102 protein-coding genes, 1 other RNA gene and 1 riboswitch (1 of these 104 only partly in view) are annotated in these 112,056 nt (G+C 72.8%); of the genes, 46 read left to right on the forward strand and 57 right to left on the reverse strand.

The features are described 5' to 3' along the window. Nucleotides 1-672 precede the first annotated feature (672 nt). Both ACZ4QV_RS04165 and ACZ4QV_RS04170 read right to left on the reverse strand, forming a co-directional pair. Nucleotides 673-1,173, reverse strand: a complete 501-nt coding sequence (locus ACZ4QV_RS04165) for a nucleoside deaminase (protein WP_467762557.1) — start codon at nt 1,171-1,173, stop codon at nt 673-675. Nucleotides 1,174-1,189: 16 nt separating this feature from the next. Next, entirely contained in the window at nt 1,190-2,032 is an 843-nt protein-coding gene (locus ACZ4QV_RS04170; RefSeq protein WP_467762558.1) for a GntR family transcriptional regulator, read from the reverse strand. Nucleotides 2,033-2,203: 171 nt separating this feature from the next. On the opposite strand from ACZ4QV_RS04170, the gene ACZ4QV_RS04175 reads away from it, so the two are divergent. From ACZ4QV_RS04175 to ACZ4QV_RS04195, 5 genes are all read left to right on the forward strand, one after another. Beyond that, nucleotides 2,204-3,379, forward strand: coding sequence for a hypothetical protein (locus ACZ4QV_RS04175; RefSeq protein WP_467762559.1), 1,176 nt, complete (start codon nt 2,204-2,206; stop codon nt 3,377-3,379). Beyond that, on the forward strand, nt 3,376-4,062 hold the full coding sequence (locus tag ACZ4QV_RS04180; protein WP_467762560.1) for an HNH endonuclease: 687 nt from the start codon (nt 3,376-3,378) through the stop codon (nt 4,060-4,062). The genes ACZ4QV_RS04175 and ACZ4QV_RS04180 overlap by 4 nt, the downstream gene beginning before the upstream one ends. Next, complete coding sequence (locus ACZ4QV_RS04185; protein ID WP_467762561.1) at nt 4,059-5,732, forward strand: DNA primase family protein; 1,674 nt, start codon at nt 4,059-4,061, stop codon at nt 5,730-5,732. The genes ACZ4QV_RS04180 and ACZ4QV_RS04185 overlap by 4 nt, the downstream gene beginning before the upstream one ends. A gap of 76 nt (nt 5,733-5,808) precedes the next feature. Further along, nucleotides 5,809-6,048 carry a helix-turn-helix domain-containing protein gene (locus tag ACZ4QV_RS04190; RefSeq protein ID WP_467762562.1) on the forward strand — a complete coding sequence of 80 codons (240 nt, stop codon included), beginning with the start codon at nt 5,809-5,811 and terminating at the stop codon, nt 6,046-6,048. Nucleotides 6,049-6,249: 201 nt separating this feature from the next. Next, on the forward strand, nt 6,250-7,515 hold the full coding sequence (locus ACZ4QV_RS04195) for a tyrosine-type recombinase/integrase (RefSeq protein ID WP_467762563.1): 1,266 nt from the start codon (nt 6,250-6,252) through the stop codon (nt 7,513-7,515). Between the two features lie 75 nt (nt 7,516-7,590). On the opposite strand, the gene glnA is transcribed toward ACZ4QV_RS04195, so the two are convergent. After that, complete coding sequence (glnA, locus tag ACZ4QV_RS04200; RefSeq protein WP_361143291.1) at nt 7,591-8,952, reverse strand: type I glutamate--ammonia ligase; 1,362 nt, start codon at nt 8,950-8,952, stop codon at nt 7,591-7,593. A 345-nt stretch (nt 8,953-9,297) separates the two neighbouring features. Here glnA and ACZ4QV_RS04205 point away from each other — a divergent pair, with 345 nt between their 5' ends. Next, on the forward strand, nt 9,298-9,915 hold the full coding sequence (locus ACZ4QV_RS04205; RefSeq protein ID WP_467762564.1) for a mycothiol-dependent nitroreductase Rv2466c family protein: 618 nt from the start codon (nt 9,298-9,300) through the stop codon (nt 9,913-9,915). A gap of 45 nt (nt 9,916-9,960) precedes the next feature. Here the strand turns inward: ACZ4QV_RS04205 and ACZ4QV_RS04210 are convergent, their stop codons facing one another. Continuing rightward, entirely contained in the window at nt 9,961-10,815 is an 855-nt protein-coding gene (locus tag ACZ4QV_RS04210; RefSeq protein ID WP_361591235.1) for an alpha/beta fold hydrolase, read from the reverse strand. Between the two features lie 113 nt (nt 10,816-10,928). Then, on the reverse strand, nt 10,929-11,633 hold the full coding sequence (locus ACZ4QV_RS04215) for a DUF998 domain-containing protein (protein WP_361143296.1): 705 nt from the start codon (nt 11,631-11,633) through the stop codon (nt 10,929-10,931). A gap of 137 nt (nt 11,634-11,770) precedes the next feature. Between ACZ4QV_RS04215 and ACZ4QV_RS04220 the strand changes: the two genes are divergently transcribed. Together ACZ4QV_RS04220 and ACZ4QV_RS04225 are read left to right on the forward strand one after the other, a co-directional pair. After that, nucleotides 11,771-12,280, forward strand: coding sequence for a hypothetical protein (locus ACZ4QV_RS04220; RefSeq protein ID WP_361634860.1), 510 nt, complete (start codon nt 11,771-11,773; stop codon nt 12,278-12,280). A gap of 97 nt (nt 12,281-12,377) precedes the next feature. Further along, nucleotides 12,378-14,000 carry a multicopper oxidase family protein gene (locus ACZ4QV_RS04225; RefSeq protein WP_467762565.1) on the forward strand — a complete coding sequence of 541 codons (1,623 nt, stop codon included), beginning with the start codon at nt 12,378-12,380 and terminating at the stop codon, nt 13,998-14,000. A gap of 184 nt (nt 14,001-14,184) precedes the next feature. On the opposite strand, the gene ACZ4QV_RS04230 is transcribed toward ACZ4QV_RS04225, so the two are convergent. The 4 genes from ACZ4QV_RS04230 to ACZ4QV_RS04245 all read right to left on the reverse strand — a co-directional run bounded on the left by ACZ4QV_RS04230 (nt 14,185) and on the right by ACZ4QV_RS04245 (nt 19,303). Further along, nucleotides 14,185-15,405, reverse strand: coding sequence for an MFS transporter (locus tag ACZ4QV_RS04230; protein ID WP_467762566.1), 1,221 nt, complete (start codon nt 15,403-15,405; stop codon nt 14,185-14,187). Nucleotides 15,406-15,686: 281 nt separating this feature from the next. Further along, complete coding sequence (locus ACZ4QV_RS04235) at nt 15,687-16,694, reverse strand: endonuclease/exonuclease/phosphatase family protein (protein WP_467762692.1); 1,008 nt, start codon at nt 16,692-16,694, stop codon at nt 15,687-15,689. 312 nt (nt 16,695-17,006) lie between these two features. Beyond that, nucleotides 17,007-17,687: a TetR/AcrR family transcriptional regulator gene (locus tag ACZ4QV_RS04240; protein WP_361586871.1), complete on the reverse strand. Its 681-nt coding sequence runs from the start codon at nt 17,685-17,687 to the stop codon at nt 17,007-17,009. Then, nucleotides 17,684-19,303 (reverse strand): MFS transporter, encoded by a 1,620-nt coding sequence (locus ACZ4QV_RS04245; RefSeq protein WP_361586868.1) that lies wholly within the window; start codon nt 19,301-19,303, stop codon nt 17,684-17,686. The genes ACZ4QV_RS04240 and ACZ4QV_RS04245 overlap by 4 nt, the downstream gene beginning before the upstream one ends. A 185-nt stretch (nt 19,304-19,488) precedes the next feature. Here ACZ4QV_RS04245 and panB point away from each other — a divergent pair, with 185 nt between their 5' ends. From panB to ACZ4QV_RS04260, 3 genes are all read left to right on the forward strand, one after another. Next, complete coding sequence (panB, locus tag ACZ4QV_RS04250) at nt 19,489-20,406, forward strand: 3-methyl-2-oxobutanoate hydroxymethyltransferase (protein WP_361143314.1); 918 nt, start codon at nt 19,489-19,491, stop codon at nt 20,404-20,406. Between the two features lie 142 nt (nt 20,407-20,548). Then, nucleotides 20,549-21,604, forward strand: coding sequence for an ATP-binding cassette domain-containing protein (locus tag ACZ4QV_RS04255; RefSeq protein ID WP_361616226.1), 1,056 nt, complete (start codon nt 20,549-20,551; stop codon nt 21,602-21,604). Then, the gene (locus ACZ4QV_RS04260) at nt 21,601-22,443 is read left to right on the forward strand and encodes an ABC transporter permease (protein ID WP_361586861.1); all 843 of its coding nucleotides are present in this window, start codon (nt 21,601-21,603) and stop codon (nt 22,441-22,443) included. The genes ACZ4QV_RS04255 and ACZ4QV_RS04260 overlap by 4 nt, the downstream gene beginning before the upstream one ends. 24 nt (nt 22,444-22,467) lie before the next feature. Here ACZ4QV_RS04260 and ACZ4QV_RS04265 read toward each other — a convergent pair whose 3' ends face one another. Together ACZ4QV_RS04265 and ACZ4QV_RS04270 are read right to left on the reverse strand one after the other, a co-directional pair. After that, entirely contained in the window at nt 22,468-25,971 is a 3,504-nt protein-coding gene (locus tag ACZ4QV_RS04265) for an AfsR/SARP family transcriptional regulator (RefSeq protein ID WP_467762567.1), read from the reverse strand. A gap of 29 nt (nt 25,972-26,000) precedes the next feature. Further along, complete coding sequence (locus ACZ4QV_RS04270) at nt 26,001-26,513, reverse strand: DUF6578 domain-containing protein (protein ID WP_361143326.1); 513 nt, start codon at nt 26,511-26,513, stop codon at nt 26,001-26,003. Nucleotides 26,514-26,657: 144 nt separating this feature from the next. Here ACZ4QV_RS04270 and ACZ4QV_RS04275 point away from each other — a divergent pair, with 144 nt between their 5' ends. Next, a complete protein-coding gene (locus tag ACZ4QV_RS04275; RefSeq protein WP_361586855.1) occupies nt 26,658-27,446 on the forward strand; it encodes a site-2 protease family protein in 789 nt (262 codons plus the stop codon). Here ACZ4QV_RS04275 and ACZ4QV_RS04280 read toward each other — a convergent pair. From ACZ4QV_RS04280 to ACZ4QV_RS04320, 9 genes are all read right to left on the reverse strand, one after another. Continuing rightward, entirely contained in the window at nt 27,392-27,871 is a 480-nt protein-coding gene (locus ACZ4QV_RS04280; RefSeq protein WP_361634877.1) for a helix-turn-helix domain-containing protein, read from the reverse strand. The genes ACZ4QV_RS04275 and ACZ4QV_RS04280 overlap by 55 nt on opposite strands. A gap of 93 nt (nt 27,872-27,964) precedes the next feature. After that, entirely contained in the window at nt 27,965-28,168 is a 204-nt protein-coding gene (locus tag ACZ4QV_RS04285; protein ID WP_361143338.1) for a hypothetical protein, read from the reverse strand. 131 nt (nt 28,169-28,299) lie between these two features. After that, nucleotides 28,300-28,605 carry a hypothetical protein gene (locus tag ACZ4QV_RS04290; RefSeq protein WP_361634880.1) on the reverse strand — a complete coding sequence of 102 codons (306 nt, stop codon included), beginning with the start codon at nt 28,603-28,605 and terminating at the stop codon, nt 28,300-28,302. A gap of 201 nt (nt 28,606-28,806) precedes the next feature. Then, nucleotides 28,807-29,556, reverse strand: coding sequence for an NADPH-dependent F420 reductase (npdG, locus tag ACZ4QV_RS04295; RefSeq protein ID WP_361143344.1), 750 nt, complete (start codon nt 29,554-29,556; stop codon nt 28,807-28,809). Nucleotides 29,557-29,569: 13 nt separating this feature from the next. Beyond that, on the reverse strand, nt 29,570-30,412 hold the full coding sequence (locus ACZ4QV_RS04300) for a carbohydrate ABC transporter permease (RefSeq protein ID WP_361145187.1): 843 nt from the start codon (nt 30,410-30,412) through the stop codon (nt 29,570-29,572). A gap of 86 nt (nt 30,413-30,498) precedes the next feature. After that, nucleotides 30,499-31,422 (reverse strand): carbohydrate ABC transporter permease, encoded by a 924-nt coding sequence (locus tag ACZ4QV_RS04305; RefSeq protein ID WP_361145190.1) that lies wholly within the window; start codon nt 31,420-31,422, stop codon nt 30,499-30,501. A 53-nt stretch (nt 31,423-31,475) separates the two neighbouring features. Further along, a complete protein-coding gene (locus ACZ4QV_RS04310) occupies nt 31,476-32,846 on the reverse strand; it encodes an ABC transporter substrate-binding protein (RefSeq protein WP_361616231.1) in 1,371 nt (456 codons plus the stop codon). Continuing rightward, on the reverse strand, nt 32,843-34,000 hold the full coding sequence (locus ACZ4QV_RS04315) for a sialidase family protein (RefSeq protein WP_361143350.1): 1,158 nt from the start codon (nt 33,998-34,000) through the stop codon (nt 32,843-32,845). The genes ACZ4QV_RS04310 and ACZ4QV_RS04315 overlap by 4 nt, the downstream gene beginning before the upstream one ends. Nucleotides 34,001-34,448: 448 nt before the next feature. Then, entirely contained in the window at nt 34,449-34,709 is a 261-nt protein-coding gene (locus tag ACZ4QV_RS04320) for a hypothetical protein (RefSeq protein ID WP_361586894.1), read from the reverse strand. A gap of 66 nt (nt 34,710-34,775) precedes the next feature. On the opposite strand from ACZ4QV_RS04320, the gene map reads away from it, so the two are divergent. Together map and ACZ4QV_RS04330 are read left to right on the forward strand one after the other, a co-directional pair. Beyond that, on the forward strand, nt 34,776-35,633 hold the full coding sequence (map, locus tag ACZ4QV_RS04325; protein WP_031012085.1) for a type I methionyl aminopeptidase: 858 nt from the start codon (nt 34,776-34,778) through the stop codon (nt 35,631-35,633). Nucleotides 35,634-35,833: 200 nt separating this feature from the next. Beyond that, nucleotides 35,834-36,523 carry a biliverdin-producing heme oxygenase gene (locus tag ACZ4QV_RS04330; protein WP_361586839.1) on the forward strand — a complete coding sequence of 230 codons (690 nt, stop codon included), beginning with the start codon at nt 35,834-35,836 and terminating at the stop codon, nt 36,521-36,523. 49 nt (nt 36,524-36,572) lie between these two features. On the opposite strand, the gene ACZ4QV_RS04335 is transcribed toward ACZ4QV_RS04330, so the two are convergent. The 3 genes from ACZ4QV_RS04335 to ACZ4QV_RS04345 form a co-directional block, all read right to left on the reverse strand. Further along, nucleotides 36,573-37,289: a PhzF family phenazine biosynthesis protein gene (locus tag ACZ4QV_RS04335; RefSeq protein WP_361586836.1), complete on the reverse strand. Its 717-nt coding sequence runs from the start codon at nt 37,287-37,289 to the stop codon at nt 36,573-36,575. Nucleotides 37,290-37,492: 203 nt separating this feature from the next. Beyond that, complete coding sequence (locus ACZ4QV_RS04340) at nt 37,493-39,121, reverse strand: HtaA domain-containing protein (protein WP_361586833.1); 1,629 nt, start codon at nt 39,119-39,121, stop codon at nt 37,493-37,495. 51 nt (nt 39,122-39,172) lie between these two features. Beyond that, entirely contained in the window at nt 39,173-40,642 is a 1,470-nt protein-coding gene (locus tag ACZ4QV_RS04345; protein ID WP_361586830.1) for an HtaA domain-containing protein, read from the reverse strand. A 139-nt stretch (nt 40,643-40,781) separates the two neighbouring features. Between ACZ4QV_RS04345 and ACZ4QV_RS04350 the strand changes: the two genes are divergently transcribed. From ACZ4QV_RS04350 to ACZ4QV_RS04365, 4 genes are all read left to right on the forward strand, one after another. Then, on the forward strand, nt 40,782-41,831 hold the full coding sequence (locus tag ACZ4QV_RS04350) for a heme/hemin ABC transporter substrate-binding protein (RefSeq protein WP_361586827.1): 1,050 nt from the start codon (nt 40,782-40,784) through the stop codon (nt 41,829-41,831). 1 nt (nt 41,832) lies between these two features. After that, a complete protein-coding gene (locus ACZ4QV_RS04355; protein WP_467762568.1) occupies nt 41,833-43,023 on the forward strand; it encodes a FecCD family ABC transporter permease in 1,191 nt (396 codons plus the stop codon). Next, nucleotides 43,020-43,874 carry a heme ABC transporter ATP-binding protein gene (locus ACZ4QV_RS04360; RefSeq protein WP_361143371.1) on the forward strand — a complete coding sequence of 285 codons (855 nt, stop codon included), beginning with the start codon at nt 43,020-43,022 and terminating at the stop codon, nt 43,872-43,874. Before ACZ4QV_RS04355 ends, ACZ4QV_RS04360 begins: the two co-directional genes overlap by 4 nt. Nucleotides 43,875-44,109: 235 nt before the next feature. Then, on the forward strand, nt 44,110-45,087 hold the full coding sequence (locus ACZ4QV_RS04365; protein ID WP_361143374.1) for an SCO2278 family lipoprotein: 978 nt from the start codon (nt 44,110-44,112) through the stop codon (nt 45,085-45,087). A gap of 149 nt (nt 45,088-45,236) precedes the next feature. Here ACZ4QV_RS04365 and ACZ4QV_RS04370 read toward each other — a convergent pair whose 3' ends face one another. Both ACZ4QV_RS04370 and ACZ4QV_RS04375 read right to left on the reverse strand, forming a co-directional pair. Further along, the gene (locus ACZ4QV_RS04370) at nt 45,237-45,986 is read right to left on the reverse strand and encodes a bifunctional DNA primase/polymerase (RefSeq protein WP_125056680.1); all 750 of its coding nucleotides are present in this window, start codon (nt 45,984-45,986) and stop codon (nt 45,237-45,239) included. Between the two features lie 231 nt (nt 45,987-46,217). Continuing rightward, the gene (locus ACZ4QV_RS04375) at nt 46,218-46,820 is read right to left on the reverse strand and encodes a TetR/AcrR family transcriptional regulator (RefSeq protein WP_361143377.1); all 603 of its coding nucleotides are present in this window, start codon (nt 46,818-46,820) and stop codon (nt 46,218-46,220) included. A gap of 124 nt (nt 46,821-46,944) precedes the next feature. On the opposite strand from ACZ4QV_RS04375, the gene ACZ4QV_RS04380 reads away from it, so the two are divergent. Beyond that, nucleotides 46,945-47,133 (forward strand): DUF6243 family protein, encoded by a 189-nt coding sequence (locus tag ACZ4QV_RS04380; protein ID WP_361143380.1) that lies wholly within the window; start codon nt 46,945-46,947, stop codon nt 47,131-47,133. 106 nt (nt 47,134-47,239) lie between these two features. Further along, nucleotides 47,240-48,067: a dimethylargininase gene (gene ddaH / locus ACZ4QV_RS04385; RefSeq protein ID WP_361143383.1), complete on the forward strand. Its 828-nt coding sequence runs from the start codon at nt 47,240-47,242 to the stop codon at nt 48,065-48,067. A 33-nt stretch (nt 48,068-48,100) separates the two neighbouring features. Here the strand turns inward: ddaH and ACZ4QV_RS04390 are convergent, their stop codons facing one another. The 4 genes from ACZ4QV_RS04390 to ACZ4QV_RS04405 all read right to left on the reverse strand — a co-directional run bounded on the left by ACZ4QV_RS04390 (nt 48,101) and on the right by ACZ4QV_RS04405 (nt 53,415). Next, nucleotides 48,101-49,090: a small ribosomal subunit Rsm22 family protein gene (locus tag ACZ4QV_RS04390; RefSeq protein ID WP_361143386.1), complete on the reverse strand. Its 990-nt coding sequence runs from the start codon at nt 49,088-49,090 to the stop codon at nt 48,101-48,103. 42 nt (nt 49,091-49,132) lie between these two features. Then, a complete protein-coding gene (locus tag ACZ4QV_RS04395) occupies nt 49,133-50,278 on the reverse strand; it encodes a serine hydrolase domain-containing protein (protein ID WP_361586817.1) in 1,146 nt (381 codons plus the stop codon). 56 nt (nt 50,279-50,334) lie between these two features. After that, the gene (locus tag ACZ4QV_RS04400; RefSeq protein ID WP_361879674.1) at nt 50,335-51,666 is read right to left on the reverse strand and encodes a multidrug effflux MFS transporter; all 1,332 of its coding nucleotides are present in this window, start codon (nt 51,664-51,666) and stop codon (nt 50,335-50,337) included. A 144-nt stretch (nt 51,667-51,810) separates the two neighbouring features. After that, nucleotides 51,811-53,415 (reverse strand): alkaline phosphatase D family protein, encoded by a 1,605-nt coding sequence (locus ACZ4QV_RS04405; protein ID WP_361145195.1) that lies wholly within the window; start codon nt 53,413-53,415, stop codon nt 51,811-51,813. Nucleotides 53,416-53,734: 319 nt separating this feature from the next. On the opposite strand from ACZ4QV_RS04405, the gene ACZ4QV_RS04410 reads away from it, so the two are divergent. From ACZ4QV_RS04410 to ACZ4QV_RS04435, 6 genes are all read left to right on the forward strand, one after another. Beyond that, a complete protein-coding gene (locus ACZ4QV_RS04410) occupies nt 53,735-54,661 on the forward strand; it encodes a DUF4429 domain-containing protein (RefSeq protein ID WP_361143394.1) in 927 nt (308 codons plus the stop codon). Nucleotides 54,662-54,788: 127 nt separating this feature from the next. Next, nucleotides 54,789-55,610, forward strand: coding sequence for an SDR family oxidoreductase (locus tag ACZ4QV_RS04415; RefSeq protein WP_361586813.1), 822 nt, complete (start codon nt 54,789-54,791; stop codon nt 55,608-55,610). A 224-nt stretch (nt 55,611-55,834) separates the two neighbouring features. Then, nucleotides 55,835-56,959: a trypsin-like serine peptidase gene (locus tag ACZ4QV_RS04420; RefSeq protein ID WP_361143399.1), complete on the forward strand. Its 1,125-nt coding sequence runs from the start codon at nt 55,835-55,837 to the stop codon at nt 56,957-56,959. 446 nt (nt 56,960-57,405) lie between these two features. Then, nucleotides 57,406-58,293 (forward strand): SAM-dependent methyltransferase, encoded by an 888-nt coding sequence (locus tag ACZ4QV_RS04425; RefSeq protein WP_361586810.1) that lies wholly within the window; start codon nt 57,406-57,408, stop codon nt 58,291-58,293. A gap of 207 nt (nt 58,294-58,500) precedes the next feature. After that, a complete protein-coding gene (locus tag ACZ4QV_RS04430) occupies nt 58,501-60,546 on the forward strand; it encodes an ArnT family glycosyltransferase (RefSeq protein ID WP_467762569.1) in 2,046 nt (681 codons plus the stop codon). A 190-nt stretch (nt 60,547-60,736) separates the two neighbouring features. Further along, nucleotides 60,737-60,814: a 50S ribosomal protein bL37 gene (locus ACZ4QV_RS04435; protein ID WP_370443954.1), complete on the forward strand. Its 78-nt coding sequence runs from the start codon at nt 60,737-60,739 to the stop codon at nt 60,812-60,814. 87 nt (nt 60,815-60,901) lie between these two features. Here ACZ4QV_RS04435 and ACZ4QV_RS04440 read toward each other — a convergent pair whose 3' ends face one another. Next, on the reverse strand, nt 60,902-61,402 hold the full coding sequence (locus ACZ4QV_RS04440; protein WP_361586804.1) for a peptidylprolyl isomerase: 501 nt from the start codon (nt 61,400-61,402) through the stop codon (nt 60,902-60,904). 137 nt (nt 61,403-61,539) lie between these two features. Between ACZ4QV_RS04440 and ACZ4QV_RS04445 the strand changes: the two genes are divergently transcribed. Next, complete coding sequence (locus ACZ4QV_RS04445; RefSeq protein WP_361586801.1) at nt 61,540-61,953, forward strand: hypothetical protein; 414 nt, start codon at nt 61,540-61,542, stop codon at nt 61,951-61,953. Beyond that, nucleotides 61,954-62,262, forward strand: coding sequence for a winged helix-turn-helix domain-containing protein (locus ACZ4QV_RS04450; RefSeq protein ID WP_361143414.1), 309 nt, complete (start codon nt 61,954-61,956; stop codon nt 62,260-62,262). A 142-nt stretch (nt 62,263-62,404) separates the two neighbouring features. Here the strand turns inward: ACZ4QV_RS04450 and ACZ4QV_RS04455 are convergent, their stop codons facing one another. Both ACZ4QV_RS04455 and ACZ4QV_RS04460 read right to left on the reverse strand, forming a co-directional pair. Then, complete coding sequence (locus tag ACZ4QV_RS04455; RefSeq protein ID WP_361586798.1) at nt 62,405-62,620, reverse strand: DUF397 domain-containing protein; 216 nt, start codon at nt 62,618-62,620, stop codon at nt 62,405-62,407. Further along, nucleotides 62,617-63,468: a helix-turn-helix domain-containing protein gene (locus tag ACZ4QV_RS04460; RefSeq protein WP_361586795.1), complete on the reverse strand. Its 852-nt coding sequence runs from the start codon at nt 63,466-63,468 to the stop codon at nt 62,617-62,619. The genes ACZ4QV_RS04455 and ACZ4QV_RS04460 overlap by 4 nt, the downstream gene beginning before the upstream one ends. 348 nt (nt 63,469-63,816) lie before the next feature. On the opposite strand from ACZ4QV_RS04460, the gene ACZ4QV_RS04465 reads away from it, so the two are divergent. Beyond that, nucleotides 63,817-64,065 carry a DUF7848 domain-containing protein gene (locus ACZ4QV_RS04465; RefSeq protein ID WP_361143419.1) on the forward strand — a complete coding sequence of 83 codons (249 nt, stop codon included), beginning with the start codon at nt 63,817-63,819 and terminating at the stop codon, nt 64,063-64,065. A 142-nt stretch (nt 64,066-64,207) separates the two neighbouring features. Here the strand turns inward: ACZ4QV_RS04465 and rnpB are convergent. Next, nucleotides 64,208-64,608, reverse strand: an RNA gene (gene rnpB, locus ACZ4QV_RS04470) — RNase P RNA component class A. Between the two features lie 103 nt (nt 64,609-64,711). Between rnpB and ACZ4QV_RS04475 the strand changes: the two genes are divergently transcribed. Continuing rightward, nucleotides 64,712-65,395, forward strand: coding sequence for a hypothetical protein (locus ACZ4QV_RS04475; protein WP_361586792.1), 684 nt, complete (start codon nt 64,712-64,714; stop codon nt 65,393-65,395). Here ACZ4QV_RS04475 and ACZ4QV_RS04480 read toward each other — a convergent pair. Continuing rightward, nucleotides 65,382-66,845 carry an RNB domain-containing ribonuclease gene (locus ACZ4QV_RS04480; protein ID WP_361586790.1) on the reverse strand — a complete coding sequence of 488 codons (1,464 nt, stop codon included), beginning with the start codon at nt 66,843-66,845 and terminating at the stop codon, nt 65,382-65,384. The genes ACZ4QV_RS04475 and ACZ4QV_RS04480 overlap by 14 nt on opposite strands. A gap of 116 nt (nt 66,846-66,961) precedes the next feature. Between ACZ4QV_RS04480 and yaaA the strand changes: the two genes are divergently transcribed. Both yaaA and eda read left to right on the forward strand, forming a co-directional pair. After that, entirely contained in the window at nt 66,962-67,759 is a 798-nt protein-coding gene (gene yaaA, locus ACZ4QV_RS04485; RefSeq protein ID WP_361586787.1) for a peroxide stress protein YaaA, read from the forward strand. A gap of 103 nt (nt 67,760-67,862) precedes the next feature. Next, entirely contained in the window at nt 67,863-68,516 is a 654-nt protein-coding gene (gene eda, locus ACZ4QV_RS04490) for a bifunctional 4-hydroxy-2-oxoglutarate aldolase/2-dehydro-3-deoxy-phosphogluconate aldolase (RefSeq protein ID WP_361586784.1), read from the forward strand. A 58-nt stretch (nt 68,517-68,574) separates the two neighbouring features. On the opposite strand, the gene ACZ4QV_RS04495 is transcribed toward eda, so the two are convergent. The 4 genes from ACZ4QV_RS04495 to ACZ4QV_RS04510 all read right to left on the reverse strand — a co-directional run bounded on the left by ACZ4QV_RS04495 (nt 68,575) and on the right by ACZ4QV_RS04510 (nt 73,825). Beyond that, on the reverse strand, nt 68,575-70,626 hold the full coding sequence (locus ACZ4QV_RS04495) for an alkyl/aryl-sulfatase (protein WP_361586781.1): 2,052 nt from the start codon (nt 70,624-70,626) through the stop codon (nt 68,575-68,577). 395 nt (nt 70,627-71,021) lie between these two features. Beyond that, nucleotides 71,022-72,215 (reverse strand): bifunctional RNase H/acid phosphatase, encoded by a 1,194-nt coding sequence (locus tag ACZ4QV_RS04500; RefSeq protein WP_361586778.1) that lies wholly within the window; start codon nt 72,213-72,215, stop codon nt 71,022-71,024. A gap of 3 nt (nt 72,216-72,218) precedes the next feature. Beyond that, nucleotides 72,219-72,962 carry a zinc ribbon domain-containing protein gene (locus ACZ4QV_RS04505; RefSeq protein WP_361145198.1) on the reverse strand — a complete coding sequence of 248 codons (744 nt, stop codon included), beginning with the start codon at nt 72,960-72,962 and terminating at the stop codon, nt 72,219-72,221. Next, complete coding sequence (locus ACZ4QV_RS04510) at nt 72,959-73,825, reverse strand: Nif3-like dinuclear metal center hexameric protein (protein WP_361143438.1); 867 nt, start codon at nt 73,823-73,825, stop codon at nt 72,959-72,961. Before ACZ4QV_RS04510 ends, ACZ4QV_RS04505 begins: the two co-directional genes overlap by 4 nt. A 298-nt stretch (nt 73,826-74,123) precedes the next feature. Here ACZ4QV_RS04510 and ACZ4QV_RS04515 point away from each other — a divergent pair, with 298 nt between their 5' ends. Further along, complete coding sequence (locus tag ACZ4QV_RS04515) at nt 74,124-75,500, forward strand: hypothetical protein (RefSeq protein WP_361586774.1); 1,377 nt, start codon at nt 74,124-74,126, stop codon at nt 75,498-75,500. Nucleotides 75,501-75,634: 134 nt separating this feature from the next. Beyond that, on the forward strand, nt 75,635-75,799 hold the full coding sequence (locus tag ACZ4QV_RS04520; protein WP_361143444.1) for a hypothetical protein: 165 nt from the start codon (nt 75,635-75,637) through the stop codon (nt 75,797-75,799). Between the two features lie 126 nt (nt 75,800-75,925). Here ACZ4QV_RS04520 and ACZ4QV_RS04525 read toward each other — a convergent pair whose 3' ends face one another. Genes ACZ4QV_RS04525 through ACZ4QV_RS04535 form a run of 3 tightly spaced genes read right to left on the reverse strand, consistent with a single transcriptional unit; the run spans nt 75,926 to nt 78,939 of the window. Continuing rightward, on the reverse strand, nt 75,926-76,879 hold the full coding sequence (locus ACZ4QV_RS04525; RefSeq protein WP_361143447.1) for a 3-oxoacyl-ACP reductase: 954 nt from the start codon (nt 76,877-76,879) through the stop codon (nt 75,926-75,928). Between the two features lie 49 nt (nt 76,880-76,928). Next, nucleotides 76,929-78,014: a Zn-dependent alcohol dehydrogenase gene (locus ACZ4QV_RS04530; RefSeq protein ID WP_361586770.1), complete on the reverse strand. Its 1,086-nt coding sequence runs from the start codon at nt 78,012-78,014 to the stop codon at nt 76,929-76,931. A 58-nt stretch (nt 78,015-78,072) separates the two neighbouring features. Further along, a complete protein-coding gene (locus ACZ4QV_RS04535; RefSeq protein WP_361616796.1) occupies nt 78,073-78,939 on the reverse strand; it encodes a MaoC/PaaZ C-terminal domain-containing protein in 867 nt (288 codons plus the stop codon). 367 nt (nt 78,940-79,306) lie between these two features. Between ACZ4QV_RS04535 and ACZ4QV_RS04540 the strand changes: the two genes are divergently transcribed. Then, nucleotides 79,307-80,665 (forward strand): sensor histidine kinase, encoded by a 1,359-nt coding sequence (locus ACZ4QV_RS04540; protein ID WP_467762570.1) that lies wholly within the window; start codon nt 79,307-79,309, stop codon nt 80,663-80,665. A 123-nt stretch (nt 80,666-80,788) separates the two neighbouring features. Beyond that, on the forward strand, nt 80,789-82,186 hold the full coding sequence (locus tag ACZ4QV_RS04545) for a condensation domain-containing protein (protein WP_361143456.1): 1,398 nt from the start codon (nt 80,789-80,791) through the stop codon (nt 82,184-82,186). Between the two features lie 100 nt (nt 82,187-82,286). On the opposite strand, the gene ACZ4QV_RS04550 is transcribed toward ACZ4QV_RS04545, so the two are convergent. After that, nucleotides 82,287-82,589 carry a hypothetical protein gene (locus tag ACZ4QV_RS04550; protein WP_361143459.1) on the reverse strand — a complete coding sequence of 101 codons (303 nt, stop codon included), beginning with the start codon at nt 82,587-82,589 and terminating at the stop codon, nt 82,287-82,289. A 102-nt stretch (nt 82,590-82,691) separates the two neighbouring features. Between ACZ4QV_RS04550 and ACZ4QV_RS04555 the strand changes: the two genes are divergently transcribed. Further along, complete coding sequence (locus tag ACZ4QV_RS04555) at nt 82,692-83,303, forward strand: response regulator transcription factor (protein ID WP_361143462.1); 612 nt, start codon at nt 82,692-82,694, stop codon at nt 83,301-83,303. A gap of 15 nt (nt 83,304-83,318) precedes the next feature. On the opposite strand, the gene gcvH is transcribed toward ACZ4QV_RS04555, so the two are convergent. From gcvH to ACZ4QV_RS04580, 5 genes are all read right to left on the reverse strand, one after another. Then, nucleotides 83,319-83,714: a glycine cleavage system protein GcvH gene (gene gcvH, locus ACZ4QV_RS04560; protein WP_361143464.1), complete on the reverse strand. Its 396-nt coding sequence runs from the start codon at nt 83,712-83,714 to the stop codon at nt 83,319-83,321. Between the two features lie 131 nt (nt 83,715-83,845). Beyond that, entirely contained in the window at nt 83,846-84,646 is an 801-nt protein-coding gene (locus ACZ4QV_RS04565) for an SDR family NAD(P)-dependent oxidoreductase (RefSeq protein ID WP_361143468.1), read from the reverse strand. Beyond that, entirely contained in the window at nt 84,639-86,084 is a 1,446-nt protein-coding gene (locus ACZ4QV_RS04570) for an MFS transporter (protein ID WP_467762571.1), read from the reverse strand. Before ACZ4QV_RS04570 ends, ACZ4QV_RS04565 begins: the two co-directional genes overlap by 8 nt. Before the next feature lie 214 nt (nt 86,085-86,298). Then, a complete protein-coding gene (locus tag ACZ4QV_RS04575; RefSeq protein WP_361616794.1) occupies nt 86,299-87,495 on the reverse strand; it encodes a lipid-transfer protein in 1,197 nt (398 codons plus the stop codon). A gap of 54 nt (nt 87,496-87,549) precedes the next feature. Then, nucleotides 87,550-89,814 carry an acyl-CoA dehydrogenase gene (locus ACZ4QV_RS04580; RefSeq protein ID WP_467762572.1) on the reverse strand — a complete coding sequence of 755 codons (2,265 nt, stop codon included), beginning with the start codon at nt 89,812-89,814 and terminating at the stop codon, nt 87,550-87,552. 413 nt (nt 89,815-90,227) lie between these two features. On the opposite strand from ACZ4QV_RS04580, the gene ACZ4QV_RS04585 reads away from it, so the two are divergent. From ACZ4QV_RS04585 to ACZ4QV_RS04600, 4 genes are all read left to right on the forward strand, one after another. After that, nucleotides 90,228-90,878, forward strand: a complete 651-nt coding sequence (locus tag ACZ4QV_RS04585; RefSeq protein WP_361586750.1) for a class I SAM-dependent methyltransferase — start codon at nt 90,228-90,230, stop codon at nt 90,876-90,878. Nucleotides 90,879-90,899: 21 nt separating this feature from the next. Beyond that, nucleotides 90,900-91,892, forward strand: coding sequence for an N-acetylmuramoyl-L-alanine amidase (locus ACZ4QV_RS04590; RefSeq protein ID WP_361143482.1), 993 nt, complete (start codon nt 90,900-90,902; stop codon nt 91,890-91,892). Between the two features lie 176 nt (nt 91,893-92,068). Then, nucleotides 92,069-92,926: a DUF5336 domain-containing protein gene (locus ACZ4QV_RS04595; RefSeq protein ID WP_361143485.1), complete on the forward strand. Its 858-nt coding sequence runs from the start codon at nt 92,069-92,071 to the stop codon at nt 92,924-92,926. A 180-nt stretch (nt 92,927-93,106) separates the two neighbouring features. Then, nucleotides 93,107-94,117 carry an LLM class F420-dependent oxidoreductase gene (locus ACZ4QV_RS04600; RefSeq protein WP_361143488.1) on the forward strand — a complete coding sequence of 337 codons (1,011 nt, stop codon included), beginning with the start codon at nt 93,107-93,109 and terminating at the stop codon, nt 94,115-94,117. A 246-nt stretch (nt 94,118-94,363) separates the two neighbouring features. Here ACZ4QV_RS04600 and ACZ4QV_RS04605 read toward each other — a convergent pair whose 3' ends face one another. Beyond that, nucleotides 94,364-95,167, reverse strand: coding sequence for a maleylpyruvate isomerase N-terminal domain-containing protein (locus tag ACZ4QV_RS04605; protein ID WP_361586743.1), 804 nt, complete (start codon nt 95,165-95,167; stop codon nt 94,364-94,366). A gap of 108 nt (nt 95,168-95,275) precedes the next feature. On the opposite strand from ACZ4QV_RS04605, the gene ACZ4QV_RS04610 reads away from it, so the two are divergent. Further along, nucleotides 95,276-95,575 (forward strand): hypothetical protein, encoded by a 300-nt coding sequence (locus ACZ4QV_RS04610; protein ID WP_361143494.1) that lies wholly within the window; start codon nt 95,276-95,278, stop codon nt 95,573-95,575. 34 nt (nt 95,576-95,609) lie between these two features. Here the strand turns inward: ACZ4QV_RS04610 and ACZ4QV_RS04615 are convergent, their stop codons facing one another. The 3 genes from ACZ4QV_RS04615 to ACZ4QV_RS04625 all read right to left on the reverse strand — a co-directional run bounded on the left by ACZ4QV_RS04615 (nt 95,610) and on the right by ACZ4QV_RS04625 (nt 99,009). Continuing rightward, nucleotides 95,610-96,680 (reverse strand): prenyltransferase/squalene oxidase repeat-containing protein, encoded by a 1,071-nt coding sequence (locus ACZ4QV_RS04615; RefSeq protein WP_361143496.1) that lies wholly within the window; start codon nt 96,678-96,680, stop codon nt 95,610-95,612. Next, complete coding sequence (locus ACZ4QV_RS04620) at nt 96,677-97,468, reverse strand: class I SAM-dependent methyltransferase (RefSeq protein WP_361143499.1); 792 nt, start codon at nt 97,466-97,468, stop codon at nt 96,677-96,679. Before ACZ4QV_RS04620 ends, ACZ4QV_RS04615 begins: the two co-directional genes overlap by 4 nt. Before the next feature lie 128 nt (nt 97,469-97,596). After that, a complete protein-coding gene (locus ACZ4QV_RS04625) occupies nt 97,597-99,009 on the reverse strand; it encodes a glycosyltransferase family 4 protein (RefSeq protein WP_361586738.1) in 1,413 nt (470 codons plus the stop codon). Between the two features lie 283 nt (nt 99,010-99,292). Between ACZ4QV_RS04625 and ACZ4QV_RS04630 the strand changes: the two genes are divergently transcribed. Both ACZ4QV_RS04630 and ACZ4QV_RS04635 read left to right on the forward strand, forming a co-directional pair. After that, nucleotides 99,293-99,925: a TetR family transcriptional regulator gene (locus ACZ4QV_RS04630; RefSeq protein WP_361586735.1), complete on the forward strand. Its 633-nt coding sequence runs from the start codon at nt 99,293-99,295 to the stop codon at nt 99,923-99,925. Between the two features lie 196 nt (nt 99,926-100,121). After that, complete coding sequence (locus tag ACZ4QV_RS04635; protein ID WP_467762573.1) at nt 100,122-100,721, forward strand: response regulator transcription factor; 600 nt, start codon at nt 100,122-100,124, stop codon at nt 100,719-100,721. A gap of 84 nt (nt 100,722-100,805) precedes the next feature. Here ACZ4QV_RS04635 and ACZ4QV_RS04640 read toward each other — a convergent pair whose 3' ends face one another. The 6 genes from ACZ4QV_RS04640 to ACZ4QV_RS04665 all read right to left on the reverse strand — a co-directional run bounded on the left by ACZ4QV_RS04640 (nt 100,806) and on the right by ACZ4QV_RS04665 (nt 109,309). Next, the gene (locus ACZ4QV_RS04640) at nt 100,806-102,593 is read right to left on the reverse strand and encodes an ABC transporter ATP-binding protein (RefSeq protein ID WP_361586731.1); all 1,788 of its coding nucleotides are present in this window, start codon (nt 102,591-102,593) and stop codon (nt 100,806-100,808) included. Further along, entirely contained in the window at nt 102,586-104,292 is a 1,707-nt protein-coding gene (locus tag ACZ4QV_RS04645) for an ABC transporter ATP-binding protein (RefSeq protein ID WP_361586728.1), read from the reverse strand. Before ACZ4QV_RS04645 ends, ACZ4QV_RS04640 begins: the two co-directional genes overlap by 8 nt. Nucleotides 104,293-104,410: 118 nt before the next feature. Further along, nucleotides 104,411-104,527, reverse strand: a complete 117-nt coding sequence (locus tag ACZ4QV_RS04650) for a SapB/AmfS family lanthipeptide (protein ID WP_063726143.1) — start codon at nt 104,525-104,527, stop codon at nt 104,411-104,413. Between the two features lie 156 nt (nt 104,528-104,683). Beyond that, a complete protein-coding gene (gene lanKC, locus ACZ4QV_RS04655) occupies nt 104,684-107,344 on the reverse strand; it encodes a class III lanthionine synthetase LanKC (protein ID WP_467762574.1) in 2,661 nt (886 codons plus the stop codon). 223 nt (nt 107,345-107,567) lie between these two features. Next, nucleotides 107,568-107,849, reverse strand: a complete 282-nt coding sequence (locus tag ACZ4QV_RS04660) for a ferredoxin (protein WP_361143519.1) — start codon at nt 107,847-107,849, stop codon at nt 107,568-107,570. 8 nt (nt 107,850-107,857) lie between these two features. Then, on the reverse strand, nt 107,858-109,309 hold the full coding sequence (locus tag ACZ4QV_RS04665; protein ID WP_361586720.1) for an aldehyde dehydrogenase: 1,452 nt from the start codon (nt 109,307-109,309) through the stop codon (nt 107,858-107,860). Between the two features lie 208 nt (nt 109,310-109,517). Between ACZ4QV_RS04665 and ACZ4QV_RS04670 the strand changes: the two genes are divergently transcribed. Beyond that, nucleotides 109,518-110,591 (forward strand): MBL fold metallo-hydrolase, encoded by a 1,074-nt coding sequence (locus ACZ4QV_RS04670; RefSeq protein ID WP_361586717.1) that lies wholly within the window; start codon nt 109,518-109,520, stop codon nt 110,589-110,591. A 141-nt stretch (nt 110,592-110,732) separates the two neighbouring features. Then, a riboswitch (cobalamin riboswitch) is annotated at nt 110,733-110,843 on the forward strand. Between the two features lie 224 nt (nt 110,844-111,067). Beyond that, on the forward strand, nt 111,068-112,056 hold the 5' portion of the coding sequence (locus tag ACZ4QV_RS04675) for a prenyltransferase/squalene oxidase repeat-containing protein (RefSeq protein WP_361586714.1). The gene runs 343 nt beyond the window's last position; only the first 989 of its 1,332 coding nucleotides appear in the window; it begins with the start codon at nt 111,068-111,070; its stop codon lies off the right edge, out of view.

The following is a 112,056-nucleotide window of genomic DNA, read 5'->3' on the forward strand; positions in this document are numbered from 1 at the left end:
CCCACATACACGCTGTCGGTCATGGCTCCGGAAGGTAGCAGCCAGCCGCAGCACTCACAGCAGCAACTACCGCCACTTTCGCAACAGGCCCTAGCTCGACCACGCCGCAGACCGTCACGCCCTGTCTAAGAGCCCGGTGCGGGTGTGCGGCGGTTTGCCGGCCGCGGTGGTCCGGTCGCCCCCCCTGAAATGCCGCTCTGGCCCGGGAGCTCCCGCACCGCGCGGCGGCGCGCGGCCTGGTCGTCGCTGCCGCGCGGTGGACTCTTAGGGCACCGGGCACCGGGCAGCGGATGGCGGGGACCGGAGGGCCGCCCTCCTTAAGAGCCGTTCTTCGGGTCTGAGCCGGGTGAGCCGGGCACTGAGCCGGGCATGAGCCGGGCAACGGAGATCCCCCACCACGCCTTTGACCTGCACTGAGACGGGCTGAGCCGGGTGAGCCGGGCAAATTCGAAAAACTCAGCTCCCATAGGAGTGCACGCACCGCGCGGCGGCGCCCGACCCGTACGGCGGCCGTCGCGCGCGAGCGCAGCGAGCCTGCCAAAGGCCGTGCGGCGTAGCCGCTCGTTCAAGCCCTTCCCGCCCTGACCCGCACGCGCTGTGATGGGGAGGGAGTGGCACGCGAAGACCCCGGAATCCACAGGAACCCGGGGTCTCGGCGCGGCGTGCCCAGCGCTAGAGCTTCGGCACGACCGGTTCCGGCAGTGCCTCTACCCAAGTCCGCAGCACAGCGAGCGAGCGTTGACGGGTCGCCTCATCCGAGCGATCCCCGATCAAAGTTCGTTGCTCAGACGGCATTGCCAACTGGCGGTAAAACTGCAAGTCCTCGAAACCGCTTTCGGCTACATCTTGGGTGGTTGCGCCGAACACGATCCTTGGGAGGCGAGCCCAGAAACATGCCGCGAGACACAACGGGCACGGTTCGCTACTGGCGTACATGACGCCATCCTCGAACAAGTGCCGCCCCAGCCGCGTTCCGGCGTCACGTAGAGCCATTACCTCAGCGTGCGCGGTCGGGTCTTTTAGCTCAACGACTTGGCTACGCCCCTCTCCCGCAATCTCGCCGCCTATTACGACAATCGCCCCGAACGGAGTGCCACCGTCCTGTAGCGATCGCTGTGATAGCTCAATGGCGTAGTCGATGAACTGGCGGTCTTCTCGGGGATCGAAAGACACCGATGACTCCTGCGGATTAGGTGCGATCAGGAAACTTTCGCCACGCCTTCAGAGGCGTGGTAAATCTGAGCTCCGTGCGATCTGCCGGGTAATCCGCGTCCGAGATTTCGACCACGCTACCCTCCTTATCGAGCGAGATTCGCCGACACACCAGCAAGGGCACGCCATCGGGGAGCCCCCAAGCTTGAGCCTCGACCGTCGTGGGCATTCTCCCGGTCACCTCATCGACCATAGACATAATCTCTATACCTACCGTCGATAGTTGGTGCTGAGTTCCACCCGGCCAAGGCTCGTTATTCGCATCCATGATGGCCGGATTGCCTGACACCAGGGCGACGGGAATGTAAGAGACGCTGGAAGACAGGAGGTGTCCCGTTTCCTTGTCCCTAGACTGGTAACGCCGACGCAATATCGACTCTCCGGGCGCGACGCCGAAGACGTGCGCAATTTCTTCAGGCGCCTCGATGATGTCGTAGAGCGAAGAGAATTCTTGCTCACCTATCGGCATGGCAAGGTTGGTCTCTGCCTCACCTACCTCGGCACGCTCCGCCTTCGGTCGGGCGGCCAAGTCCTTTTCGGCCTGATGACGATCGGATGAGCGCACCACACGCCGCGGTGGAATGCGCACGCGAGGGGCTTTTCCTCGGCCAGCCGTGATGAGCCCTTGTGACTTCAAAAGCGCGATGGCGGCGCGCGCTGCGTTCATGGAGCACGACCACTGCGCACGTAGCTCAGCCAGCGTGGGCAGTGAGTCGCCTGGCTTCAACTCCCCACGCTCGATGCGCATGCGTACGTCGTCCGCGATCTTGAGTTGAAGGGGGCGTTGTACGGCCGTCGGCTGCGGGTCCATGGCAGCCATGATGCAACCTCGCGGGTTTGTGGGCAAACTCTTGCGCTCCCCTCGGGATGGGTCTAGCGTCACCACCAGTTCGCGGGTTTGCCCACAAACTTGCGAGCTGACGAATGAGGGCGCGGTGCCCTGCCTGCCAGCTAGTTCACCGCGCCCCGGACCCACAGAAGGGGCACTTCCATGATGCCTGGAATCACTGCGGAACGGGCAACGGCGCAGACCGCGCCGGCCGCGCGGCGCGGCAACGGGCCGGGCGGGCGACGGCTTGGCGACGGCGAGCTGGTGCCGCTGTCGCCGGAGCAGGCCGAACGGCTGGCCGCCCTGTACGCGGGCTACGCGGACCGCCTGGTGCGCTACACGTACCGCAAGCTGATGAACCGAGGATTGCACCACAACGAGGCGTGGACGCTCGCGGACGACCTTGCGCAGGAAGCATGGATCAAGGTCGCCCGGACGGGTGCCAAGGATCTGCTGGCCCCGCAGTCCCTGAGCGACGACGCGATCTGCCGGATGCTGTTCGTGCGGGTCAAGAACGTGATCGGCGGGCACTTCGCCAGGGCGGCCTCATCGGAAACACCCGTGGACTGGACGGACCCGGGCGTGTGTCGCGCCCTGTGCCCGCTCCTGCCGAGCGGATGCGCCGCTGCCAGCGCGCCGGTACCGAAGGCCGTGGACGAGGCAGTGCGAGCGCTGCCCGCCCTGGAACAGTCGGTGCTGCGCCTGAAGATGGACGGCCTGTCCTGCCACCAGATCGCGGCGCGGCTCGACAGCGACCCCGCGACGGTGTCGCGGTGGCTGGCCACCGGGCTGCTCATGCTCCGGATCGACAATCCGGCGTTGGCGGGCGACCCGGTCTCGCCGGAGACCCTGCCGGACTGGGAGCGGGCCGCCCTGGAAGCGGCCAGCGATGCCCAGCAAGCCGTACTGCTGCGTCTGGAAGAGGACGAACGCCGCGCCTTCCTGCTCCTCGGCTCCGGTGTGCCCGCTACGGAGGCACCTGCGCGACTCGGGGTCGGTCGGCGGCTCGTGCGCATCGTGTCCAAGTGCCTGCCCGCGATGCGCGCGCTGGGCGGTGACGATGCCCCGTGGCCGGTGAAGCCCACGCCCAAGCCCAAGCGGGTGCCCGCGCCCCGGTATTCGAAGTCGCCTCACCTGGTGGAGGTACTGCGTAAGGAGATCGGGCAGTTGCGGCCTGGTGACCGGGTGCCGTCCCGGAAGGAGTTGGCGAAGCGGTTCGGTGTCGCTAGCTCCACGGTCCAGGGGATCACGGGCGCGCTGCAAGCCGAAGGACTCATCGCTCCCGCAGACAGGCCCTGCGCGCCGCTGCGCCGCTCAGCCCTTGCGGTGTCGGCATGAGCCGCCCGCCGACGCCGCTGAACGCGGGCCGTCGCCGGGCCAGGCGACGCACCCTGGCCCGGCGTGACGGGGGCTGCTGCGCCTACTGCCGCACTCCGTTCGCCGCCGACCTGAGCAACGCCACTATCGATCACGTCGTACCGCTGCGACTGTTCCGCACCTGGCGGGCCGAACACACCGTGCTGGCCTGCCGCCCGTGCAACACCCGCAAGAGCGACCGGCTGCCGCTGACCATGGCGCTGCTGCTGTGCTGGACGGCCGCCGGTGAACACCGTGAACACCCGGCCGTGAACGCCGTGCCCCCGGTCACCGAGGTGACCGGCGACGTGACCGCCCCGGCGGCCACCGCGCCGCCGACGGACGGTGTTCATGAACACGGTGAACACGGCGTTCACGCGGCCGATGAACACGCTCCGGCGCCTGTTCACGGCCGGTCAGGTCGGGTGTTCACGGGCCCGGTGACCGGCCCGGGTACCCCGATCGACTGGCGCCTGTTGGCCCGCCTTGCGGCCCTGCGCGAGGTGGCCGTGAACACGGACCGGTCGGGTGCACGGTCTACCCCTCAGCGGCGGGAATCGACCCCGGCCCCGATCGTGAGCATGCGTGTTCACGGCGGGTTCAGCCGGTGCGTGTACGCCCCCGATCCGCACCGCGCCCATGCTGGAAGGAGGGCCGCCGCGTGAGCACCCCCCGGCCCCTGGACGACCACGCGGACGGCCCCCGCCCCGCCGCCGCACCCCGTCCCCGTAACGCAAAGCGAGACGCAAAACCCGCCCCCAACACCACCCCCGCCCCTGCGGCGGATGCCGAGGTGGTGCCCGCGCCGACGCACCCCATGGCGGTCGCCCGGCACCTGGCCCCGCAGTGGGAGGTCAACGGGCTGCTGACGCTGCGGTACTGGCGCGGCAGCTGGATGCTCTGGCAGGGCTCGCACTGGCGAGAGCTGGACGACCAGCAGATGCGTACCAGCCTCTACCGGCAGCTTGAGCACGCCGTGTACTGGTACCTGCCGCCGCGCCAGAGCAAACCGGAGCTGCGCGACTGGGCACCGACCGGCCGCAAGGTCGCCGATCTGATGCAGGCGATTGCGGCCGTCACGGACCTGCCGCCCACCATCGACCCCCCGTCCTGGATCACCCCGCCCGGCCACGCCCTCAGTCGCGAGGCACCGCCTCCGGCGCTGCACACCGACCGGGGCCCGCTGGTGGCGTGCACCAACGGCCTGCTGCGGGTCGCCGACCGGGCCCTGATGCCCCTGACCCCGGCGTTCTTCAACCTGATCTCCGTGCCGTTCGTCTACGACCCGCACGCCACCGCCCCCACCTGGCATGACTTCCTGCACCAGGTCTGGCCGGACAACCCCGAAGCCATCGACGCCTTGCAGGAGTGGTTCGGGTACGTGCTGTCCGGCCGCACCGACCAGCAGAAAATCCTGCTCATGGTCGGCCCGTCGCGCTCCGGTAAGGGCACCATCGCGCGCGTCCTGGCCCGCCTGGTCGGCACCGGGAACACCGCAGGGCCCACCCTGGCGGGCATGGCCAGCAACTTCGGCCTGGCCTCCCTGGTCGACAAGTCCCTGGCCATCGTCGCCGACGCGCGCCTGTCCGGCCGCGACAGCCACCAGGTGGTGGAACGGCTGCTGACCATCTCCGGGGAAGACACGATCGATGTGGACCGCAAGTACCGGCAGGTGTGGACCGGGAAGCTGCCCGCCCGCATCGTGATCCTGTCCAACGAGCTGCCCAACTTCGGCGACTCCTCCGGCGTGATCGCGCGGCGCTTCATCGTGCTGAACATGACCGTCTCCTGGCTGGGCAAGGAAGACCCCTACCTGCTGGACAAGCTGCTGAGGGAGCTGCCGGGCATCTTCAACTGGGCCCTGGACGGACTGGACCGGCTGGAGAAACACGGGCGCCTGAGCGCGCCTTCCAGCTCCATCGAGGCCGTCACCACGATGCAGGACACGGCGTCGCCAACGTCGGCGTTCCTGCGGGAGCGCTGCGAGACCGGCCCGGACCACTCCGTTGCCGTCGATGACCTGTGGGCGGCCTGGCGCACCTGGGCAGACGACGCCGGGGTGACAGTCGGCAGCAAGGCGGTCATGGGCCGCAACCTGCAATCCCTGGTCCCGCAGATGCGCCGCAGCAGGCCCCGCGACCCCGTCACCGACAAGCAGGTGCCCACCTACGTCGGCATCGGCCTGCAACCCGACCAGGCCGCGCCGGAGCGCTCAGAGCCGCGCCTCACCCTCGTACAGCGGCCCGTGCAACTGCCGCTGTGCGTGGTCTGTGGCCAGCCCCTGGCCCCGACACGGCCGGGCCAGACCGAACACCCCTCCTGCGCCACGACCTGACCCCTTCCGGCCGGACCGGGCGGTGCACCCAGCCGCCCGGCCCCTGGCCCACCAATCCGCCCCTTTGGGAGGCATCGTGACCGCACGACCGCACGGCGACCCGCGCGCCACCCTGCGCGCTGGTCTGCCGGACCGCTACCTCACCTCCGAAGAACTGGCCGAGCTGTTCAGCGTGCCGGTCGAATCCGTCCGCGAGTGGCGCAAGCGCCGCACCGGCCCGCCCTACATCCGCGCCGGCAAGTACGTCCGGTACGACCCCGCAGCCGTGCACCGGTGGGTCCAGCACCAGACCGCCACCGGCGACGAAGCCGCCTGAGAACGTCGCTACCGGTAGCAGGTGCGCCTGCTACCGGTAGCACCCCCGCTAGCAAGCAAAACCCGGCACGACCTGGCCGGTAGCAGGTAGCAACCCCTGGCCCGGCAGCAGCCGGGGCGCTACGAACACCGCTTCGGCACGCGCCCCGGTCGCTGCTACCACCCGTGCAGCGAACCACCGAGAATCGCGAGGTAGTTCGTCATGGCAGGTCACATCCAAGACCGATGGTTCAAGACCGAGATCGGGCCCGATGGGAAACCCATCCGGGTTAAGACCGAGCGTTACGGCACCGGGATGCGCTACCGCGCCCGGTACGTCGGTCCCGACGGCACCGAGAAGTCCAAGAGCTTCCCCAACCGACAAAGGCGCCAGGCCGAACGATGGCTGGCTCACATCGAGTCGGATATGGCACGGGGTCAGTACATCAACCCGGCCGCCGGTCGAACCACCTTCCGGCAGTACGGGGAACGATGGCTCGCGTCGCAGACTACGGACGCAACGACGCGCACGGCCGTGGCTGTGCAGCTCCGACTGCACGCGTTTCCGTACCTTGGTTCGCGTCCGCTCGACTCGTTCCGCCCGGAGCACATTCGGGACTGGCTGAGCACCTTGGAAAAGGCTCTCCCCCAGTCCTCGTATCGCCGAGTCATCTACATGAGCGTGTCGGCCGTTCTGAGCGCCGCGGTAGACGACGGTCACCTGACCAAGAATCCGTGCAAGGTGCGTTCGGTACGGGCACCCGGCGCCACCCGGCCCCGCGTCCAACCCTGGACGCCTCAACGCGTCTTTGCCGTGCGCAGGGCGCTTCCTCTGCGCTTCCAGGCGACAGTCGATGTGGGAGGCGGGTGCGGCCTCCGGCAAGGCGAAATCTTCGGTCTGCCGGAGGACCAGGTGGACCACGACGCCGGATGGCTGCACGTCACGTGCCAGGTGAAGGTTGTGAACGGGCATCTCGTGTTCGCACCCCCGAAGGGAGGCAAGGAACGAAGCACACCACTGCCGGCGCACGTCTCGCAGGCCATCAAGCTGCACAGCCAGGAGTTTCCGCCCGTGGAGGTAACTCTGCCCTGGCTACGACCGGACGGGCCGCCGGTCACGAAGCGCCTGATCTTCTCTCTCGCGAGCGGTGGGCCCATCCGCCGGAACGACTTCAACAATCGCGTATGGAAACCGGCCCTCGTAGTGGTCGGGGTCATCCCTGAACCCCGGCCGGGCGAGCGGTACGAGGCTGCCCGCGAACATGGGATGCACGCCCTGCGGCACTTCTACGCCTCCGTACTGCTGGACGCAGGGGAGAGCATCAAGGCGTTGAGCACCTACCTGGGACACGCGGACGCGGGGTTCACGCTCCGGACGTACACGCACCTGATGCCCAGCAGTGAGGGACGCACCAGGAAGGCGGTGGACAGCATGTACGAGACGACCGATTCCACGCCTGACGGCCCACAGACGGCCCACGGCGTGTAGAACGACGCCGGGCCGACGGTCATCAACCGTCGGCCCGGCGCGCGTTCGCCTTCCGTCTTGCGCCCTGACCTGCGCTTACAGGACCGGCAGCATCTTGCGCAGTTCGAACGCGGTCACCTCGGAGCGGTACTCCTCCCATTCCTGCTTCTTGTTGCGCAGGAAGAAGTCGAAGACGTGCTCGCCGAGGGTCTCCGCGACCAGTTCGCTGCGCTCCATCAGCTCGATGGCCTCGCCGAGGTTCTGCGGCAGCGGCTCGATGCCCATGGCGCGGCGCTCGGAGTCGGACAGCGCCCACACGTCGTCGTCGGCGCCGGCCGGGAGTTCGTAGCCCTCCTCGATGCCCTTGAGTCCGGCGGCCAGCAGCACCGCGTAGGTCAGGTAGGGGTTGGCGCCGGAGTCGATGGAGCGGACCTCGACCCGGGTGGAGCCCATCTTGCCCGGCTTGTACATGGGGACGCGGATGAGCGCGGAGCGGTTGTTGTGGCCCCAGCAGATGTACGAGGGGGCTTCGCCGCCGGCGCCCGCGGTGCGGTTGGCGCCGCCCCAGATGCGCTTGTAGGAGTTGACCCACTGGTTGGTGACGGCGGAGATCTCGCCCGCGTGCCGCAGCAGGCCGGCGATGAAGGAGCGGCCGACCTTGGAGAGCTGGTACTCGGCGCCCGACTCGTGGAAGGCGTTGCGGTCGCCCTCGAACAGCGAGAGGTGGGAGTGCATGCCCGAACCCGGGTACTCCGAGAACGGCTTGGGCATGAACGTCGCCTGCACGCCCTGCTCCAGCGCGACCTGCTTCATCACCAGCCGGAACGTCATGATGTTGTCGGCGGTGGACAGCGCGTCGGCGTAGCGCAGGTCGATCTCCTGCTGTCCCGGCGCGCCCTCGTGGTGGCTGAACTCCACCGAGATGCCCATCGATTCGAGCATGGTGATCGCCTGGCGGCGGAAGTCCATGCCGACGTTCTGCGGGGTGTGGTCGAAGTAGCCGGAGGAGTCCGCGGGGTTGGGCCGGGTGCCGTCCACCGGCTTGTCCTTGAGCAGGAAGAACTCGATCTCGGGGTGGGTGTAGAAGGTGAAGCCGAGGTCGGAGGTCTTGGCCAGGATGCGCTTGAGGACGTAGCGCGGGTCGGCGTAGGACGGGGAGCCGTCCGGCATCAGGATGTCGCAGAACATCCGGGCGGTGCCGGGGGCCTCGGCGCGCCACGGCAGGATCTGGAAGGTGCCCGGGTCCGGCTTGGCGATCATGTCGGACTCGTACACCCGCGCGAAGCCCTCGATCGCGGAGCCGTCGAAGCCGATGCCCTCGTCGAACGCCTGCTCAAGTTCGGCGGGCGCCACCGCCACGGACTTCAAGAACCCCAGCACATCGGTGAACCACAGTCGTACGAAGCGGATGTCGCGCTCCTCCAGCGTACGGAGCACAAACTCCTGCTGCTTGTCCATGGCTCACCAATCCTTGCAGGTCAATCGGCCTGTCCCCACCCCATCGGGCAACGAGGTGTGGCACACCAGTATCACGTGAGGGGGTTACCGTCACATTACGCACCCTCGGCCGAGATCAGAACCGCCGGTCCCGGGGCGACACCGGCACGTTTGCCCGGGAGCGGCGGACGGTACTCCAGGAGAGGGCGGCCCGGATCGTCCGGCTTTGTTCCGCCGGATGCGCTCCGCCGGATGCGTTCGGCCGGGTTGGTTCCGCCGGATGCGCCCGGTCGGTTCGTTCCGCCGGGTTCGTTCCGCCGGGCGAGCCCGTAGCCGCCCGATCCGTACGACGGCCGAGGAGAGCCCGTGAGCGACCGTTTCGACGTCACGGCCGTGACGTTCCACTTCGACCCCGTCTGCCCCTGGACCTGGCGCACCGCGCAGTGGCTGGTCGGCGCCACCGGACGGCGCGGCATCCCGCTCGCGTACCGCGCCTTCGACCTGACCGACGGGGCCGCGCTCGACGAACTGCCCGCCGGACGCCGCCCGGCCGCGGCCGGGAGCCGCTGCCTGCTGCGGCTGGCCGAGGCCGCGCACGCCGACGGCCGGGACGCGCTGACCGGCGCCGTCTACGCCGCGTACGGGGCGGCGGTGCACGACGACGGCGCCGGCCCGTCGCCGGAGCTGGCCGAGCGGTGCCTGGCGGAGGCGGGCGGCGCGGAGTACGCCGACGCGCTGCACGACTCCGCGCTGGACCGGCCGGTGGCCCGGGCCCGTGAGCAGGCGCAGGAGTTCTCCGGCAAGGACGCGGGCTCCCCCGTCACGGTCCTGGTCACGAGCGGCGGCGAACGCGGCTTCTTCGGGCCGGTGGTGGCACCCCAGCCCACCGGAGCGGACGCCGACCGCCTGTGGGACGCGTTCGTCGGCGCCGCGTCCGTACCGCAGTTCTTCGAGCTGCGGGCGCGGCGGACGGCCAAGCCGTGAGGGCCTGGGGCCTGGCGCGGTGGGGCGAGCGGTGGGGTGTCGGGTTCAGCGACCGCGCTGCGGACCCTCCGGATCAGGGATGAGCGACAGGACGGCCGTGGCCACCGCTTCCGGCGCGTCGGCCATCACCAGGTGCCCGGCCGGGGCGGCGACGGCGAAGGTGCCGCCGAGCTGTGCGGCCAGCGCCCGTTGCCGCTCCAGCCAGCGCAGTTCACGCGGCGTCTCACTGCCGTCGTACGCCGCCAGGACCGTCACCGGCACGCCGCGCAGCGGATGGTCCGGGCGCAGCGCGGCGACCTCGGCGGCCTGGTAGTCGTACGTCGCGTTCTCCAGGGCGCAGGCGCGCAGTACCCGACTGGTGCGGTAGGCACCGGCCTCGTACGGATCACGCGGGTGGTCGCGCACGGTCAGGACGCGGGTGGTCAGCCGGCGCGCGGCCGGACCGAGGGCGCGCGGCACCCCGGCCGCCGCGAGCACGGAGGCCAGGCCGCCCGCCCAGGCCGTACGGACGGTACGCGGCAGCAGCGGCCGCGGGTCCTCCTCCACGCTGCCGTCGGCGAGCACGATGCCCGTCGTACGGTCGGGATACAGCCGGGCGAACGCCTCGGCGTGGAAGGCGGCCAGGCTGTGGCCGACGACGGTGCAGGGCCCGGGCAGCCCGAGCGCGTCCAGGACGTGCGCGATCCGGGCGGCCTCGCCCACGGCGGTGGGCGGCTCCTGGGCGGGCGCGCTCAGCCCCAGGCCGGGCCGGTCGAAGCGGACCACCGTACGGTGCGGGGCGAGCCGGGCCGCGACCGCGTCCCAGTCGAACCAGCCCATGCCCAGCCCACCGCTGAGCACGCACACCGGGCCGCTGCCCTCACGCAGCACGTGCAGCACCACGCCGTCGACGCGCAGCATGCGGCCGGGGGCGGGGGCGGGGGCGGGGGCGGTCGGGCAATCCTTCGCGCCGCCTCTGCGTTCCTTCGCGCCGCCTCTCGTGTTCTTCCGCCTCCGCCGCTCGCCGTCCCCGCTCATGCCGGTTCCCCTTCCCTCCCCGTAGTGGTGCCCGCTCGCCCGACACACCACGCGAGCAGCCCGACGTACAGGGCGACGAGCAGGACCTGGAGGCGCTGGCCGACGCCCAGCGCCCAGTTGCCGTGGCCCTCGGTGAAGGCCGCGATGGAGGAGAGGGTCCAGGCGGTGGCGGCCAGTTCGGCCAGGGTCAGCCACGGTGCGACGCGGCCGAGCGGCGGCCACCGGCCGTACCGGCGGGCGGCCACGGTCAGCAGGACCAGCGCGGCCAGTGCGCCCACCATGGCCAGCGAGCTGCTGATCGCGTGCGCGGTGTGGGTGGCGGGCACCAGGCCCGCGGTCTCGCGGGCCGCGCACTCCGGGTCGCTGGTCGGGGCGCAGCTCAGCGGCAGCCGGGAGTCGACGGCGGTGGCGGCGCCGAAGAGGGCGAGCGCCGCCCAGCCGGCCGTGGCCCAGGGGCGGCGGGGAAGGGTGCAGAGCGCGGCGACCGCACCCGCCAGTACCAGCAGTCCGGCGAGCAGGTCCGTCGCGCGGAACAGGCCGCCGAGCGGCTGATCGGCGGCGGCCAGTTCACTGACGTACGTCCGTACCGGATCGAGGCCGGTGGACAGGACCACCTCCAGGACCCAGGCGGTGTACGCCACCGCACCGAGCAGGAGGAGTACGGGGGCGGCACGGCGGCTCTTGCTCGGCTGCACGGACATCCTGGGGGTCGGGACGGGACGCCAGGGGCGCCTGGGGAGGTCAAGGATAGGCAAAGTGGGTGCGGACCGGGGCGCCCGGGAGCGGCATACCCCGCAGGGGTAGGGTGCTGGCCAGTGGTACCGGGAGGGCCGTCGACATGCCGTACGCAGTGCGAAGCCGGGGGAAGGCAGCCGCGTGGTGCGGCCGTCTGCTGCTGTTCGCCGCGCTGATCGTCGGTATCGTCGGCATGCACACGCTGGGGCACCCGGTGGGCGGGCACGGCTCGGGGCCGCGGCCCGCGGCACATCAGGAGCAGCCCGTCCACGAGGCACGGCAAGCCCGTCAGACGCAGCACCTGCCTCCGACACAAGACCTGCCGCGGACACGGCACCTGCCTCAGGCGCAGCACCTGCCGCAGACGCCACAGCAAGCGCGCCTCTCCTCCTCCACCGCCGACGACCACCACGCCATGAACCCCGGCGCGGTCTGCCTGGCCGTGCTCTCCCTCTGCGTCCTCGTCCTCGTCCGTACGGGACGGCTGTTGGGCCGGCAGGCCACCGACCTCCTGGCCGCCGTACGGGCCCGGCTGCTGCGCGGTCTGCGGCCCCTGCCGCCGCCGGTCCCCCGCCACAAACACCTCGCACGGCTCTCGGTCCTGCGCGTGTAGACGCGCGGCCCGGCCGCCGACGCCTGCGCGCGTCCGCGGCCCGGCTCACGCGCGCTCACCGCAACCGTTTCCCACCATCACGAGGTGTTTCTCCACCATGCGTACGCACACCCGCCGCGCCGTGCTCGGCGCGGGCATCGCGGCCGTCGGCAGCGGCCTGCTCGCCGCCTGCTCCGGCTCCGGCTCCGGCACGGACAGCACGAAGGGCGCCGGCAACCCGGCCGAGGCGCCGGAAGGTTACGTCTCCCCCGACGGCCCGGAAGTGGCCGCCGCCGAGGCGAAGCGCGGCTCCGGCCCCGTACGGAAGGTCGCGCTGACCGCCACCGCCGCCCCGCTCGACCTGGGCGGCCGTACGGTCGGCAGTTGGGCGTACGGGGACGGTCTGCCCGGCAAGGAGGTACGGGTCACCGCGGGCGACACCCTGGAGCTGACGCTCGCCAACCACCTGCCCGAGGCCACCTCCCTGCACTGGCACGGCCTGGCCCTGCGCAACGACATGGACGGCGTACCGGACCTGACCCAGCGCCCCGTGAAGGCGGGCGGCTCGTTCACGTACCGCTTCGCCGTCAGCCACCCCGGCACGTACTGGTTCCACCCGCACTCGGGCGTGCAGCAGGACCGCGGCCTGTACGCGCCGCTGATCGTCGAGGACCCGAAGGAGCCCCTCGCCTACGACAAGGAGTGGGTGGTCGTCCTGGACGACTGGGTCGACGGGGTGGACGGCAGCACGCCGGACGCCGTGCTGGCCGAACTCCGCAAGGGCATGGGCGGAATGGACCACGGGTCCGGGTCCGGGGGCATGGGTCACGGTGGCTCAGGCGGCATGAACCACGGCGGTACGAACCATGGAGCGCACTCCATGGGCGGCCACGCGACGCCCTCCCCCGCCGGCCCCTCCCGCATGCTGATGGGCGCCACCAGCAAGCTGCTGGGCGGCGACGCGGGCGACGTGGACTACCCGTACCACCTGGTCAACGGCCGCACCCCGCAGGATCCGCAGACCTTCCGCGCACGCCCCGGCGACCGGGTCCGCATCCGCTTCGTCAACGCGGGCGGCGACACCGCGTACCGCGTCGCGCTCGGCGGCCACACCATGACCGTGACGCACACCGACGGCTATCCCGTCACCCACGCCCCGACGGACGCCCTGCTGCTCGGCATGGGCGAACGCTACGACGTGGTGGTCACGGCCAAGGACGGCGTCTTCCCGCTGACCGCGCTCGCCGAGGGCAAGAAGCGGACCGCGCTGGCCGTGCTGCGCACCGGCGGCGGGGCGGCTCCCGAGGCATCCGTACGGCCGAAGGAGTTGGACGGGCGGCTGCTGACGGCCGACCGGCTGAAGGCCGACGGGCCGGTGCGGCTGGCGTCGCGCACGCCGGACCGGACCGTACGGTTCGACCTCACCGGCTCGATGGAGAAGTACGACTGGGCCGTCAACGGCAAGAAGTACACGCCGGACCAGCGCCATCCGGTGCGGGCCGGGGAACGCGTACGGCTGTCGTTCCGCAACAACACCACCATGTGGCACCCGATGCACCTGCACGGGCACACCTTCGCCCTGCCGGACGGCGGTCCGCGCAAGGACACCGCGATCGTGCTGCCGGGCCGCCGGCTGGACGTCGACCTCGACGCGGACAACCCCGGCCTGTGGATGCTGCACTGCCACAACGTCTATCACGCGGAGTCCGGGATGATGACGGTCCTCGGCTACCGGAAGTAGGCGGTACGGGAGCGGAGCCGCGTCCAGCGCCCTCGGCCGTGCGGTCCTGCCCGCCACCGCCGGAACCCCCGCCGCCTGGCGGATGGGACGACGAGAACGGCCCCCGGCCACGGTCGTGGTCGGGGGCCGCTCTCACGGTGGTCCGGCGGGGCCGGGTCGGTTCGCCCGGCCCGGCAGGTCCGGGTCAGTTCACCCGGTCCGGCAGTTCCACCGGTACGTCGTCGGCGTCCTCGCTGCTCGCGACGATGCGCGAGGACCCGGAGCCGCCGCGGTCGAGCAGGCCGGCGGTCACCGCGATGCCCAGGCCGATGACGGCCAGCACCGCGCCGACCAGCGCCGGAGAGGTCCAGCCCCAGCCCGCCGCGATGGCCACACCGCCGACCCAGGCGCCGCCCGCGTTGGCCAGGTTGAACGCCGAGTGGTTGGAGGCCGAGGCCAGGGTCGGCGCGTGCTGGGCCTTCTTCATGACCAGCATCTGCAGCGGCGTGGTGGTCATGAAGCCGACCGCGCCCAGGATGACGACGCAGACCAGGGCCGCCCACTTGACGTGCACCGCGTAGGTGAAGACCACCAGGGTCACGGCGAGGGCGCCGAGCGCCCCGTACAGCGTGGGCCGCAGCGCGCGGTCGGTCAGCGGGCCCGCGGCCAGCGCGCCCAGCGTCATACCGGCACCGAAGAGCGCCAGGACCAGCGGGACGGACCCTTCGGCGAAGCCGGAGACCTCGGTCATCATCGAGGCGAGGTAGCTGTAGACGGCGAACACGCCGGCGAAGCCGAAGACCGCGGTGACCAGGCCGAGGACGACCTGCCGGTTGCCCATGGCGCGGATCTCGTGGGCCACGCCGCCGTGCTCCGCGCGCGGCATGTGCGGCACGAGGCGGGCCAGCGCGGCCATCGCGACCAGGCCGATGGCGGCCACGACCAGGAAGGTCGCACGCCAGCCGAGGTGCTGGCCGAGCAGGGTCGCGGCGGGCACGCCGACGATGTTGGCGACGGTCAGGCCGAGGAACATGGTGGCCACCGCGCGGGCCTGCCGGCCTTCCTTGACCAGCCGGGCGGCGACCACCGCGCCGACACCGAAGAACGCGCCGTGCGGGAGCCCCGCCAGCAGCCGGCCGGCGATCAGCAGGCCGAAGTTGGGTGCCAGTGCCGAGGCCAGATTGCCCACGGTGAAGACGGCCATCAGCAGCAGGAGCATCCGCTTGCGCGGGATGCGCGACCCGAGGGCGGTCAGCAGCGGAGCGCCGATGACGACGCCGAGGGCATAGGCGGAGACGAGGTAGCCGGCCGTGGGCACGGACGTACCCAGGTCGCCCGCGACATTGGGCAGCAGGCCCATCATCACGAACTCAGTCGTGCCGATGCCGAAGGCGGAGACGGCCAGCGCGAGCAGCGCCAGGGGCATGAGAGACCTTTCGAAAACGGGGTGTACGGGGTCCCGGGCACGGTGCTGCCTCGATGCACCGGGGCACCGGAGCGGTCCGTGCGGCGCGTCGGGGCGCCGGGGGTTCCGTACGGCGTACGCGGCTGGATGTCCGTAAGTTCTTCTACGGAACAAAGTCTCTCAGCCCATTCATTCCGGCGGGAGAACGGAATGTTACGGAGGAGCGGCGCCGGACGGCAGCGGCGCCCCGGTGGAGCGGGAAGAGCCTGCTCCACCGGGGCGCCGCGGCCGTCCGGGCTTTGTCAGATCTTGACCGAGGCGGCGAGCGGAAGGTGATCACTGCCGGTCCGGGGCAGCGACCAGGAGGAGACCGGGTCGATCCCCTTCATCATGATCTGGTCGATCCGCGCCATCGGGAAGCCGGCCGGCCAGCTGAAGCCGAAACCGTCGCCCGCCGCGCCCTGGGCCGAGCGCATCTGCGAGGTGACCGGGGCCAGCGAACGGTCGTTCATGGTGCCGTTGAGGTCACCGAGCAGGATGACCTGCCCGAGGCTCTCCTTGGAGATCGCCTCGCCGAGGGCGGCCGCGCTGTCGTCACGCTGGTTGGCGGTGAATCCCGCGTTGAGCTTGACCCGTACCGACGGCAGGTGCGCGACGTAGAAGGCGACCTGCCGGCCGTCGGGCGCCTTGACGGTGGCGCGCAGCGCGCGGGTCCAGCCCATCTTGATGTTCACGGGCGCTGCGTCGGAGATCGGGTGCTTGCTCCACAGCCCGACCGTGCCCTGCACCGTGCGGTACGGGTACGCCTTGGCCAGCCCTTCCTTGTACTTGGGCAGCGCGTCACCGGTCAGCTCCTCCAGGGCCACCACGTCCGCGCCGGACTTCACGATGTCCCTGGCCGTGCCCGCCGGGTCGGGGTTGTCGGCGTCGACGTTGTGGGTGGCGACGGTCAGATTGCCGCCGGTGCCCTTCTTGTCCGTGACCTGCCCGCCGAAGAGGCTGACCCAGACGACGGCGGGCAGCAGCAGCGCGACGACCGCCGTCGTGGAACGCCGCAGCACGGCGGCGATCAGCAGCACCGGGACGCCCAGCAGGCCGAGCCACGGCAGGAACGTCTCCAGCAGGCTGCCGAGGTTGCCCACGGTGTTGGGGACGTGCGCGTGCAGGATCATCAGCAGCCCGAGCAGGACCGCCAGCACCGCCAGCACGATGCCCCGCCGCCACATGCCCTCCGGGCGCCACCAGTCGCGCAGGCGCCGCGCCCCGGAGGCGGCCCGCTCAGGGTCTTGGCCCTGCCCCGACTCCGTCATGTATGCCTGCGCCATGCCGCTGCCCTCACTGCCTTGCTCCGTACGCCCCGCCTGTGGTCTCCGACCCTAGGCGATGGCCCGTAATGCGTTTTCTTAGAAGTGGAGACGGCACGCTGACGGCTCGGGGTTCCTGCTACGGAGGCCGGGGCGGGGGCTGTGACAGAACGGGCATACTCCCGTCATGGAGCGGTCAGGTGATGTGCCTTTCGCGGCCGCTTGTCGCTCGATGGGGCGCTGTCCTCGACCGGTTGACGCGCGGACCTCTCCGGACGACGGGCCACGGGCCACGGGCGGGCACCGGGCGCCGTGCCCTCAGGCCCGCGGCCGTACGCCGTCCAGCACCGTGTCGACGATCTCCTCGGCCAGGCCCTCCGGCAGGTCCGCCCACTCGTGCAGCACGGCCCGGGACAGCACCGGTCCGACGAAGAGGTCGGCGAGCAGGTCGATGTCCCGGTCCGTACGCACCTCACCGCACTCCCTGCCGCGCCGCAGCACGGACAGCAGCACCTCGCGGCGGGCCTGCACCACCGTCTCGTGGTACTCCCGCCAGAGCGCGGGCTGCGCCTTGACGTGCGTGACGACGGTGCGCAGCAGTGCCGAGTTGCGCTTGGCCAGGCCGCGGATGCGCAGGAACTCGATGATGCCCACGAGGTCGTCGCGTACGGACACCCCCGCGGGCGGCGGGATGTCCGTGTCCAGCGAGCGCATCACGTCCAGCATCAGGGCGCTCTTGCCCGGCCAGCGCCGGTAGACGGTGGCCTTGCCGACGCCCGCCTCGCGGGCGATGCGCTCCATCGACAGCTCCCCGATGGAGACGCCGTCCTCGATCATGCGCAGTACGGCTTCGATGATCGCGGTGTCGGCGGCGGGGCTGCGGGGGCGGCCGCGGCGGGGGTCCGGGGCGGCCGGCGCGCCATCCGCCCGGCCCGTCCCCGTCGTGTCCGTCCCCGTCGTGTCCGTCCCCCTCGCGTCCGTCGCCGACGTCCCGCTCATGACCGTGCTCCCGCCTTCACCCGCTCCGCCCGGTCCGTACCGCGCGTGCCGCTCCCCATCCTGCCCGGCAGGAAGGACCCGACCACCACGGCGCCGACGATCGCGACGGCGGCGGAGCCGAGCGCGGTGATGTGCATGGCGTGGATGAACGCGGCGTTCGCCTCGTCGGTCAGCGCCTTGCCCGTCGGGCCCAGGTGCCGGGCCAGCCCGAGCGTCGCCTCGATGGACTCGCCCGCCGCGTGCCGGACGCCGTCCGTCAGGCCGGGGACGGACCGCAGCGTCCCTTCGATGCCGTCGCGGTAGACCGTGGACAGCACCGAGCCCAGTACGGCGACTCCGAGCGTGCCGCCGACCTGCCGGAACGTGTTGTTGAGCGCCGATCCGGAGCCCGCCTTCTCGCGTGGCAGCGCCTGCATGATCGATACGGTGACCGGCGGCATGATGTGCGCCGTGCCGGTGCCCTGGACGAAGAAGAGCACCTCCAGCACCCAGATCGGGGTGTCGGTGTCCAGCAGCAGGAAACCGGACATGCTGAGGGCGACCAGCAGCATCCCGGCCGTGCAGACGACGCGGGAGCCGAAGCGGTCGACGACGTGCCGGGCCCGCGGCGAGAAGATCATCTGGGAGACGGCCAGCGGCAGGATCAGCAGGCCCGCCTGGAGCGGTGTGAAGCCGCGCACGCTCTGGACGTAGAAGACGATGAAGAACGTGACGCCCATCAGCGCGAAGAAGACCAGCGCGATGGCGCCGACGGCGGCGGAGAAGGCCGGTTTGCGGAAGAGATTGACATCGATCGACGGGTGATCGATGCGCTTCTCGTACAGCACGAAACCGACCAGGACGAGCAGTCCGCCCAGGACCGTGCCCAGCACCTGCGGATCGGTGAAGTCGGCGAGCTGGCCGCCCTTGATGATCCCGTACACCAGCAGCACCAGGCCGACGACCGAGAGCAGCACGCCGACCGGGTCCAGTCGGCCCGGCCGCGGGTCCCTGGAGTCGGGCACCAGGAGGACCATCGCGACCAGCGCGACGAGCACGATCGGCACGTTCACGAGGAAGACCGAGCCCCACCAGAAGTGGTCCAGCAGCAGACCGCCCGCGATCGGCCCGATCGCGATGGCCAGGCCCACGCCGCCCGCCCAGATGCCGATCGCCCTGGGCTGCTCGTCCCGCTCGAAGACGTTCATCAGGACGGCGAGGGTGGAGGGCATCACGAAGGCGCCGCCCAGGCCCATCACGGCCCGGAAGGCGATGAGCTGGCCGGGTGACCCGGCGACGGCGGCCAGCACCGAGCCGACGCCGAACACCAGCAGGCCGAAGAGCAGCACCTTCTTGCGGCCCAGCCGGTCACCGAGCAGGCCGGAGGTGAACAGCAGACCCGCGAAGACCAGCGTGTAGGAGTTGATCGCCCACTCCAGTTGGCTCTGGGTGGCGCCGAGGCCGGTGGGGGCCGGGGTGGCGATCGTCTTCATCGCCACGTTGAGGATCGAGTTGTCCAGCACCACGATCAGCAGGCTGAGCATCAGGACGGACAGGATCACCCAGCGGCGGCGGTGGATGTGCTCGGGTACGTGCCGGGGCGCTTCGGCTATGCCGGAGGTCGTTGAGCTGGCCATGCCCACACCTTACGCCGATTCCGATACGGGCCCGTTCCGTATCGCTGGGGGTCGCGGTGCCCCTTGCGTGCTCCTTCGACGCTCCTACGGCACCCCTTCCACTTCCCCCGCGGCACGTGCCAGCATGGAAGGGAGTCCGGAGACGCCGTCAGGGCGCTTCGAGATGACGAACAGGAGCCGTCGCCATGACGCAGCTTTCGCCTGCCCAGAATCCACCCGCGGACGGGACGTCCGCGCCCGGCGGAACCGCCGCCGAGCCCGTGTCCGACAGCAGCGGCAAGGCGCTGTACGGAGGAAAGAGCTCGCGCCGCGTGACCGTGCGCGACATCGCCGCCGCCAAGGAGCGCGGCGAGAAGTGGCCCATGCTCACCGCCTACGACGCGATGACCGCGTCCGTCTTCGACGAGGCCGGCATCCCGGTGCTGCTGGTCGGCGACTCGATGGGCAACTGCCACCTCGGGTACGAATCCACCGTGCCGGTCACGATGGACGAGATCACGATCCTGTCCGCGGCCGTCGTCCGCGGCACCAAGCGCGCCCTGATCGTCGCCGACCTGCCCTTCGGCGCCTTCCAGGAGAGCCCGGTCCAGGCCCTGCGCAACGCCACCCGCCTGGTCAAGGAGGCCGGTGTGGGCGCGGTCAAGCTGGAGGGCGGCGAGCGTTCCGCCCACCAGGTCGAGCTGCTGGTCTCCTCCGGCATCCCGGTCATGGCCCACGTCGGCCTGACGCCGCAGTCGGTCAACGCGTACGGGGGTTACCCGGTGCAGGGCCGCGGCGAGGAGGCGGCCCAGCAGTTGCTGCGCGACGCCAAGGCCGTCCAGGACGCGGGGGCCTTCTCCGTCGTCCTGGAAGCCGTACCGGCCGAGCTGGCCGCCGAGGTCACCCGCTCGCTGCACATCCCCACGGTGGGGATCGGCGCGGGCATCGGCTGCGACGCCCAGGTCCTGGTCTGGACGGACATGGCGGGCCTGACCAGCGGGCACGTGCCCCGCTTCGTGAAGCGGTACGCGAACCTGCGCGAGGTCCTGGGCGGCGCGGCCAAGGACTTCGCGGAAGAGGTCGTCGGCGGCACGTTCCCGGCCCAGGAGCACAGCTTCCGCTGACGCACCACCGGTGGCGGCGTCTTCCCGGCGCCGCCGCCGGTCCGCCGCCACCGGTCCGCCGTCTCCGCCCTCCGCGCGGCTCCCACCCGGGCTGTCGGTCAGCTGTCGGTCGTTTGTCAGTGGTGCCTGTCATCGTGGGGGCATGACGCGAAAGACGACATCCAACGGCGCGGGGAACGCCGTCGAAGTGCGGGGGCTGGTCAAGCACTTCGGCGAGGTGAAGGCCGTGGACGGGGTGGATCTCGATGTACGGGAAGGCACCGTGCTCGGCGTGCTCGGGCCGAACGGCGCGGGCAAGACGACGCTGGTGCGCTGCCTGTCCACACTGCTGGTCCCGGACGCCGGCACGGCGACCGTGGCGGGCTTCGACGTGGTGCGCCAGCCGCGAGCGCTGCGCCGCACCATCGGCCTCACCGGCCAGTACGCCTCGGTCGACGAGAAGCTCTCCGGCCGGGAGAACCTCTACATGATCGGCCGGCTGCTGGACCTCTCCCGCAAGGACGCCCGCGCGCGGGCCGACGAGCTGCTGGAGCGGTTCTCCCTCACCGAGGCCGCAGGCCGGGCCGCCGCCAAGTACTCCGGCGGCATGCGCCGCCGCCTGGACCTGGCCGCCTCGATGATCGGCCGGCCCGCGGTGCTGTATCTGGACGAGCCGACCACCGGCCTCGACCCCCGTACCCGCAACGAGGTCTGGGACGAGGTCCGCAGCATGGTGCGGGACGGCGCGACGGTCCTGCTCACCACCCAGTACATGGAAGAGGCCGAGCAACTGGCCCACGAGCTGACGGTCATCGACCGCGGCCGGGTCATCGCCGAGGGCAAGGTCGACGAGCTGAAGACCAAGGTCGGCGGCCGTACGCTCCAGATACGCCCGGCGCGGAGCGCCGAGCTGGACCGGATGGTCGGCGCCATCGCGCAGGCCGGCCTGGACGGCATCGCGGGCGCCACCGCCGACCATGAGGACGGTGTGGTCAACGTGCCGATCATCAGCGACGAGCAACTGTCCGCCGTGGTCGGCATGCTCGGCGAGCGGGGCTTCACGATCTCCGGCATCAACACCCATCTGCCCAGCCTGGACGAGGTGTTCCTGGCCATCACCGGCCAGAAGACCTCGGAGGCCGGCGGCGGCGACCAGCAGGACGGGCCGCAGGACCCGCAGGGCGTTCAGGACAAGCAGTTCGAGGAGGTTCCGGCATGAGTGCCGCGACGGTGACGGCGCCGGTCAAGCCGCAGCGGCCGGGTGCCGACGAGGGCCGGATCGGCCTGCGGGCCCATCTGCGTCACACGGGCGCCCTGGTGCGCCGCAACGCGATGCAGATCAAGAACGACCCGGAGTCGATGTTCGACGCCCTGTTGATGCCGATCGTCTTCACGCTGCTGTTCGTGTACGTCTTCGGCGGCGCGATGGGCGGCAGCCTGGGCGGCGACCGTTCCGCGTACGTGAACTACATCATCCCCGGCCTGCTGGCCATGGGTGGTCTGAACATCGCCATGTCGGTCGGTTCCGGCGTCAACGACGACTTCAACAAGGGGGTGATGGACCGCTTCCGCACCATGCCGATCGCCCGCTCCTCGGTGCTGACGGCGAAGATGCTCGTGGAGTCCGGGCGGATGCTGGTCTCCACCGTCATCCTGCTGTCGCTGGCGTTCCTGATCGGTTTCGACCTGCGGACCGGTCCGCTGGAGCTGCTGGCGGCCGTCGCCCTGGCGCTGCTCTTCGGCTCCTCGCTGACCTGGATCTTCATGCTGCTCGGGCTGACCATGAAGACACCGCAGGCGGTGCAGGGTGTGGGCTTCATGGTGCTGATGCCGCTGCAGTTCGGCTCCTCCATATTCGCCCCGCCCACGACGATGCCGGGCTGGATGGAGGCGTTCACCAAGATCAACCCGCTGTCGAACCTGGCGGACGCGGCCCGGGCCCTGATGAACGGCCAGGGCGCGGTCGCCCAGCCGGTGCTGATCACCCTGGCCTGGACCGCCGGCATCACCCTGGTCTTCGCGCCCCTCGCGGTGAACAAGTTCCGCAAGAAGACCTGACGCGTCACCTTCGCCCGGCTCGCGTCAGATGAGGGCGGTGGCTTCTTCGAGCGAGAGGCCGCCGCCTTCGGCGTACGCCCGGTCGTAGGCGGCGTCGTCGCCGAGCGCCGCGCGCGCCTCCGCCTCGGCCGCCGCCCGGTTCTTCCGGAGGACCCGCTGCGGCCGGTGCGAGCGGGAGCGGAGCGTGTCGTACGCGCCGATCAGCCGCGCCGCGTCCGGTCCGCCGACCGCCGCGCCCCGTACGCCCAGCAGCGCCCGCGCCCCGGTCAGGAGCTGGATCACCGGCAGGTCGGGGGCGACGATCTGCGTCAGTTCGCCTTGGAACAGCTCCAGGGCCGACCGGATCCTGGGCAGCATGTCGGCGGCGTACTTCCCCTCCTCGATGTCCAGGGCGACCAGGGACATGGTGAGCACGCCCTTGAACAGCTCCGGCCCTCGCTGGCCGAACGCCTTGCGCACCTCGTCCAGGTGACCGCGCGCTTCCTGGAGGCGGCCGGCGCACGTCAGGTGCATCGCGAGCGTCAGATGGGCGAACGACACCGCGTCCCGGCCGCTGTTCTGCTCCTTCGCCAGCTCCAGCACCTCGTACAGCAGGCGCTCGCCGGTCGCTTCGTCGTCGGCCTCGATCAGCACGCTGCCCAGCCGGGTCTGGAGCAGCAGAACCTGGCTGCGCGCCCCGAGTTCCTCGGCGTAGCGGATGGCCGCCCGGTAGTCCTCGGCGGCGAGCGCGTACTCGCCGCGCCCCTCGCGCGACTCGCCGCGCCCCGCGATGGCCTCCGCCGCGCCCCACGCGTCCCCGAGCCGTACGAAGATGTCCAGGGACTCGTCGGCGTCCCTGCGGGCCTGGGACAGGCCGCCCTGCCGGTCGTTGAAGATCTTGGAACGGAGCTGGAGGACGTAGGCCAGCTCCCACACGTAGCCGTACTCCCGGCAGGCGCGTACCGCGTCCTCCGTCATCTGTACGAGGTCGTCGAATCGCCCCGTCAGCATCACCGCGTAGTACCACATCACGCCCGGCAGCTTGCAGGTCTGCGGCATGCCGCTGCGGTAGGAGGCCAGGATGCCGGTCAGTTCGTCCCGCCGTTCCTGCTTGCGCAGCACCTCTATGTCGCTCTCGACGCTGGCCAGCCCGACCAGCCGGACCTCGCGGCGCGCCTCCTTCAACTGCTCGGGGTCCATCGGCGGCGGTGCGTCGATGGGCCGGGCGTGCAGGACGGGCGCCGGTTCGACGGGCAGCGCGAAGGGGTCGGGGCCGAGGGCCGCCACCGCGGTCGACCAGGCGCGGGCGTCGGCGCGGTGATCGCGCAGCGTCCAGAACCACTGGAGCGAGAGCACGAGGCACAGGGCTTCGTGCTCGTCGTGGGCGGTGACGGCCCGGCGCAGCGCGGTGCGCAGGTTGTCGTGTTCCAGTTCCAGCCGGTCCAGCCAGGCGCACTGCTCGGGGCCGCGCAGCAACGGGTCGGCGTTACGGGCGAGTTCGCGATAGGTGACCAGGTGCCGCCGTTCGGTCGCGGGCCGCTCCCCGGCCTCGTCCAGGCGCTCACCGGCGTACTCCGAGACGGTCTCCAGCAGCCGGTAGCGCATCCGCCCGTCACCGTCCTGGGCCGTGACCACCAGCGACTTGTCGATCAGCGAACCGAGCAGGACGGCCACGTCGCGGGGCGCCACCCGTGTCCGGGAGCCCGCCGGCCCGTCCGGCCCGTACGCCCCCTCCGGCCCGTCCCCGCAGACCTCCTCCGCGACGACCAGGTCACAGCCGCCGGAGAAGACCGACAGCCGGCGCAGCACAGCCCGTTCGGCGTCGTCGAGCAGGTCCCAGGACCAGTCCACCACCGCGCGCAGCGTCTGCTGCCTGGGCAGTACGGTGCGGCTCCCGCTGGTCAGCAGCCGGAACCGGTCGTCCAGCCGGTCGGCAAGCTGGCGCGGGCCGAGCAACCGCAGCCGGGCGGCGGCCAGTTCGATGGCGAGCGGCAGCCCGTCGAGGCGCCGGCAGATCTCGGCGCAGGCGACCGGGTCGTCCTCGACGCGGAACCCGGGCCGCGCGGCGGCTCCCCGATCGGCCAGCAGCCGCAGCGCGATCGGGTCGGGCAGCGGTTCCACCGGCCGTACCGCCTCCCCCGGCACGGCCAGCGGCTCCCGGCTGGTGGCCAGCACCGTCACGCCGGGGCATTCGGCCAGCAGCCGGTCGGCCAGAGCGGCGGCGGCGCCGATCACATGCTCGCAGTTGTCGATGACCAGGAGCATCCGCCGGTTCTCGCAGAACTCGGCGAGCTGGGCCATCGGGTCGGACCCGGACCGGTCGGCGGCGGCGCGCAGTTCCTCGGCGGTGGTACCGCGCAGCACGGTCTCGCGCGCCCCGAGCGCGGTGAGCACCGCTTCCGGGACGGTCTGCGGGTCGTCCACGGGCGCCAGTTCCGCGAACCACACCCCGTCCGGCCAGGCGTCCGGTGCCGCGGCCGCCGCTGCCTCGGCGCTCTCCTGCGAGAGCCGTGTCTTGCCGGCACCGCCGGGGCCCAGCAGGGTCACCAGGCGGTGGGCGGCCAGGTCGGCGCGGATCGCGGCCAGGTCGTCCTCCCGGCCCACGAAGGAGGTCGGCCGTGACCGCAGGTTGCCCGGCCGTGCACCGACTCCCTTGCGGGCGCCGACCCCGTGACGGGCTCCGGTCCCCGCCGACGGACTCACGGCCGTCTCCGCACCCCGCCGGCCGGACCATCCGCCGTCGGCCCCCGAAGCCGGCACGCCTGAAGCCAGCATGCTCGAAGCCGGCCCGCCCGCCTCCGCCACCTCCGCCCGCCCCGCGGAACCCCCTGCCACCCGCAGCAACTCCCCATGCAGGTCCCGCAGTTCGAGGCCGGGCTCGACGCCCAGCCGGTCGGCGATGGCGGCCCGCACCGAGGCGTACGCGTCGAGCGCCTCCGCCGTACGGCCCGCGGCCCGCAAGGCGCGCAGGCGCAGGGCCTGGAGCGGCTCGTCCAGTGGGTGGTCCGCGCACAGGGCCGTCAGCGCGGGCAGGGCCTGGCCGGGCCGCCCGAGGGCGACCTCCGCGGCGAGCCGGGTACGGCGGGCGTCCAGGTGGCCGCGCTCGGCGCGCGCCGCCTCGCCCGCCGCCTCCGGGAGGTCGGCCAGCGCCGGGCCGCGCCAGAGCGCGAGGGCGTCGTCGAGCAGCGCGGCGGCCTTGACCGGATCGGCGTCGGCCAGGGCCTGCGCCCCCTCGGCGGCGAGCTCCTCGAAACGGTGCAGATCCACGTCGCACGGATCGGCGCACAGCCGGTACCCGCCGTGCACGGAGGCGATCGCTTCCCGGCCCACGGACCGGCGCAGCCGCGCGATCAGGGCCTGCAACGCGCCGGTCGCGTCGGCGGGCGGCTCCGGGCCCCAGACGTCCGCGATCAGCAGGTCGGCGGCGAGCGCCCGGCCGGGCCGCAGCGCGAGCGCCGTGAGCAGTGCGCGCAGGCGCGAGCCACCGAGCGCGACGGGCGTACCGTCGCTCCGATGGGCCTGGGCCGTGCCGAGGATTCCGTAGCGCACCGCCCCATTGTCCTGTACGGGCGGCGGCTTCACGCGCCGCGCTCCGCACACGCCACCTCGACCTCGACGACGACGCCGCGCTCGACCCGGCGATAAGCCCCCTGGCCGCGGCCCGCCCTGCCCACGCCGCCCGACCCACCACCCGGCCCCGTACCGTCCCCGCGGCCCCGATGGCCCACCCCGTCCGGTACCCGGTCGGAGAACCACTTCGGGCAACGCTCGACCGGACGCAGCCACCGTTCACCGGGCACCGGCTCAGCGGCCCGGTACCCCACGATCGCCACGTGTATCGACCGGACACGCCCCGCCAGCCGCGGCGTCCCGGGGCCGATCTCCGGCGACCCACCGTGCAGCGTGGCCACCCGCAGCAGTCCCCGCTCGTCCAGGCAGTCCGCCCAGACCGCCGCGTCCGCCGCCGGGACGCTTTCGAAGACCAGCGGCCACGCGACCTCGTCCCCCACCGAGAACGGCGTGCCGCAGCACTCCATCTCCCAGTCGCGGTGGAACACCCGTACCGTCCGTACCGCGCCCGTATCCGTCATGGGCCCAGACTGCCCGGAACCTCCCGCCCGCCGCCCGTCGTTTTCCGTGCACGGCCGCCCCGCCCGCGGATACGGTCATGGCTGCCCGTAACGGCACCGCACACCGACACCGAGCCCCACGGCAACACCCAGGAGCCCTCCACCATGACCACATCAGCCCAGCGCACCGACCGCCGCGTCAGCCCGGTCTTCCTCGCGCTCGTCGCCGTCATGGCGGTGTCGGGATGGGCCGTCTGGACGGGACGCCTCGCGGCGAGCCCCGGCTTCGCCGTCTTCCTCTTCGTGGTCTCCGGCTGGATCGTCTCGCTCTGCCTGCACGAGTACGCGCACGCCCGCACGGCGCTGCACAGCGGCGACATCTCCATCGGCGCCAAGGGGTACCTCACCCTCAACCCCCTCAAGTACACCCACGCGCTGCTCAGCATCGTGCTGCCGGTGATCTTCGTGATCATGGGCGGCATCGGCCTGCCGGGCGGCGCGGTCTTCATCGAGCGCGGCCGTATCCGGGGCCGCTGGCGGCACAGCCTGATCTCGGCGGCCGGCCCCCTCACGAACATCCTCTTCGCGGCCGTCGTCTCGGCCCCCTTCTGGCTGGGCGCCATGGACGGCGTCCCCGCGCAGTTCCGCTTCGCCCTCGCCTTCCTGGCCCTCCTCCAGGTCACCGCCGCCATCCTCAACTTCGTCCCGGTCCCCGGCCTGGACGGCTACGGCGTCATCGAGCCCTGGCTCTCCTACAAGATCCGCCGCCAGGTCGAGCCCATCGCCCCGTTCGGCCTGCTCGCCGTCTTCGGCCTCCTGTGGATCCCCGGCGTCAACGCCGTCTTCTTCGACGCGGTCGACGCCATCCTGCGCACCCTCGGCATCACCAACTGGGACACCTACTTCGGCCAGCAACTGTTCCGCTTCTGGCAGGGGGAGCCGCAGGTGCCGTAAGGGGCGGCGGAGAGGATGCCGGGCAGCCGCCGCGCGACCGAGTCGTAGCGGTCGGCTTGGTAGAGCGCGTGTGCTTCCTCGATGTCCTGGAGCAGCGGGCCGCGGGGCACCTCTTCCTCGGGCGGCCCGGTCATGTCGACGAGCCCGACGGGCGGCAACAGATGGCGGCGGAGATCCAGCAACTGCTGGCGGCTGGGACCGTCGTCCCGTATGGGTTCCGGGCTGGCAGGCGGCGCGAACAGCATCGCCGTTTCGACATCCAGGGCTGCCGCGAGCTGCGCCAGAGTTTCGACGCGGGCCACGCCGCCCTGCTCCAGCTTGCGTACGGCGCCGGGGGACACCCCGGCCGCCTCGGCCAGTCGCTCCTGGCTCCACCCCAGGCGACGGCGGTGTTTGCGGAGGTTGGACGAGATCTCCGGAGACATGGCATCACCTACCTCCGGCATCAGGGTAGGGGCTCTCGCGGGCGCCGGGTCCCGCGAGATCCCGCGACGACGGGGCCGGAGCCCGGCAGGCCCTCAGCCGGCCACCGAGGCCGCCGCCCCCTCGCGTCGCTCGCGGTCCATCTTCGCCTTGCGGACGTAGAACCACGCCATGTTGCTGGAGATGCCCGCCATCAGGATCCACACGATGCCGAGCCAGCTGCCCTGGACGAACGAGACGACGGCCGCGGCGACGGCGAGGGCGCAGACGACGAGGGCGAAGACGGCGAGGCGGGGCATGGGGTCGGCTCCTGTGCGTGGGGGTATGGGGTTTTCCTCCAGTGTCCACCATGGGCCCCGGCGACCGGTGTCCGGGCCGGACGGCCGGGCCGGAGGGGGCGGCCCGCCGGGGCCGCCCCGGGCCGGGCGGGTCAGTCGCCGTCCGCTCCGGTGACGTGACGGCGCGCCTCGCGTCGCGCCGCGTGGCGCTGCTTGCGGTTGCCGGTCCTGACGTACCGCTGCCACTCCTTGACGCAGCCGCGCTTGTGGCAGCCCGCGCAGCAGGTGGAGCCGAGCAGGATCATGCCGGGGTGTTCCCACCGGCAGCGGGTGTCCGCGGGCTTCCGCGTCGGGCGCGGCGGCAGGTCGCAGGGGCCGTGGCGGTGGTCGTGGACCGGGCGGGGGCCGTGTTCCGCGTGGCGTATCCACAGGGGTTTCGTCTTGTCCGTACGGGACATCGCGTTCCTTCCGGAACCCGCCGCCCGTGCTCCGGACTGTCCGGGCGGGCGGCCGGGGCAACCACCGCATGGATCACGCTCCTTCCCTCGCCCGCCGTACCGGGCGCCATGCCCTCCACGGAAGTGGACAGCCTTGCAGGATATCGAAGAGCGCTGAATACGGGCAAGGGAGGAGCGTCGGCAGGCCGGCCCGGCCCGTGGTTACACGTCCGTGAGCCGCAGCCCCGCGTGGGCCTTGTAGCGCCGGTTGGTGGAGATCAGGTTGGCGACCAGGGACTCCACCTGGTGCGCGTTGCGCAGGCGGCCGGCGAAGACGCCGCGCATGCCGGGGATGCGGGCGGCCAGGGCCTGGATCTGGTCGGTGTCGGCGCGGGACTCGCCCAGCACCATCACGTCGGTGTCGATCTCTTCGATCTCCGGGTCCTGGAGCAGGACGGCGGAGAGGTGGTGGAAGGCGGCGGTGACCCGGGAGTCGGGGAGCAGGGCCGCGGCCTGTTCGGCGGCGCTGCCCTCCTCCGGCTTGAGCGCGTAGGCGCCCTTCTTGTCGAAGCCGAGCGGGTTGACGCAGTCGACGACGAGTTTGCCGGCCAGCTCTTCGCGGAGGGACTGGAGGGTCTTGGCGTGGCCTTCCCACGGGACGGCCACGATGACGATGTCGCTGCGCCGCGCGCACTCGGCGTTGTCCGCACCCTCGACGCCGTGGCCCAGTTCACCGGCGGCGGCCTGGGCGCGCTCCGCGGCGCGCGAGCCGATGATCACCTTCTGGCCGGCCCGGGCGAGCCGGTAAGCCAGGCCGCGTCCCTGGTCGCCGGTGCCGCCGAGGACGCCGACGACGAGGCCGGACACATCGGGGAGGTCCCAGGGGTCCCTTTTGAGCGCCTTCTTGGCTTCGGTGGCGACATTCACGGGCTGCGCGTCGTTACCGGTCCGCGCATCGTCAGGAGTAGTCATGACAGCGATACTGTCACGCCTTCACGCTGCCCTCGGTGAGCCCCGTACGCCAGTACCGCTGCAGGACGGTCATCAGCACCATCAGCGGCAGTACGGACAGGAACGCGCCGCCCACCGTGTACTGGTACAGCTCCGGCCGGCGGTCCGCGTACCCGGTCCAGGCCGTCAGGCCGAGCTGGATCGGATACAGGTCGGAGTCGGAGAGCATGACCAGCGGCAGGAAGTAGTTGTTCCAGATGTGGACGAACTGGAAGAGGAAGACGGTGACCAGGGCCGGGGTCATCAGACGCAGGCCGAGGCCGGCGAAGATACGGGCCTCGCCCGCGCCGTCGATGCGGGCCGCTTCCAGGAGCGCGTCGGGTACGGCGGCCGCCGCGTAGATCCGGCAGAGGTAGACGCCGAAGGGGCTCACGACGCTGGGGAGGAGCACCGCCCAGTAGGTGTTGGCGAGGCCCATGGAGCTGAAGAGGAAGTAGAGGGGGAGAGCGAGGGCGGTGCCGGGGATCAGGACGCCGGCGAGGACGAGGTTGAAGACGGCTTCGCGGCCCGGGAACGGGAACTTGGCGAGCGCGTAGCCGGCCGCCGCGGACAGCAGGGTGGCGGCGAGCGCGCCGACGCCCGCGTACAGGAGCGAGTTGGTGAACCAGCGGACGTAGATGCCGTGGTCGTAGGTGAGGACGTCCCGGAGGTGTTCCAGGGGGCGCGGGTGGGCGAACCAGAAGCCGAAGGTGCCGAAGAGGTCGGCGCTGTTCTTGGTGGCGGAGACGACGAGCCAGTAGACGGGGGTGAGGAAGTAGAGCGCGGCGACGGTGAGGAGTGAGGCGGTGATGACGCGGTAGCGGAGGGGTGGGCGGATGGCGCTCCCGGCGGAGGGGCGCGCGGGGCGTCCGGACGGCCGTACGGAGGCGTCGCGTGCGGAGGCGTCGCGGTCGGCGGCCCGGCTCACCGGTCGCTCCCGTCGCCGCGCTGCCCGACCAGCCGCAGGAAGCCGAACGACAGCACGCAGGCGACCAGGGCCAGCAGCACCGCCTCGGCCGCCGCGACGTGCTGGTTGTTGCTGACGAACGCCTCGCTGTAGGCGTGCAGGTTGGGGGTGAAGCCGGAGTCGATGGTGGCGGCGAGGGGCCGGAGCACCATCGGCTCGGCGAACAACTGGAGTGTGCCGATGATGCTGAAGACGGTGGTCAGCACGAGCGCGGGCCGGATCAGCGGGATCTTGATGTGCCGGGCGAGGTGCCAGGCGTTCGCGCCGTCGATGCGCGCCGCCTCGTACAGCTCGTCCGGTACGGCTTTGAGCTGGGAGATCAGTACGAGCATGTTGTAGCCGGTGAACTGCCAGGTGACGATGTTGGCGATGGACCACAGGACGGTGTCGCGGGCGAGGAAGTCCACGTCCCAGCCGAGCGATCCGGCGATTTCGACCAGCGGGCTGATGCCCGGGACGTACAGGAAGCCCCACAGGATGGAGGCGATGACGCCGGGGACGCCGTACGGCAGGAAGAACGCACTGCGGAAGAACGTGATGCCGCGCGCGCTCGCGCTCTCCAGGAGGAGGGCGAGGACGGTCGCCAGGGCGATCATCAGCGGTATCTGTACGACACCGAAGAGCAGGACCCGGCCGAATCCGGTCAGGAAGCGGTCGTCGGCGAGCGCGTGCGCGTAGTTGGCGAAGCCCGCGAAGACCTCGCGCTCCTGGCCGCCGAGGCCGAGCGGGCCGGTGCGCTCGGTGCGGTGCAGGCTCTGGTGGACGGCGTAGCCGATCGGGGCGACGAAGCAGAGGAGGAAGAGGAGGAGGAAGGGCAGGACGAAGGCGGCCGCGGCGCGGGCGTTGCGGGCTTCGGTCCGCGTGAGCCGGGTGAGCCGGATGTGACGCGTGCGCTGTGCGCTCCCGGTGACGGCCCGGCCCCGGCCGGTTCCGCTCACCCGCCGCTCTCCACCTTCAGGCCCTTGCCCCGCAGGTCGGAGACGGTCTGTGCCTGTACGGCGCGGAGCACGGAGCGGAACGAGCCGCCGCTGTCGAGCGCCTCGGTGAACGCATCGCCGAGCCGCTGGTAGAGGGTGTCCACGCCCGGCCCCCACTGCCAGCCGGTGTCGACGTGCGCGCCCGCGTCCGCGAAGATCCTGCTGTACGCCTGCCCGCCGAAGAAGTCCCGGTGGACGTCGAGGTCGGCGGTGGCGTAGCCCTTCTTCGCACTCGGGAAGCCGTAGCCGCCGTCGATCAGCAGCGCGATGGACTTCGGGTCGGTGTTGAGCCACAGGGCGAAGTCCAGCGCGTCCTTGGGGTAGGAGGCCTTCGCGAAGACGGCGGTGGTCGAACCGCCCCAGTTGGCGTGCGCGTCGGCGCCCTTCCGCCATTGCGGGAGGGGCGCGGCGCGCCATTTCCCCTTGGTGCCGGGCGCGTTGCCCGCCAGCAGCGCGTCGCCCCAACTGGCGCCGATCCAGGCCGGGATCGCACCGGTCTGGATGTCCTTGTACCAGGCGTTCTGCCGGTCCGGGATCGTCTTGACGAGCTTGCGCCGGACCAGCGACTCCCAGTAGTCGGCGACCTTGCGGGTGGGCTCGTCGTCGATGTGCACGGTCCAGGTGTCGCCCTGGGCGGCGTACCACTCGGCGCCCGCCTGCCAGGCCAGCCCGGCGAAGCGGTTGCCGTTGGCGGGGGCGAACGTCTCGATCCAGGCGCCCTGCCGGCGGATCGCCTTCGCCGCCTCCTCGTACTCGTCCCAGGTCTGCGGGAGCTGGATGTTCCACCGCTCGAAGAGGTCCTGGCGCAGGAAGAGCCCCATCGGGCCGGACGCCTGCGGGACGGCGTAGACGCCCTTGCCGAACACCGACTGCTGCCACTGCCAGCCCACGAAGCGGTCCTTGTAGCGGGCGGCGCCGAGGGCCGACAGGTCCATCAGGGCGTTGTCGAGCAGGAAGCTGGGGACGACGGGGAACTCGATCTGGGCGAGGTCCGGCGGGTTCCCGGCTTTGACGGCGGCGTGCATCTTGGCGTACTGGCGGCCGTCCACGGCGGACACCGTCTCCACCTCGACCTGCACGTCAGGGTGCTCGCTGTTCCACAGGTCCACCGGCTTGTCGATGCCCGGCACCCAGGACCAGAACGACAGCGTGATCTTCTGGCCCTCCTTGCGCTCCTGGGGCGCCGCCTGGTCACCGTCGCCGTCGCCGCAGCCGGCCGGCGTGAACCCGGCGGCGGCCGCGGCGGCCCCGCCGAGCAGGGCCCGGCGGCGGAGGCGGCCGTGCCCCCGGCCCGGCCCCCGGCCGCTGTCGTACGTACCGGTGCTCATGCCAGCTCCTCCACGGGGATGCGGCGGAAGGTGATCGTCGAATAGGCGCTGAAGTCGCCCGTCTCGTAGAGCAGGCCGACGGTCGCGGCGTCGATCCGTACGAGGTCGCAGTAGGCGGCCGGGAGCCCGTCGACGGTGTGCGCGGGGCGCCAGGTCAGGCCGCGGTCGCGGCTGGCCCGTACGGTCATCAGGGCGCGGGCGTCCGGGTCGGCGGGGCCGGAGAAGAGCAGCACGTCGGGCTCCCCCAGGTGCAGCGCGCTGCCTTCGACGACGGGCCCGGTCAGTCCGGCCTGCGGACGGAACGGCCTGATCAGGCGCTCGCCGGCGTCCGCGGGGGCGGAGTGGGCGTCGGCGCGGTTGCCGGGGGCCGGGGAGTCGTTGCGCGTGTTGAAGTAGAGCGTGCCGTCGGGGAGTTCGGCGGCGGTCGTCTCGTTGGCGTTGATGTAGCCGTTGGGGTTGCTGTCCGTGTAGCCGATGCGCCAGTTCGCGCCGCCGTCGTCGCTGAGCAGGACGTGGCCGCCGTTGTAGCGGCCCTCGGTGCCGTCGTCGCCGGAGACGGTGGGGGCGATGGAGTGGTTGGCCGGGACGACCAGACGGCCGGCGCGCGGTCCGTGCCGGAGCTGGAGGGCGTGTCCGGGGGTGGTGGCGTACCAGCGCCAGTTGGCGCGCTTGGTCTGCGCCGTGATCTCGCGCGGCGGACTCCAGGCGGCGCCTCCGTCGTCGCTGTGCTGCACCCAGACACGCCGCCCGTCGGCGGCGGACACCAGGCCGCGGCGGATGCGGTCCTCGGTGGCCGTGGCGGCGCTGCGTACGTGCACCAGCAGGACCCGGCCGCCGTCCAGCACGAGCGGGGCCGGGTTGCCCGCGGTGCCCGTGCCGTTGCGGGCGACGGTCTGGAGCGGACCCCAGGTGCGGCCGCCGTCGGTGGAGCGTTTCAGCACGATGTCGATGTCGCCGTGGTCGGCGGCGCTGTGCACCCGGCCTTCGGCGAAGGCGAGCAGGGTGCCGGGGTCGGTGCCGGAGCCGGGGTCGGCGGCAGAGCCGGGGCCGGTGTCGTCGGCGCTTGCGGGGCGGATGCTGACCACGGCCGGGATGCGGAAGCTCGCGTAACCCTCGGACCCGGCACGGAACGGAACGGAAGTCTGGTGAGCCATGGGTCCTCCCCCGGCAGACCGGACGTAGGACGTCCTCTGTCAGCGTGACCATAGGGAGCCCCCAACTGACCGTCAAGGCGCGGCACACGGATGGCGCGGGCCGCCACCCGACCGCGTCACCACGGCGCCCGGAGCACCGGAAAGCCACCTTCCGGACACCTGGCGTCCACCCCGCTCCGCACGACGCCGAGCAGCCGTCGCTGCACGGCATCCGGGAGGGCGCGCGCCACGCCTGGCCGCAAGGAGCCGCGCGACCGGCCGGCCGACATCGAGCTGCTGTCGTACTCGGTCGGGCCGCGGCTCGGCCAGGTCCGCTCGGGCGGTGTGGCGGCCGTCGCGTCCGTAGGGACGTCGGTGCGGGACGTCCGCACGGACGTCGGTGTGGGCGGGCAGGCCGGATCCGGGGCGCGCGCCCGGTCCGCCCCGGCCCGGGACCGGCCCTGCCCTGTCAGGCGGACCCTTCCGCCCCCGGGCCCTGCCCCTTCTCCTGCCCCTTCTCGTGCCCTTTCTCGTGCCAGCGGGGGTCGGTCTCCCACTCCAGATTGCGTTCGCGGGCGGTCTCCATCGCGTGGGCCGCCTCCTCGCGCGTCGCGTACGGGCCGAAGCGGTCGGCGGCGCGGCACTCGGGGCCTTCTTCGACCGTTCCGTGCTTGAGGCAGTAGTACCACTCGCCGGGCTTGCCGGCCGTCCGCCTCTTGAACAGCGCCATCACGTCTCCTGTCTGCGACACCTGTGCCGCCATCCTGCCCGATGGGCCACGGATACACTCGCTGGCATGTCTGGCCAGTCGCTTCTTGTCCCGGGGACGATCTCCCCCACCCGCCCCGTACCCGCCTCCGTCCCGCGTCCCGAGTACGTGGGCAAGGCCGCGCCCACCCCCTATACGGGCCCGGAGGTGCAGGACGCGGAAACGATCGAGCGGATGCGCGTCGCGGGGCGGATCGCCGCCCAGGCGATGGAGGAGGCCGCCAAGCTGATCGCTCCGGGTGTGACCACCGACGAACTGGACCGGGTCGCCCACGAGTTCATGTGCGACCACGGCGCCTACCCCTCCACCCTCGGCTACCGTGGCTTCCCGAAGTCCCTGTGCTCCTCGGTCAACGAGGTCATCTGCCACGGCATCCCGGACTCGACCGTCCTCCAGGACGGCGACATCGTGAACCTGGACGTGACCGCCTACATCAACGGCGTGCACGGCGACAACAACGCCACGTACCTGTGCGGCGACGTGGACGAGGAGTCCAAGCTCCTGGTGGAGCGGACCCGGGAGTCGCTGAACCGCGCGATCAAGGCGGTCAAGCCGGGGCGGCAGATCAACATCATCGGCCGGGTGATCGAGTCGTACGCCAAGCGGTTCGGCTACGGCGTCGTCCGCGACTTCACCGGCCACGGGATCAACTCGTCGTTCCACTCCGGCCTGATCGTCCCGCACTACGACAGCCCGCACCACACCACCGACATCAAGCCCGGCATGACCTTCACCATCGAGCCGATGCTGACGCTGGGCACCCACGAGTACGACATGTGGGAGGACGGCTGGACGGTGGTGACGAAGGACCGCAGGCGCACCGCCCAGTTCGAGCACACCCTCGTCGTCACGGAGACCGGGGCGGAGATCCTCACCCTCCCGTAGCGCCCGGCGTTCCGGCCCCCGCGCCATTCCGGCCCCCGCGGCTTCCGCCTTCCGCGCCGCGGGGGCTTTCGTCGCGGGGTTTTTACCGACATGATGTCGGGAAGGTTTCCGACAGGCCGTCGGGAACGGGTTGACTTAGGTAAGCCTAACCAACCACAATCTGTTCCCGTACGCTCCCCATCGGTCCCCGGAGGTCCGTCTTGGCCGCGCCCAGCTCGACCCCGTCCGCGCACTCCGCCGCATCGGTGCCGTTCTCCACCCTGATCCGCACCGCGTCGCACGAGCAGCACGCGGAGGCCGAGAACTCGTCCTTCATGGGCGACCTGCTCGGCGGCAAACTCGGTGTCACGGCCTACCGGCGCTACACCGAGCAGCTGTGGTTCGTCTACCGCGCGCTGGAAGGCGCCTCCGAGGCGCTCGCCGGGGACCCGGTCGCCGGGCCGTTCCTGCGGCCGGAGCTGAGCCGTACGGCGGAGCTGGAGCGGGACCTGGCCCACCTCGGCGGCCCGTCCTGGCGCGCGGGCCTGGAGCCGCTGCCGGCCACCGCCGCGTACGCCGACCGCGTCACCGAATGCGCCGGCCGCTGGCCCGCCGGTTACGTCGCGCACCACTACACCCGCTACCTGGGCGACCTCTCCGGCGGCCAGATCATCCGCGGCACGGCCGAGAAGACCTGGGGCTTCGCCCGCAAGGGCGACGGCGTGCGCTTCTACGTCTTCGAAGGCATAAGCAACCCCGCCGCCTTCAAACGGGAGTACCGCGAGCTGCTGGACGCGCTGCCGGTGGACGACCTGGAGAAGCAGCGGGTGGTCGACGAGTGCAAGCGCGCCTTCGCGCTCAACACGGCGGTCTTCCGTGAGCTGGGGGAAGAGTTCCCGCTGAGCGCGTGAGCAGACGGACGGGACCCCGGGTCCCGTCCCCGTCCCGTTCCGGCCCCCGTCAGGGCGCTGTCCGTACGGGCACGACACGGCCGCCCAGCGCGATCGTGCCGTCCGCGTGCGGGCGCGTCAGGATGCGGGAGCCGGTGCCCTGGCGGACGTCCAGGGCCCGGCCGAGTTCATGGGTGAGGGTGAGCGCCGCCGCACCGGTGGCCTCGTCCTCCACGATGCCGTCACCGCGGCGCGGGAAGAAGCGGGCGCGTACCGTGCCCGCGCCGCGGTCCTGCCACGCCCACACGTAGAGCGGGCCGTCCCCGGGCGGCGGCCCGGTCAGCGCCTCCACGTCCGCCACCGTCGCGTACTCCTGCGTACGGCGCCCCGTGGACCACTCCGGCCGCCCGCGCACCCAGACGACCTCCCCCTCGTAGGTGACCGGCACCTCGCCGGCTCGCGGGTGCAGCGCGGCCACCGGCTGCCCGAGGTGCCGCAGGAGCCACGCCGTCCCGACCAGCGGATGCCCGGCGAAGGGCAGCCGCACGCTGGGGGTGTGGATGTCGAGCCGTACAGCGGCCGCGCCGTCGGCCACAGCTTCATCGGCGTCCGGCGCCTCCACGAACACCGTCTCGCTGAAGCCGAGTCCGGCGGCGAGGGCTTGGCGCGCGGCGCTGTCCGCTACGGCTGCTCCGTTCCGTACGACGCCCAGGGGGTTGCCACCCCAGCCGTCCGGGCCGCAGAAGACGCGTACGACGTGCAGTTCGGGAACCTCTGGCGCTGTCATGACCGTTATTCCATCGCGCGTGCGGCGGTAGCGGGCCACCGGGGGGCGGGCGCGCCACCACGCCGAAGTACCCGCCGCGCGGAGGCATGCGCGGCGGGTACGGCCGGCCCCTGGGCCCGGGGCGCGCCTGTGTGGGGTGTGGGGACGCGGCCCCTGGGGTGCGGAGCCCGGGGGAAGTGGGGGGGTGGGGTCCGGAGGGAGGGTTACAGGGCGGTGCGGCGGCGTACGGCGTAGGTGGCGGCGCCGCCCGCGACGATCAGGGCACCGGCCACGCCCGCCAGCGCGCCGTTGGGCACCGTGGCGCCGGTCGCCGCGAGTGAGCCGCCCGCGCCGCTGCCACTGCTGAAGCTCGCGGAGCCACCGCCGGCGCTCCCGGAGCCGCCGGCGGTGACCGAGGAGCCGGACGCGGCGCCGTCCGCGGGCAGTTGGGCCTTGGGGTCGACCGTCACGGCGGCCGTCACCGGGTCGAGGGCCTGGCCGGGCTTGTACATGGCGTCGAACGCCTTGGACCCTGCGGCGGTCAGCGTCGCGGGCACGTTCTTGAGGGTGACGACACCGTTCTTGACGGTGAGGGCGCCGGCGGGAATCTTCAGGTCGGCCACCGCCATGCCCGGTGTGTCGGTGACCTTGCCGGTGGCGCGCGCCTTGGCCGAGACGTCCGCGATCAGCGTGCCCTTGGTGCCGCTCGCCGTGACCTTGAGGTTGCTGAACTTCAGGTCCAGGACACCCTCGTGGCCGGTGAACCGGACCGAGCCGTTGAACTGGGCGGCCAGGGCGGCCTTGGCGGCGTCGTACGTACCGTGGCCCTTGGGGAAGCGGTAGCCCGCGGCGGAGGTGACGGCGCCGCCCGCGAGTTCGGCCTTGCCGTGCGCGATGGGGCCGGCGATGTATTCGCGGAAGGACTGCTTGACGCCCCAGTCGAGGGTGCCGTCGAGCACCTTGCCGGCGGCGGCAGCGGACGCGGCGGCGCCCGAGGCGGGGGCGGTGACCGCCTTCCGGTCCGAGGAGCCGGTGCCGGAACCGCTGCCCGAGCCCGAAGCCGAAGCCGAGTCCGGCCCCGAGCCCGCGTGCACACCCTGCTTACCGCCGGCCTGCTCCCCCTTCTTGCCGTCCTTGCCGTCCCCGCTGCCCTGGCCGTTCCCGCTGCCCTGGCCATTCCCGCCGCTCTGGCCGTTCCCGCCCGGTGCGGGCCGCGCCGGCTTCCCGGGCGTGCCCGCCGGGGTCACCGTCAGCGTGGCCGGGTCGAGTTCCTGGCCCTCCTTGTACATGCCGTTGAACGCTTCGGCGCCCTTGGCGGTCAGCTTCACCGGGATCTTCGCGAACGTCATCGCGCCGCCCGTACCGCTGCCCGGCCGCACCGCCGACAGGTCGAGCGAGGCCAGGGACACGTCGTCCTGTGTCCTGCCCGCCGCCGTGACGTCCGCGGTGATGGCACCCGACGTGCCCTTCGTGGCGACCTTCAGGTCCGCCAGTTCGATGTCGAAGCCGTGCGCCTTCGAGGTGAAGCGGACGCTGCCCTTGAAGGTGGTGGCGACGGCGTGGGTGCTCATGTCGTAGGTGCCGCTGCCGCTCGTGAAGGTGAACGGGCCGTTGTCCGGCGCCTGCCGCGCGCCGTCGGCGGTGGTGATCCCGCCGTGCGCCATGCCCGTGACGTACTTGCGGAAGGACTCCTTGACGCCCCAGTCGAGCGTGCCGTTCTTCAGCGGGATCTTCGGCGCTGCCGTGCCGGTCGCGGGGGCGGCCGCGGCGAAGGACGGCAGGCACAGGGCCGCGGTGGTGGCGGCGGTGGCGACGGCTGCCGCGAGGGCGAGCGGACGGCGTATGGCGGCCATGGTCGGTGGCTCTCCTTGGTGGGTGGGGGTGCGGTGGGGGTGTGCGGTGGATCAGTCCTGCGGGGGCGCCGAGGGGGCCGTACGGCGACGGCGGGCGCGCAGGACGGGGAAGGCGGCGACGGCGACGAGCAGCACGCCGGCCGAGATGAGGAGGACGACGGTGCGGGTGGCGCCGTCCGAGGCGGGCGCGGTGGGCGCGGCCTGCTCGGGGGCGGCCTGCTTCGCCTGCTTCCCGTCCGCCGCCGCGGCCTTGGGGTCGGTGCCGAGGTCGGGGAGGGCGGGCAGCGTGGCCTTCGGGTCGACGGCGACCGCGAGGGAGACGGGGTCCATGTCCGTGCCCTCCCGGTACAGGCCGCCGAACGCCTTCGCGCCGCCGGCGGTGAGCCGCGCCGGTGCCTCGGTGAGCTTGATCAGGCCCTTCTCCGGCGTGAGCCGCTTCGCCTCGAAGGTGGCCAGCGGAGTGCCCTCGGTGGTCCTGCCGTCGTGGGTGACGTCGGCGGCGAGGGTGCCACGGCCGTCCCGCACCGTGACCGAGACGGCGGTGAGGGTCAGGTCCAGATTCTCGCCGGTGAAGTGCAGCTTTCCCACGAAGTCGGCGTCCAGGGTGCCTTTTCCGGCGTCGTACGCGCCCTTGCCGCGCGGGAAGCGGAAGAGCGCGCCGCCGTCCTGGGCTCCGTCGGACAGCCGCCACCTGCCGTGGGCGAGGTTGCCGGTGACGTACTCGCGGAAGGTGCGGCGGACGCCCCAGTCGACGGCGGCCTCGGTGAAGGTGCCGCGCCGGGCGTCGCCGCCCTCGGTGCCGTTGTCGTCACCGTCGCCGTCGCCGGAGGCTTCCGGACCGGGCGCCGGGCTCGGCCCGCCGTCCGCGCGTACGTCGGCGGACAGGCTCACCGGATCGAGTCGCGTGCCTTCCGTGTAGTACCCGGCGAAGGCGCGGGCGCCCTGCGCGGTCAGCTTCGCGGGGACGTCGGTCAGCGCGATGGGCGTACCGCCGCCCCGGGTGTCGACGCCGCCGAGTTCCAGCGTGGCGAGCGGTACCCGGGTGGCCGTGGTGACGCGGCCGGTGCCCTTCTCCTTGCTGGTCATGTCGGCGAAGAGGGTGCCGCGGCCGTCGGCGACGGTGACCCGGGGGCGGCTGATGGTCAGGTCCATCTCGTACGAGCCGTCCGGCTTGCGGTGACCGGTGAAGTGGACGCCGCCGGAGAAGCCGGCCGTCAGGGCGCCGCTGTCCGGGTCGTAGCTGCCGGTGGCGGAGTGGAAGCGGAACCGACTGTCGCCGACCGTCGCGGCGCCGCCGTTCACGGTCCAACTGCCCTGCGCGATGGGCCCGGTGACGTACGACTGGAAGGAGGACTTGATGCCCCAGTCCAGCCGGCCGCCCGCGACCGTGCGGGCCGCCGCCTGGGCGGGATCCGCAGGCAGCGCGGGGAGCAGCGTACCCAGCAGCGCCGTCAGGAAGGCGGCGGCGAGCACGCGGGCGCGGCCGTGTGTACGGCCGCGGGCCGGTCTGAACGGCAGCATCGAGGACCCCTCCGAGATCTAGCGGTTAAGGTAAGGCTAACCTAAGCTAAGCGCGACCGAAGCGGAACCCCGGGAGTCACCCGGCCCCCCGCCCGCGCCACCGGACCCGGTCAACTGACGTACACAGAAAGGCGGGACAGTGACAGCAACCTTCCGGGAGCAGGGGAGCCGGCGCCTGTCACGCCCCGCCGCGGCACTCGCCGCCACCCTGGCGTTCGCCCTCGCACTCGCCGGCTGCGGCGACGGTACGGACACCGCCGCTCCCCCGGCGAAACCCGCGGCCCGGCCCGCCGCCGACCGTGTGGAGCCGCTGTCCGGGCCCGCGCCCCGGCCCGAACTGCCCGCGACCGTACGGTCTGCGGACGGTCATGACGTGACGGTGCGCAAGACCGACCGGATCGTGCCGCTCACCGGCTCCCTCTCCGAGATCGTCTTCTCCCTCGGGCTCGGTGGCCGGGTCGTCGCACGCGACATCACCGCCACCTTCGAACAGGCGACGAAGCTGCCCGTGGTGACGCGCGCGCACGACGTGTCGGCGGAGGGCGTGCTCTCGCTCAAACCCGACGTGGTCCTCGCCGACACCACCACCGGACCGGCGGAGGCCGTCGGCCAGATACGCGACGCCGGTGTCCCGGTCGTCACGTTCAAGCCCGCGACGGGGCTCGCCGACGTGGACACCCGGATCGACGCGGTCGCGGCGGCCCTCGGCGTCCGTACGGCGGGCGACGCCCTCAAGGCCCGGACCGACCAGCGGATCGAGGCCGTCCGCAAGAGCATTCCGCACGGCGGCACGGAAGCGGCCGACCGCCCCCGGGTGGCCTTCCTCTACTTGCGCGGCTCCGCCTCCGTCTACCTCATCGGGGGCGCCCGCTCCGGTGCCGGCTCGCTGATCGAAGCGGCCGGCGGCATCGACGCGGGCAAGGAGTCGGGCCTGACGAAGGACTTCACACCGATCACGAGCGAGGCACTCGCCAAGGCCGCGCCGGACGTCATCCTGGTGATGACCAAGGGCCTGGAGTCCGTCGGCGGCATCGACGGGCTGGTGAAGATCCCCGGCGTGGCGCAGACACCGGCCGGGATGGACCGGCGGGTGGCCTCCGTCGACGACGGTGTGCTGCTCAACTACGGGCCGCGCACGGACGCGGTCCTGCGGTCCCTGATCCAGCAGATCCACGCCAAGGGGAAGTGAGATGACGCCACTCCCCCGGACGGATACGGACGCGGACGCGGACAAGGACGCGGACGCAGGCACGGACAAGGGCGCCGGCACCGGTACAGGCACGCGTACGGCCCCGGCCCCGGACCCGGCGCCCGGCGAAAGAACGGACGCCCCCGCACCGCCACCCCCGCACCGCTTCCCCCGCACCGCCCTCCTGACCACCGGCCTCGCCCTCGCGCTGCTGGCCGGCTGTCTGCTCTCCGCCGGGCTCGGCGCGTACCGCATCCCGCTCGGCGACGTCCTCGGCTCGCTGCTGCACCATCTGCACCTCGGCGGCGCGGAGCTGGACCGGGTCGGCGAGAGCGTGCTGTGGAACGTGCGGCTGCCGCGCGTCGTGCTGGCTCTGCTCGTCGGCTCTTCGCTCGGCTGCGCGGGCGCCCTGATGCAGGGCGTGTTCGGCAATCCGCTCGCCGAGCCGGGCGTCATCGGCATCTCGTCGGGCGCGGCGGTCGGTGCCGTCGGCGCGATCGCGCTGGGTCTCGGTTTCCTGGGCATGTGGACGGTCCCGGCCTGCGCCTTCGCCACCGGTCAGCTGACCGTCCTGGTCGTCTACGCGCTGTCCCGCTCGGGCGGCCGTACCGAGGTCGTCACGCTGATCCTCACCGGCATCGCGGTGAACGCCTTCGCGGGCGCGCTGATCGGCCTGTTCCTCTTCTTCGCGGACAACGCGCAGGTCTCGCAGATCACCTTCTGGCAGCTCGGTTCGCTGTCCGGGGCCGTCTGGCCCAAGGTGCTGGCGGTCCTGCCGTGCGCCGTCGCCGGGCTGGCCGTCGCTCCCTGCTACGCCCGCAAGCTGGACCTCCTGGCGCTCGGCGAACGCCCCGCCCGGCACCTCGGTGTCGACGTGGAGCGGCTGCGCGTCGTGCTGATCCTGGTCGTCGCGCTGCTCACTGCGGCGGCCGTGGCGGTGGCCGGCGTCATCTCCTTCGTCGGCCTGCTCGTGCCGCACCTGCTGCGGATGGCCGCCGGTCCGGGGCACCGCTTCCTGATTCCGGGCAGTGCCCTGGGCGGCGCGCTGGTGCTGGTCGTCGCCGACCTCGCCGCCCGCACCGTGGCCCAGCCCGCGGAACTGCCGCTGGGTGTCCTGACCGCCCTGTTCGGCAGCCCGTTCTTCTTCTGGCTGCTGCGCAGGACCCGTCGCAAGCAAGGGGGCTGGGCATGAGCCGGGGCCGGATTCCGGTGATCGGTACGTGGTTCGGCGGGCGCTCCAAGGCGCTCCCCGCCCCCGTGTCCGCGGGGACGGCGTACGCGCGGGCCGACGGTCTCGGCGTGCGGCTGGGCGGCCGTACGGTGCTGGACGGCATCGGCCTGGAGGTGACCGCCGGCCAGGTGCTGGCGCTCGTCGGGCCGAACGGCGCCGGCAAGTCCACGCTGCTGGCCGCGCTCGCCGCCGACCTGCCCGCCACCACCGGCGAGGTACGGATCGACGGCCGCCCGGCCACCGCCTGGACCGCACCCGAACTCGCGCTGCGCCGGGCCGTCCTGCCACAGTCCGCCGCGCTGTCCTTCCCGTTCACGGTGGCGGACGTCGTACGGATGGGCCGCGCGCCCTGGGCGGGCACCCCGGGCGAGGACGAGGACGCGGCGGCCGTCGCGGAGGCGATGGCAGCGACCGAGGTGACCGGCTTCGCCGGCCGGCCGTTCTCCGCGCTGTCCGGCGGCGAACGTGCCCGCGTCGCACTCGCCCGTGTCCTGGCGCAGCGCGCACCCCTGCTGCTGCTCGACGAGCCGACCGCCGCACTGGACCTGCGCCACCAGGAACTGGTGCTGCGGCTCTGCCGGGAGCGGGCGGCGGCCGGGGCCGCGGTGGCGGTGGTCCTGCACGACCTGGGGCTGGCCGCCGCGTACGCGGACCGGGCGGCCCTGCTGCACGGCGGGCGGCTCGCCGCGCAGGGCCCGCCCGGCGAGGTCTTCGGCGCCGAGTTGCTGAGCCGGGTCTACCGGCAGCCGGTCGAGGTGATCGGGCATCCGCGCACCGGCGTTCCCCTGGTCATGCCTTTGCGTGAAGCCTGAACCGGCCGGTGCCCCGGCGCGGCCCGTCCCCTGCCCCCGTCCGCGCCCCGGCACGGCCGTTGCGTCCCTTAATGGCCGGTGGGGCCGGGCGTCCGGCAGGTCACGGTGCGGATGCTGTTGCCGGTCCCCGCGCCCGCCCGCTCCCCCGCCCCCGGTAGGGTTGCGCCGAATCTCGCCACCCCGGCGGCCGCCCAGGCCGCCCCGGCCCCGGTCGCCCCGAAGGAGCCCGAGCCCCATGACACGCAGGTCGCCGTTCCGGGTGCCCGTAGCGCTGACCGCCGCGAGCGCGGCGCTGCTGACGCTGAGCGGGTGCATGACCGTGCACGGCGAACGGGAGATGCTGCCGGCGGTGTCGAAGGACGAGGCCGCCACGGCGCTCCAGCAGTTCGTCGACGGCTTCAACACGTCCAACACCAAGCTGGACCCGAAGGTGAACCCGACCTACGAGACGGACTCGCTGCTCGCCGTCGACCAGGCGCTCACCAAGGCGGGGCAGGCGATCAGTCCGCAGGGCAACCCCAAGTTCCCGCCGCTGAAGCTGACCAGCCCGACGTTCACCGTGCCCAAGCAGGCGGGCTGGCCGAAGGTGTTCCTGGCGGACGCGGTCAGCAACCGCAACAACACGCGGTGGTTCCTGGTCTTCACCCGGGACGCGGTCGGCGCGAAGTGGAAGGCCAGCTATCTGTCCTCGCTGGCCGACGCCGAGATCCCGCAGTTCAAGACGGACCAGGACGGCTTCGCCGAGGTGGTGCCGGCCGACGCGAAGGACTCCGGGCTGAAGATCGCGCCGGGCAAGCTGGGCGCGGCGTACGCGGCGTACCTGGACACCGGCAAGGGCGACACCTTCGCCCCGGGACCGCACACCGACCGGTGGCGGGCGCTGCGCGAGCGGCAGGGGCGGCAGCCGGGCTCCCGTATCCAGTACGAGGACCAGGCGTCCCCGTACGCGCCGGTCGCGCTGCGCACCAAGGACGGCGGGGCGCTGGTCTTCTTCTCGACCTACTACCACCAGCAGAAGACGGTCTCCGCGGGGTCGCGGATCAGCATCGGCCCGGAGCTCAAGGGGATCATGGAAGGTCCGGCGAAGCCGTCCGACCGGATGACCTTCACGACCCTGTCGGAGCAGGTGGTGAAGGTTCCGGCGGCGGGCGCCGCCGGGAAGGTCGGTGTCCTGCACCGGCTGGAGGCGAAGACCTCCGCGAAGTCGCTGTAGGCGGGACGCGCGTCGCCGGAAGCGGGACTGCGCGTCGCTTCAGGCGGGACCGTACGTCGCTGGAAGCTGGACCGCACGGGTTACGGGACGCCGGGCGTGGGTCCGGCGGGTCCGGCGGCCGTACCGCGGACCCGGTCGCGGGACGGGCGTCAGCGGCCGATCGGCCAGGCGGCCGCTTCGTGGTCGTGGTCGGGCTGCTGGTCCGCGTAGGCGGCGCAGGCGTCGGTGAGCGACTCCAGCAGCGTCAGCGGGTCCGGCACCGGCCGCTCGGGGCCGCGCAGCCAGGACACCGCGGGCTGGTCACCGGGCAGGCGGGAGGGCGGCAGGAGGACGTAGCTGCCGCGGCAGTGCCAGCGCAGGCCCGGATGCTCGTCCATGGTCTCCGGATGGCAGTCCAGCTCGCAGGGCCACCACTCGTCCTCGTCGTCCGGGGTGCCGCGGGTGGCGGTGAAGAACAGCATCCGGCCCTGTCCGAGCGCCGCGCCGCTCAGCGCGACCGGGCCGACCTCGATGCCGGCCGCCTCCAGCCGCTCCAGGGCGCTGCGGCCCGCCTCGGCGGGGACGTCCAGCACGTCGTGGGCGATGCCGGTGGCGGTGATGAAATTGGCCTGCGGATAAGCGCGCGCCCAGCCGGCGACCTTCTCGCGGTCGGTGCTGGCGACGGTCTGCCAGCCGAAGGAGACGGGGTGCCGCCCGGGCGTGGGACAGCCGATGCGCTCGCAGGAACAGCCGTAGCCGGAGGGATGCGCGGCGGGGGCGAGCGGGAAACCCGCGTCGGCGACCGCCAGCAGCAGGTCCTCGCGGCCTTGCGCGGCCGCCGATCCCGTGTCCGTATCGCCGCCGTCCGAACCGCTCCTCGGCCGGCGAAGCCACTGGGAGAACCTGCTCTTGCGTTCCATCTATCCCCTCACTTCGAGCGGTGGTCTGGGATCAATGCTGCCACCATCCTCCTCTTCGGGTGACCGGAGTGCGGATCCGGGGTGACCGGAGAACGGGCGAATCCCACCAATACGGTCGGTTTCCACCCCACTTCGTTCACTTTCCTTTACCTTGCGCGCCCCCTGGGTGATCCCGGCACCTCACCCCGGAGTGCACCCGCGGGAGGGGCCGGCCAGAGGCGCGGGCGCGGATCAGACGGAGGCGCGCGGCCGCAGACCGGCGAGCACCATGTCGACCAGCGTGTCCACGTACGCGTACGTCAGCTCGCCGGTCCGCATCAGCCAGCGCTGGGAGAACGGGCTCAGCACCATCTCGGCCGCCACCCGCACGTCCACGTCCGGCCCGATCTCGCCCGCCTCCTGGGCGGCCCGCATCCGGTTCACGTACACCGCGATCCCGGGCTCCAGCAGCCGCTCGACGAAGCGCGCCGACAGCTCCGCGTCGTTCGCGCCGGCCGCCGCGAGCGCGCGGTAGGGGGCCTGCCACTTCTCGTCGTTGAATTCGTCGGCGGTGGCCCGCAGGACGAACTTGAGGTCGGCGGCGAGGTCGCCGGTGTCCGGCAGCCCGGCCTCGTACCCCTCGACGTCCTGGGTGAAGGCGTCGAGCAGGACGGCGGCCTTGGAGGGCCACCAGCGGTAGATCGTCTGCTTGCCGACACCGGCACGGGAGGCGATGCCCTCGATCGTGAGCTTCTGGTAGCCGACCTCGCCGACCAGGGTGAGGGCCGCGTCGAAGATGGCACGGCGGGAGCGTTCGCTGCGGCGGGAGGCGTCGGGCGCCGTCTTGTTGGCCATGCCCGGAGTCTACCGATCGGTGAGGCGAGACGTATCGTCTTGACAAGACGGTGCGTCTCGCCCAGACTCGGCATCGAGCGAGACGAACCGTCTCGTTGTTCGGCGGACGAAGGAGACGATCCCCATGAGCAAGGGAAGCGCGGGCAACCTGCTCGGCGTCGGCGGCACCCGCAGCAAGCTCTCCCGCGGCGCGCTGCGCGGCGGCCGGGGCGGCAACGGCGTGGGCGGCGGCACCGACCCGATGGCGCAGCGGCGCGCGCTGCTGCGCCGACTTCAGGAGCAGCGCGGCGCCGGAGAAACCCGCCAGGGGTGAAAACCACCCGATCGGATCACTGCGCAACAGGCTCCTCACGGAGGACGATTTGAGCGCGTACGCACCTCGTACGCCTCCGCGTCCCACCCACCGTGAGGAGCCTTCCTTGCGTACTGCCCGACGCAGCGCCCGGTTCCGGCGCTACCTGATGTGCCCGCCGACCCACTTCAAGGTCAGCTACTCCATCAACCCCTGGATGGACCCGGACAAACCCGTCGATCTGCCGCTGGCGCTGGCCCAGTGGGAAGTGCTGCGCGACCGCTACCGCGCGCTCGGCCACACCGTCGAGGAGCTGCGGCCCCGCCCCGACCTGCCGGACATGGTCTACACCGCGAACGGCGCCACCGTCGTGGACGGCCGGGTGCTCGGCGCGCGGTTCGCCTTCGAGGAGCGCCGCGGCGAGGCCGCCGTCCACGCCGCGTGGTTCCGGGACCACGGCTTCACCGAGGTCCGCGAGCCGGAGAACGTCAACGAGGCGGAGGGTGACTTCCTGGTCACCGCGTCGTGGCTGCTGGCCGGGCGCGGCTTCCGCAGCAGCCCGCTCTCGCACGCCGAGGCGCAGGAGTACTTCGGCCGCCCGGTGATCGGCCTGGACCTGGTCGACCCGCGCTACTACCACCTCGACACGGCGCTGTGCGTGCTGGACGACACGACGGACTCGGAGGTCATGTACTACCCGGGCGCCTTCTCGGCGGGCAGCCGGGCCGTGCTGGCCCGGCTCTTCCCCGACGCCCTGATCGCCTCGCGTGCGGACGCGGAGGCGTTCGGGCTGAACGCCGTCAGCGACGGGCGGCACGTCCTGCTGCCGCAGGCCGCGGTGGGACTCTTCGCTCCGCTCCGCGAGCGCGGGTACGAACCCGTCGGCATGGACCTGACGGAACTGCTCAAGGGCGGCGGCAGCGTCAAGTGCTGCACGCAGGAGCTACGGGCCTGACGCCCGCCCCCCCCCCGAGCGCGGGTGGAGCGGTCAGCCGGCCGGCCGCTCCCAGGCGTCGCCCCATTCGGCGTCGCGGGCGGCCTTGTAGCGGTCGCCGTGCCGTTTGGTGACCGTGTCGCGCCGCAGTCCCTGCTCCGTGCACAGGTCCAGCAGGACCTGTCCCTTGCGGAGCTGGGGCTTGCGGACGATCCGCGCCGGGGCGGCGGCCGCGCCGTCCACCGCGTCCGTGCCGCCCACCGCGTCCGGCCGCACCGCCGCGACATAGCTGAACTTCTCGTCCTCGTACGGCAGCGAGCCGCCCTTGACCTGGCGGTGCAGCGAGGAGCGGGCCACCCGGGCGGCCAGGTGGCACCAGTCCTCGCCCGGCACGATCGGGCACGCACCGCTGTGCGGGCACGGCGCGACGACGCGCAGACCGGCGTCGGTGAGCTGCTCGCGGGCCTCGCGGATGCGCAGATAGCCGTCCGGGGTGCCGGGTTCGATCAGGACGGCGGCCCGCGCGCCGGCCGCCGCCGCGACGACCGCCCGGCGGTCCTCCGGGCGCAGCTCGCCGAGCACGTACGAGACGGTGACCAGGTCCGTGCCCTCCGGGACCGTCATGCCCGCGCCGATGACCCGGCGCTGCCAGTCCGTGTCCGGCAGGACGCCGTCGGCCAGCTCGCGGCCCAGCTCCAGCGCCGGTTCGGCCCAGTCGTACACGGTCGTGCGGTGACCGTCCCAGGTGGCCGCGACCGCCCAGGTCGCGGCGCCGGTGCCGCCGCCGATGTCCACGTGGGAGGCGGGCGCCCAGCCGGGCAGCCGTGCCGCGAAGGCGTCCAGCGCGTGCCGTACGGCCTCGAAGGTCGCGGGCATCCGGTAGGCGGCGTACGCGGCGACATCCGCGCGGTCCCTGAGGACCGGGGCGTCGGTCGGTGTCCGGCCCCGGTAGTTGGCGATCAGCCGGTCGACGGCCCGCGCGGCCTGCGTGGGCGGCAGGCCGTCGAGCAGGCCGGCCAGTGCGGCGCGCAGTTCGTCGTGCATTCCCGCCATTTTACGGGGCCGGGGCGGGCGCCCCGACCCGTCTCACGGCGGGCCGGGACGCCCGGGACCCGCCGGGAGCCGCCCCGGGCCGCCCCGTCCGGCCCCCGGCGGGCCGCCGCCGTCCCGTACCGCCCGCGCCAGCCGGGTCGCGGCGGCCGCCCGCGGCGCGCTGCCCGCCTCGCGCCGCCGCGGATGGACGGTGTTGGCCAGCAGCACCAGGAACGTGTCGGTCGCCCGGTCCAGCACCAGGCTCGTACCGGTGAACCCGGTGTGCCCGGCCGCGCCGCGCCCCGCCAGCTCGCCCATGAAGTACGGCTGGTCCACGCCGAAGCCGAGACCCGGCGGGTCCAGCAGCAGCGCCACCGACTCCGCGCTCAGGATGCGGTCCCGGCCGTACGCGCCGCCGCTGAGCAGCGTCCGGCACAGCACCGCCAGGTCCTGCGCCGTCGAGAACAGGCCCGCGTGCCCGGCGACGCCGCCCAGCGCCCACGCGTTCTCGTCGTGCACCGCGCCGCGCACCATGCCGCGGTCGGCCTTGGCCCACGGCCGCCGCTGGTCCTCGGTCGCGGCCACGCCCTGCGGAGCCAGCGGCCCGAACGTGGTGCTGGTCATGCCCAGCGGGCCGGTGATCCCGCGGGCCACGAGGGCGTCCAGCCGCAGGCCGGTGAGCCGTTCCAGGATCAGCTGGAGGGCGATGAGGTTGAGGTCGGAGTAGCGGTACGTGCTGCCGGGCGGCGCGGCGGGCGCCGCCGCTTCCTCCCACAGCAGCTCCAGTTGGGCGGCGCGCCCCCGGCGCTCGTAGAACGGCAGCTCAGGGCGGAGTCCCGAGGTGTGGGTGAGCAGGCTGCGGACGGTGATGCCGGCGGCGAAGCCGGGCAGCCAGCGGCCGGCTGCGGCGTCCAGGTCCAGCAGGCCCCGCTCGGCCTGCTGGACGGCCACGATCGCGGTGCACAGCTTGGTCAGGGAGGCCAGGTCGAAGACGGTGCCGACGCGCATCGGCTCCCGGAGTTCCCGGGGCAGTTCCACCCCGCGGTCGTCCTCGGGGTCGTAGCCCGCATAGCGCAGCGCCCAGCCCGCCGCCTCCTCGGCGGCGACCACCGGGCCGCGCCCGGCGAGGACCACGGCCCCCGCGCACCAGGGCGCGGGCCCCTCGGTCGCCTCCCGTACGCCGTGGACCAGGCGCCGCATCCAGGCGGGGTCCAGCCCCGCGGCGGCGGGGGTGCCGTGTCGCAGTCCGGTTGCGTTCAGAGCCTGGTCCTCTCGCCGGTCCCGGTGGCGGTCTCCTCCCTACGCTGCCACGGGCGGCACATTCCCAGGAAGCTCAGCAGCGCCAGTACACCGCAGGAGAGCTGGACCACGGCCATCGGTACGGCGGTGTGCTCGCCCGCGATGCCGACCAGCGGCGAGGCGACGGAGCCGAGCAGGAAGGTGGAGGTGCCCAGCAGCGCCGAGGCGGAGCCCGCCGCGTGCCCCGAGCGCAGCAGCGCCTTGGTGTTGGCCGACGGCATGACCAGGCCCATCGCGGACATCAGGACGAACAGCCCGGCGGCCATCGGCCACAGCCCGACCTCGCCGAAGACACCGGCGGCCATCAGCAGCAGTGCCGTCGCGGCGGCGGTGATCAGGCCCAGGCCGATGCCCAGCACCTTGTCCAGGCTGACCCGGCCGACCAGCACCTTGCCGTTGATCTGGCCGACCAGGACCAGGCCCACGGAGTTGACGCCGAACAGCAGGCTGAAGGTCTGCGGGGAGGCGCCGTAGATCTCCTGGATCACGAACGGCGAGGCCGAGATGTACGCGAACAGCGCGGCGAAGGCGAACGCACCGACGATCAGGTAGCCGGAGAAGGCACGGTCGGCGAGCAGGCTGCGCATGGTGTGCAGGGCCTCGCCGAGGCCGCCGGAGTGCCGCCGCTCGGGCGGCAGCGTCTCGTGCAGGCGGCGCCAGACCAGCAGGGTGAGCAGTACGCCGACGACGGTGAGCACCACGAAGACGCCGCGCCAGTCGGTGACCTGAAGGATCTGCCCGCCGATCAGCGGCGCGACGACGGGGGCGACGCCGGAGATCAGCATCAGGGTGGAGAAGAAGCGGGCCATCGCCACGCCGTCGTACAGGTCACGCACCACGGCGCGGGCGATGACGATGCCGGCCGCGCCCGCCAGGCCCTGGAGCAGCCGGAAGGCGATGAGCAGTGCGGCGTTGGTGGCCAGGGCGCACAGCGCGGTGGCGACGATGTAGATCACCATGCCGGCGAGCAGCGGCCGGCGGCGGCCCCACTTGTCGCTCATCGGGCCGACGACCAGCTGCCCCAGGGCCATGCCGGCGAGGCAGGTGGTCAGGGTGAGCTGGACGGTGGCGGCCGGGCTGTGCAGCGCGCTCGTGACCTCCGGCAGGGCCGGCAGGTACATGTCCATGGAGAGCGGCGGCACCGCGGTCAGGCCACCGAGGACGAGGGTGACCAGCAGGCTGGTACGGCGGGACGCGGCGGGCGGCGCCGCCACGTCCCGCTCGGCTATCGGAACGCTGTCCTGGGGCTCCGTCGTTCCGGTGCCGGGGTCCGTCATGAGTGTCTCCATGGATGGTTGATGGCCTGACCATGGTGTCATGCACGGAATGGGCCCCCGGGCCCTTTCGGACAGGACCTTCGGCGGGGGGCCACGGTCCTAGGACCGGACACGGGCCTCCGGCGGACCGGGGGGGCAGCCCCCGGCGGCACGGGATCAGGCCGGCTTCAGCCCCGGATCGCCCGCCTCGGACACGAACGACCCGGCCGTGATCACCGGCGCCCCCGGCTTCGTCACCTTCGCCACCGTGCGGAAGTCGGCCCGCGCCTTCTCCCGGTCCAGCGTGACGGTCACGTACCCGCGCCGGCCGTTGTAGAACTTCAGGTGCGGGTTGGCCGCCAGGTACGTGCCCCAGTTGGCCGGCTTGTCCGCCCCGTCCTCGCCGCTGGCGATCGAGGTGGTCACGAACTCCACGCCCGCGGTCCGCGACTTCTCGTCCCGGAAGTCCCGCTTGATGTCGAACGCGTAGTGCACGTGCACATCGCCGGTCAGCACGACGAGGTTGTCCACGCCCGCCGCCTCCGCGCCCTTCAGCACCCGCTCCCGGGAGGCCGGGTAGCCGTCCCAGGAGTCCATGCTGAGCTTGTAGCCGGGGCCGGTGGCGTTGCGCCGCTCGGAGAAGGTGACCTGCTGCGGCAGCACGTTCCACAGCGCCGAGGAGGAGCGCCAGCCGTCGACGAGCCAGCGTTCCTGCTGCGCGCCGGTCAGGGTGCGGGCGGCGTTCGTGGACTCCGGGCCCGGCGCGTGCCAGCCGTCGCCGTACGCCTGGTCGGAGCGGTACTGGCGGGTGTCCAGCACGTCGAACTGGGCGAGCTGCCCGAAGTGCACACGGCGGTAGAGCTGGGCGTCCGGGCCGTTGGGGCGCTGCGGGCGGCGCAGCGGCTGATTCTCCCAGTACGCGCGGTAGGCGGCGGCCCGGCGCAGCAGGAACTCGCCCTTGGGGGCGTTGTTCTCGCTGATGTCGTCGGCGTAGTTGTTCTCCACCTCGTGGTCGTCCCACGTGACGATGAACGGATGCGCGGCGTGCGCGGCCTGGAGGTCGGGGTCGGACTTGTAGAGCGCGTACCGCAGCCGGTAGTCCTCCAGCGTCACCGTCTCGCGGTTGAAGCGCGCGGGCAGCTTGCGGTCGGTGTACTTGCGGGCGCCGCCGACGGCGTCCACCGGGTACTCGTACAGGTAGTCGCCGAGGTGGAAGACCACGTCCAGGTCCTCGGCGGCCAGGTGCCGGTGGGCGGTGTAGTAGCCGTCGTGGTACGCCTGGCAGGAGACGACGCCCAGCCGCAGCTCCTTGTTCTGCGCGCCGCGCGCGGGCGCGGTACGGGTCCGGCCGACCGGGCTGATCCAGTTTCCGGCCCGGAAGCGGTAGTAGTAGACGCGGTCCGGGGCGAGGCCGGTGGCCTCGATGTGCACCGCGTGGCTGAACTCCGGGTGCGCCTCGGCCCGCCCGCGTCCCGCCAGCCGCCGGAACTTCTCGTCGTACGCGACCTCCCAGCGCACCGTCATCCGGGCCTTGGGCATACCGCTGCCCGGCTCGTACGGCTTCGGGGCGAGGCGGGTCCACAGCACGACGGAGCCGGGCAGCGGGTCGCCGGAGGCCACCCCGAGCGTGAAGGGGTTCTCGGTGATCTTGCGGGCGTCGGCCTCGGCGGCGGCGTACGCGACGCCGGTGCCCGGCAGGTTGGCCGCGAAGGCCAGCGCCGCGGCGGCCCCGGTGCCGGTGAGGAAGCGGCGCCGGGCGAGCTGTGCGGCGGCGGCCCGCATCTCCTGCGTGTACGGGGCGCCCTGAGGCCCTTGTTCGGGGCGCGCGTCCTGCTCGTACTGACCTTGACGGGCCATCTGCCCCTCCCTGGACTGGTGTTGTCACCAGCGATTGGAGGGGCGGACGACGGCATTCCGCTGTCCCAGGTTCGACGCACACATGACAACCGGATGATGTCTGCGCCCGTATCGGACGCCCATGGACAATCACGGCGGTGCCCGGCGGGTCCGGAACTCCGGCAACGCCAGAAGCGCCCGGCAGCCCCGGGGCCGCCGGGCGCACCCTCCACCGCCGGGACGGCGCTTCCGTAGGATTCGGGACATGGCTGAACTGATGGTGCGCGACGGCACGTGGTCCTTCGACGGTGACCGGGTGTGGATCGTGCCGGGGCAGGAACGGGGCGTGCACCGACTGCGGCAGGATCTCGGTGAGATCTCCGTCCCCCTGGAGGCACTGGCGGGCATCGCGTACGAACCGGCCCGCAAGGGCGGCCGGTTGCGCCTGCGGCTGCGGGACGGCGCCGACCCGCTGCTGCACGTCACCGGCGGTGGACTGCCGGACGACGCGAACCCCTACCAGGTGAGCGTCGATCCCGACCGTACCGGCGTCGCCGAGTACTTCGCCGACGAGGTGCGCCAGTCCCTGCTCCTCGACCAGGTGGTGACCGGCCCCACCGACCGCTACCTGCTGCCGGGCCCCGCCGTGCCGCTGTCCGCCGCGGGCGTGGACGGCGTGGCGACCTTCGACGGGGAGCGGGTGCACATCGACTGGCGCTGGACCACCAGCGAGAGCAAGAAGCACGCGGGCGCACGGGACTTCGCCCTCACCGACCTGGCCGGGGTCGACTGGCGCCCCGCCTCCGGGCTGGAGTCCGGCTATCTGCGCTTCCGCCCGAAGGGCGTCACGGCGAAACTCAAGCCGGAGCACGACCCGAACGCCATCGAGCTGTGGGGCTTCAAGAAGGAGAGCGGCCGCACCGCGCTGCTCGCGGCCGCGGTCGCGGCACGGCTGCCGCACCCGTCGGGCGGGGCCGCACCGACGGAGGCGGGCCCGGTGGCCGCGGCCCAGCCCGCACCGGCCCTGAACGCTGCGGCGGACCCGGCCTCCCAGAGCGGCGGCCAGGACGCCGACGTCCTGCTCCGCCGACTGCGTGAACTCGGCGAACTCCATCGGGACGGCATCCTGACCGCCGAGGAGTTCGCCGAGGCCAAGGCGGCCGTGCTCAAAAGCTTTCACGGGGCGGGGTGAGCAGGGGGCGAGGGAACACGGGGCGGGGGGGGGACACCGGGCAGGGTGAACCGGACGCCGGACGCCCGGACACTGGACGCCGGACACCGGTACCCCGGGCGCCCGCCCCGCGGCCTACCCTGCCGCCATGACGACACCCGACGCCGGTACGGCATCCCGTAACGACACCCCGCCCGCGTCCGCACCCGCGCCGACCGCCCTGATCACCGGTGCCGGTTCCGGCATCGGCCGGGCCGTCGCCCTGGCCCTCGCCGGGGCCGGCTGGTCGGTGGTGCTCGCCGGGCGGCGCGCCGACGCCCTGGAGGAGACCGCCCGCCGGGCGGAGCGGAGCGGCGACGACCCCGAGGGCCCGGCCGCCCTGTGCGTCCCGGCCGATGTGACCCGCCCCGACCAGGTGGACGCCCTCTTCGCCGCCGCTCGCGCCCGCTTCGGCCGGCTGGACCTGCTCTTCAACAACGCCGGAACGTTCGGCCCGCCCATACCGCTGGAGGAACTGGCGTACGACGACTGGCGCACGGTCGTCGACACCAACCTCACCGGCGCCTTCCTCTGCGCCCAGGCCGCCTTCCGCGCCATGAAGGAGCAGGACCCGCGCGGCGGCCGCATCATCAACAACGGCTCGGTCTCCGCCCACGCACCGCGCCCGCACTCCGTCGCGTACACCGCCACCAAGCACGCCATGACCGGACTGACCAAGTCGCTCTCACTGGACGGGCGTCCGTACGGCATCGCCTGCGGGCAGATCGACATCGGCAACGCGGCGACCGAGATGACCGGACGGATGCGGACCGGCATCCTCCAGGCCGACGGCCGTACGGCGGTCGAGCCGGTGATGGACGCGGCGGACGTGGCCCGTACGGTCCTGCACATGGCAGAGCTGCCGCTGGGCGCGAACGTGCAGTTCGCGACGGTGATGGCGACGGCCATGCCGTACATCGGCCGCGGCTGACGGCCGCCCGCCTTCCGTCCGGCCGTCCGTCCCACCGTCCGTCCCCCTTCCTTCCGTCCGTCCGGACTTCGGCGCGACGCGCTCCTGACAGACGGCGCGTCCGGTGGGACTCTTCCTGACGCACGTCCATCCGCACCGCTCATCTGCCGGGCCGCGGTACCCGCGGCCACGTAGTCGACGGCCGCGCGGTTCGCCACCGCGCGGCCTTGCAGAAGGAGTCACGCGTGAGACGAAACGTCAGCACCTCCCCCGGCATCCGTCGGCGCGGCGCGTCCCGTGCCGTCGCCTGTGCCCTGACCGCCGCCGGCGCCCTGCTCGTCTCGGCTCTCCAGACCGGTGCGGCGGGCGCGGTCGGCGCGGACCCGGCCCGTACGGGTACAGGTTCGAGTACGGGCTCGGCCTCCTCCGTGGCCGACTTCTGGACGGCGGAGCGGATGCGCGAGGCCGCCCCGCTGGATCTGCTGTCGGCCGGGGCCGACGGGCCCGCGAAGCGGTCCGCCCTCGCGAAGAATCGATCCGCCGCCGCAGAGGAACGGCCCGCCGCTGCGGAGAAACGATCCGGCAGTACGGCGGACCCGACCGCCGCACCCGTCCGACGCGGCTCCGAGCGCACCGTACGCCCCACCCTCCCCGCCACCACATCCGCCTCCGCCCCGGCCCCCAAGGCGTTCCCGCAGACGGGCGCCCCCTGGACCGGTGGCGGCGCCGTGTCGCACACCGCGGGTCGGGTGTTCTTCACGTACCAGGGCCGCACCGCCTCCTGCTCGGGCAACGCCGTCACCAGCGCGAACAAGAGCACGGTGCTCACCGCCGGGCACTGCGTGAAGCTCAACGGCGCCTGGCACGGCGACTGGGTCTTCGTACCCGGCTACCACGACGGCCAGGCCCCGTACGGCAAGTGGGCCGCCGCCAAGACCCTCGCCACACCGCAGTGGACGGCGAGCGAGAACATCAACTACGACATCGGCGCCGCGGTCGTCGCCCCGGTCGGCGGGCAGCGGCTGACCGATGTCGTCGGCGGCCAGGGTCTCGCCTTCAACACCGGCTACAACAAGCCGATGTACGCCTTCGGTTACCCCGCCGCCGCGCCGTACGACGGCAGCGAACTCATCTACTGCAGCGGCAACACCATCAAGGACCCGCTGTTCTCCACGGACCACGGCCTGTCCTGCAACATGACCGGCGGCTCCAGCGGCGGCCCCTGGTTCACCTCGTTCGACGAGGCCGCCGGCACCGGCCTGCAATCCTCGGTGAACAGCTTCGGCTACACCTTCCTGCCGAACACCATGTTCGGGCCGTACTTCGGTGCCGACGCCGAGAACCTCTACGACGAGGCGCAGTCGAGCTGACCGTACCGCCCCGTACCGCACCGTCCGGCCCGCGAGCGGAACCCGCACCGGGCCGTCACACACACGCCGTCCGGAGGGGTGCGCCCAGCGGCCGCCCCTCCGGACGGCGGGCACCGCACGGGGTCGTTCCCCGGAGCTCTCCTTTCCGGGGCTGCCCGACAATTCACGCACACGTTATGCAGAAATCGGTATGCCCCCGGCGCCATTCTCACGCTTTTCATGCCCTTCTCATCGAAAACTCATCAACACCCGCCCACCAGCCGTCATTGCGCCGGAACGACACCCCTGAACGGATCATGCATTCCCTGCCCACCCCTGTCCGAATTTTTTCCTTGCGGAATGGGGGACCCCCACTCCGGGTAATTCGGTGCTAGCGTCCACCGAGCAGAAGTGCACTTCCTGCGCACTGATTCCTTGCCCGACCATTCGTCGCCGAGGGGACTTCCATGACCATGTCCGACAGCAGTGCGAGCAAGGGCCCGGCGCCCGCTCCCGAAGAAGTCGGCGCGATGTACGACCGGTTCGGCGACCTGCTCGCCATGGTGCTCGGCCGCAGCGCCCTGCACGTCGGCATGTTCGTCCCGCACGACGAACGGACCGCGGCCGCCTCCCTCCTCGGCCTGTCCGACCTCGCCCAGGACCGGCAGACCGAGTTCCTCGCGGACCTCCTGGCCGACGTCCTCCCGCCGTCCCCCCGCCTGCTCGACATCGGCTGCGGCACCGGCGGCCCCGCCCTCCACCTGGCCCGGCGCACCGGCGGCCGTGTCACCGGCATCACCGTCAGCAGGGAACAGCTGGCCCGCTGCGGGGAACGGCTGAGCACCGCCACCGACCTCGACGGCCGGGTCGACTTCAGGTACGGCAACGTGATGCGGCTCGACCACGCCGACGCCACCTACGACGCCGCCTGGTCCATCGACTGCTTCCCGCACCTCTCCGACCGGCCCGCCGGACTGCGCGAGGCCCGGCGCGTCCTGCGGCCCGGCGGCCATCTGTTGATGACGGAGTTCACCCGGCGCGGCACCGACGTCCCCCCGGAGACCGAGGCATTCACCCGGCTGTGGGCGTCCCCGCCGCCCACCCCCTTCGCCACTCTTCTCGAAGAGGTCGAAGAAGCCGGGTTCCGTGTCGCCCGCGTACAGAACATGACATCGAACGTCGCACTGTGCGGCGAGCTGATGTACGCGCTCTACCAGGAACAGCGTGACGCCATCGAGCAGCGCTTCGGAAAAGAGGCCGTCGCCCACACCGATCCGCTGATGGAACCGTTCCGCACATTCTGCCGAGACCACGTGGACTATTACCTGCTGCTGCTCGGCAAGCCGGAGAACTGACCGGCCGGCCCGGGCCCGACAGCCCGTCCGCACCGATTCGAGAGCTGACTTCCCCCTATGGCCGCCAAACCGCCCTTCGGCCTGCCCGCTTCCCCGCCTTCCGCCGCCTCCCCCACGCGATCCGCGCCGCTCTCGCCGCCTGCCCGGCGCACGCCCCCCTTACCTCTGGACACCCCAACGGGCCGGCGACCGCGCCGCCGGTGGGAGGTGTGGCGCTCACCCGAGGGCCAGCCCCGCTGGGCACGGCCCGCGCTGCTCGGTGTCGCGGCCCTGGCCGCGCTCCTGTACGCGTGGAACATCACCGCCAGCGGCCTGGCCCCGTACTACTCGGTGGCCGCCCGCAGCATGACCGAGAGCTGGAAGGCTTTCCTCTTCACCGCCTACGACCCGTCCGCCACCATCACCCTCGACAAGATCGGCGGCTTCCTCTGGCCGCAGGCCCTCTCCGCCCGCCTCTTCGGCTTCCACGACTGGGCCCTGACCCTGCCCCAGTGCGCCGAAGGCGTCGTCTCCGTCCTGGTCCTGTACCGGGTCGTACGCCGCTGGCAGGGCCCCGCCGCCGGACTCCTGGCCGCCGGACTGCTCACCCTCACCCCCGTCACCGCCTCCCTGTTCGGCCACGCGATCCCCGACGCGGCCCTGATCATGTGCCTGGTGCTGGCCGTCGACCGCTGCCAACTCGCCGTGCGGGGCGCCCGTTTGCGCTCGCTGGTATGGGCCGGTGTGTGGGTGGGGCTGGCCTTCCAGGCCAAGATGATGCAGGCGTGGCTCATCGTCCCCGCCCTCGCCATCGGCTACCTCGTCACCGCCCCGGTCACGGCACGCGCCCGGGCCGGTCATCTGCTGACCGCCGGGGCCGTGCTGTTCGCGGTGTCGTTCTCGTGGGTGCTGATGATGACCTTCACTCCGAAGGACGTACGCCCGTACGCGGACGGCTCGACGAACAACAGCGCGCTGTCGACGGTCTTCGAGTACAACGGCTTCAGCCGCCCGGCGGACAACGGACCCGGCGGACCAGACGGACCGGGTGGACCCGGCGGACCAGACGGACCGGGCGGCTCCGGCATCCAGTCCGGAGGCCGCACCGACCGGACCGGCCCGCCCGCCACGGACGCGCAACCGCGCCCCCGGCCGGCCACCGATGCGAAGCCCTCCGGCGCGCACCGCAAAATGGTCAGCCTGGGCAGCGAGAAGAACACTTGGTACAAGCTGCTCACCTCCCGCTTCACCCAGCAGATCGGCTGGCTGTACCCCCTCGCCCTGATCGGCCTGGTCCACGGCCTGGTGCTGCGCGGCAGGCGCCCCCGTACGGACCGGCTGCGCGGCGGCTATCTGATGTGGGGCGGCTGGCTGCTGACCACGGCCGTCGTCCTGAGCGTGGTCGACATCCCGCACACCGCGTACGTGGCGGGTCTGGCCCCCGCACTGGCCGCGCTGGCCGCCGCCGGAGCCGTGACCCTGTGGCGCACCCACCGCGCCGCCACCACCGGTCCCGCACGCCTGCTCCTCCCCCTGACCGTCACCGTCCAGGCCGCCTGGGCCTCCTTCCTCGCCGCCGACCACACCGATTTCGCCCCGTGGCTCATCCCGGCGATCACCACTGCGGCGCTCGTCAGCATCGTGAGCCTTCTCTCGTACGGCCGCGCCACCGGCCGCCGCTTGCGCCCCGTCGCCCTCACCGCCCTGGCCGCCACCTGCGTCGCCCTGTTCGCCGCCCCGGCGGCCTGGTCACTGTCCGTACTGGACCAGCGGTACGCGGGCTCGTCGTTCGAGGCGCACGCCGGTCCCGGCGGCCAGAGCGCCACGGCCGGCGTACCGGGCAGCGCGGTGTACGGAGGCGCGGGCGGCGCCTCGTACGACATGTCACCGGCCCCGCTGACCGCCGCCCAGAAGCGCCTGCTGGACTACGTGCAGCGGCACGACGGCAACGCCATGTACACCCTCTCCGCCGACGGCGGCTGGGCCCGCTCCCGGGCCATCACCCACACCGGCCTGCCGATCCTGCCGCTGGGCGGCTTCGCCGGAATGGCCACGTCCGTCACCCTCGCCCAGTACCAGCACCTCGTCGCCTCGGGCCACCTGCGCTTCGCCCTCCTGAACCCCACCACCCCCGCGTCCGGCGACGCCTCCGAGACGTCCAAGATCAACACCTGGGTCCGCGCCACCTGCGCCGAGGTCGACCCGAAGGCGTACGCGGCGTCCGCCGACCCGTCACTCCCCGAACCCCTCTACGACTGCGCCCACCCCCACTGACCTCTTCCCACCGCCTCCCCTCCTCCCCGCACCCTCCCACCCCTCCCCTCGTTCACCGTGATGTGTCTCACGAGACGTGTGGTGTCCCCTGAGTCGGGTATCCGGCCCCGGGACCGCAGGACGGACCACCGCCATGAAATGGTAGAAATGCGGAGGAAAGCCCTGCGAACCCCTGCGGAGAGGAGACGCCATGTCGTCGAAGCGACGCCGTAAGAAGAAGGCGCGCCGGAAGAACGGCGCCAACCACGGCAGCCGTCCCCAGTCCTGAGCGGCCCGACCGCCGGACTCCGGACATGCGAAGACCCCCGGGACACCGTCCCGGGGGTCTTCGCTGTCTCAGGGCGCTGCGTACCCGTTACGCGGCGTCCACCACACCCGAAGCCGCCACCTCGATCGTCGCGGAGGTGGCACCGGAGCGGGAGCCCAGGCCCTCGATCTTCTTGACCAGGTCCGAGCCCTCGACGACCTCGCCGAAGACCACGTGCGCGCCGTCCAGCCACGGGGTGGCCACGGTCGTGATGAAGAACTGCGAGCCGTTGGTGTTCTTGCCGGCGTTCGCCATGGACAGCAGGAACGGACGGTCGTGCTTGAGCTGGAAGTTCTCGTCCTCGAAGCGGTCGCCGTAGATGCTCTTGCCGCCCGTGCCGTTACGGCGGGTGAAGTCGCCACCCTGGAGCATGAACTCCGGGATGACCCGGTGGAAGGGCGAACCCGCGTAACCGAAGCCGTGCTCGCCGGTGGCCAGCTCACGGAAGTTGCGCGCGGTCTTGGGCACCACGTCGTCGTACAGCTTGAAGACGATGCGGCCGGCCTTGTCGCCGTTGATGGTGATGTCGAAAAATACGTTGGAACTCATAGACGCCATCCTTCCACTTCCCGGCCGCCCCTCGTTCCCGCAGGTCGACGCAGCCCGCCGCCACTCCTCCACAGTTGCGAAACCCGTAACCACTTGCAACCCTGACAACGAAGCGCTCCCCGGCCCCGGAGGGACCCGTGCCCACCCAGCTCGGCCCCGCCGCCCGGCTCAAGGCCGTGGACGGCGCCCCCGCCCTGGCCCGCGGCGCATCGGTGTCCGAGCGGTACTGGGGCCCGGTCTCGGCCGGCGGCGTGTACGCGCTCCTCGCCCTCGCCGCACACCGTGGCCTCCCGACGTGGGGCGGCGTCGCGGTGCTCGCGGTGGCCCTCGCGATCATCGTGGGCTGGCGGGGCTTCCACACCGACAGAGCCCGCCGACGACCGCACACCTGGGTGGAGACGGCGGCCGGCGTCGCCGCGGCGTGCGGGCTCGGTCTGCCCGGCAGCCAGATCCTGTGGAACGCCCCGCTGGACTGGCCCGCCGCCCTGGCCGCCGCCCTCCTGCCGAGCGTGGCGCTGCTCGCCTTCCTCGTCCTGCGCTGGAGGCGCTAGGTGGGCGAGCGGCAGCCGAGGGACTACCTGTCGACGGTCCTGCACTCCCCCCTGCGCCTGGCGATCCTCGGATCACTGCGCCACGTGCACAACGTCGCCTTCGCCGACCTGCAAGAGGCCCTGGGGCTGACAGCCCCCGAACTCTCGCGCCAGCTCCGCATTCTGGAGGACGAAGACATCGTGCAGGTGGCCAAGGCCCGCGAGAACCGCCGCGTACGGACCTACGTACGCCTGTCGGACACGGGCCGCGCACGTTTCGAGGAGTACCTGACCCACCTACGGCGCGTGGTCCAGGAAGACGACGCCTGACAGGCCTCACGGCCCAGCAGGCCGAGGCGTGAGCACGTACGGGTTCCGACGCAGTCGCGGCGCCCTTTCGTAGGGCATGAAGCCCCGCCGCTCCGGCGAGGGATTGGCGGGGATCATGACCGGGTGGGGCGACAGCACCACATCACGTGGCGGAGAACGCGCCACCCTTGACGCCCGCGATGAACTCCACGAACGAACGGGAAGGGACGGAGAGGGCGGGGCCGCTCGGGTCCTTGGAATCACGGACGGGGACTATGCCGGTGGTCGTGGCCTGTGCCGGAGCCCACTCGACACAGGTACCGCCGTTGCCACTGTAGGAAGACTTGCGCCAGATGAGGGGGCGGGAGTCGGTCGTCACAAGGTGCCCTTTCGAATCTGTTGGATCATGGCCACTGATTCTGCCTGAGAGAGCGCTTCGGTTTGTAGCTGATGGTAGGCCCTCACCAGCGGCAGCACGGACGTCAGTTCCCTGTCCAAACGACCGTGCGTCTCGGACTCGACGTAGGAAATCACGGAGCGATCAGGCAAAGTCAGAAGGTTCACCGAGCGGTTGAACGGGCGACGCTCACCTATGGCGTAGGGAGCCACCTGAAGAGTGGTGGTCGGCTCGTCAGCGAACTCGACCAGTCGGGCCAACTGGGCGTCCATGACGGCGGGGCCACCGATCGGCCGCCGAATGCAGCTCTCGTCCAAGACCACGATCACCACGGGGACCACACGCCGCACCAGAGACGCTTGCCGCTCCGCCAGGGACTCGACTCGCTCACAGGCTTGTTCGGGGCTGAGCGTGCCACGCCGCACGTTGCCGTCTTCCAAGGCTCTCGCGTACTCCGGCGTCTGAAGCAGTCCAGGGACCACCCCTACTTCGAACAGTCGGATCTCGGCCGCGCGGGATTCCTGTCCCAGGTACTCCGGGAAGCCTTCCAGCAAGCTGCCGTTCCGGATCTCCGCCCACGCGCGCTCGAACGACTCTGCGGTCCCCGCGAGTCCAAGAATGGCGTCCAAGGCGCGCGAAAAGCGCAGAGTTGGTGGTTTGCAGCATGTTTCGACCGCCGAAACATGCCTCCCCGAATACCCCATCCGCTCCGCCAACTCGTCCTGCTTCCACCCGCGCCTCTCCCGCGCGCTGCGCAAACGCGCACCGTAGGCCGCTTGGGGAGACGCGTCAGGGTTCAACTGCTTCAGGTTTACCAATGTTCTCCCCATTTCCCGAACGTTGAAGACAGGGCGACTGTAGGCCAGCCTGGTCCCCTCGGTAGTGGTGCGACTACGGAGAGGGATGAACTTGCCCCAAAACCACACCCACCAGCCCCCGGTACTCCACAATGACGGCCCGCTTGTCCGGCTGTACCTCCTCGCTGCGGAACGCCCGAAGGCCGCCGAAATCACAGCCCCCAGGAACGGTGACCACAAGTGATCGACCCCGACCCCACCCCCCACCGGGAAAACCTCACCCGGCTCATGCGCTCGCGCGGACGCGACGGCATGCTCCTGTTGCGTACCGGTGGCGGCAGTGACGCAGCCCCCGACGTCCCCCGATCCGAAGGCACGCACATGACGTCTCCCACCCCCGTACCGACCCGCAAGGAAATCCAGATCACCGGCATCCGGAGGCACGTCGCCGAGTGCGTCACGTCCGTCAAGGACAGTCCGTGCGGCGCCCGTTCGAACTCCTGGGACACCGCCCTGCATCTGGACGTGTGGATTCGCGCCCACGCGGACGAGTACGAGCACAAGAAGTTCGTGAAGCGCACGGAAGAACCGGTCAACGTCTTCACCAAGCCCGCCAGGAGGCAGCCGTGAGCGAGAACGGCGGGGCGTCGGCAACCCGACGCTGAGCCGCCGAGACCCCGTCCCCTGCCGCAAGGGCCCATTGCCTGAGAGCCGAAAGCCCCTCCGGCCCGGCGTTCTGCCGGGTCGGAGGGGCCTTTTCACGGCTGGGCGGCGGACGAGTCGGCCTGTACGCCGGGTTTTGTCACCGAAAGGCCTTGCGGCCCGTCGGGAGACGGCCATCCATCTAGGGCTGCCGTTGCCGGCAGCCTCGTGCGGTCTACCCGCGGACTCGGGCGGGCCGCCCTCGGTCGTCCGCGCAGAAACACCGGGGTGTTTCCTCTTGACCTTGCTCCGGGTGGGGTTTACCTAGCCCTCCGAGTCACCTCGGAGGCTGGTGGTCTCTTACACCACCGTTTCACCCTTACCGGCGCCTTACGGCACCGGCGGTCTGCTTTCTGTGGCACTGTCCCGCGGGTCACCCCGGGTGGGCGTTACCCACCACCCTGCCCTGTGGAGCCCGGACGTTCCTCGGGAGGATGCGGTGCATCCCCACGCGGCCGTCCGGCCGGCTCGTCCGCCGTGCGGACCATGGTACCTCCCGGCCGACCGGGGCTTGACCTTGTCGTAGCGGCAACGTTTTTACTGGGTGCAGGAACGTATCGGGAGGGGGCGTTACGTGAGCGAGGGACGCGGTGGAGGCGTCGGGCAACGGTTACTGGCGTACGAGAAGCGGTGGATGGCCAGTCTGGGGCTGTGGGTGGCGCGGCGGCGGGACGGTGTGGGGGCCGGGGAGCGTGCGCTCGGGTACGCGCGGGCGCAGGCGCCGATGTGGTACGGGTTGCTGTTCGTGTGCGTGGTGGAGACGGTCGGCGCCACGGTTCTGCTCGCGAAGCTTCCGGTCCTGCACTGGGTCATGCTGGTGCTGGACGGCTACACCCTGGCCGTGGTGCTGGGCCTCCAGGCCGCCGCCGTGACCCGGCCGCACGTCGTGGGGCCCGACGGGCTGCGCGTCCGCAACGGCGCGCTGCTGGACGTGTGGATACCGCTGGAGCGGATCGCGTCCGTCCGCTACGACCTGCGCTTCCCGAAGACGGAGACGGCCGGGCGGCAGGCGCGGGAGCGGGACGAGGTGCTGGAGGTGGCGGTGGCGTCGCAGACCTGCGTGACGGTCGAGCTGACCGGACCGGTCACCGCCGTGAAGCTGCTGGGGCAGCGGGTGGAGGTCCGTACCGTCCGGTTCCACGCGGACGAGGGCCGGGCCGCGGTCGCCGCCGTGCGGGAGGCGCTGGCCCGGCGGGCCGACGAGCGGGAGCGGGACGGTGAGGACGACGGGGACCGGGGCGTGATCACGCCGGTGTGAAGCGGACCGGGGCCCGGCCCGGGTCGGCTTCGGTGAGGCGGACGCGCAGGCGTCGGCCCAGCGGCAGTTCCGGCAGCCGCTCGCCGCCGTCGACGCGGCCGATCACCGCCGGGTCGTCCAGGTGCACCGTGCCCCGGTCGGGCCGCTCGTCCTGGACGTCGACCACATAGCCGTCGAAGATCTCGCCCAGCCGGTCCCGCATGAGGGCCGCCTCGACGAGGTCGACGCACTCCCGCTCGACCCGGGCGGCCCGGCGGCCGCCTTCCGTCATCGCGCCGGGCAGGGCCGGCAGTGCGGTACGGACCCAGTCCGGCGGTTGCCTGCCGGCCGCCGCGGCCAGGCAGAGTTCGGCGCCGTAGCGGTCGGCGAGGCGCCGCAGCGGCGCGGTGACGTGCGCGTACGGGGCGGCGACGGCGGCGTGCCGGGCGTGTTCCGAGGGCGGCGGGGCGCCGTCGAAGACGGTGTAGCCGGCGCCGCGCAGCAGGGCCGTGCAGTCCTGGAGGAAGGCGGCGTGGGTGGTGCGGGTGGGGTCGAGGGTGCGGATGAGGGCGGCGTACGAGGTGTGGAGCGGCCAGTCGACGCCGAGGGCGTGGGCGGTACGGCGCAGGCGGGCGACGGCACCGTCCGGGGCGGTGGGCAGCGTCCGCAGGACGCCGGTGCCGGAAGCGAGCATCAGCTCGGCCGCGGCCATGCCGGTGAGCAGGGAGATCTGGGCGTTCCAGGCGTCGGCGGGGCGCGGTGCGCGGTAGGCGAGGGTGTAGCCGTCCGGGTGCTCGACGATCTCCTGCTCGGGGACGTTGAGGGAGATGCCGCCGCGGGCGACCTCCTGCTCCTCCCGGAGGCGGCCGATCGTGCGGAGGAGGGACAGCGGCTCCTCGGCGGCGCCGGAGTCGATGGCGCGCTGTACGCCTTCGTAGTCCAGCCGGGCCCGCGAGCGGACGAGGGCCCGGCGTACGTCCGTCGAGCGCAGCGCGCCGTCCGCGTCCAGGTCGAGCCGCCACAGGACGGCGGGGCGGTCCTCGTCGGGGAGCAGGCTGGCGGCGCCCTCGCCGAGGACGGGCGGATGCAGTGGGACGTGACCGTCGGGGAAGTACAGGGTCGTCACGCGGCGGTGCGCCTCGGCGTCCAGCGCGCCGCCGGGGGTGACGAAGGAGGCCACGTCGGCGATGGCGTAGTCGACGCGGTAGCCGCCGCCGGGGCGCCGGGACAGGTGCATCGCCTGGTCGAGGTCCATCGAGCCGGGCGGGTCGACGGTGAACAGCGGGATGTCGGTCGCGTCGGTGGCTGCGGTGTCGGCGGGCGGGTGCGGCCAGCGCGCGGCACTGTCCGCCTCGGCCTGCGCGGAGGGCGGGAACGTCTGGGGGATGTCCAGCCGCGCCCGCAGTTCCCGCAGCGCGGCACGCACGGGCGCCTCTGCTGCTGCGGTCACGCGGAGGTGGCGGCGGGGCATGCTCTTGAGCGTAGGGCGGTTGGGGGGCGGGGGCACGTCAGGGTCGGGAGGGGGAGCCGGCCCCGCCCCGAACGTAAAGTGGCGGAGCCAGTGCACAGAAGGCTAAGGAGAAGCGCGTGCTCGTGTTGTTGCCGCCGTCCGAAGGGAAGGCCGCGTCCGGGGGCGGGAAGCCGTTGGACCTGGGGGCGCTGTCGCTGCCCGGGCTGGGCCCGGCGCGGGAGGCGGTCCTCGAAGAGCTGGTCGGGCTGTGCGCGGCGGACGAGACGAAGGCTCAGGAGGTCCTGGGGCTGAGCGACGGCCTCAAGGGCGAGGTCGCCAAGAACGCGGCGCTGCGCGAGGCCGGGACGCGGCCGGCCGGGGAGATCTACACGGGCGTGCTGTACGACGCGCTGGGGCTCGCCACGCTGGACGCCGGGGCGCGGCGGCTGGCCGAGTCGTCGCTGCTGGTGTTCTCAGGGCTGTGGGGCGCGGTGCGGGTGGGCGACCGGATTCCGCCGTACCGCTGTTCGATGGGGGTCAAGCTGCCGGGCCTGGGCGCGCTGGGCGCGTACTGGCGGGCGCCGATGGCCGAGGTGCTGCCCGAGGCCGCCGGGGACGGGCTGGTCCTCGACCTGCGGTCGGCGGCTTACGCGACGGCCTGGAAGCCGAAGGGCGAGGTCGCGGGCCGTACGGCGACGGTGCGGGTGCTTCAGTCGAAGATCGTGGGCGGGGTGGAGAAGCGGTCCGTGGTCAGCCATTTCAACAAGGCGACGAAGGGGCGGCTGGTCCGTGACCTGCTGACCGAGGGGCGGACGCCGGACAGCCCGGCGGAGCTGGTCGAGGCGCTGGGCGATCTCGGGTACGTGGTGGAGGCCGGGGCGCCGGAGAAGGCGGGCAAGGCGTGGGCGATCGATGTGGTGGTGAAGGAGCTGTAGAGGACGGGAGGCGAGGCGGCAGGCACGGACCCACTCGCCCACTTCCAGGGCGGCGTTGCAACATCCGCAATGAGCGTTGCGGATGATGCGGGGCGAGCGCACTATGGGCACCGTGACTGACGCTGCCCCCTCCCCCGCCGCCCCGTCCTCCGTGCTGGGCCTCGCCCCCGTGATCCCGGTCGTGGTCCTCGACGACGCGGCCGACGCCGTCCCGCTCGCCCGCGCGCTCGTGGCGGGCGGGCTGCCCGCCATCGAGGTGACGCTGCGTACGGCGGCCGCCCCGCAGGCGATACGGGCCATCGCCGACGCGGTCCCGGAAGCGGTCGTCGGCGCCGGTACGGTGCTGACCCCCGAGCACGTGGACACGGCGGTCACGGCGGGCTCCCGCTTCCTGGTGAGCCCGGGGTGGTCGCCGCGCCTGCTGGCCGCGATGAAGGCCGGCGGCCTGCCGTTCCTGCCGGGCGTCTCGACGGCGTCGGAGGTGGTGACGCTGCTCGACGAGGGCGTGACCGAGATGAAGTTCTTCCCGGCGGCGGCCGCGGGCGGCACGGCGTACCTGAAGTCGCTCGCCTCGCCGCTCCCCCGCGCCCGCTTCTGCCCGACCGGCGGAATCGGCCTGGCTTCGGCGCCCGAGTACCTGGCGCTGCCGAACGTGGGCTGCGTGGGCGGCACCTGGATGCTGCCGACGGACGCGCTGCGCGCCAAGGACTGGGGCCGGGTGGAGCAACTGGCCCGCGAGGCCGCGGCGCTGCGCTGAGGCAGCGCCGCAGCCGGGCGGGCGCTACGGCCGGGCGGATGCTACGGCCCGGCGGGTGCTACGGCGTGACGATCGGGAACGACGGGTCCGGTACCGTCAGGTAGCCGAAGACGGTGTCCGCCGCCGGCTGGTCGTCGACGCGGACACCGCCCGCCTTGACCGCCGCGTCGAAGTTCCGCTGGAACAGCGGGCCTTCGAGGATGAGCGAGTCGAAGGCCGACCTGGTCAGGGTGATGGTGGCCTGCGGCTTGCCCGCGTACAGGTCCTTGCCGTCCACGTACACCAGCACGCCGTTGCGCAGTGTGGTGGTGCACTCCTGGCCGGTGTCGGTGAACTGCCACTGGAGGACGATCGCGGCGCGCTGCTCCTGCGCCGCCCTCGGCCCGTCCACGCTGCGGGCCATCGCCGCGAAGACCTGCTCCAGGGTCATGCTGCGGACCAGGTCGGGGGCGCCCTGGCCGGTGGGCCGCGGCGGGCCGGACCGCAGTTCCTCGGCGCCGGTCAGGTAGAAGTTGCGCCACGGTCCGTTCTCCGCGCCGTAGCCGAGCTGTGCGAAGGTTTTGATCTGGAGCGCCTTGGCGTCCCGGACCGCCTTCTCGGAGACGGTGGCGGGGTCGGCGAAGATGACGTGGTTGAGCAGTTCCACGACCCAGCGGTACGCGTCCTGGTCACCCTCGTGCCCGTCGTACGCCTCCTGCGCCTTCTGCACGACGGCCTCGGCGCCGCCCATCGCCGCCACGTACCGCGTACCGGCCGCTGTCGGCGGCAGGTTCCACAGGTGGGCGGGATTTCCGTCGAACCAGCCCATGTACCGCTGGTACACGGCCTTGAAGTTGTGGCTGAGCGAACCGTAGTAGCCCTGGTTGTACCAGTGCTCGGCGAGACCGGCCGGGAGGTGCTGGAGTTCCTCGGCGATCTCGATGCCCGTGTATCCGCGGTTGATGAGCCGCAGCGTCTGGTCGTTGAGGTACGCGTACATGTCCCGCTGATTGCTGAGGAATTCAAGAATGCTTTCCTTGCCCCAGCGCGGCCAGTGGTGCGAGGCGAATTCCACTTCGGTGTGCTCGCCGAAGGTCTGGATCGCTTCGGTGAGGTAGGTGGCCCAGGCGTGCGCGTCCCGTACCTGGGCGCCGCGCAGGCTGAGGATGTTGTGCAGGTTGTGGGTGGCGTTCTCGGCCATGCACAGGGTCCGCAGTTCGGGGAGGTAGATGTTCATCTCCGCGGGCGCCTCGGTGCCGGGCGTGAGCTGGAAGAGCAGCCGTACGCCGTCGATGACCCGGCGGTGCAGCCCCGCCCGCCACGGAATGACGTCGGCGGGCGACCAGTCGTCGCTGGTGACGGCCTGGGCGCTGCCGATGTAGTCGGTCGGCGGCAGCAGGGTGACCTCGCCGGTGGAGACGGTCAGCCCCAGGCCCGAACCGACCTGGGCGTACGGGCTCTTGTCCAGGTCCGCCGCGTACATGTACCCGGCGCGGCGCTGCATCGCCGGGCCCGCGTAGACGTTCTCGCTGACGGCGTGCTCCAGGAACCCGTCGGGCGCGATGACCGGGAGGCCGGCGGGGATCTCGTCGTTCCGCTCGGCGAACAGGCCGCGGGCGCCGCCGAAGTGGTCGACGTGGCTGTGGGTGTAGATCAGCGCGCGGACCGGGTTCCGGTTCCCGGTGCTCTCGCGGTACAGGGCCAGGGCCGCCTGCGCGGTCTCGTAGCAGGCCAGCGGGTCGATGACGATGATCCCGCTGTCCCCCTCGATGATCGTCATGTTGGACAGGTCGTAGCCGCGCACCTGGTGGACGCTCCGCCGCGCGTCGGAGACGACCTGGAACAGGCCGGCCGTCGCGGTGAGCATGCCCTGGCGCCACAGGCTCGGATCGACCGTCGGGGGCGCCTGCTCGCCACCGTCGGCGAGGAAGCCGTACGCGGCGAAGCTCCACACCTCCTTGCCGCTGTCCGACCGGGAGTGGATCGCCGGTACGTCCGGCACCGCCAGCAACCCCCGCTGCGCGTCCTCGAAGTCCCGCGAACCGCGCTCCCGGAGGCGCTCCGCTGACGCCCGGTTGGCCTCCGCCACGGACGGGGAAATCTCGACGGGTCCGGTGTACTCGCTGGGCATACCAACCTCCGTACAGGCATGCGGAATTCACGCATGCGGCGAGGGAAAGGCGCCGATGGCGCCGTTTACGTGCGAGTGACGCTAGGAAACCGGTGTGCGAGTTACAAGGAACCAATCAAGCCAGCAGCCTGAACCGGCCCCGCGCCGGAGAAAAGCGCAGGTATCACGCCAGATATTCGGGGCTGGGAAAGAGGGGACCGCAGGCCGGCAGCGGCTCGGGGAAAAACCGGCCGGTGACAAGGAAAACCCGCCCGCGGCCCTTCGGGGGCGTACGGGCGGGGAGACGCCTCAAGGGCACACGGGCGGGGAGGCGCCCCGGGGGCCCGCCGGCGGGCCGGCACCTCACGGGCACACGGGCGGGCAGGCGCCCCCGGGGCGTACGTACGCCCTGCCCCTCAGCGCAGATGCGCCGTCTCGTTCAGCAGCCGTACCGACGCGTTCCCGTCGGCGTAGTACGCGACCGCCGACAGGGACGCGGCGGAGAGCTCCATCCGGAACAGGGAGTCCGGCGGGGCGCCGAGGGCCAGCCGTACCAGCGTCTTGACCGGGGTGACGTGCGTGACCAGCAGCACAGTGCGGCCCGCGTACCGGGCCAGCAGCTTGTCGCGGGAGAGGGCGACGCGGCGGGCGACCGAGGCGAAGGACTCGCCGCCGGTCGGTGCCGCCTTGGCGGAGCCGAGCCAGGCGGCCAGGTCCTCGGGGTGGCGCTCCTGGACCTCGGCGAAGGTCAGGCCCTCCCAGGCGCCGAAGTCGGTCTCGCGCAGGCCCTCGTCGACGCGTACGTCCAGGCCGAGGCGGGCCGCGACGGTCTCGGCCGTCTGCCGGCAGCGCTTGAGGGGTGAGCTGACGACGGCCTGGACGGTGCCCCGGGCCGCGAGCGCGGCGGCGACCGCCGCGGCCTGCCGGTGGCCGGCCTCGGACAGCTCCGGGTCGGAGCCGCCGCTGCCGGAGAACCGCTTCTGCGGGGTCAGCGCGGTCTCGCCGTGCCGCAGCAGGACGAGGGTGGTCGGCGCGCCCAGGTCGGCGGGCGCCCAGCCGGCCGGCGGCGTCCTCGGCCCGTCGGCCGGCTCGGTCTCCGCGGCGTCCGCCGCCGCGTCGGCCGCGCGGGCGGCGGCACTGCGCGCCGGGCCGCCCGCGTCCAGTCCGGCCCGGGAGTCCCGCGGTTCCCACTGCCGGCCGGCCTTGCCCGCGTCCATGGCCTCGTTGGCGAGCCGGTCGGCGTGCTTGTTCTCCTCGCGCGGGATCCACTCGTACGTCACCTGCGAGGGCGGGAAGACGCTCCGCGCCTCCGCCGCCAGCGGCCGCATGTCCGGGTGCTTGATCTTCCAGCGCCCGGACATCTGCTCGACGACGAGCTTGGAGTCCATCCGCACCCGGACGTCCGCCTCCGGGTCCAGCGCGTACGCGGCGCGCAGACCGGCCAGCAGCCCCCGGTACTCGGCGACGTTGTTGGTCGCCGTGCCGATGTACTCGGCGGCCTCGGCGAGCGCCTGCCCGGTCTCCGGGTCGATGACGACCGCGCCGTAGCCCGCGGGCCCCGGGTTGCCCCGGGACCCGCCGTCGGCCTCGACGACGAACGTACGGGCCACGGCCTACAGGCCCGAGTCGGGCGTGCGCACCAGGATGCGGCTGCAGTTCTCGCAGCGCACGACCTTGTCGGCGGGCGCGCTGCGCACGTCGTTCAGCTCGGTGATGTCCAGCTCCAGGCGGCAGCCCTCGCAGCGGCGCTGGTAGAGGCGGGCGGCGCCGAGGCCGCCCTGCTTCTCGCGCAGCCGGTCGTAGAGCTTGAGCAGGTCGGCCGGGATGTCGGCGACGGTCAGTTCACGCTCCTTGCGGACCGTGTCGGCCTCGGCGTCGATCTCGGCGAAGGCGGCGTCCCGGCGGCCGGCCGCGTCGTCGACCTTGGCCTGTACGGACTCCACGCGTCCGGTCAGCTCGGCGACGCGCTCCTGGGCGGACTCGCGGCGCTCCATGACCTCCAGGACGACGTCCTCCAGGTCACCCTGGCGCTTGGCGAGGGAGGCGATCTCCTTCTGGAGGTTCTCCAGGTCCTTGGGCGAGGTGATGGCGCCGGAGTCCAGGCGCTGCTGGTCGCGGGCGGCGCGCTGGCGCACCTGGTCCACGTCCTGCTCCGCCTTGGTCTGCTCGCGGGTGGTGTCGCTCTCCTCGGTCTGCGCGGCGACCAGCAGGTCGCGCTGCTGGGTGAGGTCGCCCTCCAGGGTCTGGATCTCGGCCAGCTCGGGAAGGTTCCTGCGCTTGTGCGCGAGCTGGCTGAGCCTCACGTCCAGGGCCTGGACGTCGAGGAGGCGGATCTGGTCGGCGGGCGCGGCGTTCAGCGGGGGGCTCCTGATGTATTCGTCGGGGTCGTGCGGGCGTCGGACGCCGCGTGGGCGGTCCAGGGGTCGGTGACCGTGCGCGACACATGGGTGCGCAGGTTCCAGCCGTGCCGGTCGGAAATCTCGTCGAGCTGGGCGGCGGCCTGCTCGCACCAGGGCCACTCGGTGGCCCAGTGGGCGGCGTCCAGCAGCGCCAGCGGGCTCTTCTGGGTCGCCTCGGAGGCGGGGTGGTGGCGCAGGTCGGCGGTGAGGAACGCGTCCACGCCCGCCGCCCGTACGTCGTCGAAGAGGCTGTCACCGGAGCCGCCGGAGACGGCGACCGTGCGGAGCGTACGGTCCGGGTCACCGGCGATCCGGACGCCCTGCGCGGTGGCGGGCAGCCGGGCGGCGGCGTACGGGCCGAACTCCGCGAGCGTCATCGGGTGCGGCAGCTCGCAGATCCGGCCCAGGCCGCGGCGGCCGTGGGGGTCGGTGTCGTCCGGCACCAGCGGACGCAGGATCCGCAGGTCCAGCGCGCCGGCCAGGGCGTCGGAGACGCCGGGGTCGGCGGTGTCGGCGTTGGTGTGCGCGACGTGCAGCGCGACATCGTTCTTGATCAGGGTGTGCACGACGCGGCCCTTGAAGGTGCCGGCCGCGACCGTGGTCGTACCGCGCAGGTAGAGCGGGTGGTGCGTGACGAGCAGGTCGGCGCCGATCCGCACCGCCTCGTCGGCGATCTCCTGCACGGGGTCGACGGCGAACAGGACCCGGCGCACCTCGGCGTCCGGATCACCGCAGACGGTGCCGACGGCGTCCCACGAGGCGGCCCGCTCGGGGGGCCAGAGGGCGTCGAGCGCGGCAAGGACTTCAGACAGTACGGGCACGGGTGGAAGGTTACCTCCCAGCCGTACCGGTATGCCGGGCCGCTTCGGGCAGCGGTCCGGCGGGCCGGGAGCGCCGTGGCCACCGAGGCGTACGGCGAGCACCGGGTTGACCGGGGCCGTCCGGCGCCGTGGCCACTCCCGCCGGCGCCCCATCCTGCGGCACAGAGCACAACCACCCCCCACACCTCAAGGCGAACCGGACATCAGCCACTCTTTCGCGTGAAGTGCCGCAACCTTCTCTGCTCGTTTGGGAGTGCGAAAACTAGCTTCGACCGCACTGACTGGAGGTGAGCACTCGATGACAGCCTGTGTCACCGAGGACGCCGCGGCGCCGGACACCCGGCAGCACGGCGCGGCGCTGACGATCGCCGCCGACGGCTCCTACGCCGCCCGGCTCGCGCGGCACGAGAGCACCGGGAGCTGGTACCCCGAGCGCTGGACGCTGGCGGGTCCCGAGCCGTACGCGGTCCCCCTGCCCGGCCACCAGCCCGAGGAGGCGGACACCGGGCTGCTGCCCCTCACGGACGGCCGGGTGCTGATCCGGCGCCGGGTCGCGGACCGCTGCACGCTCGGCCTGCTGTACCCGACCGGTCCGGGCACCGGCGAGCTGCCGCTGGGCGCCGTCGAGGCGGCGGAGCTGACGCTGCTGCCCGCCGCGCCGTGCGGCTCGCGCGCTTACGCGCTGGCGCCCGGCGAGCACTCCACCGCGCTGTGGCTGGTGCACGACGGCCGGCAGTCCACCGTCCCCGGCCGGGCGCGCTCCGTCCCCGCCTGCGTCGCCGAGATCGAGGGCCGCTGCACGGGCGGCGTCTGGCTGGACCGTACGGGCCGGCTGCTGGCCCTGGACCAGGAGCTGGCGGGGCGTACCAAGACGGTGGCGGTCGACCTGGAGCGCGGCGGCGAGGTCAGTCCGCTGCTCCAGATCACCGAGGAGAGCAACGACCGGCTGCTGCTGGCCGACCCGGACAGCGGGCTGCTGATCCTGCGGTCGGACGCGGCGGGGCACGACCGGCTGGGCTGGGGCGTGCTGGGCAGCGCGCTGCCGGTGCGCTTCCCGGAGTGCCTGCGGCTGCCGGACGCGGCGCTCCGGCCGTTCGCCGTGCAGTCGGGGCAGGCACTGGCGCCGGAGAGCAGCGCGGTGGCGTTCCGGGTGGACGCGGCCGCCGGGACCTGGCTGGGCGTCTGGCGGCCGGCGGAGCGCCGTCTGCGCCAGTTGCCGCCGCCGGGCGGATGGCTGGCGGGCACCGGGCTGTGGACGCCGGACGGCGAACTGCGGCTGCCGTTCGAGACACCGGCGGTGCCGTGCGGAGTGGCCCGGCTGCCGGCCCGGGCCACCGGGGCGCAGACCCGGGATGCCGCGCCCCTCGTGCTGTCCGCCGACGCCGGGCGTCGCGCGGAGCCGCCCGGCGCGCCCCGTTCCTCCGGTGGTCCCTGCGGTGCTCCCTCCGGTGACCTGACGCCCGCCGGTTTTCCGGTCAGAGCCGCACGATGGGTACGTATCCCCTCAACTCCCGTGGAGCTGCACGTCCGTACGCAGCCGCCACCCGCTCCCTCCACATCATCCTCACAAACGGAACCCGGGACGCAGGAACCGTTCGGCGCCTCCGCGCATCCCTCTCCGTGCAGACCGGTGCCGCTGCAACAGGCGCCGCTGGCGGCCCGGGAAGCCCGGTAGAGCAAGATCGTTCGCTTCGTTAGTATCGACGGTCGACCGGCCGCCGACGGCATCTCGCCGCGGCACTTCCCAGTGGTGACTGGGAGAGGTCCGACGCGTACCGCCGTAAGCGATCTGACGGAGTGACTTCCCGCATGTCCGAAGCCCGAACCGATACGACCCAGGCGCGCCTGCAGGACGCCGACCGGGCCGCCGCGGCGGCAGGCGCCGGCCGGCACCGTGGCCCGGCCGCCTCGGAGGACACCGACGCGTCCCCGAACGGCAGGCACCGCCGGGACAGGCAGCCGCAGGACGCCTGAGACCCCGCGTCCGAGCCTCCGGGGCCCGCCCCGGACCCGTGTGCCACCCGACGGCCGTGACCTCCGTACCGCCCGGTCAGGGGTACGGCGGGCACGGCCGTCGGGTGCGCGCAGGGACCGGAGGGCTCACCTCCGCTTGAGGCCGAGCACCTCCGTCGCCGCGAACGTCTCGTTCGGCGGGCGATCCGCGTAGTACGGCGTCAGTACGCCGTCCAGCTCCGCATACGTGAACGCCTCCTTCGCGGTGTCGAACTGCGCCGCCACCCTGGGCCGTTCGACCACCGCGACCATGCCGCCGTGCACCACCAGCAACTGTCCGTTGACCCGCGCCGCGGCGGGCGAGGCCAGGTAGCCGACGAGGGGCGCGACGTGTTCCGGGGACAGCGCGTCGAGCGCTCCGCCGCCCGGCTCCTCGAACCCGGCGAAGACGTCCTCGGTCATCCGGGTACGGGCGCGCGGGCAGATGGCGTTGACGGTGACGCCGTACTTGGCCAGGGCGAGGGCCGAGGAGGTGGTGAGGCCGACGACGCCCCCCTTGGCCGCCGCGTAGTTGGGCTGCCCCGCCGAGCCCGCGAGGAACGCCTCGGACGAGGTGTTGACGATCCGCCCGTACACGGCTTCACCGGCGGCCTTGGACCGTTCACGCCAGTGCGCGGCGGCGAAGTGCGTGGTGTTGAAGTGGCCCTTGAGGTGGACGCGGATCACCGAGTCCCACTCGTCCTCCGTCATGGAGAACACCATCCGGTCGCGCAGGATGCCCGCGTTGTTGACCAGGACGTCCAGCTTGCCCCAGCGGTCCACGGCCTGCCGGACCAGGTCGCGGGCCGTCTCGTGGTCGGCGACGTCACCGGCGTGCGCGACGGCATCGCCGCCCGCCGCGCGGATCTCGGCGGCGGTCTCCTCGGCCGGGCCCGCCGACGCGGCGCCGGAGCCGTCGCGGCCGGGCTGCCCGTAGTCGTTGACGACGACGGCCGCGCCGAGCCGGGCCAGTTCCAGCGCCTCCGCCCGGCCCAGGCCGCGGCCGGCGCCGGTGACGATCGCGGTCAGACCGTCGAGCGGCCGTTCGGTGGGAGCAGTCACGTTCTCGGCTTCCTCTCGTTCGTCGGGGCGCCACCCGCGCCGGGACGGATCACATCTCGATGCACGTACGGAGCGCGGCGCCGGTCCGCATCTGCTCCAGTGCCTCGTTGATCTCGGCGAGCCGCACCCGGTGGGTGATCAGCCCCGCCAGGTCGATGCGGCCCGCCCGCCACAGGGCGATGGCCCGCTCGTAGGAGCGCAGCACGTCCCCGCCCCCGTACAGCGACGGCAGAATGCGCTTCTCGTCGAAGAACAGCTCGAACATGTTGACCTGGAAGTGGTCGTCCATCGCCCCGGCACCGACGACGCAGAGGGTGCCGCCGCGCCGCGTCGCCTCGTAGGCGGTGCGCGCCGTGGCGGACTTGCCGACGACCTCGAAGACGTAGTCGAAGCCTTCACCGGCGGTGATCCTCTGTGCGGCGTCGGCCAGCGCCTCCGGGGCGACCGCTTCCGTGGCACCGAAGCGCAGCGCCGCCTCGCGCCGCGTCTCCACCGGGTCCACCGCGACGATCGACGCCGCCCCGCACACCCGCGCGCCCTGGACGGCGGAGATCCCCACGCCGCCGCAGCCGATGACGGCGACCGACGAGCCGGGTTCCACCCGCGCGGTGTTCAGCGCGGCGCCCAGCCCGGTCGTCACCCCGCACCCGATCAGCGCCGCGATCTCGTACGGCACGTCGTCCGGGATCGGTACGGCGCAGTTGCCGGCGACCACCACCTCCTCCGCGAAGGTGCCGGTGCCCGCGAAGCCGAAGACGTCGGACGGGTCGGCGCCGGGGCGGCGGAAGTTGGGGGTGCCGGCGTTCATGAACCCGGCCAGGCACAGGTGGGTCTGGCCGCGCTTGCAGGACGGACACGTACCGCAGGCGGGCAGCCAGCACATCAGCACCCGGTCGCCCGCCGACAGGCCCTCGACGCCGTCGCCCACCTCCAGGACCTCACCCGCGCCCTCGTGTCCGGGGACGAACGGGGCGGGCTGCGGCAGTACCCCGCTCATCGCGGACAGGTCGGAGTGGCACAGCCCGGTCGCCCGGACGCGGATACGGACCTTCCCCGGGCCGAACCCGACCGCCTCGATGTCGTCGACGACTTCCAGCTTGTCCTGCCCTGTCTGGTGCTGAATCGCTGCGCGCATGTGCGCTCCCTTCGCGGGGCGGCCAGAGTGGGGTGGTCAGGTACGGCCAGGCATGTCCTTACACACCCGGCGGGCCGGTCTCGACAGCGGTGTCCGCCAGGACCGGCGCGTCCTCCCGGTCGGCCGCCGTGACCGACACCAGGACCCGCCCCGGCTCCCGCCACATGCGGACGCGCAGCGTCTCGCCGGGGAAGACCACCCCGGCGAACCGGGTCGTGTACGCGGTGACGCGCGCCACGTCACCGCCCAGCACCTCGTCCACCACCGCCTTCAGCGTGATGCCATAGGTGCACAGCCCGTGCAGGATGGGCCGGTCGAAGCCGGCCAGCGCGGCGAACTCCGGGTCGGCGTGCAGGGGGTTCCAGTCGCCGGACAGGCGGTAGAGGAGGGCCTGGTCCTCCCGTACGGTCCGTTCGACGGTTCGGTCCGGCGCGCGCTCGGGAAGCTCCCGCCGGCTGGACGGCCCCCGCTCCCCGCCGAAGCCGCCCTCCCCCTTGACGAAGATCTGTGTGTCGCACGTCCACAGCGGCCCGTCGTCGTCGGCCGTCTCGGAGCGCAGCACGATCACCGCGGCCTTCCCCTTGTCGTACACGGCGGGCACGGTGGACGTCTGGACGGCCCGGCCCCGTACGGGCAGGGGCCGGTGCACGGTCACGGTCTGGCCGCCGTGCAGGACGGCCGCCAGGTCCACGTCGATGCCGGGCGCGGACAGGCCGCCGGCCAGTGCCATGCCACCGCCCGCCACCGTGGCGAAGCTGGGCAGTACGTGGAGTTTGCTCTCCAGGGTGTAGCGCAGCTCGCCGGGGTCGGTGGCGGGCACGCCGGCGCCGATGCCGAGGTGGTAGAGCAGGACGTCCTTCGGCTCCCAGGTGAGTTCGGTGGTCCGCGGCTCGGCGGAGGTGGCCTTGGCGGCGTCGATGGGCATGGGGCGGCTGCTCCTTCACCACGGTGGGAAGACCCCGGCCCGGCCGTCCGCACCGTCGGCCGTGCCGGGGTCGCCTGCGGTCGGCCGTCGCGTCGGCGGTCCGGGCGGTACGGGGCCGGCCACGGTGCCCGGCCCGCCGTTCTAGAACGCGTTCTATCCGACGGCTCTCATGTATAGCCGATCCGGCGGACGCCCGGAACCCCTGACGCCCCGTCAGGTGAGCGCGACGCCCCCACCCGCCCGGCTCTGTGACATTTGTCGGTGCCGACCGCGTACATTCACCCCTGCCGAGGCCGCGGACGGCGTCGGTAGCGTCGCGGGCAGAGCGCGGACAGCGGCGCGGAAAAGGGAAGAGGCAGTACGGAACGTGCGCAGGAACCGGCAGACCGAAGCGGACGGCCAGGACGGGCGGGGCGGCCAGGAGGGGCGGGACGGCCAGGGTGGCCAGGAGGCGCAGAGCGCGTGCGGCGGGCGGGGCCGGCTCGGCCGGCGCCGTACGCGCAAGCCGGCCGCGCCGGGCTGGTCCGGCCTGCTCGATGTGCCCATCGAACCGCACCAGGGCGCCGGGGCCCAGGAAGCCGACGGGGGCGACTCCGCCAAGGGCAGGGGCCCGCGCGCCTTCACCTTGCTGCCGTGGCTGCTGATGGGCATCGGCGCCCTGTCGAACATCATCAGCGGCAAGTCCCAGAACACCTGGCTGGCGGGCTTCGGCCTGCTCGCCTTCAACTCCCTGTACATCTTCGTCGTCTTCGCGGCCTTCAACCCCCGCTACCGCGACTCCCGCGTCCCGGTGTACGGGCTCGCCGCCCTGGCCGCCGTCACCTACACCATCTCCATCGCCTTCGGCCACGCCTGGCTGCTCTTCTTCCCGCTCCTGTCCCTGGCCTCCGGCGCGGTCCGGGCGATCCGCGGCAGGCCCCACTTCATCCTGCTGTTCGTCCTCAGCGGTTCCGCGGGCACCATCGCGGGCCGGCTCGTCGGCGACCACTGGCAGGCCGCCGCCATCGGTTACGGCACCTTCATCTCCGGCATGGTCACCGCCACCGTCCTGAGCCTCTTCGACACCGTCAAGCAGCTCGACGCGACCCGCCAGGAGCTGGCCCGCACGGCCGTGGAGAAGGAGCGCCTGCGCTTCTCCCGGGACCTGCACGACCTGCTCGGCCACACCCTGTCGGTGATCGTGGTCAAGGCGGAGGCGGTCCGGCGGCTGGCGCCGCGCGACCTCGACGCGGCCCTGGCCCAGACCGCCGACATCGAGGCGGTGGGCCGCCAGGCGCTCACCGAGATCCGCGAAGCGGTCACCGGTTTCCGCGAGGGCAGTCTGCGCACCGAGTTGGACCGCGCCCGGTCCGCCCTGGAGGGCGCCGGCATCGAACCCGTCGTACGCGAGTCGGGCCCGCCGCTGCCCCCGCAGGCGAGCGCGCTGCTCGGCTGGGTCGTCCGCGAAGGCGTCACCAACACCGTGCGGCACAGCGGCGCGACCCGCTGCGAGATCGAGGTCCGTACCGACGCCGCCGGCGACCGGGCCCGCCTCACCGTCACCGACGACGGCCACGGCCCCACCCCGTCCGCCACACCTCCCGCCACCGGCGGCACCGGCCTCAAGGGCCTCACCGAACGCCTCGCGACCGCCGGCGGCACGCTGGACGCCGGGCCGGACGGCCGCCGGGGATTCCGGCTGGTGGCGGAGGTGCCGTTGGGCGGTGAGGAGCCCCTGGGGCGCTAGCGTGTTCCTTACCGCACAGTTCCGCCCCACGGTGCAACTTCGCTCTCATGGGATAACTCCCGCCCCGTCCGGGACAACCTGTAGCTGAGTTCCCGCGACTACGAACGGAGAACCCCTGTGCGCATGACCGACATCCAGCGTTGCGAGGTCCGGCCCGGACGCCTCGTGGAGTGGACGCTGCACCCGGCGGTCGTCGAGGCCGCCATGAGCTTGCCGAACGACGCGCGTCCGCCCGCGTACATCCAGGAGTCCCACGTGCGCACGGCACGATCGGTACGCGAGGACGGGCTGTTCGTCCCCACCTGGCTCGGCACGGCCTTCGACATACCGCGGAGAGCCGACCTCGACGTCCTGCAGGAAGCACTGCGGACCTGGACCCTCCGGCACGAGACGCTGCGCAGCGGTTTCCGCTGGGCCGGAGACGAGATGCAGCGGTTCACGCTCGACGCCGACGACGTCGTGCTGCACCGTACGGAGGTCGGCGACTTCACCGACGCGGCGGCGCTGACCCAGCATCTGCAGGATCGATTCGACACCGCGGCGGACGCGCTCCGCTGGCCGAACTTCATCTTCACCGCGGTCGTCCGGGACGACTGTACGAGTGTCTACATGGCGTTCGACCACAGCAACGTCGACGCGTACTCCATCCAGCGGATCACCGCCGAGATCCATGAGCTCTACGCGGCCGGTCTCGACCGCCGCACCGTCGACACGGCGCCCGTCGCCAGCTACGTCGACTTCTGTGCGACCGAACGCAGCACCGCCGACCAGGTCGACGACACCCACGAGATCGTCGCCCGCTGGCGGAAGTTCATCGCCCAGTGCGACGGGAAACTGCCGAACTTCCCGCTGGACCTCGGCCTCGACCCCGGCGGCCCGCTGCCCACGCAGAAGTTCCTGCACGAGATGCTGGTGGACGACGCGGCGGCGGCCGCCTTCGAGGCGTACTGCCGCCCGTACGGCGGAAGCTTCATCGGCGTCCTCGCGGCCACCGGCCTCATCGTCCGCGACGTCGGCGGCCACCCGGTGTACCGCACCGTCGTGCCCTTCCACACCCGGGCGAAGTCCCAGTGGTCGGACTCCGTGGGCTGGTACGTGGGCGGCGCGCCGATCGAGGTGCCCGTGGGGCAGGCGCCGGACTTCGAGACCGCCATGCAGATGGTCCGTGCCGCCTTACGCGAGAACCGGTCGCTGTCCCGGGTCCCCCTCGCCCGGGTGCTCCGGCTGCTGGGCTCGGACTTCCGGCCCACGTCCCCCGACCTGTACTCGATCGTCTCGTTCGTCGACGCGCGCGGCGTCCCCGGCTCCGAACAGTGGCAGCACCTCAAGGCGTACGGGCTGATCCGGGTCTCGTACGGCGACCAGGTGTGCGCGTGGATCACCAGGCTCCACGAGGGCCTGCAGTTCGCCGGCCGCTACCCGGACACCGACGCCGCGTACGGCAGCCTGCGGCTGTACGTCGAGCGGCTGCGGGAACTCATCCTCTCGGTGGCCCGAAAAGACGTCGTGACACCCGTCTGACGTCCCGGTCCCGTACCGGCCGGCGCCGGGGCCCGCGCTGTTCTCGCGGGTGCCCTCGGCGCCGGCCGCAGGTGCTCTCACCGGGACCGCGGCAGCGTGGTCAGCGCTGGATCTTCACACTGATCCCCCGGGGCGCTTTCGCCGACTTCCCCGGCGGGACGACCTGCCCGACGGTGCCGGTGCAGTTCGTCCCGCGGTACACGACCACTTCGCGATTCGTCTGGTTCTTGAGGTCCAGGCCGGCCTTGGGCCAGGAGAAGCACGAGCCGTCGTGCGGATTGACGAATTTCTCGTTGCCGTTGACCGTGAGCGTGCCGGTAGCCGCCTGGGCGCTCGTCGGACACGTCAGGCACAGGACCACAGCGGCGCACGAGATGCCGACCGCGGCGCGCAGACGTTTCAAGGTTCCTCCCGGGGTGCGCACTGCATTCCCCCTATCGCTACCTCGCCTCCTGACCACCACACCACCCGTTCGGATGGTGTCGCGGCGCTCTACCCTGGTGCCATGAGCTGCGTAAGAGTCCTGCTGGCCGAGGATCAGGGAATGATGCGGGGCGCGCTCGCGCTGCTGCTCGGTCTGGAGGACGACATGGAGGTCGTCGCCCAGGTGTCGGCCGGGGACGAGATCGTGCGGACGGCCCTGGAGGCGCGGCCGGACATCGCGCTGCTGGACATCGAGCTGCCGGGCCGCAGCGGGCTGGACGCGGCGGCGGAGCTGCGGGAGGCGCTGCCGTCCTGCAAGGTGCTGATCGTGACGACGTTCGGCCGGCCCGGGTACCTGCGGCGGGCGATGGAGGCGGGCGCCTCCGGTTTCCTCGTCAAGGACGGGCCGGTGGAGGAGCTGGCGGCGGCGATCCGGCGGGTGCTGGCCGGGGAGCGGGTCATCGATCCGGGGCTGGCCGCCGCCGCGCTCAGCGCGGGGCCCAATCCGCTGACCCCGCGTGAGCGCGACGTGCTGACCGCGTCCGTGGACGGGGCGACCGTCGCCGACATCGCGGGAAAGCTGCACCTGTCGCAGGCGACGGTGCGCAACTACCTCTCCGGTGCCATCGGCAAGACCGGTACGCGCAACCGTATGGAGGCGGCGCGCACCGCCCGCCAGAACGGCTGGCTGTAGCGCCGCGCCGGGCCGTCAGCTCCCCGTGCCCTCCTGGAGGTAGCTCTCGTACCCCTTGGCGTCCAGCAGGCCGTCGAGTTCGGCGGGCCGGGACAGGCGCAGGACGGCCAGCCAGCCCCCGCCGTACGGCTCGTCGTTGATCTGCTCAGGGGCGTCGTTGACGGTGTCGTTGACCACGAGGACCGTGCCGGTCAGCGGTACGTAGACCTCGGTGACGGCCTTGACCGACTCCAGCGAGCCGAACGCGTCACCCGCCTCGAACCGCTCGCCCTGCTTGGGCAGTTCGGCATAGACGATGTCGCCCAACTGCCGCTGCGCGTGGTCGGTGATGCCGACGGTGACCTGATCGCCTCTGACCCGGACCCACTCGTGGTCCTTGGTGTACGAAAGATCCGCGGGGATGTTCGCCATGCCGCGGACGGTGCCACCGCCCCCGGGCGGAGGGAAGGCTTCCGGCGGGGGAAGGGACGTCCGGCGGCCGGGGCCCGGGGCGGGCGGGCACCTTCGCGGGTACGCGCGGGCACGTACCCGGGTGCGGCCGGTCACGTCCGCAGGTACGACGCCCCGTTCAGGTCCAGCACCGCGCCCGAGCTCCACTGCGCCTCCGGGGACGCCAGCCACCGTACGGCGGCCGCGACCTCCTCCGGGACGGCGACGCGGCCGAACGGGCTCTGGGTGCGGATCGCCGCGCCCTCGGCGCCGGTCAGGCGGTGGGCGACCCGCTCCGTGTCGATGAAGCCGGGGGCGACGGAGGCCACCGCGATGCCGTACGGGGCGAGGGCGACGGCCAGCGACTGGCCGAGGGCGTGCACGGCGGCCTTGGTGGCGCCGTAGGCGGGGTGGTCGGGCTCACCGCGGAAGGCCCCGCGGGAGCCGACGTTGACGATCCGGCCGCCGGTGCCCTGCGCGATCATCGCCTGGGCCGCGCCGTGGCTGAGGTGGGCCGTGCCGAGCAGGTTGACGGTGACGTGCTGCCGCCAGGCGGCGGCCCACGCGTCGTACGGGGTACTGGCGGGCGGGTGCGGGGTGTTGACGGCGGCGTTGTTGACCAGGACGTCGAGGCCGCCGAGCGCCTCGACGGCCGCCCCGGTCAGCGCGGCGGCACCGGACGGGTCGGTCAGGTCGGCGCCGAGCAGCACATGGCCGCTGCCGGGCAGCTCCGCGAGGGTCCGCTCGGCGTCCGCGCGCCGCGATCCGTAGTGCACCGCGACCCGGTCGCCGTTCTCGGCGAAGGCGTGGGCGACGGCCCGGCCGAGGCCGCGCGAGGCGCCGCTGACCAGGACGCGACGGCCGGTGGCGGGGAACTCGGGGACGGGCGCGGGTGCGGGTGCGGGCTCAGTCATGGTGGGCGTCCTCGGGTCGACGGGGCAGGGCGAGGACCATCAGGAGCACGCTCGCCAGCAGGATGACCGTGCCGACCTGGAAGGCGAGGCCGTATCCGCCGGCCATCGCGGCCCGGCCGCCGTGGCCCGCCGCGATGCGGGTGGCGGCGACCGTGGACAGGATCGACAGGCCGAGCGCGCCGCCCATCTGCCGCGAGGTGTTGATCAGGCCGGAGACCAGGCCCTGGTCGGAGACCGCGGCGCCGGAGGTGGCGATGGAGGCGATCGGGGTGGCGGTCAGGCCCGCGCCGAAGGCCATCAGGACGCCGGGGCCGAGCAGTGTGCCGAGGTAGGTGCCGTCGGCGTCCATCTGCCCCTGCCAGAACATGCCCGCGGCGGAGATCAGCGCGCCCGCGACGGCCAGCGTCTTGGCGCCCGCCCGGTTCATCAGACGCGGCGCGATCTTGGAGCCCAGCACGATGCTCAGCGAGTGCGGGATGAAGGAGAGGCCGGCTTCGAGGGGCGTGTAGCCGAGGACGTTCTGCACGTAGAGGGAGAGGAAGTACCACATGGAGAACATCGCGGCGCCGGCCAGCACCATGGCGCCGTTCGCCGCGTACACCGAGCGCAGCCGGAAGAGCGTGAGCGGCATCAGCGGCGCCTTCGTACGGGCTTCGACGGCCACGAAGGCGAGGAGTACCAGCAGACCGGCGGCGAGCGGCAGCAGCGCGCTCGCGGAGGTCCAGCCGTCCGACTCGGTCTGCACGATGCCGTACGCCACCAGGGCCAGGCCCGCCGTCACCAGCAGGGCGCCCGGGACGTCGAGCCGCCGTCCCTCGCCGCGCCGGCTCTCGGTGAGCCAGAGCAGCGCCCCGGCCAGCACGAGCGCGCCGACCGGCACGTTGATCAGCAGCACCCAGCGCCAGGTGAGGTACTCCGTCAGCACACCGCCGACCAGGCCGCCGACGGCGCCGCCGCCCGCGCCGACCGCGGTCCAGGTGGCGATGGCCCGGGTCCGGGCCGGGCCCGCGGGGAACGCGGTGGTCAGGATGGTGAGCGTGGCCGGGGAGAGCACCGCGGCGCCGACGCCCTGGACCGCACGGGCCGCGATCAGCTGCCACGGCTCCTGCGCCAGGCCGCCCGCCAGGCTGGCGACGGTGAAGAGGGTGAGCCCCACGACGAATATCCGCTTGCGCCCGAAGAGGTCGGCCACCCGGCCGCCGAGCAGCATGAACCCGGCGAAGGTGATCACGTAGGCGTTGACCACCCATTGCAGTCCCAGCTCGCTGAGCCCGAGGCCGGCGCGCATGCTCGGCAGCGCGACATTGACGACCGAGACATCGAGGACGACGAGGAACTGCCCGGCACAGACCAGCAGCGTCACCAGCCAGACGGGCGGGGTGCGGCGGGCGTTTCCGGGCAGCGTGGCGGGGGTGGCTGTCGGGGGCATGGTCTCCATAGTTGCACCTGACACGCGTCAGTGGCATCGGATTATCGGACCGGAAGTGGCCGGTCGGCGGGACCAGGACGAAGGACGCAGGGCCGGGGCGAAGGTCACCTGGTCCGGGCCGAAGGTCGCGGGGCCGGACCGGAGGCCCCGGGCCGGGCGCGGCGGTACGCGGGCGTCGGCGCCCCGGCGGCCCCGGCCGCCCCCGCCACGGCCGGCCGGGCCCTCACCCCTTCCGCAGCAACGTGACCACCGCCGCGCCGCCCAGCCCGATGTTGTGCGCGAGGCCGACGCGCGCGCCGGGCACCTGACGGGCGCCCGCCGTTCCGCGTAGCTGCCACACCAGCTCGGCGGCCTGGGCCAGGCCGGTTGCGCCGAGCGGGTGGCCCTTGGAGATGAGGCCGCCGGACGGGTTGACCACCCACCGGCCGCCGTGGGCCGTGGCACCGTCCTCGGCCAGCTTGCCGGACCCGCCGTCGGCGCACATGCCGAGCGCCTCGTACGTCAGCAGTTCGTTGACCGAGAAGCAGTCGTGCAGCTCGATCACGTCCACGTCCTCGATGCCGAGGCCGCTCGCCTCGTACGCCTGCCGGGCGGCCGCCCGGGACATCGGGCGGCCGACGACGTCGATGCAGGACCCGGAGGCGAAGCTGTCCCGCGTGTCCGTCGTCATGGCCTGCCCGGCGATCTCCACCGCCCGGCCGGCCAGGCCGTGTTCGCGGACGAACCGTTCGGAGGCGACGACGACGGCGGCCGAGCCGTCCGAGGTCGGTGAGCACTGGAGCTTGGTCAGCGGCCGGTGGACGGTCCGGGCGGCGAGGATCTCCTCGATCGTGTACACGTCCTGGAACTGGGCGTTCGGGTTGTCCGCCGAGTGCCGGTGGTTCTTGGCGCCGACCGCGGCGAGCTGCCGTTCGGTGGTGCCGTACCGGTCCATGTGCTCGCGTGCGGCGTTGCCGAAGATCTGGGCGGTGGGCGGGGTCGTCCCGAAGCCGTGGGCCGCGGCCATCACGCCGTAGTGGCGGGCCACCGGGGAGGCCGCGAAGTCACCGCTGTCCGCGCCGCCGCCGAGCGCGCCGCGTTTCATCTTCTCGAAGCCGAGGGCCAGTACGCAGTCGTTGAGGCCGGAGGCCACGAACTGCCGGGCCATCATCAGCGCGGTGGCGCCGGTCGCGCAGTTGTTGTTGACGTTGTAGACGGGGATGCCGGTCAGGCCCAGTTCGTAGACGGCGCGCTGGCCGGCCGTGGACGCCTGGTAGCAGTAGCCGACCGATGCCTGTTCCACGGCGCTGTACGGAATTCCCGCGTCGGCGAGGGCCGTGCCGCACGCTTCCCCGGCCATGCCCCAGTACTGCCGGTCGCGGGTTTCCGGCTTCTCGAACCTCGTCATCCCCACGCCGATGATGTACGCCTTGCCGGCCATGTCCGTCCTCCTCCTCGGAGCGTCCCCGGGGCCCTGGTGTCCGGGCACCCGGGCTCAGATCAGCGGGCGCGGCTCCGGGTCCCTGGGCAGGCCGAGCAGCCGCTCCGCGACGACGTTGAGCTGCACCTGCGTCGTACCGCCCGCGATCGTCAGGCAGCGCGACATCAGGAAGCCGTGCAGGGCGCGTTCCGCTTCGCCCTCGCCCGTCGCGCCCTCCGGGCCGAGGAGTTCGAGGGCCAGCTCGGCGACCTTCTGCTGGTGCGCGGTCTGCACCAGCTTGCGGATGCTGGCACCGGCGCCCGGTTCCCGGCCCGCCACCTGCTGGAGGGTGGTGCGCAGCCCGATGCAGGCCAGCGCGTGCGCCTCGGCGGCCAGCGCGCCCACCCGCTCGCGGACCGCGCCGTCCAGCCCTGCGGTCCGCTCGATCAGCGCCTCCAGGCCGGTGCCGAAGGTCACCTGGTCGGCCATGTGGACGCGCTCGTTGCCGAGGGTGTGCCGGGCCACCTTCCAGCCGTCGTCCACCTCGCCCACCACCGCGTCGGCCGGCAGCAGGACGTCGTCGAAGTACACCTCGCTGAAGAGCGCGTCACCGGTGATCTCCCGCAGCGGCCGCACCTCGATGCCGGGTGCCGACATGTCGACCAGGAAGAAGGTCAGGCCCTGGTGCTTCGGCGCCTCCGGGGACGTCCGGGCGAGCAGGATGCCGTACCCCGCCCACTGGGCCGCCGACGTCCACACCTTCTGGCCGTTGACCCGCCAGCCCCCGTCCACCCGCTCGGCCCGGGTCCGCAGGGCCGCCAGGTCGGACCCGGCCTCCGGCTCGGAGAAGAGCTGGCACCACAGCCGGTCGCCGCGGAGCGTCGGCAGCAGGTGGCGCTCCTTCTGCTCCGGCGTCCCGTAGGTGATCAGGGAGGGCACCACCCAGGTGGCGATCCCCAGGTCGCTGACCCGGACCCCCGCGTCCCGCAGTTCCCGCTGGACGGCCAGTTGCTGTACAGGGCCGGCGCCCAGACCGTACGGGGCGGGCAGATGCGGCGCCGCGTACCCGGTGGGCGCCAGCTCGCGCCGTACGGCTCCGGGGTCCAGGCCGTGCACCTTCGCGATCACCGCACGGGCCTGCTCGCGGTACCGGGCCGCCTCCCGCGACCGCTCCGCCGGCAGGTCCGTGCGCAGCTCGCGCCGGGCGCCTCCGGCGCCGTACCCGGCCGCCCGCAGCCGGTGCTCCGCGCCGGCGCCCAGCAGTTGGCGGGCCACGGTCGCCCGCCGCAGGTACAGGTGCGCGTCGTGCTCCCAGGTGAAGCCGATGCCGCCGAGGATCTGGATGCAGTCCTTGGCGCAGGAGAAGGCGGCGTCCAGGGCGGTGGCGGCGGCCAGCGCGGCGACCATGCCACGGACCGGCAGGGCCTCGTCCGCCGCGCGCGCCGCGTCCCACGCCAGGGCGCGGGCCTGCTCGACGCGTACGAGCATGTCCGCGCAGAGGTGCTTGACCGCCTGGAACTGGCCGATCGGCCGCCCGAACTGCTCGCGTACGCGGGCGTGCTCGGCGGCGGTGTGCAGGGCCCGGTCCGCCGTACCGCACGCCTCGGCCGCGAACAGCGTCGCGGCCAGGTCCCGTACGAGGGCGGAGTCGATGTCCAGCACCCGGGCGGCCGGGACCGTGACGCCCTCGGCCGACACGCGCGCGGCGGGGCGGGTCGGGTCGGCGGCGGACGGCACCTGTACGGAGAGCGTGTCGGCGTCGACGGCGAGCCAGAGGGTGCGGGGCGGCGGGGCGACCGCGTCCGGGGGACCGGCCGGTGCCGACGCTTCCGCCGATGCCGCCGGTTCCGCCGGTTCCGCCGGTTCCGCCGCCAGGACGATCAGGTCGGCGTCGCCGCCGCCGAGGACGGGCGGGGCGGTGCCGTCCAGCACATACCCGCCCGCCGTCCCGGCCGCGCGGAGCGTGCCCGCGCCGAGTGCGACGGCACCGATGCGTTCACCGGTGGCCAGTGCGCGCGCCAGGTCGGGGGCGCCGCCGCGCAGCAGCAGCTCGGAGGTGAGCACGCTGGGCAGGTACGGGCCGGGCAGCGTGGCACGGCCGGCCTCCTCCAACACGACGGCGAGGTCGAGCAGTTCGCCGCCGCCACCGCCGCACTCCGCCGGCAGGTGCGGCCCGAGCAGGCCCATCTCGGCGAGCCCGTCCCAGTACGCGGGGCGCCCGCGCCGGCCGGGCCCGGCGTCGAGCAGCTTGCGCACCTCCTCCGGAGGCACGGCCCGGGCCGCCCAGCCCCGTACCGCCTCGGCCAGCTCCCCTTGCTCCGGTGTGATTCCGATGCCCATGCCGGGCAGACTAGAACACGTTGCAAACTGACGGTAGGTCAGATCGGGCACGGGAAGGGCCCGTCCCGGGTGGGCCGGTCGGCCCTGCCTCGGGCCGTACGGCCGGCCGTACGGCGCCGCCGTCCGGGCAGCGCCACCGCCGCACGGCACCAGCGGCCGCACGGCACCCGGCACCACCCGGCCGCCGAACTCCCGCACCACCGGATTCCCCGCGGCCTGCAACACCTCCGCATTCCCGTACTCCGGAATTCACCGCCCCATTCCCCACCGTCCCGCCACCCCGCCACCCGTCTTCCCCGGCGCGCCACCGAACGCCCGCCCACCCGACCGTCCCGCGCATTACCGGCACGTACGATCCGTCGTTATGAGTCACCGCCGTACTCCGGTGACCGTACGACCGAGGAGGAATCCCCATGGCCGCCGCGAACACCCCCAAGCCGGAGATACTCGCCGCATTCGAGGCGGCAAAAGGGTTCATGCCGGTCGACGAAGGACTGGCCCTTTACGAAGCCGCCGGTGAGGCCGCGGCACTGGGGATGCCGCTCGTCGAGGTCGGCACCTATTGCGGGCGCTCCACGATTCTGCTCGCCGACGCCGCGCGCGCGGCGGGCGTGACGGCCGTCACCGTCGACCACCACCGCGGCAGCGAGGAGCAGCAGCCCGGCTGGGAGTACCACGACCCGACCGTGGTCGACCCCGAGGTGGGCCTGATGGACACCCTGCCCGCCTTCCGCCGCACGCTGTACGCGGCCGGGCTGGAGGACCACGTCGTCGCCCTGGTGGGCCGCTCCCCGCAGGTCGCCGCGCTCTGGAACACCCCCGCCGGCCTGGTCTTCATCGACGGCGGCCACACCGACGAGCACGCCACCGCCGACTACGAGGGCTGGGCGCCGCACGTCGCGCCCGGCGGGCTGCTCGTCATCCACGACGTCTTCGCCGACCCGGCGGACGGCGGCCAGGCCCCGTACCGCGTCTACCGGCGCGCCCTGGAATCCGGCGCCTTCACCGAAATGTCGGTGCACGGATCGCTGCACGTACTGCGTCGTACCGGCGAAGGGCACTGACCCCGCCACTACGATCGCGATGTGACGAACGGCAGTACATTCCCCCCGCGCCGCCGTTTCGGCGGCACCCTCGTCGTCGTCCTGGCCGCACTGCTGGCCGCCTGCGCGGCGGGCTGGCTGATCTGGCGGTCCGCGAGCGGGCACGGCGGCGACAAGCCGCCCAAGGCCCTGCCCGCCGCGAGCCCGGCCTCCCCCGACGGCCGGCCCGGCACGGACGGCGCACACGGCGAGGACGGCACCCCCGGCGACGGCGGAGCGGACAGAACGGACGGCGGCGACGGAACGGACGGAGACCGGGACGGCAAGGGGGACCAGGCCGGGCCCGGCGGCCGCGCCGGAGCCCGGCTCCAGGGCAAGGTCGTCCTCCTCGACCCCGGCCACAACCCCCACAACCGCGACCACACCCGCGAGATCGCCCGCCAGGTGGACGTCGGCAACGCCCGCAAGGAGTGCGACACCACCGGCACCTCCACCAACGACGGCTACGCCGAGGCGTCCTTCACCCTCGACGTGGCGCGCCGCGCCCGTACCCTCCTCCAGGCGGAGGGCGCGAAGGTCGTCTTCACCCAGGACGGCGACCGCCCGTACGGCCCGTGCGTCGACGAGCGGGCCCGCGCCGGGAACGAGGCGAAGGCCGACGCCGCGGTGTCCGTGCACGCCGACGGGGCGGGCGACGGCAACCGCGGCTTCCACGTGATCCTGCCCGCGCGGGTCACCGCGGGCGCGGCGGACACCTCCGCCATCGTCGGCCCGTCCCGGCAGCTCGGCGAACGGCTGGCGGGCCGCTTCGTGGCGGCCACCGGGAGCGCGCCCGCCAATTACCTGGGCGGCGGGACCGGGTTGGTCGTCCGGTCCGACCTCGGCGGCCTCAACCTCTCCAGCATTCCCAAGGTGTTCCTGGAGTGCGGCAATATGCGCGATCCGAAGGACGCCGCGCAATTGACCGATCCGCAATGGCGGGAAAAGGCGGCCCGCGGGATCGCCGAGGGCATTACGGGGTTCCTGACCCGGTAGCGGCCGACGCCGATACCGACTCGATACCTGACCGATACCGACAAGACGGCCCACAGGATCCGGCGGTAGGTTCCCCCTTACGATGGGGGGCCACCCCGTGCCTCGCCACGCGCCCACCAGCGCTTACGGCAGCGACAGCGAAGACCAGAACACCGGAACCGACAAAGGACCCTTACGTGAACATCCGCTCCCTCACTAGAGGCGACGGCGTGGTGATCGGAGCAGCGGTGTTGCTGTTCATCGCCTCGTTTCTCGACATCAGCTCGTACGACGGATCCGACTGCACCGGCAGCTTCTGCCCGAAGATCACGTCCACGAACGCCTGGGACTCGCTGTCCCTGCTGATGGGCATGTTCCTGGCCGGCGTGATCGCCGCCGCCCTGATCGTGGTGGCCCGCGCCCTGCCGCAGCCGCTGAAGGTCGCGGGGCTCGACCTCGGGCAGTTCGGCGTCGCGTGGACCGTGTTCGTCGCCTGGTTCGCCTTCTGGACGACGGTCAACAGCAGTGGCGCGGGCGCCGGCCTGATCCTCGGCCTGATCGCCGCGCTCGTCCTGGCCGCCGCGGCCGTGGCCACCCCGCTGGTACCGGCCCTGAAGGCCGGCCTCGTCCCGGCCCCGCGGCCGCAGACCCCGTCCCCGTACGGCGCCGCTCCGGGCCAGGGGTACGGCTACCCCGGCGCCCACCAGCAGCAGCCGGGCCACGGCGGGTACGGCTACCCGGGCGTCCAGCAGCCCGGCCAGGGCCAGCCGCAGCCGGGGCAGGCCCAGCCCGGCCCGCAGTCGTACGGCGGGCAGCAGCCCTCCCCGGCCGCCGCGCAGCAGCCCGCGCCCGCCGCGGACTTCGCGCCGTTCTGGTTCGCGGTGCCGGTGGCGCGCCCGCTGTACGGCGAGGACGGCGCGCCCACGCCGATCGCCGAACTGGCGCCCGGTACGTGGTACCTCGCCGTGGACCAGCGGGGCCAGGCGCTCATCGCGCAGACGCAGGACGGGCGCCGCGGCGTCCTCCAGGACACGACCGGCATCCAGCGCGGCTGACACCGGCCGCCGCCCGCACCGCACGGCCCCTCCCCCGTTCCTTCCGGGTGAGGGGCCGTCGCCGTATCCGCCCTTCCTTTCGCCCCTCGCCCCTCATACAGTGCTCCGACCGCCCACCGGACCTGACCACCCGTCACCTGGCTCCGTGTCCCTCCCAGTCCGTCCCAGAAGGGGCTCATCATGCGACTCGGCCTGGCACTCGGCTACTGGGGCCGCGGCCCCGACCCCCGGCACGTCGAGCTCGCCCAGGAGGCCGAACGGCTGGGCTACGACTCCGTGTGGACCGCGGAAGCCTGGGGTTCCGACGCCTTCACCACCCTCACCTGGATCGCCGCCCGCACCACCCGGGTCAGGCTGGGCACCGCCATCGCCCAGATGGCCGCCCGCACCCCCACCGCCACCGCGATGCAGGCCCTCACCCTGGACCACCTGTCCGGCGGCCGGATGCTGCTCGGACTCGGCCTCTCGGGGCCGCAGGTGGTCGAGGGCTGGTACGGCCGCCCGTTCCCCGCGAGTCCGCTCACCGCCACCCGCGAATACGTGGACATCGTCCGCCAGGTGCTGCGCCGGGAGGCCCCGGTCACCCTCGACGGCCGCTTCCACCCGCTCCCCTACCGCGGCCCCGACAGCACCGGCCTCGGCAAGCCCCTCAAGCCCATCACCCACCCCCGCCGCTCCGGCCTCCCCGTCCTCCTCGGTGCCGAGGGCCCCAAGAACATCGCCCAGACCACGCGCATCGCCGACGGCTGGCTCCCGCTGTACTGGTCCCCGTACCGCACCGACGCCTACGAGGCGTCCCTCGCCGACGCCCCTGAGGGCTTCCTCGTCGCCCCGATGGCCCGCGCCCGGCTCTGCGACGACGTGGCCGAGGGCCTGCTCCCGGTCAAGGCCATGCTCGCCTTCTACATCGGCGGCATGGGCCACGCCTCCCGCAACTTCCACGCGGACCTGATGTCCCGCATGGGCCACGAGGAAGCGGCCCACCGCGTCCAGGACCTCTTCCTCCAGGGCCGCCGCGACGAGGCCGTCCACGCCGTCCCCGACACCTTCGCCGACGACATCTCCCTCGTCGGCCCCCGCCCCCGCCTGGCCGACCGCCTCACCGCCTGGCGCGAGGGCCCGGTGACGGACCTCCTCGTCACGGCCCCCGACCTGAAGACACTGCGGGTACTGGCGGAGCTGAACGGCTGACCCCACCGCACGCCACACACGAGCGGGTGAATCGGGTTGTCGGTGGGTCAGCCGACCCGCCGGACAGGGCTCGCCGAGGACGAGACCGAGCGGATCGAGGGGGCGGCACCGTGCCGACGCTGCCGTCGCTGCGCCGGCTGACGGGCGCCCTCGATGCGCAGCTCGATCTGTCCGTCGACTCGGACGAGATGTCACTGTCCTTCGTCCCGCACACCGCCTGACACGAGGCGGCCAGCGCCCGTCACATCAGCCGAACACCGCCATCCCCAGCCACTCCTCCAGGAACGCCCGGTCCCCCGTGACCTCGATGCCCGGTGTGTCGACCGGGAGGCGGCGGTAGTAGACGCGGAGGAGATCGGCGGCGGGGCCCTGGAGGGTGGTGGTGGCCGGTTCGGTGGAGTGGCGGTAGGCGGGGGCGGTGCCGGTGAAGTCGAGGAGCCAGTCAGCGGGGGCGCCGGGCGGGGTGTCGGTCGCGTGCAGGCGGAGGGTGCGGTCGCCGCCGAGGAGGGTGGTGAGCGGGTGGTCGGGCCGGAGGGTGGGGAGCAGGCACATCAGCTGCGACCACTCCTCTATGGTGTCGGCGGCCACCTCCGGGTCGAGGGGGAAGGCGGCGCCCGTGGTGGCGGCCGCGTCCGCCCGGTGGACGATCGTCTCGTGGGTCATCCGGCGGGGCCAGAAGCCGGAGGGCTGCCCCGGGGCCCAGGCCCAGACCGGCGCGTCGGGGCCCGCCTCGCGCATCGCCCCGGCGGCCAGCCGTGCGCCTTCGTCGAGCCAGGCGTCCAGGGCCGCCGGGTCGTCGGCGGACGGGCCTCGGCCCTCCGGGACCGCCTCGTAGGCCACCATCTCGGTGGCCCGGGTCCGTACGGTCATGGCGGCCCAGCGGTAGGCGCCACCGACGTGCCGGACGAGGTCTTCCAGGGTCCAGTCCGGGCAGGTCGGTACGGTCGCCTTCAGGTCGGCGCCCCGGATGGTCTGCCGGAACCGGTCGGCCTCCACGAGGACTTCGGCACAGTAGCGGTCGTGGTCGAGTGTTCCGTTCATGGTCGTCATGGACCGCACAGTAGCGGCTGAGAGCGGTGGATGCCTCCGTTTATTGTGGAACGGAGGGCGCGGAGCGGGGAGTTGTTTATCACGGGTCGGCGCGGCTACCCGGGGGTCATGTCCAGGAGACACCGGTACGGAAGCAGTCACGCGGCCACGGCCGTCACCGTCGTCGCGGACGTCATGGCCGTCATCCTCGGCCTGTGGATCGCGATGTACCTGCTCGACGCGAACCGCGCCAACGACCTGGTGCACTTCGTCCAGGGCGCGGCGCGGTGGCTGGCGGGCTGGTCCTACAACCTCTTCACCTTCGACGCCGACTGGCTGCGGACGCTGCTGAACTACGGGCTGCCCGCGCTCGTGTACCTGTTCGTCGGGCACGCGCTGGCCGCCCGTATCCGGCGGATCGAGCGGTGAGGAGGGGCGGCCCCGGGGCGCCCCTCCGTACCCGTCAGGCGCAGCAGTCGGGGTCCAGCCCCGTCGGCAGGCGTTCGCCGCCGAAGACGGCGGTGGTGGCCTCGTCTCCCCCCAGCGCGGCCACGGCCAGCAACATCGATCCGGCCGTCCAGGAGGTCTGCTCCTCGGGCCAGACCGCGTCGTCGTCGAAGACGTAGCCGGTCCAGTACATGCCGTTGTCGGCGCGCAGGTGCTGGACCCACTTGAGGATCTGCACGGCGCGGTCGGACTCGCCCATCGCCCAGAGCGCCAGGGCCAGTTCGGCGCTCTCGCCGCCGGTGACCCACGGGTTGGGCAGGACGCAGCGCACGCCGAGGCCGGGGACCACGAAGTCTTCCCAGGCGGACTCGATGCGGTCCTTGGCGGCGGTGCCGCGCAGGGCGCCGCCGAGGACCGGGTAGTACCAGTCCATGGAGTAGCGCGCCTTGTCGAGGAAGCGTTCGGGGTGGTGCCGGACGGCGTGGCCGAGCCGCCCGAGGGCCAGTTCCCAGTCGGGCTGGGGCTCTTCGCGCTGTTCGGCGAGGGCGAGGGCGCAGCGCAGGGCCTGGTAGACCGAGGAGGAGCCGGTCAGCAGGGCGTCGGTGACGGGTGTGCCGTCGTCCTCGCGCTTCCAGCCGATCTCGCCGCCGGGCTGCTGGAGTTCCAGGACGAACTCGATGGCCGCGTACACGGCGGGCCACATGCGGTCGACGAAGGTGTCGTCGCCGGTGGACAGGTAGTGGTGCCAGACGCCGACGGCGAGGTACGCGCAGAAGTTGGTCTCGCGGCCGCGGTCGGTGGGGGCGGCGGCGTCCCCGTCGGCGTAGGCCGCGTACCAGGAGCCGTCCGGGTTCTGGTGCCGGGCCAGCCAGTCGTACGCGGCCTCGGCGCGCTCGTGCTCACCGGCCGCGTCCAGGGCCATGGCGGCCTCGGTGTGGTCCCACGGGTCGAGGTGGTGGCCGCGGAACCAGGTGATGGCGCCGTCCTCGCGCTGGGCCGCCAGGATGCCGGCGACCGTGCGGGCCGCCTGTTCGGCGGTCAGCACTCCGGGCAGGACCAGGCGTTCGGTACGTCCTGGTGTGGTCACTTGGCGGCCCCGGCGGCGGCAGCGTCGGTAGCAGCGGCGGCGTCCCCGGCGGTCGGGCCGGCGGCCTGGGCCGGCAGGTGCGGCTTGGTGGCGTACGCGACGAAGCTCTTGCCGATGACCGGGTTGAGCAGCTGCTCGGCCATCCGCGTGGCCAGCGGCTTCTTCATGATGTCCCAGACCAGCAGCTTGTGGTACGCCTTGACCGGCAGCGCCTGGTCGTTGTCGACGCCGAAGGCGCACTTGAGCCACCAGTAGGGGCTGTGCAGCCCGTGCGCGTGGTGGGTGCCGTACGGCTTCAGGCCCGCCTCGCGCATCTTGCCGAGGAGTTCGTCGGCCTTGTAGATGCGGATGTGGCCGCCCTCGACCTCGTGGTACGCGTCGCTCAGCGCCCAGCAGACCTTCTCCGGACCGTAGCGCGGGACGGTCACCGCGATCCGCCCGCCGGGCCGCAGCACCCGCACCATCTCGGCGAGCACCCCCTTGTCGTCGGGGATGTGCTCCATGACCTCGGAGATGATGACGACGTCGAAGCTCTCGTCGGGGAACGGCAGGGCCAGCGCGTCGCCCTCCATGGCGGTGGCGGTGGCGCCCGCGGGGGCCTCCCCGGCCTCCTTCATCGCGGCGAACCACTTGGCGACCTCGCGGATCTCCTCGGCGTTCTGGTCGAGCGCCACGACCTGCGCGCCGCGCCGGTAGCACTCGAAGGCGTGCCGGCCCGCGCCACAGCCCAGGTCCAGGACGCGGTCGCCCTGCGCCAGCGGGAATCGGGAAAAGTCGACGGTCAGCAAGGGCTCTCTGCTTTCGTCCTGGGGGGGGGAAGCCGGGGCGGGTTAAGCCCGGCGGCGGCGGGTCCTGGCGGTGGTCGTGACGGTGGTGGTCGTGACGGTGGTGGTGGTCGGTGCCCGTCCGGGCCGCATCAGGCGCGGCCTGCGGGGGCCGGGGCGGACGCGGTGGCGCGGCGGGTGCGTGCGGCGCGCCCGCGCGGGTTCTGCAGGGCGATGGCCTCCCGGTAGCGCTCGGCGGTGCCGATGGCGGCCTGGCGCCAGGTGAAGCGGGCGAGGACGCGTTCGCGTCCGGCGGCGCCGAGCCGGCGGCGCAGGTGGTCGTCGTCCAGCAGCCGGGTCAGCCCGGCGGCCAGCGCGTCCGCGTCGCCGGGCGGTACGGACAGACAGGTCTCGCCGTCCGGCCCGGCGACCTCGGGGATGGCGCCGCCGGTGGTGGCCAGCAGCGGCGTACCGGTGGCCATGGCTTCGGCGGCGGGCAGCGAGAAGCCTTCGTAGAGGGACGGGACGCAGGCGATCTGGGCGCCGCGGACCAGGTCCACGAGTTCGGTGTCGCTGATGCCCTTGACGAATTCGATGGCGTCGCCGAGGCCGTGCCGGGCGATGGCGGCGGCCACCGGGCCGTCGTCGGCGCGCTTGCCGACGACCACCAGGTGGGCCCGCGGGTTGCCGGTACGGACCTTGGCGAGGGCTTCGACCAGGTGGACGAGGCCCTTGAGGGGGACGTCGGCGCTGGAGGTGGTGACGATGCGGCCGGGGATCTCGGGGACCGACGGATCCGGCGAGAAGAGGTCGGTGTCGGCGCCGATGTGCACGACGTGGATCCGGCCGTCCCGTACGCCGAGGTGGTCCACGATCTCCTGGCGGGAGGAGCCGGAGACGGTCAGCACCGACGGCAGGCGGCGGGCGACGCGCTTCTGCATCCGGGTGAAGCCGTACCAGCGGCGGACCGAGGCGCGCCGCTTCCAGCCGTCGGCGGCGTCGAGGTCGAGCTGCCGGTCGACGGTGATGGGGTGGTGGATGGTGGTGACCAGGGGCGCGCCGAGGTCGCCGAGCAGGCCGTAGCCGAGGGTCTGGTTGTCGTGCACGACGTCGAAGTCGCCGCGGCGGGCGGCGAGGTGGCGGCGGGCGCGCAGGGAGAAGGTGAGCGGTTCGGGGAAGCCGCCGGTCCACATGGTGCCGACCTCGACGGCGTCGATCCAGTCCCGGTACTCGCCGCGCTTCGGCGTGCGGAAGGGGTCGGGCTGCCGGTAGAGGTCGAGGCTGGGCAGTTCGGTGAGGGTGACGCCGCCCCCGGACTCCGTCCGGACGGTGTCCGCGTCGTCGAGGACCGGGTACGGCTGGGCGCCGATCACTTCGACGGTGTGGCCGAGGCGGGCCAGTTCGCGGGAGAGGTGGCGGACGTAGACGCCCTGACCACCGCAGAACGGGTTGCCCTTGTAGGTCAGCAGGGCGATGCGCAGGGGGCGGTCGCCGTCCGGCCCGGCGGAGGCGGCGGGGGCCTCGGCGGGGTGCTGCGCGGCTGCCTGGACGGCCTCGGCGGACACTCTCGGCCCCCTTCTCGCTGGACTTTCGCCGGAGCGTAACCGCTGGCGCTAATCTAGAACAAGTTTCAGTACGGTTCGGCCGCGGCCGGCCGGCGGCACCCGCGGGCCACGGCGGCCGGCAGGCTACTGATCAGTTCAAGGAGCTTCGAATCTACCGGCCGGAAACCCGGCGGAAAGAGCCGCACCAGGTGATTCGCGCCACCACCTGCGCCCCTGCCATGCTGTGCCGATCGCAGGACCGGTACGCGCCGCACCGCGGACGGACTGTCACGGAATGGGACATATGACTACGGACTCCACAGCGGCCGGAGCGGCACTCCCTCCCAGTCCGCCCCTGACCGCACGTCAGGAGGCCCGGCGCCGCCGCATCCTGCACGCCAGTGCCCGGCTGGCGGGCCGCGGCGGGTTCGACGCCGTGCAGATGCGCGAGGTCGCCGAGTCGTCGGACGTGGCGCTCGGCACCCTCTACCGGTACTTCCCCTCCAAGGTGCACCTGCTCGTGGCGACCATGCAGGACCAGTTGCGGCACATGCACGAGACGCTGCGCAAGCGCCCGCCGACGGAGCGGGAGCCGGGCGCCCGGGTGGCGCAGACCCTGATGCGGGCCTTCCGGGCGCTCCAGCGCGAGCCGCAGCTGGCGGACGCGATGGTGCGCGCCCTGACGTTCGCCGACCGCTCGGTCAGCCCGGAGGTGGACACCGTCTCCCGGCTCACCACCGCGATCATCCTGGACGCGATGGGGCTGGACGGCGCGCCGACGCCGGAGCAGCTCTCCGCCGTCCGGGTCATCGAGCACACCTGGCACTCGGCGCTGATCACCTGGCTCTCCGGGCGCGCCTCGATCGCCCAGGTGAAGATCGACATCGAGACCGTCTGCCGGCTCATCGACCTCACCGCGCCGCAGCCCCGCGCCTGACGTAAAGGCTACGAACGGGTAACCCCTGACGTGGCGCATTCGGGGCGCGCACTCCCCCAACGCGCGCCCCCACGCCTCCGCTTGGCCAATTCTCCGGGTCCATGACAGCGGCATTGCCGGTATGAATTCCGGGTACTCGCAACGGTGCCGGTACGCGGGGTCTTGGAGGGGGACTGCAGTGATCCGGGTGCTACTCGTGCATGACATCTGTCTGTTCCGGTGGGCATTGGCAGAGGTGCTCGACCGGGAGAACGACATCGACGTCTCCGCCGCCACCACCCGTGACGCGGCGGAACGGGTGCGCGCCGTGCGCCCCGACGTCTGTGTGGTGGACGCGGAGAGCCCGGAGCCCACCGGGTCAGGCATATTGCGCAAGTTATCCAAACTCGCGAAAGGGAAAGGCCCGGGGAAATCACCGGCCCTGCTGGTACTGGGCTCGGCACACCGGCCGGGCCCGCTGCGCCGGGCGTTCGAGGCGGAGGCCCTCGGATACGTCGACAAGGAGGCCTCACCGGTGCAGCTGACCACCGGGATACGGCAGGTGGCGGCGGGGAAACGGTTCATCGACGGATCGCTGGGCTTCGGCTTCCTGCAGGCCGCCGACATCCCGCTGACCCGCCGGGAACTGAGCGTGCTGTCACTGGCCGCCGAGGGCTCCTCGGTCTCCGAGATCGCCGGCGTCCTGCACCTGTCGGCCGGGACCGTGCGCAACTACATGTCCGCCATCACCCGCAAGACGGGTGCCCGCAACCGCGTCGACGCCATCCGCATCTCGCGCGGCGAGGGCTGGCTGTAGGGGGTGCCCGATGGAACAGGGGCGGACACGCCGCGGAGTCCGGCGCGGTGCGTCGCGAGGCGCCGGAGCGTCCTGACAGCGGAGCTATCGGGGCGTTTCGGCGACGCCGCGAGGTGCCGTGCCAGGCGTCGCGGCCCCGGCCCCGGCCCAGCGGGCACCCCCTGTCGGCGCGGCGGCCGGGGGCTCCTCGTGGGCCCACCCGCCCGCCAGCTCGCGGTAGAGCGCGGACCGCCGCAGCAGCTCGCCGTGCCGTCCCGTACGGACGTGCGTACCGTCCATCACCAGCACCCGGCCGGCCCGCAGCGCCGAACTGATGCGGTGCGCGACGACGATCAGCGTGCCGCCGGGCCGGGCCGCGAAGGCACGTTCGGCGCGGGCCTCGGCCTCCGGGTCCAGGTGGCAGGTCGCCTCGTCCAGGACCACCAGCGACGCCGGCGCGAGGTAGGCGCGCACCAGCGCGAGCAACTGGCGCTCCCCCGCGGACAGTTCGGCGGGGACGAGCATGGCGTCCGGCCCACCCAGGCGTGCCAGCAGCGCGCCCGCCCCGAGCTCGGCGGCGGCCGCCAGGAGGTCGGCGTCCGGGACCCGGCCGCCGGGACACAGGTAGGCCAGGTTCTCCCGTACGGTGCCGGAGAAGACGTACGCCTCCTGCGGTACGAGCACCCGGTCCGCGGTGGCGGGGCGGCGGACCTCGCCGCTGCCGGGCTCCAGCATGCCCGCGACCAGCGCGGCGAGGGTGGACTTGCCGATGCCGCTCGGGCCGACGACGGCCAGGTGCCCGCCGGCCGGCACGGTCAGGTCCAGGTTGCGCACGACCGGGTCGGCGTGCGGGCCGTACGCGAAGGTCACACCGGCGAGTTCGACGGCGTACCCGTCGCGGGGCGTACGGTGCGGCCCGGCGTCCGCCGCGCCGGTGGCCGGTTCGGCGGTGAGGCGGCGCAGCACCACACCCAGGCGGGTGCCGGCCGTACCGAGTCCGTGCATCAGGCTCTGCAGCGCGGGCAGCAGCGACTGTGTGAGGTACGCGAGGGCGCCCACCAGCGCGCCGGGCGTCACCCCACGGTCGAGCAGCCAGGGCGCGGCGAGCAGCAGCAGGACGATGGGCAGCCGGCCGCTGATGCCGAGGGCGAGCACCCGGCTCACGCTCCAGCGGGCCAGGGCGCGGGACGCCCGCAGTTCGGCGTCGAAGCGTTCGCCCGCCGCGGCGGCCACGGTCCGCTCCGCGCCGGCCGCGGTGATGTCGCGCAGCCCGCCGACCGCCGTACCGGTCTCCGTGGCGATGGCCTCGTCCGCGGCGAGGAACGTCTCCTGCCGCCGGGCCATCGGCCGCAGCGCCCCGGCGAACAGCGCCAGGCCGAGCACCAGCGGCGGCACCACCAGCAGCAGGAGTACGGGCGCGAGCGAGCACAGGCCGACCAGCGCGCCGGCGGTGACGAAGACGAACGAGCGGGACACCAGCACCAGTCCGGCGAAGGTGTCGCGGGCGATCTCGACCTGGTGGGTGAGCCGGGAGACCGCCGCGCCGTCCGGGGCGTACAGCCCGCGGGCGACGACCTTGCGCACCAGGGTGTCGCGCAGCGGTTCCACCAGGTCGGCCACGGCCCCGTAGACCCGGGCCGTGCCGTACGCGCCGGCGCCGACGCAGACCGCCGCGGCGGCCAGCCAGGCGGCGCCGACGACGGGGCTGCCGCGCAGGAACCCGTCGTCGATGGCGTGCGCGAGCGCGAACCCGAACAGGAACGTCTGCCCGGACTCGACCAGCGACCACCCCGCGAGCCGGGCCAGGACCGTACGCCGCCGCTTGAGGAAGCGCAGCCCGGACCGCCGCAGCGGGGCCCCCGGGACGACCCCCTGCCGCTGGGCTTCAGACATGCGCGGGCTCCTTCGGGGCCGAGGCGAACAGCGCCCGGTACGCGGGCAGCTCCCACAGTTCGGCGTGCGGCGCAAGGGCGCGAATCCGCCCGTCGTCGAGCCAGGCCACCAGGTCGGCGCGGGCGGCGGTGGCGGCGCGGTGCGCGATGACCATCCGGGTGGCGGCCTTGACGTCGTGCAGCAGGGCGCGGGTGACGTTCAGTTCGGTGACGGTGTCCAGGCTGGAGGTGGCGTCGTCGAGGACGAGCAGCCGCTCGGCGTGCGCGAAGGCGCGGGCCAGGCCGAGGCGCTGCGTCTCGCCGCCGGACAGCGGGGCGTCGGCGCACGGGGTCGCGTAGCCGTCGGGCAGCCGGTGGATGAACGGCGCGGCGCAGGCGGCTTCGGCGGCGGCCTCCACCTCCTCGCGCCCGGGGGCGTACGAGCCGAGCGTCAGCGTGTCGCGGAGGGTGGTGCCGAGGAGCGCCGGGCGTTCGAAGGCGTAGCCGACCGCGCGGCGCAGGGCGTCGTGCGACAGGTCGCGCAGCGGTACGTCGTCGAGGGTGATCATTCCGGAGTCGGGGTCGGCCAGCCGTCCGGCGACGGCGGCCAGCACGGACTTGCCGGTGCCGGAGCGGCCGACGACGGCGAGCGAGGTGCCGCCGGGCACGGTGAGGTCCAGGCCGCGCAGCACGGCGCGGTCACCGCGCCGCACGGTCACGCCGTGCAGCTTCAGCGTGCCGTCGCCCGTGCCGAGCTGCCGCCTCCCGTAGGGCATCGCGGGGACCTCCAGGGCCTCCGCGATGCGCCGGGCGGCGGCGCGGGCGTGCACCAGGCTGTTCAGCCGGCCGACGATCTGGCCGACGCCGGTGGCCAGCGCCGCGTAGCGGGAGGCCGCGAGCAGCGCGCCGACGGTCAGCGCGCCCTGTGACAGCCGGACACCCGCCACGCACAGCACGGCGATCTGGAGCAGCGGTACGAGCATGGCGGCCTGGGCCGTGGACCGTCCCAGGACGTGCCACATGCGGTGCCCGTGCCGGGCCAGGCCGGGCAGCGGGGCGAGGATGCGGGCGGCTTCGCGGCGCTGGGTGCCGGCGGCGGCGATGGTACGGGCGCCGCCGACCGCTTCGACCAGGCGTCCGGCCATGTCGCCCTGGCTCTCCTGGTACCGCCCGACGCAGTCGCCGGTGTCGCGCGCGAACGCGCGCAGCAGGAGGGCCAGCAGCGGCATGCCGAGAAGGAAGGCGACGGCGGTCCACACGTCCACCAGCGCGAGGGCGGCCAGCGCGCCGACCGGCGTGATGACGGCGGCGACGGAGGCGGCGAGGGCGGTGGGCGCGGTACCGGCGTGCGTGGCGTTGCCGACGACGCGGGTGACCAGGTCGCCGGTCCCGTACCGCTCGGTGGCGCGCGGTCCGGCGGCGAGCAGATGGTGGGTCAGGCGGCGGCGTATCCAGGCGGTGCCGCGGGCGTCGGTGGTGCCGGTGAGCAGCCCGTCGAGAGCGTCCAGCAGGACGATCAGACAGGTCAGGGCCGCGCAGAGGGTGAGCCAGCCGGCCGCGGGGCGGTGGTCGAGCAGCAGGTCGAGGGTGCGCCCGAGGGCGGCGGGCAGGGCCAGGCCGAGGCCGGCCGATGCGGCGGTGAGCAGCAGGAGCGCGGTGGCGCGCAGGGCACTGTGGCGCAGGGCGCCGGCCAGCAGCCGGTCGGCGGGGGTCACGGTCACAGCCTCTCGACGGGGTGTGCGTGCGGCCCGCGCAGGGGCCGCACGCACGTCCGGATCACAAGTCCCGGATCTGGGCTACCGGTTCAGGCATTCCGGCAGCGGTGTCCGACCGGTCAGGTCAGAGACACAGGACGATGCTGGCCTCGCTCCAGCAGAGCAGCAGGCTGGCCTCGCTGCCGCCACCGCCGCCGCCGTGCTCGGGAGCGTCCATCGCCTGGAGGTCGAGAAGCGCCATGACATTTTCCTCTCACTATGGGGACGTAGTCGTACTGGTGTTGCTGTGTTGCTGTGTTGCTGGTGGTGCTGTGTTGCGGGTGTTGCTGCGGTTCCGGGTGACGGGTCTCCCCGTGGCACCCGGGGTACGGCTCCGGCACTGCGGCCGGGGCCGGCTCTAGGGCCGCCTGGCCTCCGCGGAGGGGGGCGGCAGGAAGGGCAACTGGACGGGCCGGTCGTGCAGCGCGGCACCGAGGGCCAGCAGGCAGCCCGCCGTACCGGTCGCCAGGTCCATCGACAGGCGCATCATCTGGTCGCCGGGGAAGGCGAGGTGCTTCCGGTAGGGCATGGCGTACCAGCCCAGGTAGGAGATCTGGGCCGCCAGCGCGCCGTCCAGGTCGGCACCCGGTGTGGTCGTACGCGCCAGGTGCAGGACGCATCCCGCGCGGCCGCGGAAGAGGCCGGGCTGCGCGTAGAAGCGGGATCGGGCGGCGGGCAGGATGGCGGTCCGCGCCTCCTGGAACTCCTCGTCCGCGCGGTGCGCCAGGTAGTCGTCCAGCACCGCCGCGATGCCGACACTGCCGGCGCCGAGGTACGGCAGCGTCCGCCAGCCCTCGTCGACGACCAGGGTGCCGTTCTTGTTCCGTACGCAGCGCGCCAGGTCGCGCCGGAGCGCCTCGGCCGCGAGGTCGAGCAGGCCCGGGTCGCCGGTGGCCTCGTACAGCCGCAGGAACAGCAGCGCGGGTCCACTGGCGCCGCGCAGCAGGCCGGCCCGCTTTCCGCAGGCGTCCAACCGGTCGGCGGTGTGCCCGGCGGCCTCCAGGGCCCGGTCGCGCAGTTCCCGTTCGCCGCGGGTGCGGGCGAGGTGGTCGAGGGCCAGGCCGACGCCGGCCAGGCCGCCGTGCAGGTCGGGCGCGAGACGGTGCCACTTCTCGGCGAGGACCCGCTCCATCAGCTCCATGGCCCGCTCGGGGTGGCCCAGCCGGTCCAGTACGCAGGCGACGCCGGACAGCCCGTCGTAGAAGCCCAGCGAGGTGCCGGGAGGAGGCGGGGCGGTCTGCCGCAACAACCACTCCTCGCCTTCCCCGTACCTCCCGGCACCGGTCTCGGCGAGCGCGTACAGGACGCCGGCGGCGCCGTACGCGATCCCCAGCCCGCCGCCGTCCGTGAACTGGGCGATGTCGCCGGGGAAGAGCCGGTCGGTGCGTTCGGGGGTGGCCGAGGCCAGGATGCCGGCGACCATCTCGTCGCGGCTGTGCGGCCAGTCGGCGGGCTCGGCGGGGAGGTAGGGCGCGGGGCCGGTACGGCGCTTCACGGGCGGGGCCGTCACCGGAGCGCTCCTGGACGCGTCCGGGGCCGTCGCCGGCGCGGCCGCGTCGGGGACCGGGGCCCCCTGGATCACGTCCACCGCCTCGGCCAGGAACTCCGCGGGTACGTCGGGGAACTCGTGCGCCACGATCTCGGCGAGGTGCGCGGCCTTGTCCCGGTCGATCACCAGCAGCGTGGTCATCGGCAGGAACAGCGCGAGCCGCAGACAGGCGAGCGCGTACCGGTCGACCTCGAAGCCGGTGCGGTCGGCCGGGGCGATGAAGCCCGGGTGGGCCAGCGTCTGCCGCTGCGCCTCGCCGGCCTCCGCCGCCGCCTCGAAGTCCAGGAGTTTCACGCCGCTCTCGTCGGGCGCGACCATGATGTTGAACATGTGCAGGTCGTTGAAGACGACGCCGCGGCGGTGCACGGCGGCCACCACGTCCTCGACCGCCGCGTGGATGCCCAGCGCCCACCGCGTGTAGTCGGCCAGCGCGGACGGCTCCGGCGCGGGCCCCATCAGCGGGTGCCGCTCGGCGAAGAACGCGTTGAGGGTGCGCCCCTCCAGGAAGTCCATGACCAGGAAGCGGTGGTCGTCCAGGGTGAACCAGTCGCGGACCTCCGGCGCGACGCCGAGCCCGGACAGCTTCTCCAGGGCGGCCCGTTCGCGCTCCAGGCGGGTGACGGCGTCGGCGCGGTCGGCGGCCAGCCCGGCGTGCGGACGGGCTTCCTTGAGCACCACCTTGTCGCCGGTGCGCCGGTCGCGGCCGAGGTAGACGCCGCCGCCGTTGGAGAAGTGCAGTGCCGACTCGATCTGGTACGGCAGGTCGGCGACGGTGGTGGAGTTGCGGGCGGCGAGCTGCGGGGCGAGGAAGTCCGGCAGGTCGATCCACTCCGGCACGTGGAACCTCGGCTCGCGCCGGTCGGGAACCAGCTTGCCGTCGGCGTTCTCGATCGCGCCGACCAGGTTGCCGTGCTCGTCGACGCAGTAGCGCCGGGTGAATCCGCCGTACCGCACGTAGAGCGGGCCGTCCTGCCAGCGCAGGTCGCTGAGGATGTACGGGCCCGGCTCGCCGGCCAGCAGCGCGCCCAGCTCCCGCAGGACGGTGTGCAGTTGCTGCTCGTCCGACGGATAGATCGTGGCGAACTTGCCGCTCGAACCGCGGTCGGCGTACTTGGAGTTGCGCAGGTGCAGCGGGCGCGGCCCCGGTACGAACTTGAACGGTATCCGCCGGGCGACGCAGTAGTCCCACACCTGGGACGCCAGCTTCTCGGCGTTGTCCGTACAGGCCGAGACGTGGATCTTCCAGCCCTGCGGGGGCAGTCCGGTACCCGGCTGTCCTTCCGCCTCGACCGGGTTCACGTGGAGCCAGTCCCCGGAGAGGAAACACCGCCACCCTTCGGGGACTGCGCGCTGCGCCGCTTCGTACAGGGGGCCGTGGCCCGACGCGGCTGCGGTCCCTGCGGACAGACGGTCCGGGGTCTCGTAGAAGAACCTGTCGGCGAGACAGTAAACCTCGTACCGCTTGTCCATCGTCTCCCCCCTCGGCGGCGTGGCACAGAGATTTCCACGCCGCCGGGGAGCGTTAACAGTCACAGATGTCACGAGATCACCGTGAGAAGTTCACGAGTTACCGACGGTACGTACCGGTGGGCGCGGGGCTCGCACCCGTACCGCCCGGCGGGGACGGCCACCGCCCCGGTGGCCGGAAGCCGCTCTCCCCGGGCCCGCCCGCGCCCGCGCCGGGCGGGGCCGCTCACTCGTCGGGCGGGAAGACCGCCTCCCCCGTGACGGCGTCCGTCACGGTGATCGCTTCGACGGGGCAGCCCTCGGCCGCCGCCAGCACGTCGTCGGACGCGTCGCACTCGGGCCGTACGGGGTGCGACTGGCGGGCCGCGTCCAGCGCGAAGCCGCCGGGGGCGGTGGCCACGCACAGGCCGGAGCCGATGCAGACGCCCCGGTCGACCGTCACGCGCCAGCGGGGCCCGTCCGGCCCGGCCTCCGCGCCCTTCCTGCCCTTGTCGGCCGTACCGCTCATTCCGTCCCTCACCCCTCCGCCGGCAGATGGATCATCTTGTGCTCCAGGTATTCGCCGAAGCCCTCGGGCCCGAACTCCCGCCCGATTCCGGAGTTCTTGTAACCGCCGAAGGGACCGAGCATGTCGATGCTGAAGGTGTTCACGGAGTACGTACCCGTCCGCACCCGCCGGGCGACGTCGATGCCGCGCTCGGTGTCCGCGGTCCACACCGAGCCGGACAGCCCGTACTCGGAGTCGTTCGCGATCCGGACCGCCTCGGCCTCGTCCTCGTACGGCAGCAGGCAGATCACCGGGCCGAAGATCTCCTCGCGGGCGATGCGCATGGAGTTGGACACCTCGCCGAACAGCGTCGGCTCCACGTACCAGCCGGTCTCCATCCCCTCCGGCCGCCCGCCGCCGGTCAGGATCTTGGCGCCCTCGCGCTGTCCGAGGGCGATGTAGTCCAGCGACCGCTGCTGCTGGCGCCGGGCGACCAGCGGTCCGATCTCGGTCGCCGGGTCCAGCGGGTCGCCCACGCGCAGGGCGGACGCGACGGCGGCGAACCGCTCGGCGATCTCGTCGTAGTGCTCGCGGGGCGCGAGGATGCGCGTCTGCCCGATGCACGCCTGCCCGTTGACCAGCCACGCGAACGGCGCGATGCCCGCCACCGCGGCGTCCAGATCGGCGTCCGGCAGGATGACGGCGGCCGACTTACCCCCCAGCTCCAGCGTCACCCGCGTCAGGTTGCGCGCCGCGACCTCCATGACGCGCCGGCCCGCGGCGACCGACCCGGTGAAGGCCACCTTGTCCACGTCCGGGTGCCCGACCAGGTACTCGCTCACCTCCCGGTCCGCCGGGAGGATGGACAGCACGCCCGGGGGCAGCCCGGCCTCGCTCACGATGTCCGCCAGCAGATAGGCGTCGAGCGGTGTCTCGGGCGACACCTTGAGGACCACCGAACAGCCGGCCAGCAGCGCCGGCGCCAGCTTGGCCGCCGCGGTGAACTGCGGCACGTTCCACGGCACCACGGCCGCCACCACACCGACCGGCTCGCGCCGTACCAGCAGCGGCCCGAGCACACCGGCCCGGCGTTCCTCGAACGGGAAGTCCCGGGCGACCGTGACCGCCGCGTCCCACGCCATCATCGCGGCCAGCGCCTGCACCATCACGCTGGAGGTGTACGGGGTGCCGTTCTCCGCGCTGATGACCCTGGCGATCTCCTCGCTGCGCACGGCGAACGCGTCCTTGATCCGCGTGACCACCGCGATCCGCTCCGCGAGCGGCGTACCGGCCCACACCCCGGAGCCGAAGGAGGCGCGGGCCGCGGAGACGGCCCGGTCCACGTCGGTCCGCGAGGCGTGCGGCACCCGGCCGATGACCTGCTCGGTGTGCGGCGAGACCACCTCGATGGTGCCGCCGCCGGCCGGGTCGGTGAACTCGCCGCCGATGTAGAGCTGTTCGTACTCGACGAGTGCGCTCATGGCTGCCGCCTCCTGAGGGTCGGACGGGGGTCTCGTGGCGATCCAGGACGGTGCGGAGAGTTTCTGACGCTGCATCAGGACTAGTACCAGTTCTAGTTATGCTGGGCAATGCTCGTACGGGGCCGGGTACGGCAGCCCGGTACGAGGGGCTCGGTACGGTGCTCGGCACGGGGGCGCGGCACGTCCGCGCGGAGGCGGAGGTGCGCGGATGACAGCAGCGGCCCGGACCGGGACGGCGGAGGCCGGGCCCCGGGTGACCGACCACCGGGGCGGCGTGTGGTCGATCGCCGTCCCCATCCCGGACAACCCGCTCGGCCACACCCTGGTCCACCTCCTGGAGACCGGCCGCGGCCCGGTCCTCGTGGACACCGGCTGGGACGACCCGGACGCCTGGGACACCCTGACCGCCGGGATCACCGCCTGCGGCTTCGACGTCACCGATCTGCACGGCGTCCTCGTCACGCACCACCATCCCGACCACCACGGCCTGTCCGCCCGCGTACGGGAGGCGTCCGGCGCGTGGATCGCCATGCACGCGGCGGACGCCGCCGTCGTACGCCGCACCCGGGCGGCCGAACCCGGCCGGTGGCTGGACCACCTGATCGCCAAGCTGGCCGCGGCCGGCGCGCCCGACAGTCACCTGACGCCCCTGCGTCAGGTACGCGCCAAGGAGCCGGTGCGTGACCTCCCCGGGCAGCGGGCGGCACTGCCCGACCGCGAGATCGAACCCGGCGCACTCCTCGATCTGCCCGGCCGCCGGCTGCGCGCCGTCTGGACGCCCGGCCACACGCCCGGCCATGTGTGCCTGCACCTGGAGGAGGAGCACCCGGCCCGGCGGCCGGGGCACGGCCGGCTCTTCTCCGGTGACCACCTGCTGCCGGGCATCAGCCCGCACATCGGGCTCTACGAGGACCCGGACGACGCGACACCCGGCGACCCCCTCGGTGACTACCTGGCCTCCCTGGAACGCGTCGCCCGGCTGGCACCCGCCGAAGTGCTCCCCGCCCACCAGCACGCCTTCACGGACGCGGCCGGCCGGGTGCGCGAACTGCTCGCCCACCACGAGGAGCGGCTGGCCGGGCTGCGCGCGCTGCTCGCCGTACCCCGCACGCCGTGGCAGCTCGCCGAGGCCATGGAGTGGAACCGGCCGTGGGAGCGCATCCCGTACGCGTCGCGCACCATCGCGGTCGCGGAGGCGGAGGCGCATCTGCGGCGGCTGGTGCGGCTGGGGCTGGCGGAGGCGGTGCCGGGGGCGGAGCCGGCGGAGTACCGGGCGGTGTGAGGGAGCAGGACGGGTGGCTCCGGGGCCGGGCGGCGCGCGGCAGGCAGGAAGGTGACGGCAGGCCCTGGCGGTCCGGGTGCGGCGGCGCCTCCCGGGCCCGTACCCGGGACTCGCCCGGACCGCCGGTTAAGGTGTGCGAGACAATTTCATCCCGTGCCCGATCGGGGGAAGCCGGTGGAAATCCGGCGCTGACCCGCAACCGTGATCCGGGACGTACGTCCGCCGTACACCCGCCGAGCCGGAGCACCCGCTGGGGCACGACCAAGGCTCCCGCCACCGGAAGGCCGCGCCTCCTCGCGCGGGCGCCCGGTGCGCGGCACCGTCGAGGTATGCGGAGCTGAGCCCGGTGCCACCGCGGCCGGTCGTCGACCGGCGGAGGGCGGGGCGTCCGAGTGCGGCTGCGCACCCACCGCAGCACCCACCACCGGCCCACCGCGGACCCACCGCAGCGACCTGACCCGAGAGGCACCGACCCGATGGCCACCACGGCTTCCCAGGCTTCCCTGGCTCCCAGGGCTTCCACGGCCCCCACCTTCGCCGCCCTGGCGCGCCGCGCCGCCGCGGCGCTGGCCGGGGCCGCCGTGCTGTGCGCGGCCGGTGCCCCCGTGGCGGCCGCCGACTCCCCCGCACCCGCCGCGCAGGCGTCGAAGCTGCCCGACGGGCTGTACGGCACCAAGGACCCGAAGTTCGACGGCGTGTGGCGGCAGTCGCTCGCCCTCCTCGCGCAGCGCACCGCCGGTGTGCGTCCGTCGGTGACGGGCGTCGACTGGCTCGCCGGGCAGCAGTGCTCCGACGGCGCCTTCAGCGCCTACCGCGCCGACCCGGCCACGGCGTGCGACGACAAGACGATGCGGGACACCAACCAGACGGGTGCCGCGGTGCAGGCGCTGGCCGCGCTCGGCGGGCACGACGACGCCGTGCAGAAGGCCGTGAAGTGGCTGAAGTCGGTACAGAACGACGACGGCGGCTGGCCGTCGATGAGCGGCTCGCCCAGTGACGCCAACTCCACCTCCGTGGTGATCGGCGCGCTCAAGGCGGCGGGTCAGAAGCCGGAGTCCGTGCAGAAGGGCGGCAAGTCCCCGTACGACGCACTGGTCACCTTCCAGCTGGGCTGCGACGCGAAGGAAGGGGAGCGCGGCGCGTTCGCCTTCCAGCCCGAGGACGGCAAGCTGGCCCCGAACGCGGACGCCACGGCCGCCGCCGTGCTCGGCGGGCTGGGCGACGGCTTCGTGGTCGACCCGGCGGGCAAGGACGTCAACGCGCCGGTCAAGCCCCTGAAGTGCGACGGCGGCGCGGCGGACAAGGACGCGCGGCGGGACCCGAAGCAGGCCGCCGAGGGCGGTGCCGCCTACCTGGCCGCGGTGCTCGGCGCCAACGGCCAGCACCTGAAGTCCGCGATGCCCGGCGCCGGGGACCAGCCCGACGTCGGCAACACCGCCGACGCCGTGGTGGCCCTCGCCGCCGG

The organism is Streptomyces sp. NPDC026394 (assembly GCF_055567735.1).

Excerpts from the sequence above, each read along its gene's own strand:
- ACZ4QV_RS04415 (WP_361586813.1), top strand. The coding sequence starts at position 54,789 with ATGACGACACCCGACGCCGGTACGGCATCCCGTAACGACACCCCGCCC.
- ACZ4QV_RS04335 (WP_361586836.1), bottom strand. The coding sequence starts at position 37,289 with ATGACAGCGCCAGAGGTTCCCGAACTGCACGTCGTACGCGTCTTCTGC.
- ACZ4QV_RS04520 (WP_361143444.1), top strand. The coding sequence starts at position 75,635 with ATGTCCGAAGCCCGAACCGATACGACCCAGGCGCGCCTGCAGGACGCC.
- ACZ4QV_RS04435 (WP_370443954.1), top strand. The coding sequence starts at position 60,737 with ATGTCGTCGAAGCGACGCCGTAAGAAGAAGGCGCGCCGGAAGAACGGC.
- ACZ4QV_RS04275 (WP_361586855.1), top strand. The coding sequence starts at position 26,658 with ATGACCACATCAGCCCAGCGCACCGACCGCCGCGTCAGCCCGGTCTTC.
- ACZ4QV_RS04380 (WP_361143380.1), top strand. The coding sequence starts at position 46,945 with ATGAGCAAGGGAAGCGCGGGCAACCTGCTCGGCGTCGGCGGCACCCGC.
- glnA (WP_361143291.1), bottom strand. The coding sequence starts at position 8,952 with ATGGACAAGCAGCAGGAGTTTGTGCTCCGTACGCTGGAGGAGCGCGAC.
- ACZ4QV_RS04545 (WP_361143456.1), top strand. The coding sequence starts at position 80,789 with ATGACCGACATCCAGCGTTGCGAGGTCCGGCCCGGACGCCTCGTGGAG.
- ACZ4QV_RS04425 (WP_361586810.1), top strand. The coding sequence starts at position 57,406 with ATGACCATGTCCGACAGCAGTGCGAGCAAGGGCCCGGCGCCCGCTCCC.
- ACZ4QV_RS04170 (WP_467762558.1), bottom strand. The coding sequence starts at position 2,032 with ATGGCTGCCATGGACCCGCAGCCGACGGCCGTACAACGCCCCCTTCAA.
- ACZ4QV_RS04215 (WP_361143296.1), bottom strand. The coding sequence starts at position 11,633 with ATGTCCGTGCAGCCGAGCAAGAGCCGCCGTGCCGCCCCCGTACTCCTC.
- ACZ4QV_RS04245 (WP_361586868.1), bottom strand. The coding sequence starts at position 19,303 with ATGGCCAGCTCAACGACCTCCGGCATAGCCGAAGCGCCCCGGCACGTA.
- ACZ4QV_RS04575 (WP_361616794.1), bottom strand. The coding sequence starts at position 87,495 with ATGGCCGGCAAGGCGTACATCATCGGCGTGGGGATGACGAGGTTCGAG.
- ACZ4QV_RS04515 (WP_361586774.1), top strand. The coding sequence starts at position 74,124 with ATGACAGCCTGTGTCACCGAGGACGCCGCGGCGCCGGACACCCGGCAG.
- ACZ4QV_RS04225 (WP_467762565.1), top strand. The coding sequence starts at position 12,378 with ATGCGTACGCACACCCGCCGCGCCGTGCTCGGCGCGGGCATCGCGGCC.
- ACZ4QV_RS04495 (WP_361586781.1), bottom strand. The coding sequence starts at position 70,626 with ATGCCCAGCGAGTACACCGGACCCGTCGAGATTTCCCCGTCCGTGGCG.
- ACZ4QV_RS04555 (WP_361143462.1), top strand. The coding sequence starts at position 82,692 with ATGAGCTGCGTAAGAGTCCTGCTGGCCGAGGATCAGGGAATGATGCGG.
- ACZ4QV_RS04315 (WP_361143350.1), bottom strand. The coding sequence starts at position 34,000 with ATGGCTCACCAGACTTCCGTTCCGTTCCGTGCCGGGTCCGAGGGTTAC.
- ACZ4QV_RS04400 (WP_361879674.1), bottom strand. The coding sequence starts at position 51,666 with ATGGAGACACTCATGACGGACCCCGGCACCGGAACGACGGAGCCCCAG.
- ACZ4QV_RS04360 (WP_361143371.1), top strand. The coding sequence starts at position 43,020 with ATGAGCCGGGGCCGGATTCCGGTGATCGGTACGTGGTTCGGCGGGCGC.
- ACZ4QV_RS04320 (WP_361586894.1), bottom strand. The coding sequence starts at position 34,709 with ATGGCGCTGTTCAAGAGGCGGACGGCCGGCAAGCCCGGCGAGTGGTAC.
- ACZ4QV_RS04280 (WP_361634877.1), bottom strand. The coding sequence starts at position 27,871 with ATGTCTCCGGAGATCTCGTCCAACCTCCGCAAACACCGCCGTCGCCTG.
- ACZ4QV_RS04395 (WP_361586817.1), bottom strand. The coding sequence starts at position 50,278 with ATGCGGCGCCTGGTCCACGGCGTACGGGAGGCGACCGAGGGGCCCGCG.
- ACZ4QV_RS04195 (WP_467762563.1), top strand. The coding sequence starts at position 6,250 with ATGGCAGGTCACATCCAAGACCGATGGTTCAAGACCGAGATCGGGCCC.
- ACZ4QV_RS04390 (WP_361143386.1), bottom strand. The coding sequence starts at position 49,090 with ATGCACGACGAACTGCGCGCCGCACTGGCCGGCCTGCTCGACGGCCTG.
- gcvH (WP_361143464.1), bottom strand. The coding sequence starts at position 83,714 with ATGGCGAACATCCCCGCGGATCTTTCGTACACCAAGGACCACGAGTGG.
- ACZ4QV_RS04535 (WP_361616796.1), bottom strand. The coding sequence starts at position 78,939 with ATGCCCATCGACGCCGCCAAGGCCACCTCCGCCGAGCCGCGGACCACC.
- ACZ4QV_RS04220 (WP_361634860.1), top strand. The coding sequence starts at position 11,771 with ATGCCGTACGCAGTGCGAAGCCGGGGGAAGGCAGCCGCGTGGTGCGGC.
- ACZ4QV_RS04565 (WP_361143468.1), bottom strand. The coding sequence starts at position 84,646 with ATGACTGAGCCCGCACCCGCACCCGCGCCCGTCCCCGAGTTCCCCGCC.
- npdG (WP_361143344.1), bottom strand. The coding sequence starts at position 29,556 with ATGACTACTCCTGACGATGCGCGGACCGGTAACGACGCGCAGCCCGTG.
- lanKC (WP_467762574.1), bottom strand. The coding sequence starts at position 107,344 with ATGGACAAGCGGTACGAGGTTTACTGTCTCGCCGACAGGTTCTTCTAC.
- ACZ4QV_RS04405 (WP_361145195.1), bottom strand. The coding sequence starts at position 53,415 with ATGCGGGCCGCCGCCGCACAGCTCGCCCGGCGCCGCTTCCTCACCGGC.
- eda (WP_361586784.1), top strand. The coding sequence starts at position 67,863 with ATGGGCACCGTGACTGACGCTGCCCCCTCCCCCGCCGCCCCGTCCTCC.
- ACZ4QV_RS04210 (WP_361591235.1), bottom strand. The coding sequence starts at position 10,815 with ATGCTGCGCGTCGACGGCGTGGTGCTGCACGTGCTGCGTGAGGGCAGC.
- map (WP_031012085.1), top strand. The coding sequence starts at position 34,776 with ATGTCTGGCCAGTCGCTTCTTGTCCCGGGGACGATCTCCCCCACCCGC.
- panB (WP_361143314.1), top strand. The coding sequence starts at position 19,489 with ATGACGCAGCTTTCGCCTGCCCAGAATCCACCCGCGGACGGGACGTCC.
- ACZ4QV_RS04440 (WP_361586804.1), bottom strand. The coding sequence starts at position 61,402 with ATGAGTTCCAACGTATTTTTCGACATCACCATCAACGGCGACAAGGCC.
- ACZ4QV_RS04605 (WP_361586743.1), bottom strand. The coding sequence starts at position 95,167 with ATGACGACCATGAACGGAACACTCGACCACGACCGCTACTGTGCCGAA.
- ACZ4QV_RS04235 (WP_467762692.1), bottom strand. The coding sequence starts at position 16,694 with ATGACGGAGTCGGGGCAGGGCCAAGACCCTGAGCGGGCCGCCTCCGGG.
- ACZ4QV_RS04230 (WP_467762566.1), bottom strand. The coding sequence starts at position 15,405 with ATGCCCCTGGCGCTGCTCGCGCTGGCCGTCTCCGCCTTCGGCATCGGC.
- ACZ4QV_RS04465 (WP_361143419.1), top strand. The coding sequence starts at position 63,817 with ATGACGTCTCCCACCCCCGTACCGACCCGCAAGGAAATCCAGATCACC.
- ACZ4QV_RS04180 (WP_467762560.1), top strand. The coding sequence starts at position 3,376 with ATGAGCCGCCCGCCGACGCCGCTGAACGCGGGCCGTCGCCGGGCCAGG.
- ACZ4QV_RS04630 (WP_361586735.1), top strand. The coding sequence starts at position 99,293 with ATGACTACGGACTCCACAGCGGCCGGAGCGGCACTCCCTCCCAGTCCG.
- ACZ4QV_RS04255 (WP_361616226.1), top strand. The coding sequence starts at position 20,549 with ATGACGCGAAAGACGACATCCAACGGCGCGGGGAACGCCGTCGAAGTG.
- ACZ4QV_RS04600 (WP_361143488.1), top strand. The coding sequence starts at position 93,107 with ATGCGACTCGGCCTGGCACTCGGCTACTGGGGCCGCGGCCCCGACCCC.
- ACZ4QV_RS04340 (WP_361586833.1), bottom strand. The coding sequence starts at position 39,121 with ATGGCCGCCATACGCCGTCCGCTCGCCCTCGCGGCAGCCGTCGCCACC.
- ACZ4QV_RS04640 (WP_361586731.1), bottom strand. The coding sequence starts at position 102,593 with ATGTCTGAAGCCCAGCGGCAGGGGGTCGTCCCGGGGGCCCCGCTGCGG.
- ACZ4QV_RS04665 (WP_361586720.1), bottom strand. The coding sequence starts at position 109,309 with ATGAGCGCACTCGTCGAGTACGAACAGCTCTACATCGGCGGCGAGTTC.
- ACZ4QV_RS04260 (WP_361586861.1), top strand. The coding sequence starts at position 21,601 with ATGAGTGCCGCGACGGTGACGGCGCCGGTCAAGCCGCAGCGGCCGGGT.
- ACZ4QV_RS04580 (WP_467762572.1), bottom strand. The coding sequence starts at position 89,814 with ATGGGCATCGGAATCACACCGGAGCAAGGGGAGCTGGCCGAGGCGGTA.
- ACZ4QV_RS04460 (WP_361586795.1), bottom strand. The coding sequence starts at position 63,468 with ATGGGGAGAACATTGGTAAACCTGAAGCAGTTGAACCCTGACGCGTCT.
- ACZ4QV_RS04240 (WP_361586871.1), bottom strand. The coding sequence starts at position 17,687 with ATGAGCGGGACGTCGGCGACGGACGCGAGGGGGACGGACACGACGGGG.
- ACZ4QV_RS04175 (WP_467762559.1), top strand. The coding sequence starts at position 2,204 with ATGATGCCTGGAATCACTGCGGAACGGGCAACGGCGCAGACCGCGCCG.
- ACZ4QV_RS04570 (WP_467762571.1), bottom strand. The coding sequence starts at position 86,084 with ATGGAGACCATGCCCCCGACAGCCACCCCCGCCACGCTGCCCGGAAAC.
- ACZ4QV_RS04290 (WP_361634880.1), bottom strand. The coding sequence starts at position 28,605 with ATGTCCCGTACGGACAAGACGAAACCCCTGTGGATACGCCACGCGGAA.
- ACZ4QV_RS04285 (WP_361143338.1), bottom strand. The coding sequence starts at position 28,168 with ATGCCCCGCCTCGCCGTCTTCGCCCTCGTCGTCTGCGCCCTCGCCGTC.
- ACZ4QV_RS04355 (WP_467762568.1), top strand. The coding sequence starts at position 41,833 with ATGACGCCACTCCCCCGGACGGATACGGACGCGGACGCGGACAAGGAC.
- ACZ4QV_RS04365 (WP_361143374.1), top strand. The coding sequence starts at position 44,110 with ATGACACGCAGGTCGCCGTTCCGGGTGCCCGTAGCGCTGACCGCCGCG.
- ACZ4QV_RS04585 (WP_361586750.1), top strand. The coding sequence starts at position 90,228 with ATGGCCGCCGCGAACACCCCCAAGCCGGAGATACTCGCCGCATTCGAG.
- ACZ4QV_RS04270 (WP_361143326.1), bottom strand. The coding sequence starts at position 26,513 with ATGACGGATACGGGCGCGGTACGGACGGTACGGGTGTTCCACCGCGAC.
- ACZ4QV_RS04375 (WP_361143377.1), bottom strand. The coding sequence starts at position 46,820 with ATGGCCAACAAGACGGCGCCCGACGCCTCCCGCCGCAGCGAACGCTCC.
- ACZ4QV_RS04650 (WP_063726143.1), bottom strand. The coding sequence starts at position 104,527 with ATGGCGCTTCTCGACCTCCAGGCGATGGACGCTCCCGAGCACGGCGGC.
- ACZ4QV_RS04480 (WP_361586790.1), bottom strand. The coding sequence starts at position 66,845 with ATGCCCCGCCGCCACCTCCGCGTGACCGCAGCAGCAGAGGCGCCCGTG.
- ACZ4QV_RS04530 (WP_361586770.1), bottom strand. The coding sequence starts at position 78,014 with ATGCGCGCAGCGATTCAGCACCAGACAGGGCAGGACAAGCTGGAAGTC.
- ACZ4QV_RS04410 (WP_361143394.1), top strand. The coding sequence starts at position 53,735 with ATGGCTGAACTGATGGTGCGCGACGGCACGTGGTCCTTCGACGGTGAC.
- ACZ4QV_RS04310 (WP_361616231.1), bottom strand. The coding sequence starts at position 32,846 with ATGAGCACCGGTACGTACGACAGCGGCCGGGGGCCGGGCCGGGGGCAC.
- ACZ4QV_RS04660 (WP_361143519.1), bottom strand. The coding sequence starts at position 107,849 with ATGAGCGGTACGGCCGACAAGGGCAGGAAGGGCGCGGAGGCCGGGCCG.
- ACZ4QV_RS04345 (WP_361586830.1), bottom strand. The coding sequence starts at position 40,642 with ATGCTGCCGTTCAGACCGGCCCGCGGCCGTACACACGGCCGCGCCCGC.
- ACZ4QV_RS04670 (WP_361586717.1), top strand. The coding sequence starts at position 109,518 with ATGACAGCAGCGGCCCGGACCGGGACGGCGGAGGCCGGGCCCCGGGTG.
- ACZ4QV_RS04610 (WP_361143494.1), top strand. The coding sequence starts at position 95,276 with ATGTCCAGGAGACACCGGTACGGAAGCAGTCACGCGGCCACGGCCGTC.
- ACZ4QV_RS04370 (WP_125056680.1), bottom strand. The coding sequence starts at position 45,986 with ATGGAACGCAAGAGCAGGTTCTCCCAGTGGCTTCGCCGGCCGAGGAGC.